Source organism: Micromonospora pisi (assembly GCF_003633685.1).
GTDB classification, from domain to species: Bacteria; Actinomycetota; Actinomycetes; order Mycobacteriales; family Micromonosporaceae; genus Micromonospora_G; species Micromonospora_G pisi.
In genome coordinates, this window is sequence record NZ_RBKT01000001.1 from 6152264 (window position 1) to 6267606 (window position 115343).

A 115343-nucleotide genomic window follows, 5' to 3' on the forward strand; every position below is an offset into this window, starting at 1 on the left:
TCGGTGTCGCGGTGGCCGCGGTGGTGATCCTGACCGCGATCAACCTGCGCGGGCTGCGGGAGTCGGGGACGGCGTTCGCCATCCCGACCTACGGCTTCATGATCGTCATCATCGGTATGGTGCTCACCGGCCTGTTCCGGATCTTCGTACTCGGCGACGACCTACGCGCGCCCAGCGCCGACCTGCACATCCAGGCCGAGCACAGCGTGACCGGGTTCGCCCTGGTCTTCCTCCTGCTACGCACCTTCTCCTCCGGTGCGGCGGCGCTGACCGGCGTGGAGGCGATCTCCAACGGCGTACCGGCGTTCAAGCCCCCGAAGAGCAAGAACGCGGCGTCGACGCTGCTCCTGCTCGGGGTCGTCGCGATCACCATGCTGGTCGGCATCATCTGGCTGGCCCGCCTCACCCACCTGCAGTTCGTCGAGGACCCGGTCCGGCAGATCATCGGCGGCCCCGAGGGGTACGTGCAGAAGACCGTCACCACCCAGCTCGGCGAGACCGTCTTCGGCAACGGGTCGTTCCTGCTGTACGTGGTCGCCGGGGTGACCGCGCTGATCCTCTTCCTGGCCGCGAACACCGCCTTCAACGGGTTCCCGGTGCTCGGCTCGATCCTGGCCCAGGACCGCTACCTGCCCCGCCAGCTGCACACCCGGGGCGACCGCCTGGCCTTCTCCAACGGCATCGTCTTTCTCTCCATCGCCGCGATCGTGCTGATCGTGGGCTTCCAGGCTGAGATCACCCGACTGATCCAGCTCTACATCGTCGGTGTCTTCGTCTCCTTCACCCTGTCCCAGGCCGGCATGATCCGACACTGGAACCGGTTGTTGCGGGTGGAGCGGGACCCGGAGCGCCGTCGCAAGATGATCCGTTCCCGGGCGATCAACAGTTTCGGCATGGGTCTCACCGGCGTCGTGCTGGTGATCGTGCTGATCACCAAGTTCCTGCTCGGTGCCTGGATCGCGATTGCCGCGATGGGCGTGATCTACGCGCTCATGCTCGGCATCCGCAAGCACTACGACACCGTCTCGGCCGAGCTGACCCCGGCCGAGGGCCGGCCGATGCTGCCCGCCCGCAACCACGCCATCGTGCTGGTCAGCAAGGTGCACCAGCCGACCCTGCGGGCGATCGCGTACGCCCAGGCGACCCGGCCGGACACGCTGACCGCGGTCACGGTGAACGTCGACGAGAAGGACACCCGGGCGATCCAGGCCGAATGGGAACGGCGCGGGGTGCCGGTGCCGCTGACCGTGATCGACTCGCCGTACCGGGAGATCACCCGGCCGATCCTCGACTTCGTCGCCTCGGTGCGCCGCGACGCACCGCGCGACGTGGTCACCGTCTTCATTCCCGAGTACGTGGTCGGCCGATGGTGGGAGAACCTGTTGCACAACCAGAGCGCGTTGCGGCTCAAGGGACGGCTTCTGTACGAGCCGGGCGTGATGGTGACCAGCGTGCCCTGGCAGCTCGCCTCCTCGGCGAACAAGGACCTGGACCGGTACGACGCCACGCTCAGCCGCGGCCCGGCCCGTGGCCCGCGCGGGGCCAGCATGGGCGGCCTGCTCACCTCGCCCCGGCCACCCGAGGCCGTCCCGACCTCGCCTCGGCCAACTGAGGCCGGCCCCATCCCGAACGACCCCGAACCGAAGGCGGAGCAGCGATGAGCCGGATCGAAACGGGCCCCACGGGCCCGGAGCAGTCCCGCCCGATCCAGGAGTCACCGGCGGACGCTGAGCCGGCTTCGGCTTCGGCTTCGGGTTCGGCTTCGGCTTCGGCTCCCGTGCAGGAGCGGACCGGTCCGGGCGAGGCGGAGCGGGTCGAGTTGACCGTGGACGCGGTCGCGCCGGGCGGACACTGCGTGGCGCGGCTCGACGGGCAGATCGTCTTCGTCCGGCACGCGCTCCCCGGAGAACGGGTGATCGCCGAGATCACCGAGGTGAACCGGGGATTTCTCCGGGCCGACGCGGTGTCCGTGCTGGCGGCGGCACCACAGCGGGTCAGCCCGCCGTGCCCGTACGCCGGGCCGAATCGCTGCGGTGGCTGCGACCTGCAGCATGTCGCGCCCGAGGCCCAACTCGAGTGGAAGGCCGAGGTCGTACGCGAGCAGTTGCGTCGGCTCGGCCACCTCACCCAGGTCGAGGTCGACGCGTTGGGCCTACGGGTCGAGCCGCTGCCCGGCGGGACACTGGGCTGGCGCTCCCGGGTCCGGTACGCGGTTGACGCCGCGGGCCGGGCCGGTCTGCTCAAGCACCGCTCCCACGAGGTGGTGCCGGTGGACCGCTGCCTGATCGCCCATCCCGCGATCCAGACCCTGCCGGTGCTCTCCGGTGACGGGCAGCGGTGGTCGGCGGCGGAAGCGGTGGAGACGGTCGCCTCGACCGGCGGCGACGTGGCCGTGCAGACCGTCGTGAACGGCACGTCCTTCGCCGAACAGGGCCCTTCGACCGTTCGTGAGCTGGCCGTCGGCCGGGAGTGGCAACTGCCGGTGGACGCGTTCTGGCAGGTCCACCCGGCCGCCGCGGACACCCTGGTCGGCGCGGTGCTGGAACTGCTCGCACCGACCGCCGGGGAACGCGCCTGGGATCTCTACGGCGGGGCGGGGCTCTTCGCCGCCGCGCTCGCCGACCGGGTCGGGCCCTCCGGGCGGGTGACCATGGTCGAGGCTTCGCAGTCCGGGGTCGCGGCGGCCCGGGAGAACCTGACCGACCTGACGCAGGTCGAGGTCGTGTCGGCGAAGGTGGAGGTCGCGCTGGCCCGACGCCGGATCACCGGCCCGGTCGACCTGGTGGTGCTGGATCCGCCGCGTACCGGCGCCGGTGCCGAGGTGGTTCGGGCGCTGACCGGTACCGGGGCACGCGCGGTGGCGTACGTGGCCTGCGACCCGGCGGCGTTCGCCCGGGACGTACGGATCTTCGCCGAGGCCGGTTGGCGCCTGGTCGAACTGCGCGGGTACGACCTCTTCCCGATGACCCAGCACGTGGAGTGCGTCGGGCTGTTCACCCCGGCCTAGTCACCGTCGGTGCTGGCCTCAGCGGGGGGCCTCAGCGGGGGAGTGGGGCCTCAGCGGGGGAGCAGACCGTGCACGAGGGCCGTCGGGGCACTGCCCGCCCGGCGGGCGGCCCGGCGCTCGGATCGGGCCTGGGCCCGGTCCCGGAGCCGGATCCAGGCGATGATCAGTAGGAGCAACGGCAGGAGCGGCAGGCCGATCAGGGCGATCACCAGCAGCGCGAGTAGTTGACCGGTGGCGTAGCGGCCGGAGTGCCGGTTCCGCGGGACGTCCTGACCCGGCCAGTGCGGGGGACGGGGACGAGGCGACATCTGCTGCACCTCTGGAAGAGGAGGGTGTTACCGCCATGTTAACGTCGCTTCGGCCCAGGGTGCCCGCATCGTTACTGCTCGGAGTGGTTGACGATCCGTCAGAACCGGTTACCTGATCGGCGTACCGACCGACCCGGACGGTAGCCGGACCGGCGTCGGTCGAATTACGGGCATGATCTCGGCCCGGGCTGCGAGCGCCGCCGGGGCCGATAGACTCTCCGGTCATGAGAGTTGAAGAGGGTGCGGCCAACCCCGGCCGGCTGCTGGCAGGCGTCCGCGGCCCCCAGGACGTGAAGCGGATGTCGGCCGAGGAACTCGACCTGCTCGCCGCCGAGATCCGCGACTTCCTGGTGGCGAAGGTCTCCCGTACCGGCGGACACCTCGGACCCAACCTCGGCGTCGTCGAGTTGACCCTCGCCATGCACCGGGTCTTCGACTCGCCCCGGGACCGTCTCCTGTTCGACACCGGACACCAGGCGTACGTGCACAAGATGCTGACCGGGCGGCAGGACGGCTTCGACAACCTCCGCCAGCGCGGCGGGCTCTCCGGCTACCCGAGCCAGGCCGAGAGCGAGCACGACCTGATCGAGAACTCGCACGCCTCGACCGCGCTCTCCTACGCCGACGGCCTGGCCAAGGCGTACGCCCTGCGCGGCGAGCGGCGTGACGTGGTCGCCGTGGTCGGCGACGGCGCGCTCACCGGTGGCATGTGCTGGGAGGCGCTGAACAACATCGCGGCCGCGCGCAACCCGCTGGTCATCGTGGTCAACGACAACGGCCGGTCGTACGCGCCGACCATCGGCGGCCTGGCCGACCACCTCTCCACCCTGCGTCTCAATCCCGGTTACGAGCGGGTGCTCGACGTGGTCAAGGACGCGCTCGGCTCGACGCCGCTGGTCGGCCGCCCGATGTACGAGGTGCTGCACGCGGTCAAGAAGGGCATCAAGGACGCGGTCGCGCCGCAGGCGATGTTCGAGGACCTCGGCATCAAGTACGTCGGACCGGTGGACGGACACGACGTGGCCGCGGTCGAGTCGGCCCTGCGCCGGGCCAAGGGCTTCGGCGGCCCGGTGATCGTGCACGCGGTGACCCGCAAGGGTTACGGCTACCGGCCGGCCGAAGAGGACGAGGCGGACTGCTTCCACAGCCCCAGCGCCTTCGACGTGGCCAACGGCAAGCTGCTCGCCGCGCCGTCGGTGAAGTGGACCCAGGTCTTCTCCGACGAACTGGTGGCGGTCGCCGACGAGCGACCCGACGTCGTCGGCATCACCGCCGCGATGGCCGAGCCGACCGGCATCGCCGCGCTCGCCCGCAAGTACCCCGAGCGGGTCTACGACGTCGGCATCGCCGAGCAGCACGCGGCCACCTCGGCGGCCGGCCTCGCGCTCGGTGGCCTGCACCCGGTCGTCGCGGTCTACGCCACCTTCCTCAACCGCGCCTTCGACCAGGTCCTGCTCGACGTGGCGATGCACAAGCTGCCGGTCACCTTCGTGCTGGACCGGGCCGGCATCACCGGCCCGGACGGGCCGAGCCACTACGGCATCTGGGACATGTCCGTCTTCGGGGTGGTGCCCGGACTCCGGATCGCCGCGCCCCGGGACGCCGCCACGCTCCGCGCCGAGCTGCGCGAAGCGGTCGCGGTCGACGACGGCCCCACCATCCTGCGCTTCCCGACCGGTTCGGTCGCCAAGGACCTGCCGGCCGTCCGTCGGGTCGGGAAGGTCGACGTACTCGCCGAGTCCAGCCGTACCGACGTGCTGCTGGTCGCCGTCGGCGCGTTCGGCCAGCTCGGGGTCGAGGTGGCGGCCCGGGTGGCCGAGCAGGGTTACGGCGTCACCGTGGTAGACCCGCGGTGGGTCCGCCCCATCCCCGAGGAGCTCGTCACCCTCGCCGCTTCGCACCGGCTGGTGGTGACCGTCGAGGACGGCGTACGCGCCGGTGGGGTTGGCGACGCGCTGGCCAAGGCGATGCGCGACGCCGACCTGATGGTGCCGCTGCGGGACCTCGGCGTGCCGCCGGTCTGGCAGCCGCACGGCACCCGGGCACAGATCCTCGCCGACCTCGGGCTGACCGCCCAGGACGTGGCCCGCGACGTCACCGGCTGGGTCTCCCGCCTCGACGCCCCGATCGAACCGGTACGGATCTCGGCGGCTGCCGGTGAGCGCCCGGGCACCGGGGAACGGGCCAAGGGCCGCAACGGGCGGGCCTGACCCGCGATCACCTCCACCGCCAGCGTCGCCTGACCCGGTCACCGGGGCGGCGGCGCTGGCGGTGCCGTTTCCCGGCGCTGTTCGCCGCCGCGTTCCGGCCCGCCCGGTCGACCACTGCCGCCCGGCAGGTCACCGCTGGCCGGAGCGGCGGCGAGTGAGACTACTGGCCGCCCATCTGCCGCTGATACGACTTGTCAGCGGTGTTGAGCGTGAACGTCTGCCGGACTGCCGGTTCCTCGACCACGGCCAGGCCCGGCCGGTTCACCAGTGCGTTGGCGCCGGGCGGCAGGGTCAGGTTGGTCTCCGAATTCGCCCGCCAGACCAGCACCACCAGCTTCCGGCCGGGCGTCGGCAGCTCGTACGCCTGGAGCGGGTTCACCCGGTCCGCCTCGGAGACCACTGCCGCGCCCTCGGCCGGGCGCAACACGACCGCGTTCCAGGTGCCCGCGTCGGTGTGCCAGGAGAGCTGCTCGAGCCGGCCGGGCTTCTCCGTACCCAGATCGACCTGCCCCAGCGGTCGGGCGGCCACCCGGTCCGCCGGCCAGGAGGTCGGCACCGAGCCGAGGTGATCCCGGTCGTGGATACGGCGCGGGACGCTACCGAACGGGCCCGTGGCGGCGGCGAGCACGCAGGTGTCCAACCCGTCCAGGGCACTCGCCCCGGAGCCGGAGTCGTCCACCACCAGCGGATACCGGGGGCCGGCGATCCCGGTGCCGAGGTCGATGAGCCGGTCGTTCGCCTTGCCCTGGGGCAGTGACTCCGTGGTGCGCAGCCGGGCCGTGATCGCCACGGCCCCGCACCTCGGTACGTTCACCGGGTCGGTCACCCCGTCGGTCACGGTCAGCGGCTTGCCGTCCGGCCCGAGCAGCCGTTCCACCCGGGCGGAGGTCAGGTAGCGCCGACCCTGCGGCACGTTGAACGGCAGCACGTCGGAGTAGATCAGGTAACCCGGGTCGGAGTAGTCGACCGCGCTGGTGACCTCGAACTCGGCACCCCGACCGGAGAGCTGAAGCAGCCAGGACGCCGAGTCGCCGGGTACGTCCGCGGCGACCAGGGCGACCGGCCCGCCGTCGAGCTGTCCGAGCCAGAGGATGCCGGACGAGGAGAGGTGCACCCGGTCGTCCACCGGGGAACGCCAGTGGGCCACCGCCCGGGTGACCGCGGCCGTCGCCTGTGGATCGGCGGCGAGTGCGCCCCGCGCCGGCCAGACCTCCAGCGAACCGTCCCGTGAGTCGGCACCGACCCGCAACGGCGCCGAAGGCTCCGTCGTGCTCGGACCACACCCGGAGACAAGCAACGCCAGCGCCAGTGCCGTACCCAGCACACCGCCACGACGGACCGAAACCACCTGTAAGCCCCCGATCCCGTCGGCGTGCTGCGGAAGCCACATCTTACGAGATCTCGGACGGGCCCCGGGCCACACCTCGCAAAGCCGTCCCAGCTTTTGCCGGACACCACGCGTTACCGGTTATATCGTGGCGCAATCCCGTATGTGCCGTCCGATACGTCCCTGACGCTCCGGTAGACTCCGCCGACTGTGACGCTTGCCGAGCCCCGTCTCGAAACGACACCGGATCCGGATACAGCCGGGTCCGGCGGGCATGCTGCCATTGATCCGGCGGCAAAGAAGGGCCCGGTTTCCGTCGATGCGGACGGTGCGGCCGGTTCGACGACCACACCCCCGGCCGCCGGCTCGGACCGAGGCACCGCCGACCGTGGCACGCGGCTGCGCCGCTGGCCCACGCGCCGACGTGACCTGCTGGTCTTCGGCGCTTTTCTGCTTGCCGCGTTCTGGGTGACGAGTCAGATCTGGCTCGACCCGGCCGGACGGGTGGCGTCGCTCTACAGCAGTGACCCGGCCCAGGTGCAGTACTTTCTCGCCCACTCGGTACGCGTGGTGTTGCACGGCGAATACCCTTTCTTCACCGACCGGTTGAACTATCCTGACGGGGTCAACCTGATGGCGAACACCGCCATCCTGGGACTGGGCATCCCGATGATCCCGGTGACACTGCTGTTCGGCCCGGCGGTGTCCTTCGTGGTCCTGGTGACGCTCGGACTCGCCGGCACCGCGTCGGCCTGGTATTTCGTGCTCTCCCGCCACGTGGTCCGGACCCCGATCGCGGCGATTGTCGGCGGCTGGTTCATCGGGTTCTCACCGGCGTTGCTGTCACACGCCAGCTGGCACCCGAACATCATCTCCCAGTTCCTGCTCCCGTTCATCGTCTGGCGGGTCATCCTGCTGACCCGCTCCACCCGGGTGGTCCGCGACGGTGTGGTGCTCGCCCTGCTGGTCAGCTACCAGGCGTTCATCAACGAGGAGATCCTGCTCTTCACCGCCCTGGCCTGCGGTGTCTTCCTGCTCGCCGTAGTGGCCCAGCAACCCGGACGGTGGCGCGCGGCGTGGCGCCCGCTCGCCGGCGGTCTGGCGGTCTGCGCCGTCATCGCCGTCGCCCTGCTCGCCTACCCGCTCTACGTCCAGTTCGCCGGGCGGCAGGCGTACCACGGCCTGAGCGACGCGGTCCGCGACTACGGCAACGACCTGGCCGCGTTCATCAGCCCCGGGTCGCCGACGCTCGGCGGCAACGAGCGGGCCAACGCCAACCTGGCCCCCAACTACTCCGAGGAGAACGCCTTCTTCGGCTGGGGCCTGGCGCTGCTCACCATCGCCATCGTGATCTGGCTGCGGCGCGAGGTGATCGTACGGGCGCTCGCCTTCACCGGCCTTTTCTTCGCCATCCTGTCCCTCGGCGAGCGGGTCTCCTACTGGAACCGGGAACTGTTCTGGGGGCCGTGGGAGTGGCTGGTCAAGCTGCCGCTGCTGGACGCGGTGGTGCCGACCCGGTTCGGTCTGATCACCACGGTCGTGATCGGCGTGCTGCTCGCCATGGCCGTCGACCGGGCCTGGTCGATGGAGAGCGTCGACCGCCGCACCCGCCGGACCGCCGTGATCACCGCACTGGCCGTCGTGCTGATCCCGCTCGTGCCGCTGCCGCTCAAGGTCGGGTCCCGGCCCCCGGTGCCCGACTTCATCTCGTCCGGGCACTGGCGGCCGTACGTCGGCCCGAACCAGTCCCTGGTGCCGGTGCCGGTGCCGGCGATGGGACACACCAACGGCATGCGCTGGGCCGCCTCGACCAACCTCGACTTCAAGATCCCCGGGGGTTACTTCCTCGCCCCGCGCAACGGCAACACCGGCGACCCGGGTCGATTCGGTGGCCGTCCGAGCGGCATCAGTGAGCTGCTGGACCAGGTCTCGACCACCGGCCGGGTGCTCACCCTCACCGACCGCGAGCGCCGTCGCTCCATGGACGAACTGCGCCACTGGCGGACCGCGATCCTGGTGCTCCCGGTGGAGGAGCGCAACGCCGAGCCACTGCGCCGGACCGTGGAACAGGTCGTCGGCCCCGGGCGGCGGGTGGACGACGTCTGGCTCTGGGACATCCGCAGCCTGACCGGCCCGAGCAGCTGATGGGGCGGACCGAGACCGGATGGCCCGGCGAGCGAACACCGGTCCCGGTCGGATGAACACGACCCCGGGAGCGGAATCCGATCAGACCACGGTCACCACCGTGGTCACGGACACCCCTCCCGGCGCGTCGACCGACAACGCCGCCACAACGGCGGCGGTACGGTTCCGGCGTACCGTCGACCGCCTGGTCGCCGGGGTGCGATACCGGCGGTGGCCGACCGACCTGGCGGTGTTCGCCAGCTACCTGGTGGCGGCCGGGTACGTCACCAGCCGACTCTGGCTGCACCCGGACCACACGACCCGCGCGGGCAACGACCAGATGCTGTTCGAGTGGATGCTGGCCCGCGCCGCGCACGCGGTGACCCAACTGGAGAACCCGCTCTACAGCACCGCACTCAACGCCCCCGACGGGGTCAACCTGATGGCCAACACGTCGGTGCTCGGTCTGGGCCTGCCGCTGGCCCCGGTGACCCTGCTCTTCGGCTCGCACACCACATTCCTGGTGGCCATCGTCGGCTCGCTCGCCGGCACCGCGACCGCCTGGTACCTGCTGTTCTCCCGCCGGCTGGTCGAGTCCCGGGTCGCCGCCTGGGTCGGCGGGCTGCTCTGCGGCTTCGCCCCGGGCATGGTCTCCCAGGCGACCGGCCACCTGCACATGATCTCGCAGTTCGTGGTGCCGGCGATCCTCGCCGTGGTGTTCGCCCCGGCGACCGACCGGGTGCTCCGGCGTGGGCTGCTGCTCGGGCTGCTCGTCACCTACCAGGTCTTCCTGGGCGAGGAGGTGCTGGCCTTCCTGGTGCTGGCCTGCGGCCTGTTCACCGTCTGCTACGCGGCGGCGAGCCCGGGGACCGTACGCCGGCTCGGAGGAGCCTTCCTCGGCCGGCTCGGGATCGGTGCGTTGGTCGCGGCGGCACTGCTGGCGTACCCGCTCTGGTTCCAGTTCTTCGGCCCGGGCCACTACCGGGGCCTGCCGTTCGAACCCGGGGCGTACGCGCTGGACCTCGGCTCGTTCACCGCGTCCGCCCGCCAGTCGCTGACCGGCCACGACTCGGTACCAGGGGTGCTGTCACCGAACCCGACCGAGGAGAACTCCTTCTTCGGGCTGCCGCTGCTCGTACTCGGCGCGGTCGTGGTGGTCTGGCAGTGGCGGCGTCCGCTGGTCAAGGCACTGGCCGTCGGGGTGGTCGCGTTCGCCGCCCTCTCGCTCGGCAACAACATCCGGCTGGACGGCGAGCCGACCGGGCTGCCGGGTCCGTACCGGCTCTTCGCCGACCTGCCGCTTATCGACCTGGCGGTGCCGGCCCGGTTCCCGCTGGTCTGCCTCCCCATGCTGGCCACCCTGCTCGCCCTCGCCACCGACCAGGTGTTCCGACGCGGGCCGGTGCCGGTTGCGACCCGGTCGACGCAGGAGAGCCCCGTCCTACCGGTCCGGTTGCTCTGGGGCGGGGCGCTGGTCGCCGTGCTGTTGCCGGTGGCACCGCTGCCGATCCGGACCGTGCCGGCCTGGCCGGTGCCGGAGTTCGTCGCCAGCGGCGAGTGGCGCGCCTACGTCCCGCCGGGCCGCACCCTCGTGCCGGTGCCGCCGACCCGGGGCGGTGAGGCGATCGCCGGTATGTACTGGTCGGCCCGGACCGGGCTGGCCTTCACCGCCCCCGGTGGTTACTTCATCGGCCCGATCAGCTCCGCCGACCGGCAGGCCCGCTGGGGGACGCCGGACCGCCCGACGTCGGTGCTGCTCGACGCGGTCGCACGTACCGGGCAGGTGCCGGTGATCGGCGACGAGCAGCGGCGCCAGGCGGTCGAGGACCTGCGGCACTGGCGCGCCGCGATCGTCGTACAGGGCGGGCTGCACCGGGGTAACCCGGTCAAGGAGACGGTCGACCTGCTGCTCGGTCCCGGGCGGATGATCTCCGGAGCCTGGGTCTGGGACGTCCGGGTCCAGGTCGGTTAGGAGCCTGCCCGCCCCCGACGTGCCCGGTGGCGCAGTTCGGCGGCGGCGATCCGGGCCAGGTTGCCGGGTCCGACCAGGCGCAGCAGGTTGCCCGGGGCGCGGAACTGATCCATCGGTAGCACCCCGGCGAAGACGCTGAGGAGTTGGGCGATCCCGGCTGATCGACCCTGGAGCGCCGCGAAGAGGCGGCGCTCCGCCGGGCCCGGCGGGCGGAAGGAGGCGAGATCGAGGGTGAGGTCGTACATCGGTGTGGCCATGGTGTCCCGGCGGGCGTGGTACCCGGCCAGCCGGGCATCGATCCGGCCACCCTCGTCCAGGCCGGCCACGATCGCCTCGACCAGGAGTTCGACGTCCCGGAACGCGTTGCCGATGCCCTGCCCGGTGATCGGGTCCAGCACCAGTCCCGCGTCGCCGACCAGGGCCCAGCCCGGACCGTGCGGCACCCGGATCCGGTTTGGTACGTCCGGAGTGCTCCGGAACCGCTCGGCCTGCTCGCCGCCGCGTACGCGGGCGCCGAGGTCTCCGCACCCGTCGAGCGCCGCGAGGTACCGCCCCGGTACGTCGGCGCGGAACGCGGGGAAGTCGGCGGCCGGCCCGGCGACGTACACCATGGTCAGATCGTCGTTGGTGGGGAACGCCGCGACGGTCCGGTCCGGTCGCTGGTAGAGCTCCCCGACCGGCAGGGGCACCCCGGACCAGTACGTGTAACACGCGAACGTCGATGCCGGGTGGCTCCGTTGAGTGGGGGCGGCGACCGCCTCGGCGACCAACGAGCGCTTGCCGTCGGCGCCCACCACGAGCGATGCCGTCTCGGTCACCTGTGCGCCGCCGTGTTCGCGACCGCGGATCCCCACCACCCGGTCCCGTTCCCAGACCAGTTCGTCGACGGTGAAGCCCTCGCGCACCTCGGCGCCCGCCTCCCGGGCGGCGTCGACCAGGGTCGCGTCGAGCAGGACACGGCGTGGGCTGTAGAGGGCGTCTGCCCCGTCGTACGGCGGGTATCGCCCGGCGAGCACCACCTCCCCGGGGTCCAGCCTGATTTCCCGGGTGGCCGGTGTGCCGGCAGCCCGCAGACGGTCGAGCAGTCCCCAGCGTCGCAGCCGGGCGATTCCGGGAAGCTGTACCTGGTGTGAGGAGAGGGTGTCGCTCGGGAACCGGGAGCGGTCCAGCGCCAGCACACGTAGACCCTGGCGAGCCAGGAGCAGCGTCGTCGCGCTGCCCGCCACCCGGCTGCCGACAATGATCACGTCGTAGCCCGGTGTCGCCAGCGCCGCCACCTCCCTGGGGAATCGGCCGGCGTGGCTGCCGGCTGAGCGGTGCCCGGGGTCGACGATCGCTCGGCCGCCCGGCGTTGGTCACAGTAGAGCCGGCTGTCAGATCGACTGTCAACAATCGCCCGGGTGGTTTCCGCAGGTGCCGGCGCTCGCCGTGGCGGCGTAAGGAAGGGGCCCTTGTTAACGCTATGCGTTAACAAGGGCCCCTTCCTTACGCGTCAGCCGATGAGGGTGCGTACGTCCCAGAGCCACACGTCGTCGACCCGCTGCGCCGGTCCGAGCAGTGCGGTCATCAGGGCGCGCAGTTCCCCCTCGTGCGGGTGGTCACCGAGCACCACCACCGAGGCGCGCCAGAACCGCAGGTCCTCGATCGCCTGTGCCCGTACCTCCGGGGTGATGTCCGGGACCTTGCCGGTGTCGATCGTGACGTACATCAGCATCGCGGTCGGTCGGGTCACGGAACCGAAGACGCCGAGGCCCTCCGAACTGGGGCCGATGAAGTAGCCGCCGGGCACCGGGAACTCGTGTCCGGTCAGCGCGCTCCAGCGCAGCGTCGACAGGCCGTGCACGTTGCTCGGCACCGGCACCGGCACCAGGGTGCGACCCGAGGGCACGTACGGGCGCCACTCGTCGCTGGTGATGAACCGCGGCGGCGAGTCGACGTGCATCGCCGGCAGCGGCTTCGGCACCAGCGGCAGCAGCGCGAGCGCGATCGCCGCGTACGCCAGGACCTTGACCCTGCGCCCGGTCGGCCCGGTGCCGGCAGGGGTGGACGCGACGGTGTCCCAGGCGAGCGCGAGCAGCACTCCGATCACGGCTGCGACGACCAGGCTGAGCCGGGTCGGCATCATCATCTCGACCAGCGGCAGGTCGTCCGGGATGAAGCTCCACGGGCCGCGGACCTCGGTCACCGTGCCACCCAGCCGGACGAAGGGTCCGATCGAGGCGATGCCGAAGACGAGGGCCAGGACGGCGGCCGTACGGGCGGCCAGCGAGATCCGCCAGAGCAGCACGATCACCAGTAGGGCGAGTCCGACCAGCGGCCAGCCGAACCAGGTGTTCTGCTCGGTCAGGCCGATCGTGTGCTCCACCGACTCGGAACCGGCGATGGTGTCCCGGGAGTAGGTGACGAACGCCGCCAGGTCCTCACCCCAGCTGTGGAACACGCCGCCCTGTAGTCCCCGGTACGACTGCGGACCGTTGAACTGGTACCAGATCGGGTAGCCGGCGAGCAGCAGGGCCAGTGCCCCGCCGACGCCGATCGAGAGCAGGAACGGCACCGTCTGGGCCCGTACCGCCGACCACCGCTGGACCGCGTACGCGGCCACGATCACCAGGCAGGCGAGCGCGGTCAGGAGCAGCATCTCCTCGTTGATGAAGATCTGGTACGTGACCAGCAGACCCAGCACGATCCCGTTGCGCAGCCAGCGTCCCGGTTCGCCCAGGCGGAGCACCCGGACCACGATCACCGGGAGCAGGAAGTTGCTGACGAAGTTGGGCTGGCCGTTGGCGTGGTGCACGATCCCCGGCGCGAAGCCGAGGAACGCCCCGCCGACGAAGGCCGCCCCGCGCGAGTGGACCAGGTGCCGGGAGAGCATCCAGTACGAGGTGGCCGCGGTCGCCGCGAGCGCCCCGCCAAGGTAGATCGCGTACGTGACCTGTGGTCCGAAGAGCAGGGTGAGTGGGGCCAGCGGGAGGCTGATGCCGAGCACCGAGGTGTTCGCCATCATGTTCACGCCGTCCGGGGCGTTCTGCCGGGCGGAGAAGAGCGGGTTCTCCCAGTGCCGGACGGAGTAGGCGCCGTGCGACAGCAGCCACTCGAACCAACTGTGGTCGGTGGGTAGGTGTGACGAGACCCGGTGCTGGATGTCGACCCAGTAGTTAGCGCAGACCACGATGCCGAGCAGGACGTACGCTGCGATGGCCAGCAGGTCGGCGCGGGCCGGTTTCCGGTACCGTCGGCGTGCTCGGGCCTGGTCGGTTTCCACCGACGACGTGGGCGCGGGCTCCGGGCCGGAACCGGCTTCTGCGTCCGAATTGTTATTTACTACCGGGATTGCCACGACGCGACATCGTACAGGCGGCCGCTGGGGTGAGCTGGGCCAGCCGCCCGGAATCAGCCGCTGCCTCCGCCGACGACCGCGGCCGAGGCGGCGGACCGAAGCGGGTGGACCCGGGCGGTACGGCGGGGCCGATCGGGCCGGTCTCGACGGTGGCTCCCGGTCGATGTCGGCGGCGGGTGTCCGGACGGGGGTCGGGTGGGCCAGATCGAGCTGGGTGACCGGTGGACCGAACCGACGGTGGAGGACCGCCCACCGGCCCGCTCCTGGTTGGCCACCCGGTCGGTACGTCTCGGCGCGCTGCTGGCACTGCTCCTCGCCACCATGAGTGCGGCCGGTACCGGGCCGGCCCGGATCTCGGCGGTGACCATTCCGGCCCGGTTGGGCACGTCGGTGGTGAGCGGCGTCGACCAGCTCTTCCTGATCGACCCGGTTGATCCGGCAACGGATTCCCGGCAGCAGGTCAGCGCGTACCGGTTGCCCGGTGGCGAGCCGTTGTGGCGGGTACGGATGCCGGTGCCCGGCCCGCTCGGCGGGCACACCCTGATCGGCGACACGCTGGTGCTGACCTCGGACTGGGGTTCGGTCGCACCTCGGCGGACGGTCGGGGTGGACACCGCGACCGGCGCGATCTCCTGGAGACGTACGGCCTCCTTCGACGCGGTGAGCGCCTACGGCGACGTGCTGCTCTGGACCCCGGACGCGGACACCACCGGTGCGGGTGTCGCGGCCGGGGAGGAGATCCCGGCCGGCTTCGGCATGTGGACCCCGGGCACCCTGGAGGCGATCGCGCCGGACTCGGGTGCGGTGCGCTGGTCGGTCAAGCTGCCCGCCGGGGCGGTGCACGACTACACCGGCCCGACCGACGAGACCGCCGGTTGGTTCGACGGCCCGCTGCCGGAGCGGGCGATGATCGGGCTGCCGGGTGGCCGGATCGAGGTACGGGACCTGGGCTCCGGTCAGGTGGTCCGGTCGGCGGAACTGCCCGCGCCGGAGGCGGGCGGTGTCGGGTCGTGGCCACCGGCGGCGGTCGGTGACCTGTTGCTGCGCCCCGAGGGGGCACGCAGCCTGACCGCGTACGGGTTGGAGCGGTTCGAGCGGCGGTGGACGATCGACTGGGACACCGACCGGGATCCGTGGCCGCAGCCGTGCGGTGCCGTGCTCTGTGCCTTTCGCCGGACCGGTGGGGTGCGGGTGCTCGACCCCGCCACCGGTGCGGTCCGGTGGTCCGACGACAGGTGGAGCACCCTGCACTCGGTGGGGCCGTACCTGATCGGGAGCGACCAGGCCCGGCAGCAGCCGGCGCCCGGGCTGAGCGTGCTGGATCCGGGCACCGGCCGGGTGCTCGGCGACCTCGGCGCCTGGCAGGTGCTCGGGTTGCTCAGCGACGGTGCCGCCCCGACCAACGGATCGACCGACGGCGGGTCGTCCGAGGGGGCCGGAGGGCCGGGCGGACCGCGGCTGATCGGATTCCGTACCGGTCAGGACGGCCGGACCCTGGTCGCCGCCGTCGACCTGGCCACGGCCTCGACCCGGCCGCTGGCGGTGCTGCCGGGCATCTCCGGTGACTGCCGGTACGCCCACGGCGTGCTGGTCTGCCGCCGGCTCGACGCCACCATCGGCGTCTGGCGCCTGCCCGTCTGACCCGCCCGTCCAGCGGGTGACGCCGCTCGCGGCCCGGCCGGGACGACTGCTCGGCGGACCGCGTTGAGCTGGGGTTTGGCGGACGCGGCTAGGTTGTTTCGCAGGGGCGGGGGGAGAGCCGGAGAGCTGGAGGTCGCGGTGCGGGTACTGGTGGTGGAGGACGAGCGGAATCTCGCCGACGCGATCGGGCGGGGATTACGCCGCCAGGGCATGGCGGTCGACCTGGCCTACGACGGCACGGTGGGACACGAGATGGCCATGGTGACGCGGTACGACGTGGTGGTCCTGGACCGGGACCTGCCCGGCGTGCACGGCGACCAGATCTGTGCCGACCTGGTCAGCTCCGGTGCGCTGACCCGGGTGCTCATGCTCACCGCGAGCGGTACGGTCGCGGACCGGGTCGAGGGGCTGCAACTCGGGGCCGACGACTATCTGCCCAAGCCGTTCGCCTTCGACGAGCTCGTCGCCCGGGTGCAGGCGCTCGGCCGACGGGCCACCCCGGCCGCGCCCCCGGTGCTCACCGTGGCGGACCTGGTGGTCGACCCGGCCCGTCGGGTGGCCACCCGGGCCGGAACGCCGGTCGATCTGACCCGCAAGGAGTTCGGGGTGCTGGAGGAACTGCTCAAGGCCCGGGGTGCGGTGGTCTCCAGCGAGGAACTGCTGGAACGGGTCTGGGACGCCAACACCGACCCGTTCACCACGACGGTACGGGTGACCGTGATGACCCTACGGAAGAAACTCGGTGATCCACCGCTGATCGAGACCGTGGTCGGCGCCGGTTACCGGATGCCGGAGCGCTACCTGCCCGAGCAGGTGGGCGCATGACCGTCTACCTGACCCGCCGCCGGGCCCGGCTGCGGCCCACGCTCCGCCTGCGGCTGACCCTGCTCAACGGGGTGCTGCTGGTCGGTGCCGGCGCCATCCTGCTGTTGCTGGCCTGGCTGCTGGTCACCGGCGGGCTCCGGGGGGCCGGCGAGCTGCGCTCGGGCACCGTGGTGCTCGCCGACAACACCCAGGTGAGCGCCCTGGAGTGGCAGGATCAGATGCTCGCCGCAGCGACCCGGGAGTTGCTGGTCAAGGGGTTGGTCGCGCTGCTCGCGATCAGCGTGGTCGGGGTGGCTGGCGCGTACGCGGTGGCCGGCCGTGCCCTGCGCCCGCTGCACCAGGTCACCTCCACCGCCCGGCGACTCGGCGAGGCGACCCTCGACCAGCGGATCCGTTACTCCGGGGCGGACGACGAGGTGGCCGAGCTGGCCGACACCTTCGACGCGATGCTGGACCGGATCGGTGGGGCTTTCGAGGCGCAGAAGCGCTTCGTCGCCAACGCCTCGCACGAGTTGCGTACGCCGCTGGCCGTGATGCGTACCGAGGTCGACGTGACCATGGCCGACCCGGACGCGGACGTGGCCGAGTACCGCCGGATGGCGACCGTGGTCCGGGACGCCTCCGAGCGGGCCAACGGGCTGGTCGACTCGCTGCTGGTGTTGGCCCGCAGCGAGGCCCAGTCGGGTCGCCGGTTGAGCCGTAAGGCACCGACCGACCTGGCCGACGGGGCCGCCGCCGCACTGTCCGCCATGCGGGCCGAGGTGAACCGGCTCGGGCTGGAGGTCACCACGTCCCTGCGGCCGGCGCCGGTGGTCGGCGATCCCAGCCTGCTCGAACGCCTGGCCGGGAACCTGATCGAGAACGCGGTCCGGTACAACCACCTGCACGGCCGGCTCTGGGTGCGTACCAGTTCGGACGCCGCCCAGGTGCAGCTGGTGGTTGGCAACACCGGCTTCGAGGTGGACCAGGCCGACGTGCCGGGCCTGTTCGAGGCGTTCCGGCGTGGTGGTCGGGAACGCACCGGTGCGCGCGGCTCGGGGCTCGGGCTCTCGATCGTCTCGGCGGTCTGTGACGCCCATGGTGGGGTGGTGACCGCGGTGGCCCAACCGGGTGGAGGGCTGGAGGTCACGGTGACGTTGCCGGCCGCGGCCGTGACCCCGGTGGTGGCGGCGTCGGCGGTGGTCGTTCCCACCCAGCCCGCCGCACCGACGCGGACACCGAGCAGCGTCGGGGCACCAACGTCCGCCCCGGCCTCCGCCCCGGCCCCGCCGACGGCGGAGGGAGCGGCTGGGGCGTCGACCCCGTCGGGAGGCGGTACGGCGGACGTCCCGACCCCGCCGATCCGGTAGCCACGCGCCCTTGCCCCACCGGGCGGGATGTGACAAGCTCGGGCCCGGTCAGCCGAGAGTGGGAGGAGGTGCGGTCGATGAGTCATCCGATTGGTCCCGCGCCCCGCCCCGGTGCCCGCTGACCCGACACGTTCGCGGGGCGCTTCGTAACTGTCCTGGAGGACATTCGTGAGTTCCCGTATCAGGCACATCACCGTCGACTGTGCCGACACCTACACCCTCGCCGGTTTCTGGGCCGAGGCACTCGGCTACCCCCGCAGTGACGACGACCACCCCGGGGACCCGGAGGCACTCGCACAGGCGCCCGACGGTGCCGGACCGAGCCTGCTCTTCATCCAGGTACCGGAGGGCAAGGCGGTCAAGAACCGGCTCCACCTCGACCTGCAACCGGGCGACCGTACCCGGGACGAGGAGGTCGTCCGGCTGATCGGGCTCGGCGCCACCCAGGTAGCCGACCACCGCAGGCCGGACGGGACCGGCTGGGTGTTGCTCGCCGATCCGGAGGGCAACGAGTTCTGCGTCGAGCGCAGCGCCGCCGAGCGGGCCGGCTGAGCCGAGCGTGAGCCCGGGGGCCGCACTCGCCGCCGACCAGGCGACGGGTGCGGCCCACCGGGCCGTCGGACTCAGGCCGGCAGGCTGGCCACGCCGTACGGCAGGAAGCGTCGGCCGGTCACCCGCTCCGAAGTGCCGCTCCGGTCCAGGTACGGCGTGATGCCGCCCAGGTGGAACGGCCAACCGGCACCGAGGATCAGGCAGAGGTCGATGTCCGGTGCCCCGGCGACCACGCCCTCGTCCAGCATCAACCGGACCTCCTGGGCCACCGCGTCCAACGCCCGCAGGCGTACCTGTTCGGCGTCGAGCGGTTGGTCACCCACCTGGAGCAGGGCGGCGACCTCCGGGTTCACATCGCCGTCGACCAGCAGCGGCCGGCCGGACTCGGCGATCCGCCTCAGGTTCTCGCTCGTCCCGTACCGGTCCGGGAAGGCCGCGTGCAGGGTCGCTCCGGTGTGGTAAGCCACCGCCGGCCCGACCAGCTGCACCAGCGCCAGTGGCCGCATCGGCAGCCCCAGCGGGTCCAGCGCGGAGTCGGCCACCGCCAACGGGGTGCCCGCGTCGACCGCCGAGAAGATCTCCCCGATGAAGCGGGTGAGCAGCCGGTTGACCACGAACGCCGGCGCGTCCTTGACCAGTACGCAGGACTTGCGCAACTCCTTGCCGACCGCGAACGCGGTGGCCAGGGTGGCGTCGTCGGTCCGCTCGCCCCGGACGATCTCCAGCAGGGGGAGGACCGCGACCGGGTTGAAGAAGTGGAAGCCGACCACCCGCTCCGGGTGCTCCAGGTCGGCCGCCATCGCGGTGATCGAGAGCGAGGAGGTGTTCGTGGCGAGCACCGCCTCCGGCGAGACGATCTTCTCCAGTTCCGCCCAGACCTGCTTCTTCACCGCCAGGTCCTCGAAGACGGCCTCGATGACGAAGTCGGCGTCGGCGAAGACGGATTTGTCGACCGAGCCGCCGACCAGGCCCCGCAGTTTGGCTGCCGTACCGGCGTCCAGCCGGCCCTTGCCGACCATCTTGTCGATCTCGCCGTGCACGTACGCCACGCCCTTGTCGACCCGGGTCTGGTCCAGGTCGGTGAGCACCACCGGCACCTGCAACCGCCGGGCGAACAGGAGCGCGAGCTGCGACGCCATCAGACCGGCGCCGACGATGCCGACCTTGGTCACCGGGCGGGCCAGGGTGGCCGGGGGTGCACCGACCGGTTTGCGGGCGCGCCGCTGCACCAGGTCGAAGGCGTACAGGCCGCTGCGCAGCTCCTCGCTGAGCACCAGGTCGGCCAGGGCCTCGTCCTCCGCCGCCGTACCGACCTCGAACGGTGCCTCCTTGGCCAGCCCGAGCAGTTCCCACGCCCGGTACGCGGCCGGCACCGCACCGTGCAGCCGCTCGTCCAGCGTCTGCTTGGCGAAGAACATCACCCCGTCCCACATCTCCCGGTCGACCTCGGGGCGGGTGACCGTGACCGTGCCCCGGAGCACGCCGGCCGCCCACTCCAGCGACCGCTCCAGGAAGTCGGCCGGTTCGAGCAGTACGTCGGCGATGCCCATCTCGGCCGCCTGCTTCGGCTTGAGCATCCGGTTCTGCATCAGCGGGTTCTGGATGATCACCTGGGTGGCCATCGGGATGCCGATCAGGTTCGGCAGCAGTTGGGTCCCGCCCCAGCCGGGGACCAGCCCCAGCGACACCTCGGGCAGCGCCAGCGCCGCCGCACCCCCGGAGAGGGTCCGGTAGTGGCAGTGCAGGGCCAGTTCCAGCCCGCCGCCCATCGCCGCGCCGTTGACGAAGGCGAAGGTCGGCACCGCGCTGTCCCGCAACCGGGCGAAGACCCGGTGGCCGAGGCGGCCCAGTTCGAGCGCCTGCTCCCGGTCGGTGACCAGCGGGATGCCGGTCACGTCCGCGCCGACGCAGAAGATGTACGGCTTGCCGGTCACCGCGATCAGCGCCGGCTCGGCCGCGAGCGCGGCCGTGATCGCCTCGTCCAGACTGGCCAGACCGGCCGGGCCGAGGCTGTTCGGCTTCTTGTGGTCGAAGCCGTTGTCCAGGGTGATCAGCGCGGCGGGGCGGTCCAGCCCGGGTACGGCGACCAGCCGCAGCAGCGCCTTCGTGACGACCTCGTTCGGGTTCTGCAGGGTACTCATGACGCCGTCACACCTTCCGCTCCCGACTGCGGGGCCCGCCGGACCGGCTCACTCCTCGCGCTCGCACTCTCCCCGGTCCAGTGCGGGTTCTCCCAGATGACCGTGCCGCCCATGCCGATGCCGATGCACATGGCGGTGACGCCGTACCGGACCTCGGGCTGCTCGGCGAACTGCCGGGCGAGCTGGGTCATCAGCCGTACGCCGGAGGAGGCGAGCGGGTGGCCGATGGCGATCGCCCCACCCCACTGGTTGACCCGGGGATCGTCGTCGGCGATGCCGAAGTGGTCGAGGAAGGCGAGCACCTGGACCGCGAACGCCTCGTTCAGCTCGAACAGGCCGATGTCGTCGATGCTCAGGCCGGCGATCCGCAGGGCCTTCTCGGTGGAGGGGATCGGGCCGATTCCCATCACCTCCGGCTCCACCCCGACGAAGCCGTACGACACCAGGCGCATGCCGATCGGCAGGCCCAGTTCGTGGGCGACCTCTTCGGCGGCGAGCAGGCTGGCGGTGGCACCGTCGTTGAGCCCGGCGGCGTTGCCGGCGGTGACCTTGCCGTGTGGGCGGAACGGGGTCTTCAGCCCGGCCAGCTTCTCCAGCGAGGTCTCCCGGGGCGCCTCGTCCACGCACGCCAGGCCCCAGCCGGTCTCCGGGTCGCGGATCGCCACGGTCACCAGGTCGTCCTGGAGCTTGCCGTTCGCGTACGCCTTGGCGGTCTTCTGCTGCGAGGCGAGCGCGAACGCGTCCGTGCGTTCCTTGCTGATGTGCGGGACCCGGTCGTGCAGGTTCTCCGCGGTCGAGCCCATGACCAGCGCGGACGGGTCGACCAGCTGCTCGGCCAGGATGCGCGGGTTCGGGTCGACGCCCTCGCCCATCGGGTGCCGGCCCATGTGCTCGACCCCACCGGCGATGGCGACGTCGTACGCGCCCATGGCGATGCCGCCGGCCACTGTGGTCACCGCGGTCATCGCGCCGGCGCACATCCGGTCGATGGCGTAGCCGGGCACGGTCTTCGGTAGTCCGGCGAGCAGTGCGGCGGTCCGGCCGATGGTGAGGCCCTGGTCACCGATCTGGGTGGTGGCGGCGATGGCGACCTCGTCGACCCGCTCCGGTGGCAGTTGGGGGTTGCGCCGCAGCAGTTCGCGGATGCAACGGATCACCAGGTCGTCGGCGCGGGTGTTGGCGTACATGCCACCCGCTTTGCCGAACGGGGTGCGGACGCCGTCGACGAAGACGACATCCCGGACTTCACGGGGCACTTGAGCCTCCTTGGCGGCGGGGCGTGTATCCCGGATGCTACTTGCCAGTAACTAGCGCTGTCAGTACGCCGTCTGTGGTCCAGGCCACACCGCGCACGCCGGGTCCCCCCGGCCGGTCCGGTAGGTTGATCGTGACCAGGCGGGGCGACACGGAGGCGGCGTTGAAGGTACTGGTAGCGGGTGGTGCGGGCTTCATCGGCAGCACCGTGGTCTCGGCCTGTCTGGACGACGGGCTGGAGCCGGTCATCCTGGACAACCTCAATACCGGGCGACGGGAGTTCACCCGCGACCGGATCTTCTACCAGGGCGACATCGCCGACGGGGCGCTGATCGACCGGATCTTCTCCGAGCACCCGGAGATCGCGGCGGTGGTGCACGCGGCGGCCCTGATCGTGGTCCCCGAATCGGTGGCCGAGCCGCTGCGCTACTACCGGGAGAACGTGGCCAAGTCGGTCGACTTCCTCGACCATCTGCTGCGCAACGGCTGCGAGCGGCTGCTGTTCAGCTCCTCGGCCTCGATCTACCGGCCGGGCGAGGACTTCTCCGTCGACGAGGACTCGGTGCTCGAGCCGACCAGCCCGTACGCCCGTACCAAGGCGATGCTGGAGGCGATCCTCGCCGACACCGCGGACGCCTCCCCGCTGCGGGCGCTGTCGCTGCGTTACTTCAACCCGGTCGGCGCCGACCCGATGATGCGTACGGGACTGCAACTGCGCCGCCCCAGTCACGCGCTCGGCAAGATGATCAGCGCGGTCGAGGGCGACGACGAGTTCCTGATCACCGGCGTCGACTGGCCGACCCGTGACGGCTCCGGAATCCGTGACTACATCCACGTCTGGGACCTGGCCCGTGCACACGTGCAGGCGCTACACCGGTTCGACGCCATCCTGCCGCCCGGCGGCGAACGGTCGCACGAGGTGATCAACCTGGGCACCGGGAACGGCACCACCGTGCGGGAGTTCGTCACCGCGTTCAACGCGGTCAGCGACCGGCCTCTGCGGGTACGGGAGACCGGGCCCCGGCCGGGCGACTCGGCCGGCTCCTACACCCGTACCGGCCGGTCCCGCCGGCTGCTGGACTGGAAGCCGGAGCTGACCCTGGAGGACGGCATCCGGCACTCGCTGGAGTGGGCCGCCCGACGGGACAGCGTGCTTCCCCCCGCCTGAGTCGTAGCGAAAGGAAGGGCACCTTGTTAACGCTATGCGTTAACAAGGTGCCCTTCCTTTCACGCGGGCTCGGGTAGGGCGCGGGTGAGGTCCGGGGTGATCAGGGTGACCTGCCAGTTGCGGGCCCCGTAACCGCGCAAGGTCTCGGCCACGACCTCCTCGGTGACCTCGTCCGGCGGCGTCCAGGCCAGCCGACGGACCGAGTCCGGGGTGATCAGGTTCTCCGGCGGCAGGTTGTGCTCGCCCGCTATCCGGGTCACCACCTCGCGGCACCGGGCCAGCCGGGCCGCCGCCGTCGGGTCACGCTCGGCCCACCGGTGCGGTGGCGGAGGTCCGTCCACCGTCGCACTCACCGGCAGCGCGTCGTCGGGCAGTGCCCTCGCCTCGGAGAGGGCTTCGAGCCAGGTCCGGGCGAGCCGGCGGACCGAGCGCCCACCGAAGCCCGGAAGCATCAGCAGGGTCCGTTCGTCCTTCGGATCCATCTCGGCCGCGGCGATGATCGCGGCGTCCGGCAGCACCCGGCCCGGCGCCGAGTCGCGACGGGACGCGATCGCGTCCCGCGCGTACCACATCGACCGGACCCGGGCCTGGGCGCGCGCGCCCCGGACCCGGTGGATGCCGGAGGTACGCCGCCACGGGTCGGCGCGCTGCCGCAGCGGCTGCGCCCCCCAGAGCACCAGGGCGGCGAACTCCTCGGCCGCCCATTCGGCCTTGTCCTGCCGCTCCAGTTCGTCGGCGAGGGCGTCGCGCAGCTCGGTGAGGAGTTCCACGTCCAGCGCGGCGTAGGTCAGCCAGGATTCCGGCAGCGGTCGACTGGACCAGTCCGCGGCCGAGTGATGTTTCTCCAGGGTGAACCCGAGCAACTGCTCGGTCAGCGCGGCGAGCCCGACCCGTTCGAAACCGGCCAGCCGGGCGGCCAGTTCGGTGTCGAAGAGCCGGCGCGGACGCAGCCCGAGGTCGGCCAGGCAGGCGAGGTCCTGGCTGGCCGCGTGGAGCACCCACTCGGTGTCCGCGAGCGCCTCGTCGAGGCTGCGGAGGTCGCCGAGCGGGAGCGGATCGATCAGCACGGTGCCAGCGCCGGCCCGGCGCAACTGCACCAGGTAGGCGCGCTGGCTGTAGCGGTAGCCGGAGGCGCGTTCGGCGTCGACGGCGACCGGGCCGGTGCCGGCGGCGAAGCGGGCGACGACATCGGCGAGGGCGGCAGGTGTAGCCACCGGCTCCGGTGTGCCGTCGCGAGGGGCGAGGAGCGGAACGGGCCCGCCAGGCGTTGGGTCGGGCCCCACGGTCTCGGGTTCCGGCGCGAGCGCCGGCAGGCTGTGCGGCTCGTTCCCTGCTTGGCTTTGCGCGGCCCGACGGCGCAGGGGTGGTTCGTCGGTCACCTGACAACCCTAGTGGTCGCTCGCATCCGCCATACGCAGCCGGGCCGGCGCGCCGGGTTGTCCGGCCGGTTGGTGCGTACATCTGTCGGAATGGACGAGTCAGACATCGGGGAAGACAAAGCTCAGCACGGCCGGTACGGTCCCTCCTTGCCGCAGATCCCCGGGCTGGTTTGCCCGATGCTGCGACTCTGGCATGAACGTCTACGGGAGGACGTCGATTTATGACCTCTGGGTATGACCCGCAGCCCGCGACCGGCTACGAGCCGGTCCCCGACGCGTCGGTGCCCGGTCCGCGACAGCCGGCCGCGGAGGTGTCCGGTCCGGCACCCGGCGCTGGTGGGCAGTGGCACTCCGCGCCCGGGTCGTCGGAGGTCGAGCACACCGGCGGCGCCCGACCCGGTCCACTGCCACCGAGGATGGAGCCGCCCCGGGGCGGACCCGGCGCGCCGCTCGCGGCGCCGGCTTCGACGTCTGGGTCGGCGCCGGTCCCGGGCCAGCCTGCGCACACCGCTGCCGCCCCGGCCCACGCACCGACGGCTCCGACCACCGGGTACGACCCGACGGCTCCGACGGCTCCGATCTCCGCGTACGACCCGACGGCTCCGACCTCCGGTTACGGTCAGGCCCCCGGGTACGGGTACGCGCCGGCTCCGGCCGGTGGTTACGGCCCACCCTCGACATCCGGGTACGGGACGCCGAACGCCGCGCTCGGCTATCCGCCCCCGCCGGACGCTGCGCCGACCCCGGTGGTGCGGCGTCGGCTCGCCTGGCCGGGGATCACCGCCCTGCTGCTGGTGCTCGCGCTGGCCGGGGTGGTCGGTTTCCAGGCGTACCAGATCGATCGGCTCGACGGTCGGCTCGGCGACGCCGACCGGCGGCTGGCCGAGGCGCAACGCGCGGACGCGGACCGGCTGGAGGGCGTCGAGGGCCGGGCGAAGGAGCTGGAGAACCGGGCGGGTCAGGCGTTCAACCCCGAAGCGATCTCCAGCGCCGTGCTGCCCAGCGTCTTCCGGGTACGCGCCGGCCAGTTCACCGGGACGGCGTTCGCCGTGGGCAAGCCGGCAACCAACGGCGGCACCAACCTGTTCACCAACTTCCACGTGGTCGAGGAACTCTGGAACGGTGGTGGGCGCCAGGTCTTCCTGGAGCGTACGGACCAGCGTTTCCCGGCCACCATCGTCAAGGTCGACAAGGCGAACGACGTCGCGCAGCTCAGCACGGACGGCACCTTCACCGGTCTGGTCGCCGCCCCGGAGGCGGTCAAGTCCGGTCAGCAGATCGTGGTGGTGGGCGCGCCCCTGGGCCTGGAGGACAGCGTGACCACCGGTGTGGTCAGCGCCTTCCGCGACAACGAGGACGGCCCCGGCAAGGTGATCCAGTTCGACGCGCCGATCAACCCGGGCAACTCCGGTGGCCCGGTGATCAACGCGGCCAAGCAGGTGGTCGGCATCGCCACCGCCAAGGCTCGCGACGCCGAGGGCATCGGTCTGGCCGTGCCGATCAAGACCGCCTGTGATGGTTTCAAGATCTGCTGAGGTACGCCCGCAGTTGCGCACCCCGCCTTACCCCCACGGAGGAACCCCCATGTCCCAGCCACCGAACGGTCCCGACGGCACCCCGCCGGTCGATCCGACCACCCCGCTGCCGCCGTTCGCCCCGCCGTTCGCCCCGCCGTTCGCCACCCCCGCGTCGCCCGGTGCCACCCCGCCACCGCCGGCCGGTGCCGGCCAGTCGGACGAGCCGCCGACGGTGGCGTACCCGGCACCGGGTGGTCACACCTACCCCGTCGGGGGCTACCCGGCACCCACCACCGGCATCCCCGCCCAGCCCGGGCTCGGTGCACCCCACCCGTACCCGGGGCAGGTCTCCGGCGTACCGGCGTCGGGTGTGCCGGTCTCCGGTGGCCCGCAGCCGTACTCGGGGGTGCCGTACCCGGGGCAGCCGATGTCCGCACCGCCCGGATCCGGCCTGCCGTACGGGGCGCCGCCGCCGGCCGCCGGCAAGCGCCGTACCGTGCTGGTCCTTTCGATCGTCGTCGCGCTCCTGTTCACGGTCGGCGCGGTGATGACCGGACTGTTCGTCACCAAGACCGGCGAACTCAACCGGACCGAGCGGGAACTCAGCTCCCAGGTGCGGGAACGGGACGAGAAGATCGGTGCGAACCAGCAGGAGATCGACCGGCTCAAGCGGGACGTACAGGCGGCCACCGACCGGGTCAAAGCGGTCGAGCAGGACCTGACCGGGACGAAGAACGACCGGGACGAGCAGGCCCGGCAGAAGGCCGTGATCGCCAACTGCCTCGACCTGTTCAGCAAGGCGATGACCGCCACCAGCGAGGCGGCCTTCCGGAAGGCGATCGACGAGGCGGACAAGGTCTGCGAGGAAGCCGACGGTTACCTCTGACCGTCGTCCCCAGCGGGCGCCGGTCGGTGCCCGTCGGAACTCCCCGCCGCCCGGCCGGGTCGTCCGCTCAGGCGGCGCCGGCCGGGCGGCGCTCGGAGAGCGCGGTGACCCCGGGCGGGGGCAGCCCGGCGGTCGAGGCCAGCAACGTGCACCAGGCGAGCAGGTGGGCGCGGAGATTGCCGCCCAGCGGCGTCCACGACGCCCGGATCTCGATGTCACCGGCGGCCGGAGGGCCGGCGAGGTCGCCGAACTTGGTCGACAGGGTCTGGGTCACGGTGCCGCCCAGCGCCCGGAAACCGGCCCCCTGGGCGTCCAGGGCGTCGGTGAGCCAGGTCCAGCCGACCGAGGGGAGCAGCGGGTCGGCGGCGAGATCGACCTCCAGGTCGGCGGTGACGTACGTGACCAGCCGCAGCGTCCCCTCCCACGCCTCGTGGCCGGCGGGGTCGTGCAGCAGGATCAGCCGCCCGGTCGCCACCTCGTCGTCGTCGCGCAGCACGGTGGCGCTCAGCGCGAAGGCGTACGGGGCGAGCCGCTGCGGGGCGCCGACCTCTTCGAGCAGGATCTCGTCCCGGGGGGCCGCCGCGCGCAACCCGGCCACCGCGCGGGTGAACGTCTCGGGGAGCACGATCGGGGCGGCCATGTCCGCAGCCTAAGCCGACCGGTGGCACGGTGGGGGATCGCCGCGCCGGCCGCGTCCGTGCTCACAAAACCGCCCGGCGCCCGCCAGCGCCGTCACCGGGCGTGGCACGATTGCGCCGATGACCACCACGATTGCTGGTAACACGAGCCAGGGCGGGCAATCTGCTCCCGCCGGTCCCGCCGACTCGCCGTTCGTCCGCGCCTGCCGACGGCTGCCGGTGCCGTACACCCCGGTCTGGTTCATGCGCCAGGCCGGCCGCTCGCTGCCGGAGTACCGGGAGTTGCGGGCCGGGGTGGCGATGCTCGAATCGTGCCGGCGCCCCGAACTGGTGCGCGAGATCACCCTGCAGCCGGTCCGCCGGCACGGGGTGGACGCCGCGGTCCTGTTCAGCGACATCGTGGTGCCGGTCGCCGTGGCCGGGGTCGACCTGGAGATCGTGCCGGGCACCGGACCGGTGGTGGCGCAGCCGGTGCGCGACGCCGCCGACGTGGACCGGATCCGGCCGATCACCGCCGATGATCTCTCCTTTGTGGACGAGGCCGTCCGGATGCTCGTCGCCGACCTGGGCGACACACCGTTGATCGGCTTCGCCGGAGCCCCGTTCACCCTCGCCAGCTACCTGATCGAGGGCGGACCGTCGCGCACCCACGCGAAGACCAAGGCCCTGATGTACGGCGCGCCGGAGGTCTGGCACGCGCTCTGCGGCCGGCTGGCCGAGATCACCGGGGAGTTCCTCCGGGTGCAGGTCGACGCCGGGGCGTCCGCGGTGCAGCTCTTCGACTCCTGGGCCGGGGCGCTCTCCGAGGCCGACTACCGGCGGTTCGTGCTCCCGCACTCGGCGAAGGTGCTCGCCGGCCTGGCCGACACGGACATACCCCGGATCCACTTCGGGGTCGGCACCGCCGAACTGCTCGGCGCGATGGGCGAGGCCGGCGCGGATGTCGTCGGGGTCGACTGGCGGACCCCGCTGGACGCCGCGACCGTACGGATCGGGCCGGACAAGGCGATCCAGGGCAACCTCGACCCGTGCGTACTCTTCGCCCCGTGGCCGGTGATCGAGGCCGAGGTACGCCGGATCCTGGCCGAGGGCGCCTCCGCCCCGGGACACGTGTTCAACCTCGGCCACGGCGTGCTGCCGGAGACCGACCCGGAGGTGCTGACCCGGGTGGTCGCGCTGGTACACGAGGCGTCAGCCCGCTGACCGGGAAGCCGCCGAACCGGGAAGCCACTGAACAGGGAAAGTCACTGATCATGGAAACGCCGAGCAGGGATACCGGACCGCGGATCGCGGTCGTGGGCGGCGGCCTCGCCGGCCTCGCCGCCGCGTTGCGGCTGCGCGAGTTGGCGCCGGCCGGCTCGGTCATCACCATCTACGAGCAGTCCGGCACGCTCGGCGGGAAACTGCGTACCGGCACCATCGCCGGCTCACCGGTCGAGTTCGGCGCCGAGGCGTTCCTGACCCGCGACCCGGCCGGTGGCGAGTCCGCCGCGGTCGCCCTGGCCCGCCGGCTCGGGCTCGACACGGAACTCGTGCACCCGGCGACGGGGCAGGCCGGGATCGCGCTCGGCGGACGGCTGCGGCCGGTGCCCGGCGGCACGCTGGTGGGCGTACCCGGGGACCTGGCCAAGGTGGCCGCGCTGGCGCGGCCGGCGGCGGACCGGGACCACGACGCCGGCCGCCCGCTGCTCGGCCCGGACGAGGATCTGGCCGTCGGCGAGCTGGTCCGGCGCCGGCTCGGCGACGAGGTGGTGGACCGGCTGGTCGACCCGATGCTCGGCGGGGTGTACGCCGGCCGCGCCGACACCCTCTCGCTCGCCACCACGATGCCCGCGCTGGCCCGCGCCGCGCGAACCCAGACCACGCTCACCGGTGCGGTCCGGGCCGCCCAGGCAGCCGCGCCCCGCGCCCCCGGCCAGCCGGTCTTCGCCACCGTGGCGGGCGGGCTGAGCCGACTCGTCACCGCCGCCGCCGAGGCGCTGGTCAGCCCCACCGGAAGCGGCCCCGAGGCCGGGCACACCAGGGTCGGCATCCGGCTCGGCGCGGCGGTCCGCGAACTGACCCGCACCCCGACCGGCTGGCGGCTGGTGATCGGCCCGACCCGGGACCCCGAGGCGGTCGAGGTGGAGGCGGTCGTCCTGGCCCTGCCGGCGCGTCCGGCCGCCCGGCTGCTCGCCAGCGTCGACGTCGGAGCCGGTGCCCTGGTCGGCCGGCTCGACTACGCCAGCGTCGCCCTGGTCACCCTGGCCCTGCCGGCGGCGGCCCTGCCCGACCTCTCCGGCTTCCTGGTGCCCGCGTCCGAGGGGACGCTGACCAAGGCGGCGACCTTCTTCACCACCAAGTGGGGCCACCTGCGCCGGCCGGACGGGCTGGCGCTGCTGCGCGCCTCGGTCGGGCGGTACGGCGAGGAGCACCTGCTCCAGCGCGACGACGCCGAGCTGACCGCGACCGTGCACCGGGAACTGGGCCAACTCCTCGCCGGCCCGGCGCTGCCGGCACCGGTGGCGAGCCACGTACAGCGCTGGGGCGGCGCGCTGCCGCAGTACACGCCGGGGCACCTGGACCGGGTCAGCGCGGCCCGGAACATGCTGCGTACGGCCCACCCGACGCTGGCGCTCGCCGGCGCCGGCTACGACGGGGTGGGAATGCCGGTCTGCGTACGCTCCGGCGAGACCGCCGCCGAAGAGATCGTCAAGGCTCTGGGAGGAACCACGGTATGAGTGCGCAGGACGGCACGGAAGCCATCGCCGAGGCGGCCGCCGCAGCGGTGGAGCAGACCAACGCGGCGCGGCTGCGGGAACTGAACGAGAGCATCCGCTACACCATGTGGTCGGTGTTCCGCGCCACCGGGCCGCTGCCGGCCGACCGGGAACGGATCGCCGCCGAGGTCGAGGCGCTCCTCGCCGACCTGGCGAGCAAGGACGTGGTGGTCCGGGGCACGTACGACGTCTCGGCGCTGCGAGCCGACGCGGACGTGCTGATCTGGTGGCACGCCGCCACCCCGGACGCGCTCCAGGAGGCGTACGGGCTGTTCCGGCGGACCGCGCTCGGCCGGCAACTGGCCCCGGTCTGGTCGCAGATGGCGCTGCACCGGCCGGCCGAGTTCAACAAGAGTCACGTGCCCGCGTTCCTGGCCGGCGAGGCGGCCCGGGACTTCGTCTGCGTCTACCCGTTCGTCCGCTCGTACGAGTGGTACCTGCTGCCCGACGCCGAGCGCCGGGAGATGCTCGCCGAGCACGGCAAGATGGCCCGCGGTTACCCCGACGTACGGGCGAACACGGTCGCCTCCTTCGCGCTCGGCGACTACGAGTGGATGCTCGCCTTCGAGGCCGACGAACTGCACCGGATCGTCGACCTGATGCGTGACCTGCGCGCCTCCCGGGCCCGCCGGCACGTCCGCGAGGAGGTCCCCTTCTACACCGGCCGCCGCCGCTCGGTCGCCGAGCTGGTCGCCAGCCTGCCGTGAACGCGACGCGGGGGCCGGGCGTGTGTCGCCCCGGCCCCCGGGTCGTCGTGGCGGATCAGGGATAGTTGACCAGGGTCGCCTCGGTGTTGGCGGAGTTCACCGTCGCACCGGCGTTGTTGATGATGTTGCGGATCGTTCCGGTGCCGCCGCCGAGCGAGACCGTGACCATGTTGTGGAACCGCACCCCGGCCTTGGTCGGAACCTCGAACGAGTGCCCCAGCACCACGCTCGGATTCGCATTGAAGAAGCAGTAGCTGCCCAGCCCCCACGCCTCGTGGGTGTTCACCGAGTCGGCCACCTTGTACGCCGCGTACCCCTGCTGCGAGCCGTTCATCCAGCTCGCCTGGTTCGGCACGTCGTACGGGATCTCGTTCTGGTAGAAGTACGTCCGGCCGCGTTCACCGTTCCAGATGGTCTGGTACTTCTGGTAGTGCTCGACGAAGAGGCCGTACATGGTGACGTCGTTGCCGTTGACGACCAGGCCGGTGTCGGCGGTGTTGACGTTCCAGCCGACGCCGTAGGTGTGGTCGCCGCGCCAGATCCACAGGTGGTCGCCGATCACGTTCGAGCTGTTCACCCGCAGGCTCACCGTGGCCTTGCCGACCGCCGCGCCGCCGACCCGGAAGAAGACGTCGTGCAGTGAGGTGGGGTTGGCCGAGTGGTTCGCCGACGAGCCGGCCGGTCCGACCTCCATCAGCACCGGCGAGTTGACCGTGCCGGCGTCGAAGAGCAGACCGGCGACCTTCACCCCGTCGACGTCGGCGACGGTCATCGCGACCACGCCGTTGTCCGGGATCAGGGTGGCCAGGCCGAGGCCGAGGACCACGGTGTCGGGCCGGGTCACCCGGAGGGTGTCGTCGAGGTGGTAGACCCCCGGGGTGAAGAGCAGGTGCTTGCCCTGGGCGAGTTGCGCGTTGATGGCGGCGGCGGTCGCCCCCGGCTTCACGATGAAGAACTGGCTGATCGGCAGGGACGATCCGGCCGGGTTGCCGGAGGCCCAGCTCGTGCCGGTCGAGTTGGACCGTACCGCCGGGACGAAGACCTGGTAGTTGCCGGCCTGGTCGATGTAGAGGAACGGCTTCTCCCGTACCACCGGGGTCTGCCCGACGGTGGTGTACGGCGGCTCGGGGAAACTGTTCGCGGGGGCGTTCACCGCGCCGACGAAGACCATGTTCCAGTTCGCGCCGGTCCAACTGCCCCACTGGGTGTTGCGGGAGAGCCACTGTTGCTGCGAACCGGAGCGGACCTGGCCGTCGATCCGGGTGTCGGCGAGCAGGCCGCCGCTGGACCAGCCGCCGTCGTCGAGTTGGAGGTTGCCGCGTACGTGCATGCGGCGGTACGGCGCGGCCTGCGAAACGGCCCAGCGGTCGGTGCCGGAGGGCGGGGTGACCGACAGGTTCTCCGCGGCGCGCCAGAAGTTGTGGGTGGCGTTGCCCTGGAACCAGTCCGCCTCGACGTGCACCCCACCGTTGATGGTGACGCTGTCCGGCAGGAAGCCGAGCCCGGCGACCTGGGTGTAGAAGCCGACGTTCACGTCGACGTGGTAACTGCCCGGCTTGAACAGCAGCGCGTAGCGGTTGTTGCCGAACTGGTTGCTCTCCTGCTGGTTGAAGACGGTGTTCAGCCGGCTCTGGATCGTCGCGCTGGACATCGACGGGTCGAAGACGGAGACGTTCGGCCCGAGGTCCACGGTGCCTCCCGGTGGTGGGGTGGGCGGCGTCGGCGTGGGGGTGCCGCCGCCGGTGGGCAGGACCCACTGTTGGTTGGGCCCACCGAAACACTCCCAGATCTGTAGCGGCGTACCGTCGGCGGAGGAGGGACCGGTGGCGTCCAGGCACTTGTTCGCCTGCGGGTTGCGCAACAGGCCGGCGCTGGCGGTCCATTGCTGTGCCCCGCTGCCGTTGCAGTCCCAGATCCGTACCCGGGCGCCGTTGGCGGTGGAGCCACTGGCCACGTCGAGGCACTTGCCGAGGGCGCGGATGGTTCCGTCGTCGCCGACGGTCCACTGTTGAGCGTTGCTGGCGTTGCAGGTGTAGAGCTGCACCTGGGTGCCGTTGGCGTTGCTCGCGGCGGCGACGTCGACGCACTTGCCGCCGTACCCGGTGATGGCGCCGGTGGTCGCGGCCTGAGCGCTGGTGACGCCGACCGCCCCGACGGCGAGTCCGACCACGACGGTGGCAAGGACGGCGACGATCCTGGGCCGGACGCGGCCCCGGGTTCTGCTGTTGGGGGTCATGGCGAGTCCGATCAGTTCACAAACTTAACAGATTGATCGAAGGCTATTGATGACCTGGTGGAAAGTCAACATATGACCGAAACGACGATGGATGACCGGAGCCGGTGCCCTGCCGCCCGAATCTGTGTAACGCCTGATCCGCTGGGTAGTCGGCGGTGGCGACGGGCCAGCCGCGTCAGGCGGTGAGATCCGCTGGAGAAGGAGTCTGGAGATGTCTCACATGTCACGCCCGGCACAACCCATGCGCGGTCACGACGGCCACGACGGCCATGACGGCGAGTTCGAGTTCTGGCGCAACCACGCCACGATCTCGCTGCAGCCGGTCGCGGCACCGTCGATTCTGGGGCTCTTCGGCTTCGCCGCCGCCACCTTCGTCGTCGCCGCCAACCTGGCCGGCTGGTACGGCTCCTCGGCCACTCCGCAGTTCATCTTCCCGTTCGCCGCCTTCCTCGGCGGCCTGGCCCAGTTCCTCGCCGGCATGTGGGCGTACCGGGCGCGGGACGGCCTGGCCACCGCGATGCACGGCATCTGGGGCGCATTCTGGCTCGCCTACGGGCTGCTCTTTCTTCTCGTCGCGCTCGGCGTGCTGACCACACCCACCCCGTTCGTGGCCCTCGGCTACTGGTTCGTGGCCATGGCCGCGATCACCTGGTCCGGTGCCTTCGCCGCGCTGGCGGTGAACCTCGGGCTCGCCGCAGTGCTCACCGCACTCGCCGCCGGTGCTACCGCCACCGCAGTCGGCCAGATCGCCGACAGCTCCGCGTGGCGTACGACCGGGGCCTGGCTTTTCATCGTCTCGGCCCTGATCGCCTGGTACGTCGCCACGGCGATGATGCTGGAGGGGACCTACCGACGGGTCATCCTGCCGCTCGGCAAGCGGGGCGGAGTCAACGTCCCCGGCCGGGAACCCCGCAAGTCCATCCAGTTCGTCGCCGGGGAGCCGGGCATCAAGGTCGGCCAGTGAGTCTTCTGCCCGGCTGACCCGAAGCGGGTGTCCGACGTGGATCCGACCGGCCCTCGGGGCCGGTCGGATCCACGCACCGCTCAAATGGGTTGAACCCTGGTGTGCAACCGGTTGGGATGGGCTCATGAAGATCCGTCAGCTCGCCAACGAAGAACGTCCCGTCACCACGTGGCCACTGCAGGGGTACGCGTTCGAGCCGTCCCCGATGGCCGCCGCCGACGCGGAGAAGCTCCGCGATCACCTGCCGTACCACCGGCAGAACGTCACGCTCGTGGTGGAGGAAGACGGGGGAGAGACCCTCGCCGCGGTGAGCGCCTTCCCGATGCGGCAGAACGTCCGTGGCACGGTCCTGCCGATGGCGGGTGTCTCCGGTGTCGCCACCCATCCGTTGGCTCGTCGGCAGGGCCACGTCCGTACGCTGCTCACCCAGCTGCTCGGCGAGATGCGCGACGAGGGGTACGCGGTCAGCGCCCTCTACCCGTTCCGCTCCTCCTTCTACGCCAGATTCGGATTCGCCGGCCTGCCCAAGCCGCGTACGGTCAGCTTCTCCCCGGCCGACCTCGGCGGTCTGCTGAATGCTGACCTCCCCGGCGAGCTGCGCTGGCAACGGGTCCGGGACGGGTACGACGCCTACCGGGGCCTCACCGAGCGGCTGCTCGGCTCGCGGCACGGCTTCTCACTCGCCCCCGACTACCAGGCGGTGCGGCTGCGGGACAGGGACGACCGCTGGTTGGCCAGCGCCTGGCTCGACGGTGAGATGATCGGCGCGGTCACCTACCGGATCGACGAGCACGGCGGCACCCTGACCGGCGACGACCTGCTCACCGTGGGTCCGCTCGGTCGGGCGCTGCTGCTCCAGTTCTTTGCCCGCCACGTCGACCAGGTGGCCCGGGTCAGCATGGTGGTTCCGGCCGACGAGACACCGGAGCTGTGGGCCACCGACCTGGCCGTCCAGACCGAGTCGCGAATCGCCTTCCCCAGTTCGGTCGCTCCGATGGCCCGGGTGCTCTCCCTGGACGCACTGGACGGCCTGGCCAGCGGCCCCGGCCGGGTACGGGTCGAGATCGTCGACGACCCGTTCACCGCCGGCGACTACCTCCTCGACGGCGGTTCCCCCGGCTCCGGTGGCGGTCGGCTGGAGGTGAGCCGCGCCGCCGGTGGTGCTGTGCCCACCGCGACGCTGACCGCGGCCGGGATCTCCGCGCTGGTCTACGGCGTGCTCGACCCGGAGGAGGTGCCGTTGCGTGGCTTGGGCACCGTACCGGCCGACGCGGCGGTCGAACTCCGCTCGCTCTTTCCTCGTGCCATGCCCTATCTCTTCGTCGACTTCTAGTCGCCGCGAAACGGGCACACCAAACCCGTCTTTCCCGTACGCGTGCCCCCCGCGACCCCGCGACCCCGCGACCTTTGGGACAAGGGATCAGGCGGGGGTACGGCGCATCGGCACGTGGGGGATGCCGTCCTCGAGGTACTCCGGGCCGATGGGGGCGTAGCCGTAGCGGCCGTAGAAGCCGGCCAGGTGCGCCTGCGCCTCCAACACGCTGGTCCGCTCGCCGATCACCCGCAGGGCCTCGGTGATCAACCTTCCGGCGTGGCCGTCGCCGCGCGCGTGCTGGGCCACCACGACCCGTCCGATCCGCTCCACGCCCTCCGGGTCGGCGAGGATCCGCAGGTACGCCACGGGCGCCCCGTCCTGCTCCAGCCAGAGGTGGCGGGTGCCCGGCTCGACGTCCCGACCGTCCAGTTCCGGGTACGGGCACTTCTGCTCGACCACGAAGACGTCGACCCGCAGCCGGATCAGGTCGTGCAGCGTACGGGCGTCGAGGTCGGCGAAGGGGGCGACATGGAGGGTGATCGGGGGATGCATCCCGCGATCGTATGTGCCCCAACCCTCGGTCTCACACCTGCCGCCGTCACCCGGCGCGATGCGCCGCTGGGTGTTAACAAGGGGCCCTTCCTCTACGGAAAGCGATAATAGGGGGCCCTTCCTTTCACGCGGGGCGGGCGCCGACGGTGTCCTTGATCGCGGCACCCTGGTCGCCCTCGACCGCCCGGGCGCAGTGGGCGCAGCAGAAGAAGCGGCCGGAGACCTCCACCCCGTGTCCGACGATCCGGACCTGGCAGTGCTCGCAGATCGGCGCCAGACTCTGGATCGCGCACTCGAACGAGTCGAAGGTGTGCGAGTCGCCGCTGACCGTCCGTACCTCGAACGACATCCAGTAGTCGTTGCCGCAGGTTTCGCAAGTTGCCATGACAAATCCCCCTGTTTCGGACACTGCTCCCAGCTTGCGGCCTCGTGCCCCCACGAGTTAGTCAAACGGGCAAAACAACTCAACGCGACCCCTGACCGATCTGCCGCGTTGAGCCGGGTGGGTGGGCCGGAGCGGCGACCGCGCAGGCGGGGTCGCGGGACACCACCGATGGCACGGAGTCGTTGACTGGAGGGCGAAATGATCAAACGGAACCGACTGTTCGGGAACCAGACCCGGGTGACCTTCTCGCTGCCGAAGGACGCGCCGACCGGCACGGTGAGCGTCGTCGGCTGCTTCAACGGGTGGGAGCCCGGCCGGCACGAACTGGTGCCGCGCCGGGACGGTCGGCGTACGGTGACGGTCCGGCTCGCTCCGGGCGAGTACCGGTTCCGCTACCTCGCCAGCGGCGGGGTCTGGCTCGACGACGAGCAGGCCGACCTGGTGGACCAGCAGGGTGGTCGGCTGCTGCTCTGAGCAGCGCGTACGTCGGGGCGGGTCACCGTCGTGGCGGCTGGGCGGGCCCCGGCCGGGGCCGCCGGTACGGCCGCCCCGGCGTGATCCGGACGGATCAGGGGAGAAACGGATCAGGGGCGGTCGGTCGGGTCCAGGCGCATGGAGACCGAGTTGATGCAGTAGCGGGCGTCGGTCGGGGTGAAGCCCTCACCGTCGAACCGGTGACCCAGGTGCGAGTCGCAGTTGGCGCAGCGCACCTCGACCCGGACCATGCCCAGCGAGCGGTCCTCGATGTAGCGGATCGCGCCCGGCAGGGCCTGGTCGAAGCTCGGCCAGCCGCAGTGCGAGTCGAACTTGGTGTCACTGGAGAAGAGTTCCGCGTCGCAGGCGCGGCAGCGATATGTCCCCGGAGTCTTGGTTTCGACGTATTCGCCGGTCCAGGCCCGCTCGGTGCCGGCCTGACGCAACACCCGGAACTCCTCGGGCGACAGGCGGACGCGCCACTCGTCCTCCGTACGCGGAAGCTCCTTCTTGTCAAGAGTCATGCCTCAACGGTACGGCGGCCGGGGCGCGGGTGATTACCAACTGCCCCGGGTGGTCGTTGACCGGGTATGCGGGCGGCCACCAGGCCGGGCGGGGAGCAGGACGGCAAGCATCAGTTGGTGGTGCTGGCCAGCTTCCGGCCGACCTGGCGCCAGGCGCTGCTGAACGGGCTCTGGGCCGGCGTGGTGGGCACGATCACCCTCACCAGCGCCGTGCTGACCGGACCGACGGTGCTGGCCGTACTGGTCGGTGGGACCTGGCAACTGCGCGCCCCGACCCAGGCGAGCTGGCTCGCCGTACTGGCGCCCCTGCCGCTCGGCCTGATCTACGGGGTCGCGATCCGGCGTCGGATCGGCGCCCGCCTCGACGAACTGGGTGTGCGCAGTGTGCCCCTCGGGCTGGACGGCTTCGCCCCCTGGCGTCTGGTGGTGGACATCCGGGCCGAGCGTCGACGGGGGCGCACCCTGGTCGCGGTCTACCTGCACAACGGCGCCACGCTGCGGTTGCGCGCCCCCTATGACGGGTGGCTCGGGCGGGACCCCAGGTTCGAGCGGAAGCTGTTCCTTATCTGCCACGTCTGGTCGACCCACCGGGACTGGCTGGTGCCGGGACTCGCCCCGGAGCCGCGTCCGGGCGAAGGATCGGTGCCGGACGGCCCGCCGGGGCCGTGAGCAGCCGCCTGTTGGCATATGGTCGCGGCATGGTTGGCAGCGCGAAGGCGGCGGCCGTCGAGGTCGAGGTGGCTGGACATCAGGTACGGCTGAGCAGCCCGGACCGGGTGATCTTCCCCGGGCGCGGCTTCACCAAGAAGGACGTGTTCGAGTACTACGTGGCCGTCGGTGACGGGATCATGCGGGCACTGCGGTCCCGTCCCACCACCCTGCAACGCTTCCCGGACGGCATCGAAGGCGAGATGTTCTTCCAGAAGCGGGTGCCGGCCCGGGGCGTACCGCCCTGGGTGGAGACCGCCCGGATCAAGTTCCCGAGCGGCCGTACCGCCGACGAGCTCTGTCCGGCGGACCTGGCCCATGTCGCCTGGGCCGCGCAGATGGGCACGGTGGTCTTCCATCCCTGGCCGGTCCGGGGCGCCGACGTGGACCGGCCGGACGAGATGCGGATCGACCTCGACCCGCAACCGGGCACCGACTTCGGCGACGCGGTGACGGTGGCGGGGGAGGTGCGCGCGCTCCTGGACGAACTGGGCGCGACGGGCTTGCCGAAGACCTCCGGCGGTCGGGGCGTGCACGTCTACCTCCGGATCGAGCCGCGCTGGACCTTCACCGAGGTACGCCGTGCGGTGATCGCGTTCGCCCGCGAGGTGGAACGACGCCGACCCGACCTGGCCACCACCGCCTGGTGGAAGGAACAGCGGGGCGAGAAGGTCTTCCTGGACTACAACCAGATGGCCCGGGACCGGACGATCGCCTGCGCGTACTCGCTGCGCGCCAACGCCCGGGCCACCGTCTCCACCCCGGTCACCTGGGACGAGTTGGCCGACGTCGAGCCGGACGACTTCGACCTCCGTACGGTGCCACCCCGGCTGGCGAAGATCGGCGACCCGTACGCCGTCCTGGACGAGACGCCGTGGGACATCACGCCCCTGCTGGAGTGGGCCGAACGCGACGACCGGGGCGGCTCGGGTGATCTCCCGTACCCGCCGGACCACCCGAAGATGCCGGGCGAACCGAAGCGGGTCCAGCCCAGCCGGGCCCGGCAGACCGACGGGAAATCCGAATAACGAGGCGCCCGGCAACCGGTTGCGGCTCAGCGAGATCACAAAATGTGCCATCCTGCCCGGTGGCACGAAACCGCAGGTCAGAGCACTCGTTGCGCTAAGTGACGGCGTTTACGGCAGGCGGTCGAGGGAGGCTGAACTCCTGCTGACCGGCCCGCACCGGGAAACCGGAAACCGGTGCGCGGTGCCCGCCGGCACGTCGGCCGGGCAGTGCGGCCCGGCGTGGCCGAACCCGTGCGGGTCGGCCGGGCGGGTCCTCGCCGTGTCGAGGAAATCATCGATCATCAGACCACGAACCGGCAGGTCGACCCCCTCGGGCGGGCGTTGCTCGCCGCCGCCGGCGGTTGCCACACCCTCACCCGCGGACCGGCCGGTACGTGTTCGGGAAGCGGTGCCTTCATGGCCACGCAGGCAGCATTCAACGCCGATCCCTGGGTACGCCGCGAGATCGTCACCGCAGAGCTGGACTGGCTCGGGGACGAACTGTGCCGGCGTACCGGACGACCCCGCGCCGCGGCGGGAACCAAGGGCGACTATCTGCACCTCAGGGGCGCGCACCGGTCGCAGGAGTTCATCGAGAAAAGTCCATTGTGCACAAACCGTACCTACACCAAGCAGACCGGTCTGACCGCCGACCAACTGCGGCACATCGCCGGTTTCGACTTCACGCCCGGCGACACCGAGAGCATGATCGCCCAGTCCAAGCGGCTGCTCACCGCGATGAAGGCCGGGCAGCTCGAGGAGGTCCGGGAGATCTACTGCAATGTCGACGGCGACAAGGTGGTGGACGGCTGGGACAACGTCCGCAACGTCGCGGCCACCTCGGACAGCTCACACCTCTGGCACTGGCACCTGAGCCTCGATCGGCGCCACTGCGCGGACCGGAAGCTGATGGAGCGGATCCTCGCGATCGCGCTCGGCGAACCCATAATCGAAGAGGAGACGGACATGATGACCCCGGCCCAGGACGGCGCGTTGTCGGTGGCCTGGCAGGCCACCGACGCGTTGCTCGACATGCAGGAGACCACCGACGGCGGGACCCGTGAGATGAAGTTCGTCCGCGAGTTCAACCAACTCCGCCGTGACGTCACCGCCCTACTGAAGCTACAGGCGGCCGAGGCGGCGAAGCCGACCCCGATCGACTACGACAAGCTGGCCGAGGCGCTGCTGCGGAAGGTGGCCGCCGCCTCGCGTTGATCCACCTCGCGGGCGTACGAGCGCGCCACGCGCCGGCACCGGCGCCGGCCGTGCGTACTCACGAGCAGCGGGGTCCGCCGGATCCGGCCCCGCGCGCCGCACGGGCCGTCGTGTATCCACGGCGGCGGTCCGTACGGCGTCCACCGGCGGCGGGCCGGGCCGTCCCGACGCACCCCGGTCCGGCCCGCCGCATCCGGCCCGCCGCACCCGGTCGTCGGTGCGGACCACGGCGTTGACCTGCTGAAACGCGACAGATACCGGATCGGCGGAGGACGACCGACCGTGCTACCACTTGAAGCCAGGGGGCAAATCATGAGTCTTACCGCCTACCGCACGGACCGGTACACACCGACCGCTCACCCCGAATCCGACCACGTCCTGACGGGCCGTCCTGAGCCCGGCACCCGGAGGAGCTGACGATGCGTCCTGTGCTGATCATCTCGGGACGGCATCCGTTCGAGGTGACCCTGCTCGCGGCGGCGGTCGTCTGCGGCGTGGGCCTGCTGCTGAGTGACGCCCGACCGCGCTCGGTGACCGTCGCGATGCCGTTGACCGTCCAAGCCACCTGGGAGATCGGACTGATCGTGGGCGGGGTGCTCGGCCTGGTCGGCGTCAGCTGGCGCGGCCAGCTCTCCACCGGACTGGGCCTGGAACTCGGTGCCATCGTGCTCTTCGGCACCACCACCGGGATGTACGCGATCGCACTGTTGGCCATCAGCGGCCGGTCCGGTCTGGCCGCCGGCACCTTCGTCGCCGCCGTCTCGGCCGCCTCCTACTGGCGGACGGTGCAGATAGTCCGCGACCTCCGCCGACTGGCGCGGGTGGGCACCACCTGCACGCTCGTCGACGTACCCCTGCTCGTAGAGAGAGAATCGCCGTGATCACCGCAGTATCCGCCCCGACCGGCCCGCCCTGGATCCAGATCCTGCTCTCGGTGGTGGGACTGCTCGGTGGCACCGGCGGGGTCACCGCGATCGCCACCGTCGCGCTGCAACGACGCAAGTTCCGGGCCGACGCCGCCGACGTACTCACCGACACGGCCCTCACCCTGGTCGATCCACTCAAGACCCGGGTGGCGGAGTTGGAGGCGGAGACCCAGCGGGCCCGCCGGCAGGCCGCGGCGGCGAGTCGCGAGATCCGTGAGCTGCGCTCCGCGGTCCAGGAGATGTCCGATCTCATCCGCCGGTGGCAACGGGCGATCTTCGCCAGCGATGCCACCATCGAGCGGCTCCGGGAGTACATCCTCGCCGGTGAGGCCGGCGGTGGTCCGGCTTCCCGGATCCCGTGACGTCGGCCGCTGGTGACGGCCAGCGGCCTATCCCCGCCGGAGCGGGAGCTTCATCCCCTCGTGGCTGGCCTGGAATCCCAGTCCGGAGTAGAAACGGTGAGCGGCCGTACGTCGCTTGTCGGTGGTCAACTGGACCAGGCCGCAGCCCCGCTCCCGGGCCTGCTCCACCGCCCAACCGATCATCGACCGCCCCAGGCCGGTGCCGCGTCGGTCGCTGCGTACGCGCACTCCTTCGATTTCGGCACGCTCGGCGCCGCCGCGGGTGAGCGAGGGGATGAAGGTGAGTTGCAGCGTGCCGACCACCTCGCCGTCCTGGTCGGCCACGATCAGCGCGTTGCGCGGATCGGCGTCGATCGCCTCGAACGCGGCCCAGTAGGCGGCGTCCACCTCCTCGCCCACGACCTCCCGCTCGGCGCCCAGGTCGTCATCGGCGAGCAGCGCCACGATCGCCGGCACGTCGCCGCGGCCCGCGGCCCGGTAAACGATCTCCGTCACGTGGCCAGCCTGGCACACCGTCCCGGCGCCGGAACCATCGGCCGGGCCGGCTAGAACCACCCCGGTCGCCGTGGTCACCGGCACCGGTCCGACGGTCCCCGGTCAGCGGGCCGGGCAGCGCAGGCCGGTCGGCGGCACGGTGAGATCGATCAGGTACGCGTCCACCGCCTCGGTGACGCAGCGGGTCTGCGGGTACGCCGTGTGCCCCTCGCCCTCCCAGGTCAGCACCGTGCCGACGCCGAGCATGTCGGCCAGCTTCGGCGTCTGCTCGTACGGTGTGGCCGGATCGCCGGTGGTGCCGACGACCAGGATCGGCGGTGCCCCGGTCGCCGCACCGGTCGGGTACGGGTCCCGCTGCCCCGGCCAGTACCGGCAGGTCAGCAGACCGGTGGCGAGCGCCGCCCCGAACAGCGGGTACTTCGCCCGCCACTGCGCCTGTAGCTCGCGGATCCGGGCCACGTCGGGCGTGCCCTCGTCGTCCGCGCAGTTGATGGTCAGGTTGGCGTCGAAGAGGTTCGAGTAGGTCCCGTCGGCGTCGCGCTCGGCGTACGAGTCGGCCAACTCGAACACCCCGGTCGGGTCACCGCCCTCGAGCCGGTCGATCGCCTTGGCCAGCTCCTCCCAGCCGGACTCGGTGTAGAGCGAGGAGATCACCGCGTACAGGACCCAGCCGCCGGTGGCGGTCCGGCCGTCGCGCCCGCGTACCGGGGAGACGTCGGCCTTCGCCAGCGCGTCGGTCACCGCCTTGCGGGCATCCGGTGCGACCGGGCAGCGGGACGGGGTCTGGGCACACCACCGGGTGAAGTTGGTGAACGCCAGCTCGAACCCCTTGGCCTGGCTCTCCGAGTCGGCGACGCTGTCCTGCTGCGGGTCCACCGCGCCGTCGAGCACCAGCGCCCGTACGTTGCGCGGGAAGAGCTGCGCGTAGGTCGCGCCGAGCAGGGTGCCGTACGAGTAGCCCAGGTAAGTGAGCTTCTCGTCGCCCACCGCCGCCCGGATCGCGTCCATGTCCCGAGCCGCCTGCTCGGTGGAGAACAGGCGCAGATCGTCGCCGTACTTGTCCGCGCACGCCTCGCCGATGCGCTGGTTGAGCGCGACCAGGCCGTCGAATCCGGCCTGGCTCTCCGGGTCCGGGTCGTAACCGAAGCTCGTGTCCAGGTTGGCGTCGGAGACGCACTCGACCGGGCTGGAGCGGGACACCCCGCGCGGGTCGAAGCCGACGATGTCGAACCGATCGGTGACGTCGTCGGGCAGCCCGCCGAAGGCCGGGCCGAAGGAGAGGTAGACGGCGGTGTCCACGCCCGAGCCGCCGGGGCCGCCGGGGTTGATCAGCAGCGACCCGATCCGGTCCCGTTGCCGGGTCGAGCGGGCCCGGATCAGGGCGATGTCGAAGGTGGCGCTGTTGCCGGGGGTGGCGCTGCTGCCGGTTCCGGGGGCGGCGGTGCCACCGGCGGCCAGCCAGTCCCGGGGTACGGCGATGGTGGCGCAGTCGTACCGCATCTCCGGCGCGGTCCGGCCGACCAGCTCACGCGCCGTCTCCGGGCAGGGTTTCCAGGCGGCGGCCGACCCGACCGGGCCGGACGCGGCACGCCCCGGCGCTCCGCCGTCGGTGCGCGGTGCGAAGACGGGCAGCGTGCAACCGCTCAGTACCAGTGTGGCGGCGACACAGCCGGCGAGTACGCGCCAGCGTCGGGCGAGCGTGCGGGTCACCAGAGACCTCCCGATCCATCGGTCGCCAGGCTACGCGTCGCTCACGCCCGCCCGGTCGCCGCCGCCGGGTCGCCACCGAGCACCTGGTCGACGTCGAAGCGGATCGGCCGTTCCAACTGTCCGTAGCCGCAGGAGCGGGGCTCCCGGTCCGGCCGCCAGCGGGCGAACTGGGCGGTGTGCCGGAACCGGTCGCCCTCCATCGCGTCGTAGCCGACCTCGGCCACCAGTTCGGGGCGCAGCGGTTCCCACTCCAAACTCTTGGTGCCGGTCCACCGGCTCGGTCCGCCGGGTAGTCGCTGGCCACTGGCCGGGTCGCCGTGCACCCACGGGTGGCCCTCCGGGTCGCCCCGGAAGGGGGCCAGTTCCTCCAACAGTTCCGCCCGTCGCGCGGCGGTGAACGAGGCGCAGACCCCCACGTGGTGCAGTACGCCCGCGTCGTCGTAGAGGCCGAGCAGGAGCGAGCCGACCACCGGCCCCGACTTGTGCCAGCGGAACCCGGCCACCACCACGTCCGCCGTACGGGCGTGCTTGATCTTGAACATCAGCCGCTTGCCCGGCTCGTACCTGATCTCGGCCGGCTTGGCGATCAGGCCGTCCAGCCCGGCGCCCTCGAAGATCTCGAACCAGCGTCCGGCCACGTCCGGGTCGGCGGTGCTCGGCGTGACGTGCACCGGCGGCTCGACCCCGGCCAGCGCCGCCTCCAGTCGGGACCGGCGGTCCGCGTACGGCAGCTCGACCAGGGCCTCGTCGCCGAGCGCGAGCAGGTCGAAGGCGACCAGGTCGGCCGGGGTCGTCTCGGCCAGCATCGCCACCCGGGACGCGGCCGGGTGAATCCGTTGGCTGAGCAGCTCGAAGTCGAGCCGGGGCGCGCCCTGGGGCCCGTCGCGCCGGATCACGATCAGCTCCCCGTCCACCGCGCAGCGCACCGGCAACTGCCGTCGGGCCTGCTCGACCACCTCGGGAAAGTAGCGGGTCAGCGTCTTACCGCCCCGGCTGGCCAACTCCACCTCGTCGCCGTCACGGAACACGATGCAGCGGAACCCGTCCCACTTCGGCTCGTAACTCATGCCGGTGGCGGTGGGTATCCGTGGCACGCTCTTGGCCAGCATCGGCTCGACCGGCGGATTGATCGGCAGCTCCACCCGCCCAGTCAACCAGAACCGGCCGGTGCTGGTGGCCCATCTCATCCGCCACACCGGCCCCGGCTGCCCCGTACGTCCCGACGGGTTCGGCGTTTGCGCAGGTCAGAGCTATCTTCGCCGGATGCGGGGGTGGGTTTGCGCCTGTTGTGGGCGCTGGCAGGTGAGTATCGAGCGGATCTCGGGCCGGTACCTGTACCGGCTGGTCCGCTACTACCCGACAGAGGTCGGCGGGGGCCGGAACGTGCTGGGCGAGGTGGGCACGGTCGACGCGCTCGAGCGGCTGCTGCGGGCCCGTACGCCGCTCACCCTGGCCGACCTCCGGGAGGCCGCCTGAATCGGCGCCGGTCCGGCCCGTCCCGCGCTCCGCTGTTACGCTTGCGATGATCTTGAATGGGTTGCGTCGGTGGTCCCGGCGTGGGCGGCGGGAGGGCGGCAAGGTGGACGCGCTGACGTACCCCGAGACCGGCGCCACCTTGACCGGCGAGCTTCCGCCGGGCTACCGCCACCTGCGGTACCGCACCCGGCTCGGTGCGGTGGACCTCGCCTCCGCCGGCGACGCGGTGCTCGACTGGCGGCTGCACCGGGCCGCCGGGATCCGGATCGAGGCGTCCGCGCCCCGCGCGGCCGAGGGGGTCACCGTGGTCTCCGGGCTCGGCGTCGGCCGGCTGCGGCTGCGCGCGCCGTGCCGGGTGGTCTGGGCGGTACGCGACGAGCACCGCGCCGGCTTCGGCTACGGCACCCTGCCCGGCCATCCCGCCCGGGGCGAGGAGGCGTTCCTGGTCGAGCGGGACGACCGGGGTGACGTCTGGTTCGGCGTCACCGCCTTCAGCCGTCCCGCCGGATGGCTGATGGGCTCGGCCGGCCCGTTCGCGGTCGCGTTCCAGCAGCTCTACGCCCGGCACCTCGGCCAGACCCTGCGCCGCCTCGCCGTCCCACAGCGCTAGCCCGCCCCGCCCCACCCGGCGCCGCCCCGCCGCCGCCCGCCCCGCCGCCGTCCCACCCCGCCAGGGCGTTAGGAAGGGGCCCTTCCTCTACCGAATCCGATAACAAGGGGCCCTTCCTTACCCCGCTAGAAGCGGGCGAAGGAGCGCAGCGGCATACGCGGGCCGAAGCGGGGAGCGTGGGCACCGGCGGCGGCCAGCAGGAGGCAGACCCGACCCCGGTGCCCCCGGAACGGCTCCAGCAGTTCGAGCATCCGGGCGTCGTCCCCGCGCGCCTGCCCGGCCAGCGCCCAGCTCACCATGTTCGGAATGTGATAGTCGCCGACGCTCACCGCGTCGGCGTCGCCGTAGCCGGTCCGGACCACCTCGGCGGCGGTCCACGGCCCGATCCCGACGATCGCGGTCAGCCGCCGGGTCGCCTCGTCCGAGTCGGCGCACCGCTCCAGCCGGTCGGCGACCGCCGCGGCCCGGCGCAGCGTCTCGGCCCGGCGCTGCTCGACCCCGAACGGGTGGAACACCCAGTACGGGGCGGCCGCCAGGGCGGCCGGTTCCGGTGGGGTCCAGAGCGCGGACACCGGTCCCGGGGCAGGGGTGCCGAAGTGCCGGACGGTGGCCGCGTAGCCCCGGAACGCCTCCGTGCCGGTGACCTTCTGTTCCATGATCGTCCGGAGCAGCCGGGGAAAGACCTGCCCGGTACGGGGGATCCGCAGTCCCCGGTGGGCGTGGGCCAGTTCGGCCACCAGCGGGTGGGCGGCGGCCAGCGCCGCGAATCCGGTCAGGTCGTCACGGAGTCCGGCGATCGAGTCGGCCCGGTCGAGCACCCACCCGGCACCGGGGCCGTACCCGGTGGCCAGCAACTCCCCGCCGGTACGCCGCAGCGCGAGCGTCGCCGGCCCGTCCGGCGTACGGGTGGCCCACCAGAACGAGCCGTCGACAAAGCGGGCACACGGGTCGTGGTTGCCCATGGCGAGCAGTCCGACCGAGGCGGCCAGGTGATAGCCGTCGGGCGGGCGGAGGGTCCGCGTCGCCGCTGCTGCCGTTTCGGTCACCCGGACACTGTGCCACGCGCCGTCGGGTCCGCCCAGGTCCGGGGCGACCCCGTGACCTGCGCGAAGACCGGAAACGGGAAGGCACCGGGACGCCCGTGCGCGTCCCGGTGCCGGTCTTGCCCGGAGCAGGTCAGCTGACCTGGCAGTGGTGAGCCGTCCTTCCTTGTCCGTCCGCTCGGTCGCGGGTCAGCCGTGGGGATTGGTGGGGGACCTGATGACACACCGGTCGTGGAGGGGTGACTGACGGCGTGCCCACCTGCTCCGGGAAGTCGTTCCCGTCCGTCGGGGTCGGCTACCGGGTGACGGTCAGCCGGATCACGTCGAAGGCGGGGATCTGGTTGGCCCGCTGCATCATCGGCACCCGGTGCGAACCGTCGCCGGCCCACGAGGCGCACTGCGCCTCACCGGCGGCCGGCAGACCGGGCACGGTCACCGTGACCTCGTCGGCCTGGGCGCCGCCCTTGCCGTCCTCGGTCGCCACGAAGAACGCGGGCACCGGCGCCGGGTCGGGCGCGCTCCGGTCACTGGTGAGCATCCGGCAGGCGGTGTGGAAGTGGCCACGGACCAGCCCGTCCTCGGTCAGGAACGAGCTCTCCTTGTAGTAGCCGCCCTGACCGGCCGCGAGGAACCGGTCCCGGACCAGGTTGCGGGTGCTCACCCGGATCGTGAACGACTGGTTGATCCGGACCCGGCGCGGCGCCTGGGTGATCAGCAGCGACGGGTTGTCCTCGGCGGTGCCGACCTCGCCGAACTCGGTGCTGACGCAGCGGTCGCCGTTCTGGAAACCGTCGTGCGGCTGCTTCTGGCTCTGCTCGCAGCTGTTGCCGAGGATCTCCAGCGGGGCGCCCGGGTTGGCCGGGTTGCCGACCGGGGGAGCACTGCTCGACGTACCGGGGCGGGGGGTGCAGTTTCGACCCCGGTTGCGGTCCTGCTGCCGGTTCTGCGAGCCGGCGATCAGCGGCTCCTGCCCGTCGCCTGGGTGCTGGATGGAGCCGTGGTCGTGGTACGCCGCCGCGGTGTTGGACGGGTTCGGCACCCCGCCGGTCGGGGCCGGGCTGCCGGGGTTGAGGGTGGCCGCCGGTGCGCTCGCCCCGGGGGACGTGGTCGCCCCGGCCGGTGGTGTCGTGGGCCGGGCGGGGGTGGTCGCCGGCGGGCAGAAGTTGTTACGGGAGCGCCAGCCGAGCGTGCCCGCGGAGGAGACCTGGGTGACCGCGACGATGCCGCCGAAGACGACCAACGTGGAGAGTACGGCGATCAGCCGGGTGCGGCGGGGCGGCCGGTTCGACCGGCGTTGCCGGGAGCTGCGGGCGGGGGTGTCGTTCACGTGGAGCACCTCTTCCTTCGAGGGTTGATCAGCGGGGGCGGATCAGGCGGACCATGCTGTAGGCACCGGCGATCAGCGCGGCCAGCAGCACGAGCCAGACGACGGTCGGGTTGACGCCGCCGGTGGCGGCGCGGGTGTCGACTCCACTGAGGAGCGAGCCGGTGCCGCCGACGACGGCCGCTGCCGCGGCGGCCGGGGCGGGGGCGGGGGGCAGCGGAAGCCGTTCGTAGTCGACCAGCCCGGTGCTCTCCAAGAGCGTGATGTGGGTGAGGACGAACGCGTTGGCCTGTGCGGCGAGTTCGCGGACCACCTCGTTACGGGTGCCGGCGCGAACGGCGCCGATCGCCGGGAAGATCTTGCCGTGGGCCGCTCGCAGCCGCTCCACGAAGACCAGGTCGAACTGGGGGCCGGTGGCGCGTTGCATCTCCGCCAGCCAACCCTTCTGTTCGGGGGTCGGTTCGGTGGGCAGGGCCACGCCGAGCTTGGCGGCGGCCTTGTTCACCAGGTCGTCCAGGGTCATGTGCTGCGGGCCGATCTTGCCGCCGACCTCACGGACCTTGGTGGACGCGCCCTTGGCGACAGCCATGTCGCTGGCCGGCATCTCCCAGAGCCCGGCCAGCTTGACCTTGACCAGCAGGTCCCGGTCGGCCGGTCCGACCGGCCCGGCGGCGGACGCCTTGGCGGGCATCTCCGCGAGCGGATTCGGCACGTCGCCACTGACCGGGCTGCCCGACGGGTGCGCGGCCACCGGCCCGTACGCCGGTGCCGGTGGCACCGCGCGTGCTGGCTGGTACGCCGGCATCGGCTGGGCCGCCCGTACCGGGCGGGCCTGCGTCGGCTGGCCGCCGAGCGAAGCGGCCGAGGCCGCCACCGGGGCGCCGAGCACGCCGCCGAGCAGCGCACCCGCAATTCCGGTGATCAGCGCCAACGGCCACTTCGACCCGCTCAGCGAACGTGGCAGTGCGGTCGACATGGGCTCACCTCCCCCTGACAATCAACAAATCTTCGACTGCCCGGAAACCGTACGGATCGTATTGTCCAACCGTCAATCCGGGGTCAACAAGATAGGGAATTCTTAGGTCTTACTTAACAGGAACTTATGTTGGCGAAGGTCAACCGCAGGCATCGGCCGTTCGGCTGATGGGTACGGTTCCATGCCCAGGCCACAAGGATGGTCAGGGTCGCCTTGACTTTTGCGCCCGGGCTACCATACTGGCTGGTAGCCCAGAATCATATAGACACCAGGCGTTGGGTTGGTTTCCCCTCTGTAACTCTCAGCCGGTGCCACCTGGAATAGGAGGACCGCAGGCGTGCGCAGTGCGCAGGAAAGCGTGCATCTCATCGCCGCGACCGTGGGATTTATTTCATTCTTCCTGCTCTGGCTCGCGGTGCTGTCCGGCCTGGTCCTGCGCAACGGCTGGGCACTCACCCGGATACGGCACTCGACCACTCACGCCACGCACTCCACGATCGCCCTGCTCGGGCTCTGTCTCGGGCTCGTGCACGGCTTTGCCCAGCTCGCCTCGCCCGGTGGCCCGGTCCGGCTGGTCGACCAGTTCGTCCCCTTCCTCAACCCGACCGACCCGATCGGCATCGGGGTCGGGACGGTGGCGCTGGAACTGATGGTGGCCACCACGCTCTCCGTACTGATCCAGAGGCGGTTGGGATACGCCCGGTGGCGGGCGCTGCACGCGTTGACGTACGTCGCGTTCATGCTGCTCGTCGCACACGTGCTGATCTCCGGATCGGATGTCGGGCCGCCCGTCGTCTGGGGCAGCGTACTGGTGGCCTGGCTCTCCACTGTGGCGGTGTGGATCACGACCACTCCGTGGATCAGCGACCTCCGCCGTGACCTCGGCGACCGGTTCGCCTCCCGTCGGCGTGGGCAGGAGATCGCCGTCAACGTGGACGCGAACCGGTGCGCCCGGTTCGGCTTCTGTGAACACGAGGCACCCGACGTCTTCACCCTGCGCGGCGACGGACGGCTGGCGTACAAGGCCATGGTGCCGGCCGACCAGACCAACGCGGTGCTCCGTGCCGTCGAGGTCTGCCCGGCGCGGGCGATTACCCTCAACCGGGTGCCGACCACCGTGCTCACCCCGCTTCCGGTCGAGCGGGATTCCGATGCGGACGCCGACACCGGGACCGACCGGTCCACCCGTCCCGGACGCCGCCCCCGGCCCCGCCCGGGCCCCCGGTCCGTCTCCTCGGCCAGCGGCACGGGGGTGCACCGCCGCGACGGTGCGTCGTGAGGCGGCGGCGTGGACCACGCTCGGCGTACGACCGGGTGGTGGTGGTCGGCGCCGGTCGGGCCGGAGTGGCCGCCGCCGAGGAGCTGCGCCGGGCCGGTTTCCGTGGCGAGGTACGGGTGCTCGGCGACGAACCGAGTGCTCCGTACGACCGACCGGCCTGCTCGAAGGGGCTGCTCACCGGACACCGGCGCCCCAGCGACGTACGTATGCCGGTGCTCGACGGCGCCGAGATCGACTGGCACCTCGGCCGGCGTGCGGTGCACCTCGACCCGGACGCCCGGATCGTCACCACCGACACCGGTGAACGCTTCGGTTACGACGGGCTGGTGATCGCCACCGGTGCGCGAACCGCGTTGCCGCGCGACTGGCCGGTGGGCGAACCGGGGCTGCACACCCTGCGCACGCTCGCCGACGCCTGGGCCCTGCGCGGTGCCCTGCGCGACGCCCAACGGGTGGTGGTGATCGGCGCCGGGCTCACCGGCTGCGAGGTCGCGTCCGCCGTGCGCACCCTGGCCCGCGACTGCGTACTGGTCGACTCGTCGCCGTACGTCCTCGGCCGCGCCGTCGGCGAGACGGTCGGCCGGCTGGTCACCAGGGAGGTGGCCCGCGACGGGGTGCAGTTGCGGCTCGGCCGCCGGGTCACCGGCCTGAACCGGCGTCGCCGGGGCTGGCTGGTGGAGCTGGACGACGGGGACGAACTCCTCGCCGACCTGGTCGTGACCACCACCGGCGAACGACCCGACGTCGACTGGCTCGACGGCACCGGGATCGACATCAGCGACGGGGTGCGCTGCGACGAGAGCCTGCGGGTGCTCGGCGTCGAGGGCGTGGTCGCCGCCGGCACCGTCGCCCGCTGGCCGAACCTCCGTTACTCCGCCCGGCCGCGCCGGTGTGCACAGTGGATCGCCGCACTGCAACAGGGTCGGGCCGCCGCGCACACCCTGCTCGCCGGTGACCGCGAGGTGCCGCCGGTGACCGTGGTGCCGAGGTTCTGGTCCGATCAGTACGGGCTGCGCATCCAGGTCTGCGGCGAGCTTCCGGAGCACGCCGAGGTGATGGTCACCGAGCTGCGACCCGGTCGCCGGGACGTGGCCCGGGCCGGTGTGCTGGTCGGCTACCACGACGACGGTCGACTCGTCGGTCTGGTCGCGGTCAACGCGCCGCACGCCTTCACCTCCATCACCCGGTCCATGCTCGCCACCACCACGGTCACCGTGCCGGCCCCAGCTGCCGCGCCGGTCACCGCGACCGCCGCAGTACCGGCTGCCGCGCCGGCCGCCCGCCGGCTCGCCGAGGCCAGCTGACCCGGGAACGTCCCCGGCGCCGGCTGGCCGCGCCCGAACGGCAACGGCCAGCCGACGCGTCGGGGGCCACCGGTCAGTACGAGTACGCGTCGCCGCCGGTGTTCTCCGCGGCACCGTCCTCGCCCTCGACCGGCGGCGGGGGAACCGCCTTCGGGGTGCCCTCGGGCAGGCAGCTCAGGTTCTTCTTGCCGTCGGGGGCGACGACGAACCAGGTACCGCCGACGCCCTGGCCCTTCCACTGGCCCGGCTTCAGGTCGCCGACGTAGCGGTAGAGCGGCCAGCCGCCGAGGGTCAGCTGACGGGTGCCGTCCTCCCGGGTCACCTCGCCGACCTTCTCCTGGTCGACCCCGGTCAGTTCGGTGTTGCCGTCGGTCACCGCCGGCGGCCAGACCCGGGCGCAGTCACCATTGCAGTTCGTGGTCGGCGGATTCGCGGAGTCCTTGTCGAACCGGTAGAGGATCCAGCCCTTCTGGTCGGTTACCACCGAGCCCATCTTGGCGACCTTCTTGGCGATCAACTGCGTGGTGAGAGGAACATTCGCCGGGGGCTTGGCCGGGGACGCGGAGGCCTCGGGAGTTGCCGAGGCCGCAGCCGCCACCTCGGCATTCGCCACCGGCTCGGTGTCGGCGGCCTGGGTTCCGTCGTACCCGGCCGGAGCGCAAGCCGTCAGGGCGGCGATCGCGGTCATTGCGGCCAGCGTGCTCGCAACGGTGACGGTTCGCTTCATCAGTGCCACGTGTCCTCCTCAGCTTGGCAGGTCACCCGGAAGTACGGGCACCCGTGCCGAGCGGATGAGTGATTCACGGTGGACAATTTCACAGCAGGCCGTTGAACTGTCGGACGCGATTTCCCGTACGCGGGCGCGCGGCGGGGCGCGGGCCACCACGCCGGTGCGGGGGTGACGGGGGAGGGCCGGGATCGGTAGCGTCCGTGCATGCTCAACCTCACCCGTGACGATCTGCTGGCCGGCTTCACCGCCGCTCAGCCGTACACCATCGAAGCCGCCGCCGCCGCTCCCAGCTCGCCCGGCGTGCACGTGGTCGTCGACGGTGCCGCGGTCGTCTACGTCGGCTGGACCGGCAACCTGCGGCGCCGGCTCCGGCAGCACCTCACCGGCAGCCGCGGCTCGTCGCCACTGCACGACCAGGTCGGCCAGATCCTCGACACCCCGGGCAGCGCGGCGCCGGCCGCCGACATCGCCGAATGGCTGGGCCGCTGCACGGTCCGCTGGCAGGAGACCGAGAACCCGGAGGGTGCGAAGGACGCGCTGGTCGTGGCGTTGCACCCGTGCTTCAACCGGCAGGTGCCCCGGCAGCGCAGGGCACCCGCCGGTCGGGCCTGACAGCTACCAGGGCAGTACGCCGTACGAGCCGTCCGTCAGGTAACCCCACAACAGTCCGCTCGGCCCGTCCCCGGGCAGGGTGGCCAGGTGCACACTGACCTCGGCCCCCTGATCCGGGGTACGGAACCCGCCGTGGTGGTTCAGGTCGGTCGCGCAGTAGCCGGGATTCGCCGCGTTCACCTTGATCACCGTGTCCCGCAGCTCCTTGGCGTACATGGCGGTGACCATGTTGAGCGCCGTCTTCGACGACGGGTACGGCACCGAGGCGAACGGGAACAGCGGGTTCGTCGGGTCGGTCATGGTGCCGATCGAACCGACCTCGCTGGAGACGTTCACGATCCGGGCGCCCGGCGCGGCCAGCAGCAGCGGCAGCAGTGCGTTGGTGACCGCGACGACCCCGAAGACGTTCGTCTCGTACACCGTCCGCAGGGTCGCCAACCGGGTCTCGCTCGGCTGTCCGGTTCCGTCGCCGAGCGCGATCCCCGCGTTGTTCACCAGCACGTCGAGCTGGCCGTACCGGTCGTCGATCCACTTCGCGGCGCTGGCCACGGACTCTTCGTCGGTGACGTCCAGGGTCACGGCGTGCGCGTCGGTGCCGGCGTCGCGCAGTGCCCGTTCCGCCTCCCGGCCCCGCTCCGGGTCGCGGGCGCCGACCAGCACGGTGAAGCCGCGCCCGCCGAGCTGCCGGGCGGTGGCGAATCCGATTCCCTTGTTCGCCCCGGTGATCAGGGCGGTCATGTTCGTGGTCATGGAGCGAGACTGCCGACCGGCGGGGGTCGGCGGGAGAGACCGGCGGAGGCTGGTACCGCCGGTACCACCCATCCCGCCACCGGTTGAGGCACCCTTGGGTGATGGGCGGGGTGGACGCGGGGGCCGGACTGCGGCGCGACGAACTGGCGGCGTTTCTGCGTAGCCGGAGGGCCCGGCTGCGCCCGCTGGACGTCGGGCTGCCCGACGGCATCCGACGCCGGACGCCGGGGCTGCGCCGGCAGGAGGTGGCCCAGCTCGCCGGCATGTCGATCGACTACTACATCCGGCTGGAGCAGCGCCGCGGCCCGCACCCGTCCCGGCAGGTGCTGATGGCGCTGGCGCGCGCGCTGATGCTGAACCGGGACGAGCGTGCGTACCTGTTCCAGATCGCGGGCGAGAGCGCGCCCGCGACGACGGGCCCGAGCCGCGAGGTGGCTCCCGGCGTACGGCACCTGATCGACGCGATGACCGAGACACCGGCGTACGTCGTCGACGCCAAGTACGACGTGCTCGCCTGGAACCGGTTGGCGGTCCACTTCGTCGGCGACCTCGCCACTGTGCCGACCACGGACCGGAACATGATCCGCTGGATGTTCCGCCGGCCCGACTCGGACCGGCACTGGGACGACCCCGACATGCTGCGGTTCGTACGCAGCTCGATCGCGGACCTGCGCGCCGCGTACGGGCGCTACCCGGGGGACCGGAGCATCGAGGGGCTGGTCACCGAGCTTCTCGGCACCTCGCCCCGGTTCGCTCGGTTCTGGGCCGACCACGAGGTGGAGGTCCGCCGACGGATCATGAAGCGGGTGCCGCACCCCGAGTTCGGGCCACTCGAGTTCGAGTGCCAGATGTTGCACGTCGCCGACGCCGACCAGCGGATCATCGTCTACGTGCCGGAGCCGGGCTCGCCCACCCAGGCGGTGTTCCGCCGGCTCGTCGACCGGGTCGGGCAGTCCCCCGGAGCCTGAGGCCCCGGGGGCCGGCGTCTACAGGGGAACGGTCACCAGCGCCGTCGGCGTTCCCTTCGCGTCGACCGCCTGCACCTGCATCCGGTCGATGTCGGTCCGCTGCGCCGACGTGGTGCTCTGCAACAGCAACGGCTCCGGGTGGGCCGGGGTGCCGTAACCCTCCGGCGGCACGGTCCAGCTCGACAGCACCTCGGGATCGCCGTTCTTGCGCAGCACCACCAGCCGGCAGGTACGCGGACCGGTGAGGTTGCTCAGCGCGAACGACACCTGGGTGCCGAACGGCCGGGCGTCCAGCAGCAGATCCGCCTTCACACCGGTGTCCTTGTCCGTCACGGTCAACTTCTCCGCGTCGGCCATCTCCGGGCCGCCGAACCCACCACCGGTGAACGACGGGGTCGGCAGCGCGCTGTTGGTGCCGGTGTTGTTCGTGCCGCCGACCCAGCTCGCCCCGGCGACCAGGGCCAGGCCGCTCAGCAGCGCCACCACGACCACGCCCGCGGCCAGGCTGAGGACCCGCTGCTTGCGGGCCCGGCGCCGGTCGAGGCTGACCACGTTCAGTGCCCGGGTGACGAGCTGGTCGTTGGCGGTGGACCGCTCCATCACCGCGAGGTCGTCACCGTCCACCTCGGCGAGCAGGTCGACCACCGGCAGCATCGATTCCAGTTCGCCGGCGCAGGCCCAGCAGTCGGCCAGGTGCTCCTCGAACCGGACGGTGTCCTCCTCGTCGAGCACGCCCAGGGCGTACGAGGCGACGTCGAAGTGGTCGGACCGGCTCATTCGGTCACCCCCCGCTGTTGCAGCGCGGTCCGCAGGGCGCGTAGCGCGTAGTAGACCCGGGACTTGGCGGTGCCCAGGGGCAGCCCCAACTCCTCGGCGGCTTCCGGCACCGTACGGCCCCGGAAATAGGTCGCGACCAGGATTTCCCGATGCGAGTCGCTCAGTGTGCGGAGTGCGTCGGTAACCGTCATCAGGCGAAGCACCCGTTCGGTTTCGTCAGCTTCGGAGAATGTTTCCAGATCACGGTCGTACGTTTCCGCTGGCCGGGCCTGACCGCTGCGATGTTCGTCGATGACGATTCGCCGGGCGACGGTTACCAACCAGGGCCGCAGGGACGTCTGTCCCTGGGCACCGAGCCGGTGCGCGTTGCGCCAGGCACGCAGCAGCGTCTCCTGTACGACGTCCTCGGCGCGTTGCCGGTCCCCGCCGGTGAGGCGGAGCACGAACATCAGCAAAGGGCCCGCATGCTGCTCGTACAGGAGCCGAACCAAATCGTCCGAACGGTTGGCCTCGGCTGATCCGGATTGGTGGCGGCCGGTAGCCGATCGTGGCGTCACGCGCCCATCATTGCCGGCCGCGTTTCGGACGTCGATACCGCCCCCGGCATCAATTTCTCTTCGCGGTCGGGGTACGCGCACCCAGTCCGCCCGGACCAGGTCGGCAGGCCGCTCTTCGGTCACCGTACGCATTCACCCCTCCGCTTCCCGTCATCAGCCACCGAGGGGTACGGATTCCGGCCGGCAACGGATCAAACGAATTCCCGCAGATCCCTTTCGAGCCGGATTCGGCTGCTCGGGACCCGGGTCAGGCGGACCTCAGCTGGTACGGATCACCCGGCGACGCCGAAGGTGCCGGCCGGGGGCGGGGCGGAGGCGGTCGCGGTCGCGTCCACCACCACCTTGGCCCCGCCGGCGAAGCGGTCGAGTTCGTCGTCGGCCAGGACCCGGCCCGGAAACCAGTCCCCGGCCGCGCGACGGGTCAGTTCGGCCACCGGCGGGGCGACCCGGCCCGCGACCAGCACCAGGTTGCCGTACCGCCGGCCGCGCAGCACCGCCGCGTCGGCGACCAGGCAGGCCATCGGCAGCACCGAGCCGACGGTGGCGACCTGCGCCCGTACGTGCCGCAGCGGCGGCCCGTCGGCGATGTTGACCAGATAGGTGCCGGCCGGCCGGAGCACCCGGGCCACCGCACCGGCGAACTCCACCGAGGTCAGCCGGGCGGGGGTCCGGGCACCGGCGAAAACGTCCGCGATCACCAGGTCGTAGGAGTCGTCCGGGGAGGATTCCAGGGCCTGCCGGGCGTCCGCCACCCGTACCTTCAGGCGGGCCTGCGGTGGCCAGGGCAGCTCCCGCCGGACCAGTTCGACCAGGGCGGCGTCGACCTCGACCACCCGCTGGGTGGAGCCGGGCCGGGTCTGGGCGACGTACCGGGGCAGGGTCAGCGCGCCGCCGCCGAGGTGCAGCACCCGCAGCGGCTGCCCGGCCGGGGCGATCAGGTCGATCGCGGCGGCCATCCGACGGATGTACTCGAACTCGAGATGGGTCGGGTCGTCCAGGTCGACGTGCGACTGCGGTGCGCCGTCCAGGTTGAGCGTGAACGCGCGCGGCCGGTCGGGATCGGGCACCAGTTCGGCGAGGCCGGTGTCGACCCGTACGCCAAGTCGATCCGGACCTCGTTTACGTGCCATACCGCCCAGTATCACCGGTCAGCCCGGCGCCGGGCCGCCGACCATGGTCAGGATCACCGGTCAGCGGGACGCCCGTCCGGCGGCCACGGTCAGCGTCCGGTGCAGCAGCCGGGCGTCGCCGAGCAGCGCCCGTAGCCGCCGTTCCAGGCCGGCGATCGGGATCAGGTTCTGTGGTGCGCGCGGGTCCTTGTACGGCGACGAGGCGAACCGGGGCAGGGTCACCAGGGACCGGTCGGCGAGACCGATCGCCTCCGACGGATCGAGTTCGGCGGAGCACTCGACCCGGACCACACCGGCCCACGGGGCGCCGGCGGTGCCCGGCAGTCGCAGGTACCAGGAGTAGCCGCCCCAGGCGGTGCCGAGCTTGAACACCGGTGACCGTTCGCCGGGCGCCAGCCCGGTCACCACGGCGGTGAGCCGGGCGTCGAGATACTGGCTGTGCTGGGTCTTGATGTAGCCGATCGCGCGCGGCAACTGGCGCCGGTTACGCAGCGGGCCGTCAACCACCAGCAGGTCGTCGTCGCTGCGGGCGGCGCCGGAAACCTCGACCTCCAGCGCGGTCAGCGGACCCTGTACGGCGGCCGGCAGCTTGCTCAGCTCACCGGTGCCGCCGACCCGGTGCAGGGAGTAGCGGACCTGCCCGGCGAGCACGTCCCCGGCCGACGGGCTGGCGGTGAAGAGCCCCCGGGCGACCCGGGCACCGGCCAGTTCGGCCGCCCCGCGTCGCAGGTCGCAGCGGACCACCCCGGCGGCGTACGAGGCGGCGATGCCGGGGTACGAGCCGCCGTCGTGCTCCCGGGTCCAGACGCTGGCGTCGATCCGGCGTACCCCGTCGACGAGCAGCACCACGTCCGGTGGGCGCAGCCCGTCCGGCGCGGCGACCGCCCGCCACTGGTCGGCCGGCATCTCGACGCTCGGGTCGACCTGGGCGCTGCTCGGTGTCGCCGGCCCGCCGGCCGCCTCGAACGAGGCGCCGTACGAGGGGTCCCAGCCGTCGACGTAGAGCCGGGGACGGGGCGCGTCGGGGCCGGTCATCCGACCCGCTCCACCCTGGCCGTACGGGCGTCCTTGCGGATCTCGTACCGGACCGGCACCCGTTCCGCCAGGGCCGGTACGTGGGTCACCACGCCGACCATCCTGTCCCCTCGGGCGGCGAGTGTCTCCAGGGTCGCCGCGACGGTGTCCAGTGTGGCCACGTCCAGGGTGCCGAAGCCCTCGTCGAGCAGGATCGACTCCAGGCTGGCGGTGGTGGTGGAGAGGCCGGCGAGCTGCTCGGAGAGGGCGAGCGCCAGGGCCAGGGACGCCTGGAAGGTCTCCCCGCCGGAAAGCGTGCGTACGCCCCGGCGCAGCCCCGCGTCGTGCTGGTCGATGACGGAGAACTCGCCCTTGTCGTGGGTGAGTTCGTACTGCCCGCCGGTGAGTTCGCGCAGGATCCGGGAGGCCCCGTCGACCAGCAGGTCGAGCGCTTCGGCGAGGAGCCAGCGTTCGAAGTTGTTGGCCCGTAGGTGCCCGGCGAGGGACCGGGCGGTCCGGGCGGCGTTCTCGTGCTCGACCCGCTTCGCGGTGAGCTCCTCGGCCTGCTCGCGCCGCTCGGTGAGGCGCCGTACCTCCGCCTCGGCCGCCACCACCGCGACCGCCGCGGCGGCGACCGGGTCGGGTTCGGATCCGCCCGCCCGGCCGGTGAAGCCGTTCACCCCGGCGTCGGCGAAGAGCGCGTTGATGCCGGCGGCGACGGTCTCGGTGGCGGCACGCGCCCCGGTGACCGAGGCTGCGGCGTCGACCCGGTCGGCCCGGCGTCGGTCCGTCTCCCGGGCGGACCACTCCCGCAGGGCGGCCCAGGCGGCGGAGAGGTCGTCCCGGTCGGCGGCGGGTGGGCCGAGGCGGGCGATCCGGTCGCGGGCGGTGTCGAAGTCCCGGCCGGCGAGCCGGACCCGTTCCTCGGCCGTCTCGACCGCCACGCGGGCCCGCCGGGACGCCTCCCGGGCGGTGCGCACCGCTGTGCCGGCCTGGTCGAGCTGCCCGCGCAACCGGTCCAGGGCGGCGAGTTCGCGGCGCAGCGCGGTCGGGCCGGGCGAGTCCACGAGCCGGCCGTCGAGTTCGGCCAGGGCGGCGGCGAGCTGGTCGTGGCGGGCCCGCGCCCGGTCCAGGTCACGCTCCAGCGCGCGGGCAGCCCGGTCCCGTTCGGCGAGGAGTTTCGTGGCGGCGTCGGCGGCGGTCCGGGCGGCGTGCCCGGCGGCCTCGGCGGCGGTCACCGCCGAACCGGCCGGCACCGCCGGCACCACGTGCACCTCCTGCTCGCAGACCGGGCACGGGGCCCCGGCGGTGAGGTGACCTCGCAACGCGGCAGCCCGGTCGGCGGTCTGCGCCTCCTGGTACGCCCGGCGGGCCGCCTCCAACTCGGTGTCGGCCCGCGCGGCGGCGGCCCGTACCTGGTCGAGTGCGGCCACCGCCCGGGCGTGCTCGGCCTCGGCGGTGGCCAGCCCGGCGCCGAGTGACTCCGCCTCGGCGGCAACCCGGTCCCGTTCGGTGTGTGCCTGGAGCAGCAGCCGCAGGGTGGTGGCGTCCCCGGCGGCGGCGAGCTCGCCACGTACCTTCTCCTCGGCCTCCTCGGCGAGGGTGACCGCCGACGCGGTCTCGGCGGCGGCGGCGCGCGCGTCGGCCACCGCCCGGGTGACGGCGGCGACGTCGGCCGGCGGGTGGATCCGGTCGAGTTCGGCGAGTTCTTCGTCGAGGGCGGTGAGCCGCGCGGCTGCGGCGTCCGCCGCCGCGCGGGCCCGGTGCAGCTCGGGTACGGCGGCCCGGACGTCCGCGTCGAGCCGGCGCATCGCGTCGAGGTGTGCGGTGGCGGCGGCGAGGGTCTGCTCGTCGGCGTCGGTGAGCCCGTGCAGCACCTGGTCGACGGCGGCGAGTCGCGCCTCGGCCCCCACCGCCCGTGCCGTCGCCGCCTGCTGAACCTTCTGGTAGACGCCGAGGCCGAGCAGGTTGACCAGGATCTCCTGCCGGGCGGCCGGTTTGGCGTGCAGGAAGTCGGCGAACTGCCCCTGCGGCAGCACCACGCAACTGGTGAACTGCTCGTACGGCAGGCCGACCGCGGTCAGCACCGCCGCCTCCATCTCGGCCGGGGTGCCGGCGATCACCTCGCCGAGATCCTCCGGGCTCATCCCGGTGTCGAGTTTGGTCACGTCGAAGCCGTCGGGCATCAGTTGCAGCCCGGCGTTGCCGGTCTTCACGTTGCCCCGGCTGTCCCGCCGGACCACCCGGGTCGCCACGTAGCGGGAGCCGGCGGAGTCGAAGACCAGCCGGACCCGGGCCTCGACGGCGGACGGGGCGAGCGCGTTGGCGATGCCCCGGGTGCCGCCCCAGCGGGGCACGGTGCCGTAGAGGACGAAGCAGATCGCGTCGAGCACGGTCGACTTGCCCGAACCGGTCGGTCCGACCAGGGCGAAGAAGTCGGCGTCGGTGAAGTCGATGGTGGTGGGTTCACGGAAGACGGTGAAACCCGCCAGGTCGAGCCGGAGCGGACGCACTACCCGCCCACCTCCTCGTACAGCTCGTCGAACAGGTCGCGTACGTCGTCGGCTTCCGGTTCCCGGCTCTCCAGGTAGTCGCCGAAGAGCTCCCGCGGGGAGCGGCCGGCCCGGGGCGCCGCCCGGGTACGGGACGCGGCGGCGAGCAGCTCCGGGTCGACCCGTACCTCCAGGGCGCGGGGGAGCAGCGCCTGCACCTCCTCGCGCAGTCCGGCCCGGGGCGTCTCCCGTACGTACACCCGCAGCCAGCCCTCCGGTGGCGCCAGTTCGGCCAGCTCGGCCAGGGTGCCGCGGACGGTACGCAGCGGAGCGGCGGCGGTGATCGGCACCTGACGTACCTTGGCTGCGGTGCTGGTGGTCACCTCGACGATGGTGACCGAGGGGTGGTTCTCCTCCTCGCCGAAGTCGATCGCCAGCGGGCTGCCGCTGTAGCGGATCGGCGCCGGGCCGGGCACCTGCTGGGACCGGTGCAGGTGGCCGAGGGCGACGTAGTGGGCGTTGGTCGGGAAGACCGTCGCGGGCACCGCGTAGCCGAGTACGGTCTGCGACTCCCGCTCGCCGCCGCCGGCCATCGCGCCGACCACGGTCAGGTGGGCGGTGACCAGGTGCACCCGGTCCGGTTCGGTGAAGCTCTCGGTGAGCCGTCGGAACAGCCGTCCGATGTGGTCGGCGTAGGTCTGGTTCGCCTCGGCGGCGGTCAGCTCGTACATCTCGGTGGCGCGGACCGCGTACCGCTGGGAGAGGAACGGCAGCGCGACCAGCCGCCACCGTTCGCCACCGTCGGTCACCCCGTCGACCAGGTGCTCGTCCGGGGTGTCCCGGACACTGCCTCGCAGCGCCACCCCGGCCGCGTCGGCCCACGGCCGCAACGCGTCCAGTGCCGGGCCGTTGTCGTGGTTGCCGCCGACCGCGACGACCTGCGCCCCGGTGGCGCGCAGTGCGGTCAGCGCCCGGGTGACCAGCCGGGTCGCCTCCGGTGTGGGCGCGGCGGTGTCGTAGAGGTCACCGGCGACGATGACCAGGTCGGGGCGCTCGGCGCGGGCGACCTCGACCAGCTGGGCCAGTACGGCCACCTGCTCGGCGACCCGTGACTGTCCCTTGAGGACTTTGCCGATGTGCCAGTCGGAGGTGTGCAGGATCTTCACGGCGGGGTCCTCAGAACGGGATGTCGTCGTCGGTCAGCGCGCCGGCCCCGGAGCCGACCACCGCGAACGGGTCGGCCGCCTGGGTGATCGAGCGCAGCGTCTCCGACGGGGCCTGGCCGGCCTCGGAGACCCGGGTGGCCCAGGCGGGGAAGGGGAACTCCAGGCAGAGCGGGACCGGGATGTCCGGCTGGTTGACGAACATCGTGCCGGGTTTGGCGAGCAGGGCCCGCTGGCGTTGGGCCGGGGGGAGGAAGCCGTACTCGGGGCGGGACGCCTCGGCCGGGTCGAGCCGGCCGACCACCCGGATCGCCGAGTTGGTCACGATCCGTCGCTCGACCTCGCTGGCGGTCTGCTGGGCGCCGATCAGGATCACCCCGAGGGAACGACCGCGCTCGGCGATGTCGAGCAGCACCTCCTTGATCGGGGAGGAGCCCTCGCGCGGGGCGTACTTGTTGAGTTCGTCGAGGACGACGAAGAGCAGCGGCTTGGCGGTGCCGGTCTTCTCCTTGTTCTCGAACTCGGTCTTGAGCGTCACGCCGACCACGAAGCGCTGCGCCCGGTCCGGCAGGTTGTGCAGGTCGACCACGGTGACCTGGGCGCTCTCCGCCGTGTTGATCCGGTGCGGACGGCGGGTGGCCAGGTCGCCCCGGATCAGCCGGCCCAGGTCCTTCTTGCTGTTGATCAGTCGTCGGGCGAAGGCGTTCACCGTGCCGGTGTTGATCGCGCTGCCGGCCCAGGTGGAGCGGGTCTCCTCGTCGGTGAGCTGCTCGACGATGTGGTCGACCAGGTCGGGGTAGGAGTGCACCCGGACCCCGTCGATGCTCACCCCGCCGTCGGCCGGCTGGGCGTAGCGGTGCAGGTGCGCGGTGACCGAGTGGACCACCATCGTGTACTGCTGGCGTTCGTCGTCGGCGTCGGCGAAGACGTACGGCAGCAGCCGGTCGGCACAGAACTCGGTCAGCGTCCAGTAGAAGCTGTCCACCCCGGTCAACCGGCTGCTGACGTCCGGGGTGCCGGAGGCGTCCCCGGCCCTCGGCGGGGCGTAGACCCGTACGTCGGGGAAGGCGCCGGCGGTGAGCCCGAGTTTCGCGTACGCCGCAGTGGTGGCCGCGTCGAGCCGGGTGTTCGGATGGTCCAGGAAGAGCAGGTCCTCGCCCTTGACGTTGAAGATCAGCGCCTTCGCGTTGACCGCGTCGCCGCCGAGCACACCGGAGCGGAACACCGAGTAGAGCAGGAAGGTGGCGAAACTGGTCTTGGTCGCCACCCCGGAGATGCCGGAGATCGAGACGTGTGCGCCCCGGCTGCCGTCGAGGAAGTCGGCGTTGAGGAAGACCGGCACCCCGTCCCGGCCGGTCCCCATCGGCACCCGCCGCTCCATCCGGTCGAAGTGCAGCGCCGAGTCGCGTGCCTCGCCCTGTGCCCGGTGGACCAGCGCGCCCGGGGAGGGGGGCACGTAGAACTCCGGGTCGACCCGGGTGGTGGTGATCTCGGCCGCCTCCTGCACCTGGGCCGGCAGGGTGCCGTCGGCGATGGCGAAGACGTCGGAGTCGAACTGGGCGCCCTCGTGCCGGGCCCGGACCTGGGTGACCACCCCGGCGATCGTCACCGGTTCCCGGTCGGGCAGCTCACGACGGGTCACCACCACGTCGTCGAGTTGCAGGTAGCTGCCGGGGGCGACCGCGGTCCAGAACTGCAACGGGGTGGCGTCGGCGGTGCCGAGCACCCGGCCGACCTCCTCGCCCGGGTTGTCCGGTGTGCCGCTGGCCAGCGGGTCGCTCATCGCCGGCCCCTGACCGGGTACGGCCGGCGGGCCAGCCCCTGCTGAGCGGGGAGGCCTACGCCGGCGATGATGATCGACTTTCGCGCGAGATACAACACGAGATGCATCCTGCCCCACCCGTACGACAGGGTGCCAAGTCGACGCGCCTGCCGGCGGGGCCGGCACGTGCCGGCGGTGGCGGGTGTCACCTCGCCGGTACGGCGAACCGCCGGGGTGCCGGGGTGTCGCGTCGCTCGTCGCGTCACCCCGGCCGGGAGCCGGACGGTCAGGTGAGGGTGCAGGCGACGCCGTTGAGGGTGAAGGAGGTGGGCCGGCCGGTGTTGCCGGTGTGGGTGGCCTGGAAGCCGATGCCGGCGGAGCCGTTCGGCGGGATGGTGCCGTTGTAGCTGACGTTGCGGGCGCTCACCGCGCCGCTGCTCGGGCTGTACGAGGCGTTCCAGCCGGAGGTGATGGTCTGGCCGCCGGGCAGGGTGAAGGCCAGGGTCCAGCCGTTGACCGGGGCGCTTCCCCGGTTGCTGATGGTGATCGCGGTGGTCAGGCCGGTGTTCCAGGCGTTGACGGTGTAACCGACGGCACAGCCGCCTCCGGCCGGCGGTGGAGTGGTCGGCGGTGGTGTGGTGGGCGGTGTGGTGGTCGGCGGCGGGGTGGTCGGCGGCGGGGTGGTCGGCGGGGTGGTGGTGTTCAGGCCGAAGAACCGGATCGCCTCGGCGGCGTTCACCGGCAGGTTGTGCGATACGCCCTGCATGCTGATCGCCTCGACCGGTGCGGTGGGCCCGCTGCCGCCGTACCTGGTCCGGGTGTAGCCGGACTGCGGGGTGTCGGTGAAGGTCGGCGTCTGGCTCAGCCCGTGGACGTTGGTCCACTGCTTGATCTCCTCGCCGAAGTTCGGGTAGCGCAGCGTCTCGTCGTTCGTGCCGTGCCAGAGCTGCATTCTCGGGCGCGCGCCGGTGTATCCCGGGTACGCGTTGCGGACCAGGTCACCCCACTGCTGGGCGGTACGGACCACCTGCCCGTTGGCGCACTGGCTGTTCCAGGTCGAGCCGTCGGTGGTGGCGAAACAACTGTGCGGTACGCCGGCGAAGGCGGCGCCGGCCTTGAACACGTCGGGATAGTTGCCGAGCAGGACGTTGGTCATCATCGCGCCGGAGGAGACGCCGGTCGCGTACACCCGGTCCGGGTCGCCGTTGTGGCGCTGCTGGACGTACCGGACCATCGACAGGATCGAGACCGGGTCGCTGCCACCGTCGCGGCGCAGTGCCTGCGGCGAGTAGACGTCGAAGCACTGGCCGCTCCGGGTCGCCGAGGGGTAGATCACGATGAAGCCGTACTGGTCGGCGAGCGAGGCGAACTGGGTGCCGGAGTGGAACGCCGGGCCGGTGCCGGTGCAGTAGTGCACCGCGACCAGGATCGCTGGTCGGGCCGCGACCCGGTCCGGCACGTAGAGATGCATCCGCAGGTTGCTCGGGTTGGTGCCGAAGTTCGTCACCTCGGTCAACGTGGCCGCAGCCGCCGGCGGGGTGGCCACGGCCAGGCTGAGCAGCGCCAACGCCGCCGCGATTCCGGCGGCGCCGAGCAGGCGGGCGAGTCGTCTCATGCGTCTTCCTTTCGTCTGGCTGCGTCGACCGGGTGCGCGGGCTTACCGATCGACCGGTGGTGGTGAAACATTCCGCAGTATGGATCGAAACATTTCACTGCACAAGACATAGAGCAACATGAGTAATTGGAGGTGGTTGGCGGTTTTGTGGCCCGTAAGTTTTCGGTCTACGTCGAGCTGACGCCTGGTCGGGGGGGTCGGTAACGGACCGCTGGTCCGGCCGCTGTGTCCCGGATAAACTGGACCCTTGAGTCCAGACCAAGGAGCTGAGTGGTGACCCGGAACCTCACCCCGAAGGGGGCCGCCACCCGGCAGCGGATCGTCGAGGGCGCCGCCGCCGAGATCCGTGAGCGCGGCATCGCCGCCACCACCCTCGATGACGTACGCGCCCGCACCGGGACCAGCAAGAGCCAGCTCTTCCACTACTTCCCCGACGGCAAGGAGGAACTGCTGCTCGCGGTCGCCCGGTACGAGGCCGGCCGGGTCCTGATCGACCAGCAGCCCTTCCTCGGCGACCTCACCTCCTGGTCGGCGTGGCACGCCTGGCGGGACGCGGTGGTGGCGCGCTACCGGGCACAGGGGCAGCAGTGTCCGCTCAACGTGCTGGTGTCCCAACTGGGGCGCAACACCGCCGGCGCCCAGGCGGTGGTGCACGAACTGATCCGACAGTGGCAGTCGGAGATCGTCGTGGGGATCCGGCACATGCAGGGCATCGGCGAGATCGACCCGGAGCTGGACGCCGACCGTACGGCCGCCGCCCTGATCGCCGGGATCCAGGGCGGCGTCACGATGATGCTCTCCACCGGTCGGCTCACCCACCTCGAGGCAGCCCTCGACGTGAGCATCGACAACCTGCGCCGCGCCCACGGGGACCGTTGAGCAACCTCCGGAGGGTGTGTTCCGGGGATTCCGAGCCAGCTAGCGTGGCACGGTGCAGGTTGCCCCGGATGATGCCGAACTGATCGCCGCCTCGCTGGCCGAGCGGATCTCCGCGCTCATCTTCCTCGACCGGACCCCGGAGCAGGTCACCGAGTTGCTGGTCGAGGAGATCGCGGACTGGGCGGCGGGGCGGGGCTGGCGGGTCTACCGCCGCGCGGCGAGCGTGCTGCCGCTGCCCCCGCCGTACGCGCACCGGCACTCCTTCCTCGACGTCGCCTGCGCCCGCCCGGACGGGCCACCGCTCGCGATCGAGATAGACCGCAGCAACCGGCGTCGGTCGGTGGAGAAGCTGCTGGCCGAGGCGGAGGCCGGGCGGATCCCGATCTGGGTGCGCTGGGGTCTGCGCGGCTTCGACCCGCCGCCGCCGCCGATCCAGATGTTGACCTGCCCGGTCACCTCCCGCCCCGGCCCGGACCCGAAGACACCGCTGCACTCCCGGCTGCCGGTGACCGAGCGTCCCGCCCCACCGCACACCGCCGCCGACCTGCGGGTCGACGAGCAGACCGACCTCTTCACCGGCCCCGGCTGAGCCACCCTCCCGGGTCGGGCCGGCACTGCCCGCTGGGCCGGCGCGATCAGCCGCGGGCGTAGCGCAGCAGCAGGGTCGACTCGGCGGCGAGCAGGTGCCGCAGCCCCATGCCGCGCGGCGGGCTCGGCGTCCCGGCGGTGATCCGCCCGGCTCCCGCACCGGCCAGCAGCGGTGCCACGGTCAGGCAGACCTCGTCGACCAGGTCACTGGTGGTGAGCGAACCGAACAGGTACGGTCCGCCCTCGCAGAGCACTTGCCGCAGACCACGGCGGTGCAGTTCGGCCATCCCGGCCGTGAGGTCGACCCGGTCCACCAGGTCGATCCGGTCGTTCTGGTCCACCAGGCCGACCTGGTTCACCAGGCCGATCTCGGTGGACTCCTCGAACCGGGTCTTCGGGTCCATCGGGTCCGCGCTGACCCGGATCAGGTCGGCGACGGCGGTCAGCCCCGGCGGCGGGGTGGCCCGGCTGTGGGTGAGCACCAGCGGGCGGACCGGTGCCTGGGCGAACGCCGCCTGCCCGGGGTCGAGGTCCAGCGCCCCGGAGACCACGACCAGGGTCGGATACTCGTGCAGTCCGTGGGCCCGGCGCCAGGCCCGGCGCCGCTCGTCGAGGCGGAGCGGACCGTAGTTCTCCTGGCGCAGGGTGCCGGCACCGACCACCAGGGCGTCACAGAGCATGCGGAGTACGCCGAAGACCCGCTTGTCCGGCCCGCTGGAGAGCCCGGCGGAGAAGCCGTCGACCGCCACCGCGCCGTCGATGCTCGACACGAAGTTGACCCGCAGGTGCGGCTCCTCGGTCCGGCCGTAGAGCGCGGCGAGCGCGGCGTCGTCCAGCGGGGTGTCGTCCGGGGCCGGCCAGAGGCGGCGGATCGGGGCCCGGGGGTCGGTTGTCGGGATCGACGGATCGGGGCCGTCACCGCCCGGCGTGGTCGGTACGGACTCGGCCTCGCTCGGTGTGAGCGGCGTGGCCTCGGCCTGCGTCGGCTCGTTCATTCGCCGGCCGGCCCGGTGACCGGTGGGGTCGGCACGGGGATCCGGTGCTGGCAGTCGCACCAGTTCCGGCCAGGGCACTGGCCATGCCGCTGCTCGCGGCACGCTCGGCAGATCATGTCGAAACCCTATGCGGTACGGCCGGTCTAGGCCCGTCGGTCGGCCGGACCTGTGGCGAACAGCTCCAGGGTCGGTGGGAGTTGGGAGTGCAGCGGCTCGGGTAGGGAGTCGACGGTGAACCAGCCGAGCTGGTCGAACTTGTGCGGCTCGCCGATCGTGACCGTCGACGGGTCGACCCGTACCGCGAAGACGACCGCGACCCAGTGCGACGGGGGCTGGTCCCGGAGCACGTTGCGTACGCCGAGGACGGTGATGTCGAGCGGCTGGGTGGCGTACTCCTCGCCGACCTCGCGGGTGACCGCGGCCTCGAACGTCTCGCCGAACTCCAACGCCCCCGCCCCGGTGTCCCAGGTGCCGGGCTCGTCGCGGGCACCGGCGCCGCGCCGGGCCAGCAGCACCCGTCCCGCGCCGTCGTGGCAGACGAAGACGCAGGAGACCGAGGGCGTACGGCTGGTCGACCGGTGATCGGACCCGACTGTCATGACAACGCTCCAGATGATCGACTGGTGCCATCCCAGCACAGTCGACTCGACTAGCATGGCCGGGTATGGACCTGAAGCGGATCGCCGGTTCACGCGCGTGGCGGCTGGCGATCGGGCTGGCGCTCGTCCTCGGCGTCGGGGTGCCGGTGGTGGCGGTCTCGGCCTCGTCGGAGACCCTGACCGTCGCTGAGGCACTGGCCGCCCAGGGCGCCGGATCCGCCTCGGTCACCGGTTACGTGGTCGGTCAGCCGACGGCCACCGACACGGTGCTCCGCGCAGGTTTCACCTCGGACACGGCGATCGCGATCGCCGACCTGGCGAGCGAGCCCGCCACCGCGAACATGCTCTACGTGCAGGTCTCCGGTTCCTACCGGGACACCTTCGGTCTCCGGTCCAACCCGTCGTTGCGGGGACGTGCCGTCACCGTCACCGGCACCTTGACGGCGTACTTCGCGCACGGGGGACTGAAGAACCCGACCGCGATGAGCGTCGACGGCTCCGCGCCTCCCGCCGGGCCCACCCGCACCCCGACGCCCGGTACGACGCCCGGTGGTGACGACTACGACCGGACGTACTACGCGAGCGCGGTCGGCAGGACCGGCCCCGCGTTGCGTACCGCCCTGCACGAGGTGATCAGCGTGCAGCGGACGGTCACGTACGACCAGGTTTGGGAGGCGTTGAAGGAGACGGACCAGGATCCGGCGAACCCGGGCAACGTCATCCTGCTCTACAGCGGGCGGTCGCAGCGCAAGGACGTCAACGGTGGCGACCCGGACGACTGGAACCGTGAGCATGTCTGGGCGAAGTCGCACGGCGATTTCGGTACCGCGACCGGGCCCGGCACCGACCTGCACCACCTGCGGCCGGAGGACGTCTCGGTCAACTCCGAGCGGGGCAACAAGGACTTCGACAACGGGGGCGGCCCGGTGCGGGAGGCGCCGGGCAACTTCACCGACGGCGATTCGTGGGAGCCGCGCGACGCGGTCAAGGGCGACGTGGCCCGCATGATCATGTACATGGCGATCAGGTACGAGGGCGGCGACGGCTGGCCGAACCTGGAGCCGAACCAGTCGGTACGCAACGGCAGTGCCCCGTACCTGGGGAAGCTCTCGGTTCTGTTGCAGTGGAACCGGGCGGACCCGCCGGACGCGTTCGAGAAGCGCCGCAACCAGGTCATCTACGACCGTTGGCAGGGCAACCGTAATCCGTTCGTCGATCATCCCGAGTGGGCGACCGCGATCTGGGGCGGCTGAGCGCTGCACGCACACGTTCTTCCAGGTACGAAACTTCCGTTTATCCGCTCTGCGTGAGCCCCGCTGGCCGCTGATCGTCGCGTACGGGTTCGGTATGGTCGGCCCCATGGACCTGACTGCGGCGCCGCGTACCCGTGAGGCTCCTGCTCTGCTCTCCCTGGCGGCGGGCGACGGTGGCCGACCCCTGCTCACCTACTGTGACGACGCGACCGGTGAACGCGTGGACCTGCCGGCGGCGGCGCTCGGCGAATGGACCGCTCGGACCGCGAACCTGCTGGTGGACGGTTGCGGACTACTGCCAGGAGACCGGGCCGCGGTGCTGCTCCCGCCGCACTGGCAGACCGCGGCGGTGCTGCTCGGCGCCTGGTCAGCGGGGGTGTCAGTCGCCTTCCACCCGTTGGCCACCGCCGGTCTGCCACGGATCGGCGCGGGGTCGGACCTGCCGGTCGACGCCACCTTCGTGGCCCGTGACCGGGTCGACAACTGGCTGGAGGATGTGCCCGAGGCGGACCACCGGTTCGTACTCGGCCTCGCCTCGGGAGGTGCGCCGCTGGGCGAGGTGCCCGACGGTTACCGGGACTATGTCACCGAGGTCCGCGCTCACGGTGACAGCCTGCCGCCGTACGCGTCGGTCCAGCCGACCGACGCCGCCACGGTCGACGGCACCAGCTACCGGGAGTGGGCGACACTCGCCCGGGAGATCGCCGAACTGCGTGGCATCCGTGCCGGCGACCGGGTGCTGGTCGAGACGGCCGAACACGAGCATCCGGTGAAGTGGCTGCTGGCGCCCCTCTTCGTCGGCGCCTCGGTGATCCTCTGCGCCAATCTGGAGCCCGGTACGGCCGACGCCCGCGCCAGGACCGAAGGCGCCACCCTGGTCTTCTGATCACGTCGGCGATCCCGTCGCCTGGACGTGGTCGGCGCGCGCGACGAGGTCGAGCCCGGCCCGCTCGCGGCCCCCGGCGCGTCGGGCGAGTCGCGTCGGTTACCCGACAGATCGATCCAGGGCTATTCGGTTGAGTCTCCGGTGTGGCGTTGACCTGCATGGTATTGATTGATGGTGCGCGAACTGTCGAGCCCGCAACGGCAGATCTTCCAACTGAAGGTCTCGCTTTCCGATGTCACGCCCCTGGTGTGGCGGCGGGTGCTGGTGCCGGGTGGCTACACCCTGGACCGGCTGCACCGCGTCCTCCAGCATGTGATGGGTTGGCAGGACTGCCACCTGCACTCGTTCGAGATCGACGGGTTGCAGTACGGCGAACCTGACCCGGACGGCGAGCTGACCGTGCGCGACGAGCTGGACACCCGGCTGGACGCGGTGGTCGGCAAGGGCAGCCGGTTCCGTTACACCTACGACTTCGGCGACTGGTGGGAACACGACATCACGGTCGAGGACGCGTTCGGCGCCGACCCGGGGGAGCGCTACCCGATCTGCGTGACCGGTGCCCGTGCCTGCCCGCCCGAGGATGTCGGTGGGCCGTTCGGTTACCGCACCTTCCTGGTCGCGCTCGCCGACCCCGGGCATCCGGACCACGAGCCGATGCGGGAGTGGATCGGCCGTCCGTTCGACGCCGAGGCGTTCGTGGCCGACCGCGCGACCACGCTCGCCCGTCGCCTCTGCTGAGCCTGTTGGGCATTCCGGCCATTCGCCGGTAGCTGGACGTAGCACACCTTCTTCTCCCGTGCTGACCCGGTTCGTGGCGGTAACGAAATGGGAACGCTCCCATCGGGCTATTGACACCCCGGTAACCCAACGGCAATCTCATGGGAGCGCTCCCGGCCACTGTGTCTCGCGCCACACCACCGAGCACGACATTCACCGGGCAGCCGTTCCTGCGTCAACCCGCACCACCGCCCCCACCACACATACATGCGACCTGAGAGGGGTCAGGATGAGCGTCACGTCCCGCCGTCGGCGGTTCGCGGCTATCGCAATCGCGTCCGTCGCGGTGTTCGCCACGACGGCCTGTGGCGACGACTCGTCAGGAAACTCCGCCGATCCCAACGCGCCCGTCACGCTGATCGTCGACGTCTTCGGCGACCAGGGCTTCGGGTACGAGGGCCTGTACGAGCAGTACAAGAAGGACCACCCGAACGTCACGATCCAGGAACGCGGCAAGGGCCTCGGCCTCGGTGACTACAACACCCGGCTGACCCAGCAGATCACCGCCGGTTCCGGAGCCGGTGACGTCGTCGCCCTCGAAGAGGGCACGATCGTGCAGTTCTACGCGCAGGCCGACAAGTTCCTGAACCTCGCCGACGAGGGCGCCAACGACCTCAAGGCGAACTACCTGCCGTGGAAGTGGGAGCAGGGCACCACCCCCGACGGCAAGGTCCTCGGCCTCGGCACCGACGTCGGTTCGATGGCGATCTGCTACCGCAGCGACCTGTTCAAGGCCGCCGGGCTCCCCACCGAGCGGGAAGCGGTCGGTGCGCTCTGGCCGACCTGGGACGCCTTCATCGAGCAGGGGGCCAAGTTCGCCGCCGCCGACTCGAAGAACAAGTTCGTCGACTCGGCGACCAACTTCTTCAACGTCGTACTGAGCCAGGTGGCGGGCCAGGGCACCGGTTACACGTACTACGACAAGAGCAACAAGCTGGTCCTGTCGAGCAACCCGGACGTCAAGACGGCGTTCGACCTGACCACCAAGATGATCAACGCGAAGCTCTCGAACAACCTCCAGTCGTTCTCCAACGAGTGGAACGCCGGTTTCAAGAACGGCACCTTCGCCACCATCGCCTGCCCCGCCTGGATGACCGGCGTGATCAAGGGGCAGGCCGGTGACGCCGCGGCCGGCAAGTGGGACGTGGCCAAGGCCCCCGGCAACGGCGGCAACTGGGGCGGCAGCTTCCTCGCCGTGCCGAAGTCGAGCAAGCACCAGAAGGCGGCGGCGGAGCTGGCCAAGTACCTGACCAGCGCGCAGAGCCAGATCGAGGTCTTCAAGAAGCTGGGCAACCTGCCCTCGCAGCCGGCCGCGCTCAACGACCCGGCGGTCACCGCCGCGACCAACGACTACTTCAGCAACGCGCCGATCGGCAAGATCTTCGCCGCCGGTGCCACCGACCTGAAGCCGGTCTACCTCGGCCCGAAGAACCAGGCCGTACGGACCGCGGTGGAGAACGCGCTGCGCGCTGTCGAACAGGGGCAGGCCGCCGACGCGGCCTGGCAGGACGCGCTGAAGAACGGTGCGGCCGCCGGTAAGTGACCCGGCCGTGACGTACGGGTGGCGCCGACAGGTACCCGCTGTCGGCGCCACCCCAGCGTGATACGTCACCCCTAGTTGAAGGACTTCCGATGAGCCTGGATCTCGATTCGGCCCCGGCGGCCGGCCGGCACAGCCGCCCGGCGGACGACGAGCGGCGGCCCCGGCCCACCCGCGGTCGTACGCTCACCCGGCTGGACCTCAAGGTCTCGCCCTACCTGTACATCCTCCCGTTCTTCGCCATCTTCGCGATCTTCAGCGCCTACCCGATCGGTTACACCGTCTGGATCGCGCTGACCGACCGGTCGCCGATGAACGCCACGATCAGCTTCGTCGGGCTGGACAACTTCGTCGAGCTGATCACCCAGGACCCGCAGTTCTGGAACGCGGTGGTCAACACCTTCGGCATGTTCGCGATGTCGACGATCCCGCAACTGCTGATCGCGCTGCTGCTGGCGAACGCGCTGAACCGGAAGATCAAGGGCCAGACCTTCTTCCGGATGGCCATCGCGATGCCGATCATCACCTCGACCGCGGTGGTGGCGCTGATCTTCTCGATGCTCTACGCCCGGGAGTTCGGGCTGGCCAACTGGCTGCTCGACCTGGTCGGCATCGGCCCGATCGACTGGCGGGCCAACCGGTACGCCTCCTGGTTCGCCATCTCCACCATGGTCGACTGGCGCTGGATCGGCTACAACGCGCTGATCTACCTGGCCGCAATGCAGTCGATCAACAAGGACGTCTACGAGGCCGCGGCGCTCGACGGTGCCTCCAAGACCCGGCAGTTCTGGTCGATCACGATCCCGCAGCTCCGCCCGACGATCATCTTCACTCTGATCATCTCGACCATCGGTGGCCTGCAACTCTTCACCGAACCGCTCCTGTTCACCAGCGGTTCGGGCGGCATCTCCGGCGGTTCACAGGGCCAGTTCCAGACGATCACGATGTATCTGCTCGACGTGATGAACACCCGCTTCCGGTGGGGCTACGCCGGTGCGGTCGCGCTCGTGCTCTTCGTGCTGATCGCGTTGATGTCGACCATCAACTACCTGCTGGCCCGTCGCATCAGCTCGGACAAGTGAGGGACGCGAGAATGACCACCACCACGCTCGGGCCCCGGCCCTCGCCGCTCGCCCCGACCAAGGACCGCCCCCGCAACCGGGCCGAGCGGCTCTGGAAGGCCAGCCCGCTGACCTGGGTCGGCCTCGTCCTCGCGGTGATCCTGTCGCTCTTCCCGTTCTACTGGATGATCGTCATCGCGTCGCGTACGAACGACGCGGCCAACTCCTGGCCGCCGCCGTTCCTCCCCGGCGGCAAGCTCGGTGAGAACATCGAACGGGTACTGGCCAACGGCGACGCGAACATCGTCAAGGGTCTGATGAACTCGTTCCTCGTCTCCGGCACGATCACCGTCGCCACCGTCTTCTTCGGCTCGCTCGCCGGGTTCGCCTTCGCCAAGCTCCGGTTCAAGGGCAAGAACGCGCTGCTGCTGATCATCCTCGCCTCGATGATGGTGCCGATCCAGCTCGGTGTGCTGCCGCTCTACATCCTGATGGCGAAGCTGGAGTGGCTCAACACCATGCCGTCGGTCACCGTGCCGTTCCTGATCGGCGGCTTCGGGATCTTCATGATGCGCCAGTACGCCGAACAGGCCGTACCGAACGAGCTGATCGAGGCGGCCCGGATGGACGGCTGCTCCACCTGGGGGGTCTACTGGCACGTGGTCGCCCCGGCGCTGCGGCCGGCCGCCGCCGTCCTCGGCCTGCTCACCTTCATGGAACAGTGGAACCAGTTCTTCTGGCCCTTCGTCGTGCTGGCCGACCCGGCCAACCCGACCGTGCAGATCTCGCTGCGCAGCCTCAACTCGGCCTACTTCGCCGACAACTCGCAGATCTTCGCCGGCACGTTGATCGCCACGTTGCCGTTGTTCATCGTGTTCATCCTCTTCGGCCGCCAGATCATCGGCGGCATCATGGAAGGCGCCGTCAAGTCGTGACCAACGAGCTCATCTTCCCGAGCACCTTCCTCTGGGGTGCCGCCACCGCGGCGTACCAGATCGAGGGTGGGGCAACCGAAGGCGGCCGTACCCCGTCGATCTGGGACACGTTCAGCCACACCCCCGGACTGACCAAACTGGGGCACACCGGGGACGTGGCCTGCGACCACTACCACCGGTTCCGCGAGGACATCAAGCTGATGGCCGAGATGGGGCTGAAGTCGTACCGGTTCTCGCTCTCGTGGCCCCGGATCCAGCCCAACGGCAGCGGACGGGCCAACCCCGAGGGGGTCGACTTCTACCAGCGGCTCATCGACGACCTGCTCGAACACGACATCGAGCCGTGGGTGACGCTCTACCACTGGGACCTGCCGCAGCCGTTGCAGGACGCCGGTGGCTGGCCGGCCCGGGACACCGCCGAGCGCTTCGCCGAGTACGCCGCCCTGTCCCACCACGTCCTCGGTGACCGGGTCCGCTACTGGACCACCCTCAACGAGCCCTGGTGCTCGGCCTTCCTCGGTTACGGCTCCGGGGCCCACGCCCCCGGTCTGAGCGACGCGGAGGCGGCCGTAAAGGCCGGCCACCACCTGATGCTCGGCCACGGTCTCGCCGTACAGGCGATCCGGGACGTCCGGCCCGAACACGAACTCGGCATCACGCTCAACCTGTACGCGGTCTCGCCGCAGCAGGACACCCCGGTCGACGTCGACGCCGCCCGCCGCATCGACGGGCTGGCCAACCGGTTCTTCCTCGACCCGATCCTGCGCGGGGAGTACCCGGCCGACGTGGTCGAGGACCTGGCGAAGGTGACCGACTTCGGGCACGTACGCGACGGCGACATGGAGATCATCTCCAGTCCGCTCTCGGTACTGGGGATCAACTACTACAGCCGGCACGTGGTGGCCGCCCCGGTCGAGGGGGTCGAGCCGGAGCCGTACTGGCGGGCACCGTCGAACTGGCCCGGCAGCGAGCAGGTCCGGTTCGTCACCCGGGGCGTGCCGGTGACCGACATGAACTGGGAGATCGACGCCCCGGGCCTGGTCGAGGTCCTGGAGCGGGTGCACCGGGAGTACCCGGAGGTACCGCTCTACATCACCGAGAACGGGGCCGCCTTCGTCGACGAGGTGGTCGACGGGGAGGTCGACGACGTCGACCGGGTAGCGTACTTCGACGCCCATCTCCGGGCCTGTCACACCGCGATCGAGGCGGGTGTGCCATTGCGTGGATACTTCGCCTGGTCCCTGATGGATAATTTCGAATGGGCATGGGGCTACACGAAGCGTTTCGGCATGATCCACGTCGATTACGACACCCAGCTTCGTACCCCCAAGTCCAGCGCCAGGTGGTACGCCGACGTGATCCGACGTAACGGTCTGGCCGCACAATAACCAGGCCAGTCAGAACCGGGGTGCCGGCACCGACCCATCGACGCCGTCGGTGCCGGCCCACCCCAACGTCGGAGGAGCAGACCATGACAACCCAGCGCACCCGGTCACTCGGGCGGCCCACCCTGGACGCGGTCGCCGCCCGTGCCGGGGTCGGCCGGGGAACGGTCTCCCGGGTCGTCAACGGCTCGCCGCAGGTGAGTCCGGAGGCCAGGGCGGCGGTCCAGCAGGCCATCGCCGAACTGGGCTACGTACCCAACCGCGCCGCCCGCGCGCTGGTCACACAGCGTACGGACTCGGTGGCGTTGGTCGTCTCCGAGTCGGAGGAACGGGTCTTCGGCGAGCCGTTCTTCGCCGGCATCGTGCGCGGCATCAGCTCCGGCCTGCTCGACACCCCGATGCAGCTCTGGCTCGCCATGGCCCAGTCGCCGGCCGAGCGGGAACGGGTCGAGCACCACCTCACCCCGCAGCACGTGGACGGCGTACTCCTGCTCTCCCTGCACGACGCCGACCCGCTGCCGACCCTGCTGGAGCAGCGGTCGTTGCCGGCGGTGCTCGGCGGGCGGCCGGCCCGGATGCTGCAACCGGGCGCGCAGGCCGCCTACTTCGTCGACGTGGACAACGCCGGCGGCGCCCGGCAGGCGGTGGAACACCTGGTCCAGCGGGGCCGGACCCGGGTCGCCACGATCGCCGGTCCCCAGGACATGGCGGTCGGCGTGGCCCGGCTCGCCGGCTACCGGCAGGCGGTCCAGGCCAGCGGCCGGCCGGTCAGCGAACACCTGATCGCGTACGGGGACTTCAGCGAGAGCAGCGGCACCTCGGCCATGCGCCGGCTGCTGGAGCAGTGCCCGGACCTCGACGCCGTCTTCGTCGCCTCCGACCTGATGGCCTGCGGTGCGCTGCGCGCCCTGCGGGAGGCCGGCCGGCGGGTGCCCGAGGACGTGGCGGTGGTCGGGTTCGAGGACGCGCCGATCGCCCGTCAGGCCGACCCGCCGCTGACCACCGTGCACCAGCCGGTCGAGGAGATGGGCCGGCAGATGGCCCGGCTGCTGATGTCCCGGATCCGCCGCGAGGACCTCCAGACCCCCTACGTCCTCCTCGACACCCACCTGGTCCACCGCGCCTCCGCCTGACCGCCGCCCCACCCCCCCCACCGCCGATCTAGGGCAAATCAAGGTGGGTGGAGATCAAACAGCAGGGTTTTGCCCTAGATCGACGGGGGAGGGGGCGGGGCCCAGCGGCGGAGTTCGCGGCGGGCGAGGGAGGCGCGGTGGACCTCGTCGGGACCGTCGGCCAGCCGGAGGGTGCGGGCCTGGGCCCAGAGCGCGGCGAGCGGGGTGTCCTGGCTGACGCCGGCCGCGCCGTACGCCTGGATAGCCTTGTCGATCACCCACTCGGCCATCGCCGGGGTGGCGATCTTGATGGCCTGGATCTCGGTGTGCGCGCCCCGGTTCCCGACCGTGTCCATCAACCAGGCGGTCTTGAACACCAGTAACCGGGCCTGCTCGATGCGGACCCGGGACTCCGCGATCCAGTCCCGGATCACCCCCTGCTCGGCGAGCGGCCGGCCGAACGCGACCCGTTCCGAGGTACGCCGGCAGAGCAGTTCGAGGGCCCGTTCGGCCATCCCGACCAGCCGCATGCAGTGGTGGATCCGGCCCGGCCCGAGCCGCGCCTGGGCGATCGCGAAACCGTTGCCCTCGCCACCGATCAGGTTCTCCGCCGGCACCCGTACGTCCTCGAAGCTCACCTCGGCATGGCCGCCGTGTGCGCCGTCGGTGTAACCGAAGACGGTCATGCCGCGTCGTACCGTCACACCCGGGGTGTCCCGGGGCACCAGCACCATGCTCTGCTGCCGGTGCCGGTCGGCGTCCGGGTCGGTCTTGCCCATCACGATGAAGATCTCGCAGCGCGGGTCCATCGCCCCGGACGACCACCACTTGCGCCCGTTCACCACGTACTCGTCGCCCTCACGGTCGATCCGGGTGGCGATGTTGGTGGCGTCCGAGGAGGCCACCTCCGGCTCGGTCATGCAGAACGCCGAGCGGATCTCCCCGTCCAGCAGCGGGCGCAGCCAGCGCTCCCGCTGGGCCGGCGAGCCGAACTCGGCCAGCAACTCCATGTTGCCGGTGTCGGGGGCCGCGCAGTTGAGCGCCTCCGGCGCCAGATGCGGGCTGCGGCCGGTCAGCTCGGCCAGCGGCGCGTACTGGAGGTTCGTCAGGCCGGCGCCGTACCCGGGGTCGGGGAGGAAGAGGTTCCACAGCCCACGCTCCCGGGCCACGGCCTTGAGCTCGTCGAGCACCGGCGGCCGGGACCACGGGTCGGCCTCCTCGGCCACCTGGGCCGCGTGCACCGGCTCGGCCGGGTAGATGTGTTCGATCAGGAAATCGTGCAGCTTCTCGTGCAGTTCCGCCGTACGGGCGTCGAATCCGAACTCCATCGGTGTGTCCCCCTGTCGCGTCGGTCGGTGCCGCTACGAGCTCGCCGGGCACCGCATCAGCCCCGCCCCACGGCTGCCAGCCCGTGCGTGACCAGTGGCTGCACCATCTCGCCGATCCGGTCGAACCCGTCGCCGACGGTCTGCCCGAGGGTGTGCCGGTAGTGGATGCCCTCGCAGATCACCGCGAGTTTGAAGCAGCCGAGCGCGATGTGCCAGTCCAGCGGGCCGACGTCCACGTCGGCGCGGCTGGCGTAGCGGTCGATGAGTTCGGCGCCGGACGGAAATCCGGCCCGGGGTCCGAGCCCGTCGGCGACCGGGTTGCCGGCCGTGTCGTCGCGGTCGCCGAGCACGTCCCAGTACGTCAGCAGCAGCCCGAGGTCGGCCAGGGGGTCGCCGAGGGTGGCCATCTCCCAGTCGAGCACAGCCCGAATGGTCGCCATCGCCGGTGGGGCGGTGGTCGGTGGCCCGGCGGCGGAGCGGTCCGTGGTGGTCGCCGCCGGATCGGGTGCGGGCTCGGCGAGCAGGTTGTCCAGGCGGTAGTCGCCGTGCACGATCCGGCCGGCGTTGGCCCCCTCGGGGGCGCTCGCGGCGAGCCGTTCACGCAACTCGGTGACACCGGGCAGGGGACGACTGCGTGACTGGTCGAGTTGGCCGCCCCAGCGACGTACCTGCCGGGCCAGGTATCCCTCCGGTCGGCCGAAGTCGGCCAGGCCGACCCGGGCGGGGTCGACCCCGTGCAGGGTGGCCAGGGTGTCCATCATGGACAGAGCCAGCCCGCGCCGCTGGGCGTCGCTGAGCCGGTCGGTCTGCGAGCGGTCCCGGAAGACCACCCCGGGCACCCACTGCATCAGGTAGAACGGCGCACCGGTCACCCCGGGATCCAGACAGAGCAGCAGTGTCGCCGGCACCGGGACGCCGCTGCCGGCCAGCGCCGAGATGACCCGGAACTCGCGGCCCATGTCGTGCGCGGTGGCGAGTACGTGTCCGAGCGGCGGCCGGCGCAGGACGAACTCGCGGGAACCGGAGCGCACCCGGTAGGTGAGATTGGACCGGCCCCCGGCGATCAACCGGGCCGTCAGCGCCCCGTCGAGCAGGTCGGGCCGGTGCGCCCGGAGGTGGTCGGCGAGCCGGTCGAGATCCAGACCGGTCGGCGTCGGGGCACCAGGGGGGCCAGTATCACGTGCGGTCGGACCCGCTGGGTGCGAATCCGACACGGTCATCCGAACAGTTGATGGCAGCTGGGCCAACTTGTCAAGGACGCCTTGTTGCGGCCGAGACATGGTGCGGCAACAGGGGCGAAATGGTCAGCCGGCACTCTTGGTCCAGGTAAGCCGGCGACCAGATGCCGCGTACAGGCCCGGGGTTCCCGCGCCGACTCGTTCGACGGGAGAACAAGCATGTTGCTGAGGGTTCGGGTGACGCTTCCCGACCGACCCGGCGCGCTCGGGCAGGTGGCCCGCACGCTGGGTGTGGCGGGTGCCGACATCGTCCAGGTCGTGGTCCTGGAACGGCTCGGCGGGCGGGCGGTCGACGACTTCACCGTGGTCTGGCCCGGGGCATCCCGGGTCGAACGACTGCTGGCCGGGATGGCGGCGATTCCCGGCGTGCAGGTGGACGGCGTCTGGCGGGCGATCGGCGCGCCCACCAGCGGCGGCCAGGACGCCGAGTTGCTGGCGCAGGTGGCGGGCAACCCGGCCGACGGCCTGGCCACGCTGGTCGACGCCGTGCCAGGGCTGCTGGCGGCGGACTGGGCGGCGGCCGCGGTGGTTCCGGCCGACTGGGCGTCCCGGAGAGGATCGGCGCTCCCCGGGGCGCCCGGTGGGGCACCGGCGGTGGCGTACGCGAGTTGGCGCGCGCCGAGCCCGCTGACCCTGCCGGAGGTGACACCGCTGCGGGCCCGCGCCATGGACGGGCCGGTCGGCACGCACTACGTGGCGGCGCCGTTCGGTCGGGCCGGGCTGGTGCTCATGGTGGCCCGGGTGGACGCGGAGGGCCTGTCGGCGGCGGGCTTCCACGTCACCGAGGTGGACCGGGTGGCACAGCTCGTCCGGGCGGCGGCGGTCATTCTCGGCGACCGACTCGACCTGGTCAGCGCACCCCCGGCCGCCGTCAGTTCGTGACCGCTCAGCGCTGAGCGGATGACCCGGGAGACCCGGCCGGGGCGGGCCGGCGGGTTCCCGGAGTGGGACCAGCCGGCGGGCCGGCGGGTTCCGGGAGAGGAGCTGGGATGGCGCTATGGCGGATCAGGGCGACGGTCGACGACCGGCCCGGATACCTGGCGGTGTTGACCGCCAGTCTCGCGCTGCGCGGAGTCAACATCCTCACTGTGCAGGTGCACACCACCGAGGCGGGCGCGCTCGACGACTTCCTCGTCGACGCGCCGGAGCGACTCACCGCGGCCGACCTGGTCACCGCCGTGGAACGCGGACGCGGGCGGGACTGCTGGGTGGCGCGCAGTGAGGCGCGTGGCCTGGTCGACCAGCCGACCCGCGCGTTGGGCCTGGCCAGCCGACTGGTACGTGACCCGGACGCACTCGGCGAGGTGCTGCGTACCCTGCTCGGGGCCGACACGGTCACCTGGCGCCCGGCACCGGGACAGGACCGGCCCCGGGCCGGCGCGGAGACGATGCGGCTGGCCGACCCGGCCGGCGGCTCCTACGAGGTGCTCCGGGCCGCTCCCGCGTTCACCCCGGCCGAGTACGCCCGCGCGCAGGCGCTGGTCGACCTGGCCGCGAACGTGGAGCGGCGGGCCGCGGAGCAGGTGACCCTGGTGCTGCCGGACGGGGCGGAGCTGACCGTACGACCGGCGACCGGGGACGACCTGCCGGCGGTGGCGGCGATGCACGCCCGCTGCTCGGCCCAGAGCCGGCGGCACCGCTACCTCGGTGCCGCCGACCCGACCCCGGAACGGTTGCGTCAACTGCTGGAGCCGACGCGCGGGATCACCCTGCTCGCCGTGGCCGGCGGTGTCGACGGCACCCCGGAGCGGGTGGTGGCGATGGCGAACCTGGTCGCCGAGGGAGTGGTCGGCGCGGTGTCACTCCTGGTCGAGGAGGACTGGCAGCGACGCGGTCTGGGCGGCGCGCTGGCCCGACGGCTGGTCGCGTACGCCGGGCGCTCCGGCCACGCCGCGCTGGTCGCCCACGCGTACGCGGACAACCTGGGCCTGCTCCGGGTGCTGCACCGGGTCGGGCGGCCGGAGCCGGTCGACTCCGACGGCGACCTGATGACCGTCACCGTGCCCCTGGCGGCCGTGACGGACCAAGACCCCAGCGGCCCGGCACCGATGCGGTGCCGGGCCGCCGGAACAGCCTGACCGGGGCGAAGGGGAGAGGGTTCCTTCCTGTGGGACGGCAGGAAGGGGCCCTCTTCCCGTACCGGTCGCCCGGTGACCCATCGCCGGCACCTCCCGGCGGGCTATCCGTAGACGACCTCCCGTGACGTGATCCACACGACGTGGATCCGGTCGCCGCTCTGGTAGACGCTGCCGCTGTAGGTGGTTTGCAGCGCCTCCATGCTCGTCGCCGACCCGCGCAGATAGCTGCATTCCAGCGCGTCGAGGTGCCCGGGCACTGCGGCGTGGGGATTCTCGGCGAACCGCTCGAATTCACCCAGCGTGCGGCCTTCGAAGCTGATGAGACCGCGCGACGACCCGGGCTCGGGGAACGGCGCCGGCCACTCCTCGTCGAACATCTGGCTCCGGTCCAGGCGCAGCTTTGTCAGGGCGTTCAGCGCGTCGTCAAATTCGAGCACGTGCAGCAGGGGTTCGACGCGGGGGCGGTAGTGGCTCTGGAGTGCCTCCTGCCGCTCGCGGTCATGGGTCGAATGAGTCGGTTCGTAGGCCGGGGCGTGGTCCAGCCAACGGCGGACCAGGTTCCGGGCTTCGCCTTCCCGGCGCTCCTCGCGGGCCCGCGCCTGGGTACGGAACAGATCCAGACACCGGTCGCACCGGCCCGGCGACATGGCCCAGCGAGAACGCGAGTTGTCGTGCGGAACCTGGGCACCGCACTCCGGGCACGTGTCCAGGCACCGGTCGCACCAGGACGGCGTGAGGTGTCTGCGCTGGTAGCGGCTCCACTCGCCGCGCGGAATCCGGGCCCCGCACCCACGGCAGCGCTCCGACCACCCCTTGAAGAGTCTCGTGAACATCCTTCGATACTTCACGACGACTTCCCCGTACCGCGACTCACATCCTGGCCACCTCAGGCCGTGGGTGTCGCGGCCCGAGCGCGCCGACCGAGGTGAGCGAACACCCCGCCCAGGAAGATCCGGTACGGGGTGTCGCCGTGGCCGTGCCTGTCGTCAGGTGGGCGGTAGCGCCGTCCAGTCGGGGAAGTTGCCGTACAGGCGCTGGTCGGGGCCGCCCTGGGTGACCGCGTGCACCAGCAGGTCGCCGCCGACGAAGGCGCCCTTCCAGGAGGCGCCGCGACCACCGAAGGGCTCGTCCCGGTCACCACGGGACCGGGGCTTGTTGATGCCGACCTTGAACGCCTGCAGGTCCACCGCCAGTTTCGCCGCCTCGTCCTCGTCGTCGCAGGCGAGGCTCGCGACCAGGGCACCGTTGGAGGCGTTCATCGCGGCGAGCAGTTCGTCCCTGGTGTCCACCACCACGATGGTGTCGACCGGGCCGAACGGCTCGGCGTGCATCAGCCGGGACCGTCCGGGCGGGGCGAGCAGCACCGCCGGTGCGACGTACGCCGCAGTGTCCTGGCCGTCGAGGAACGGTGCCCCGTCGAGGCGGCCACGGTAGAGCGGGATGGCGCCGCCCCGGACCGCCTCCTCGACCTTGCGGCGCAGCTCGTCGGCCTTGGCGCCGCTGATCAGTGGCCCGAAGTCCAGTTCCGGCAGGGCGTCGCCGTCGACCCAGTCGTCCCCGACCGCGAGCGGGTGGCCGAAGCGTACGGAGCGGACCACCGGCAGGTACATGTCGAGGAACCGGTCGACCAGGTCCCGCTGCACCACGAACCGGGGGTACGCGGTGCAGCGCTGCTTGCCGTACTCGAAGCCCTTCTTCAGGTGCTTGGCGAGCATGTCCCACTGGGAGAACTCCCAGACGCCCCAGGCGTTCAGCCCTTCCTGCTCGATGAAGTGCCGCTTGTCGGAGTCGAGCAGCGCGGCGGCCACCTTTCCGCCGTTGGAGCGCCCGCCGACGAACGCGACCGCACCGATCTCCGGGGCCCGGACCAGCACCTCGGAGAGTTCCTCGCCGCCGCCGGAGACCAGGGTGGCGGGCAGGCCGGCGCGGCGCATCAGCGCGTGCGCGACGGTGAGGCAGACCGCGCCGCCCTGGGACGGCGTCTTGGCGATGACCGCGTTGCCGGCGAGCAGTTGCACCAGTTCGGCGTGGACCAGCACGCTCATCGGGTAGTTCCAGCTCGCGATGTTGCTGACCGGCCCGGCGAGCGGTTCGCGGCCGTCGGCGAGCATCCGGTCGATCTCCTCGACGTACCAGCGGACACCGTCGAGGGCCCGGTCGACGTCGGCGCAGGCCAGCCGCCACGGCTTGCCGATCTCCCAGACCAGCAGCAGGGCGAGCAGGTCACGTTGGACGCTCAGCTCGTCCAGGGCCTCGGTGACCCGGTTTTTCCGTTCCGCCAGCGGCGTGGCCGCCCAGTGGCGGTGCTCGTCGAGGGCGAACGCGACCGCCGCCCGTGCCGTCTCGGCGCCGAGCCGGGGCAGGTTGACCAGCACGGTGTTGTCCACCGGGGTGCGGACCGGGGTCGGGGTGCCGACCGACTGCCATGCACCCTGCACCAGGTTGCGCAGGGTGACGACGCCGGAGGGGTCCGGCTCGAACGCTTCGGGGGTCGCGGTGACGGCGCGGGCGAGGGTCTCCTGCCACGCGGTGCCGTCGGCCAGGCGTAGTGCCATCGTTTGCCTCCTGGGACTGCTGACCAGTGGGCAGCGGCAGCGTCGATGGCACCGCTGATCTGCGCGTACTGTCTCGCGCGTCGAGGCCGGCCGGCAACCGTACGCTCGTATCCCAGGACGTTTCCGCCCACCGGTTGGTCAGCCGCGCTCGGCTCGCGTCGGGCCGGGCGGGTGCGGGCGTACGGCGGCCAGCCTGGTTGAACCCGTCCGCCCAGGCGACCCTTCACAAAGGGGCAACAGGCCGGTTACATTGGCGAGCATCCATGGGAGCGCTCCCGCAGCTTCCCGCAAGCCCACCATGCCGCCGCACAACAGTTGGGCCAGGACAGGCGAAAGGGCGGATGCGCCCACATCCGCCCCTCCAATGTCCTCCGCTACGCGTTGCCGCGCGCGGCTCCACGGACAGGAGCGAGTCTAGTGCTGCCCAGCATCACGCCGGCCTGGCCAAAAGGTCAACTTGCCCAGCCCACCGGTAGGGTCCGGCCCGGACGGTGGTACCGCGCGGTCGCCACTTTCGGCTTACTCACGGTGACCGCTGCGGCCCTTGCGGTCGCCACCCCGGCAACCGCCGCCCCCGCCGTCGCCGTGTCCGGGACCGCTGGCGTGGCCGCCCCCGGCGTCGCGGCGGCCACCTACAACTACGCCGAGGCGTTGCAGAAGTCGCTCTACTTCTACGAGGCCCAGCAGTCCGGCGCGCTGCCCGACTGGAACCGGGTCTCCTGGCGCGGCGACTCCGCACTCACCGACGGCGCCGACGTCGGCCTGGACCTGACCGGCGGCTGGTACGACGCCGGCGACCACGTCAAGTTCGGCTTCCCGATGGCGTTCAGCGCCACCATGCTCGCCTGGGGTGCGGTCGAGTACCGGGACGGGTACGCCGCCTCCGGGCAACTGCCGTACCTGCTGAACAACCTGCGTTTCGTCAACGACTACTTCATCAAGGCGCACCCGTCACCCAATGTCCTCTACGGACAGGTCGGCAAGGGCGACGACGACCACAAGTGGTGGGGACCGGCCGAGGTGCTGCCGATGGCGCGGCCGGCGTACAAGATCGACGCGAGTTGTGGCGGCGCGGACCTGGCAGGTGAGACGGCCGCCGCGATGGCCGCCTCGTCGATGGTGTTCCGACCCACCGACCCGGCCTACGCGGACCGGTTGGTCAGCCACGCCCGGCAGCTCTACACCTTCGCCGACACCGTGCGCCGCGCCTACCACGAGTGCATCACCGACGTGACCAGCTTCTACCGCTCCTGGAGCGGCTACCAGGACGAACTGGTCTGGGGCGCGGTCTGGCTCTACCGGGCCACCCGCGACGCCGCCTACCTGGCCAAGGCGGAGAGCGAGTACGACCGGCTCGGCACCGAACCGCAGTCCACCACCCGGCTCTACAAGTGGACGGTCGCCTGGGACAACAAGCAGTTCGGCACGTACGTGCTGCTGGCCAACCTGACCGGTCGGCAGAAGTACGTCGACGACGCCAACCGCTGGCTGGACTACTGGACCGTCGGCGTCAACGGGGAGAAGGTGCGCACCTCCCCGGGCGGCATGGCCGTGCTCGACACCTGGGGTGCGCTGCGGTACGCGGCCAACACCGCCTTCGCCGCCCTGGTCTACGCCGACCGGACCACCGACACCGTGCGTAAGACGCGCTACCACGACTTCGCGGTCAAGCAGATCAACTACGCGCTCGGTGACAACCCGCGCCAGTCCAGCTACCTGATCGGCTTCGGCGCCAACTCGCCCCGCAACCCGCACCACCGCACCGCGCACGGCTCCTGGTGGGACAGCCAGACCGTGCCGGTCCAGACCCGGCACGTGCTCTACGGCGCGCTCGTCGGTGGGCCGTCCGCGCCGAACGACGCGTACACCGACAGCCGGGGCGACTATGTGATGAACGAGGTCGCGACCGACTACAACGCCGGCTTCACCTCCGCGCTGGTCCGGCTCTACTCCGAGTACGGCGGCACCGCGCTGGCGAACTTCCCGCAGCCGGAGCCGCCGGACATCGACGAGCTGACCGTGGAGACCACGGTGATGCAGAACGAGACCAGGTCGACCGGGATCAAGGCGATCGTCTACAACAGGTCGGCGTTCCCGGCACGGGCGCTCAAGGCAGCCACCTTCCGCTACTACTTCCGTCGGGAGGGGACCAGCACGATCGAGGTGACCAGTGGTTACACCCAGGGCTGCCCGGCACCGAGCACCGCCCGGCAGGTGTCCGGTGACCTCTGGTACGTCGAGGTGAACTGTTCCGGCTACACCATCGCCCCGGCCGGCCAGTCGGCACACCGGATGGAGGTCCAGTTCAAGATCGGCGTACCGGAGGGCGGCACCTGGAACTCGGCGAACGACCCGTCGTACCAGGCCACCGCCGGGCCGAACGTGAACGTGCCGCTCTACGAGGGCGGCGTACGGGTCTGGGGCGCCGAACCCGGTCCGACCACCCCGGACACCGATGCGCCCACCGTGCCCGGGGCGCCCACCGCCTCGGCGGTCACCGCCACCGGCGTCACCCTGGGCTGGACGGCGTCCACCGACACCGGGGGCAGCGGACTCGCCGGCTACGACGTCTACCGGGAGACCGGCGCGACCGACACGCTGGTCGGGGCGCCGCCGACGCCGTCGCTGGCGGTCACCGGGCTCACCCCGTCGACCGCGTACCAGTTCTATGTGGTGGCCCGCGACGGCGCCGGGAACCGCTCGGCCGCCTCCGCCCCGGTCGCGGTCACCACGGCCGGTGGTGGTGGCGACACCACCCCGCCCGGTGTCCCGGGCACCCCGACCGCCTCGGCGGTCGGCCCGACCGGCCTCACCCTCACCTGGACCCCGTCGTCCGGCACCGACCTCGCCGGCTACCGGGTCTACCGCGAGGCGGGCGCGACCGACCTGCTGGTCGGGTCGCCCGGCGGGTTGACCCTGACCCTGACCGGGTTGACACCGTCGACCGGGTACCAGTTCTACCTGGTCGGGGTGGACCTGTCCGGCAACGTGTCGGCGGCGTCCGGCCTGGTCAGCGTGGTCACGCTGCCCGCCGGACCGGGCGGGGCGTGCCAGGTCGGCTACGCCACCAACGACTGGAACAACGGCTTCACCGGCACCGTCACCATCCGCAACACCGGCAGCACGGCGATCAACGGCTGGAGCCTGGTTTACGCCTACACCGCCGGACAGCGGGTCACCCAGTCCTGGTCGGCGACGGTGACCCAGGCCGGGACCACGGTCACCGCGACGAACCTGTCCTACAACGGCTCCCTGGCGCCGGGCGCGTCGACCAGTTTCGGCTTCAACGGTACGCACACCGGCAGCAACCCGAGGCCGACCACATTCACCCTGAACGGCGCGACCTGCACCGTCGCCTGACCTGACCCGGGTGTTACCCGTGATGGCCTCTCCGGTCGGTCCCGGGCGTGCCGAGGCGCGTACGGACCGGGAGGCGTGGTTTCCGTCCGAGGACGGCCACGCCTCCCGGTCCGGGGCTGGGCAGGTGGTCGGTCAGTCGCGTCCGATGAAGACGCCGATTCCGTTGGCGACGGCCCGCTCGACCCCGCCGGAGGGGCTGTTGCGGACGGTGGCCGTGGTCGCGCCCGGGTGGCGGGCCGCCAGGGTGCTGGACCCGCCGCCGTCGAGGTTGACCGCCGCGTCCGCGCCGAACGAGCGGAGCAGCGTGGCCAGTTCGCTGACCGTGAGTCCCGTGCTGACCGAGGACCGGCCGTCGAGGGCGACGAGGTAGACGGTGCGCCCGTCCGCGCTGGTGCCGGCGGCGGTGCGGACCGCGGCGACCGAGTTGTCCAGGCCGGCCAGGGGCTGACCGGACCGCAGGATCGGGAAACCGCCGACCGCGAAGGTGAGCGCCGGCTTGTCGTCGGTGACCAGTGCCTGCCGGCGTACGTTGACCCGGTCGCCGGGGAGCAGGTCGTCGAGCTGGTCCGCGCCGCCCTCGCGGCCGACCAGGACGACGGTGTCGGCGGGGATCGCCCCGGAACCCGGGGTACGGCTGATCGAGGTCACCACGCCGTCGTGCACCGTCACCTCGTAGGTGTGGTCGGTGCAGGGGTCGTTGCGGCTGGTGTCGCTGCCGCAGGTGGCGCGGATCCGGGAGGCGCTGCCCCAGTCCGAGTCGAAGAGGCCGACGCCGTCGACGGGCAGCGCGTACTGGTTGAGGCCGCGCAGCGGGATGACCGCGCCGCTGCGGCTGCGTACCTCGCCGCGCAGGGTGAGGCTGGTGACCCGGGCGCTGCCGTTGATGCCGACGCCGAAGACGTCGCGGGTGGAGGTGCCGGCCGGCAGCCCCGGACCGAAACGCTGTGCGTTCGGCACCGCCGCCTTGAGGTCCTCGCCGCCCGCGATCTCCGGTCCGACCGCGGACCCGGTCGGTTCGACGCCCTCGTGGGTCTCGCTGATGTTGAAGAAGTCGCCGTTCACGCCCGCGACGGCGCCCTGCTCGTCGGTCATGGTGGAGATCACCTGCCGCTGCGCCACCGCGTCGGGGTGCAGCAGGTCCAGCACCACCTTCCGTTGGCGCAGGTCGGCGGTGACCACGTGTCCGACGGCCGGCCCGCGTGGTGTGTCCAGTTCGAAGGACAGGTACGTCACGCCGGGCGCGACGAGTTCGCCGCCGGTGTAGTGGACCAGACCGTCGGCGGTGGACGTGGGCGTGGCCGCCCCGGTCGGGGTGGCTGCCCACGCGGCACCGGCGGGTACCACGAGGGTGGCCAGTGCGAGGGACAGCAGCAGTGCCAGCGGTCGGCGTACGAGCTGTGGTGGCCTCATCGCCGCTCCTCTCGTCTCAGGGTGACCCGGACCGGGCCCGGGTCGGGTTCCCGAGTAGACGATCACGCCGCGGTGAACGCGTAACAAGATCAACTTGAACCGTCGGTGCCGTCCTCGGGTACGCCGAAGCCGGTCCGGACGACGGAGGAACCCGAGGGGCGTTCGATCCGCCGTCGTCGTCGCGCACGTCAGACCCGGGAGGTGGTCACGGCCGGACCAACGGCGTGATCACGTCGGCCCGGTTGGTCCAGAGCCAGCCGGACCAGTCTGCGGGCACCGCCTCCAGGTCGGCGGACCGGTCGAAGCCCTCTGACCACGGTCCGTCACCGGCGACGAGGATGACCCGGGTGTCCGCCGCACGCATCCGGTCGACGAAGAGATTCGGCCAGCCCCACATCAGCCGGCCGTAGCGCTGCGGCAGGTGCAGTTCGGTGTGCCGGCAGGCGCCGGGGACGTGTCCGGTCCAGCCGGTCGCGAGGTAGCGGACCAGGCAGTCCCGCATGGTCTTCTCCGAGGCGGCCCGCACCTGCGGCAGCCGGTTCGCGACCGCGTCGACCGGTGCGCCGCCGCCGTACACACCGATGGTGGCGAGCCGCTCGGCGGGCAGGGTGGCCAGGTAGGCGGCCAGCCGTTCGCCCTCGGCCGGGTCGTCGTTCTTCAGATCGATCAGCAGCTCCCGGTCCGGGAACGCGGCGACGACCTCCTCGACGGTGGGCAGCAGGCCGACGCCCTTACCGCGCAGCGGGTACGTGACACCGCCGTCGGCGGTGTAGCCGTACCCGAGGTCGAGCCGGCGCAGTTCGGCGAGCGTGTGGTCCCGGACCCGGCCGGTCCCGTCGGTCCGGCACTCGAGCGTCGAGTCGTGGAACACGGCCAGTTGATTGTCGGCGGTGACCTGCACATCGAACTCGATCATGTCGGCGCCGGCGTCGAACGCCGCGCGCATCGACGAGATGGTGTTCTCGATGTGGCTGTGTTCCGGCGGGTGGATGCGGGTGGCGGTGCAGGTGTCGTTGAGTACACCGTCGAGCGGAAAGGTCTGGGCGATGCCCCGGTGTGCCAGCAGCAGCGGCCGACCTCCCTCGGAGCCCCGCAGCGCCGAGCTGTTGGCCACGTAGAGTCCGGTGACCGCCAGCAGGACGACGCCCAGGGTCAGCCAGAGTCTGCGGAACCGGCGCGCACGTTTCAGAGAAGACACCCGGGCAGCCTGTCAGCGCGAATCCCGCCCCGGAACCGGCGAAGGACACAGCCGACCTAGGTCCTTAGGACAGGTCGCGGGCGATCAGCGCGGCCTGGGTCCGACTGGTCACCGCCAGTTTCCCGAGCAGGTTGCTGACGTGGGCCTTGACGGTGCGTTCGGCGAGCGCCAGGTCCCGTGCGATGTCCTGGTTGCTCATGCCCTGTCCGAGCAGGGCGAGCACTTCCCGTTCGCGCTGGGTCAGGGTGCGCAGCCGGGCACCGGCGTCCGCTGCGGCCGGGGCCGGCGTCGAGGGCCAGAGCAGATCCGCGGCGGACGCGCTCAGCGCGGTCACCCCGGCGTACGCACCGCGGACGGCGGCGGCCAGCTCACCGCCGCTGGCGTCCTTGAGCACGAACCCGTCCGCGCCGGCGGTCAGCGCCCGTTGGATGTCCGCTGCCCGGCCGACCGTGGTCAGCATCAGCACCTTCGCGGACACCTCCGGAAGACGGGAGCGCAGCTGACCGAGGACGCGCACACCGTCCGCGCCCGGCAGGTAGAGGTCGAGCAGGATCACGTCCGCCACGACGGGATCTTCGGCCAGGAGTTCCAGCAGGGCGTCACCGTCCGGTAACTCCGCGACCACCTCGAAGTCCGGCTGCGCGTCGAGGATCAGGCTCAACCCCTCCCGTACCAGCGCCTGGTCGTCGACGATGACAAGCCGGATCATCGGGCCATGGTATTCAGGGCCGTGGCATTCACACTCCGGCCTCCGACGGTTCGTCGGCTACGAGGTCATTGGCAGCCCGCGGTGGACGTCGCCCTGGGCGCCGCGACCGCCGCGCTCTTCGTGCTCTCCGGTACGACCGTCTCCACCCCGCTCGCCGTGGCGCAACTGCTGCCACTCGTCTGGCGGCGCCGGTTCCCGGCCGCGGTGCTGATCGTCGTCGGCTGCGCGACCGCCGCCCACACCACACTCGGCATGGCCCGCGCGACCGGCTTCTTTCCCGCGACGATCGCGCTCTACACCGCCGCCACCCACCGGTCGTCGGCGATCCGGTGGGTGCTGTGTCCCGCGGTCGGCCTGGTCATGGCCGCCGCCAGCGGAGTTCGACACGGTCCGGTCGAGGGCGTGCTGATGGCTGTCGTCACGGTGACGGTGGCGTGGTTGGCCGGGGTGGAACGCAGCGAGCACCTGCGCCAGCGCACCGAGGCCGAAACGCACCGGGCGGAGGCGGCACGCCAACGGGCCGAGGCTGAGAGGCAGCGTGCCCAGGCGGCCAGCCTGCGGCTGGAGCGCCGGATCGCCGAGCAGGAGACCGCAGCCGCCGAGGACCGGGAACGCCTGGCCCGCCGGGTGCACGACACCCTCGCGCACACGGTCACCGTGATGCTGCTGCAGACCGAGGCGCTGCGGGCCACCACGTCGCTCGACCCGGCCGGGAAACGTCGCCTGGAGGTGGTGCTGCGCGCGGGACGGGAGGCGCTGGCCGAGGTTCGCGCCGCGCTGGCCGACGGCGACGAGCGGGATTCCGCGACGCTGCTGGCGGCGCGGCTGGACACGCTCCGCGCCGCCGGGCTGAACCTCGCCGTGAGCCCGCCGGACCTGCGCGAGGTGCTCCCGGCACCGGTCCGGGCGGTCGCCGACCGGCTGATCGGCGAGGCGGCGACGAACGCGTTGCGCCACGACGGCCCCGGCACCCTGTTGACGATCACGACGGCGCACGACGACGACCGGTTGATCCTGCGGATCACCAGCCAACCGCCCGGCTCCGGGGGTGGCCGGTCGCCGCGCGGCACCCCGGGCTTCGGCCTGCGCAGCCTTTCCGAGGACATCAGAGGGTACGGCGGGGAGCTGGCCTACGGCCCGGTTGTCCCGTTCGGCTGGCGGATCGAGGCGGCGTTTCCGCTGCCCGTCGCAGTGGACGCGGGTCTGCGCTGACGTCCCGTGAGCGGGTCAGCGGGTGCCCGGTGGCTACTGGTGGGTTTCGCCGTGTTCGACGCAGACCGCCGACCAGCCGGTCGGTACGACCTGCACCTTCATTCGGCGCCGGCACTGCGGGCAGAACCGGGGCGGCTCCAGCACCCGGGCTGCCGCGCAGCTGTTGTGTGAGCCGTCCCCGGTCGACCGGCCGCACCGGTCACACCACAAGCCGGTCGTCGTCATCACAGGGTCGTCCTCGCTCAGAGCGTCGCGGAGAGGGCCTTGACCGGCATCTTCAGCTCGTCGAGCAGGGCCAGGTCGGCGTCGGCCGGACGACCGAGCGTGGTCAGGTAGTTGCCCACGATCACCGCGTTGATGCCGCCGAGCAGCCCGTCGCGGGTACCGAGGTCGCCCAGGGTGATCTCCCGGCCGCCGGCGAACCGGAGGATCGTACGCGGCATCGCCAGCCGGAACGCCGCGATCGCCCGCAGCGCGTCCTTCCCCTCCACCACCGGCTGGTCACCCAGCGGGGTGCCCGGACGCGGGTTGAGGAAGTTCAACGGCACCTCGTGCGGGTTCAGTTCGGCGAGCTGTACGGCGAACTCGGCCCGCTGCTCCACCGACTCGCCCAGCCCCAGGATGCCGCCGCAGCAGACCTCCATGCCGGACTCGCGCACCATCCGCAGGGTCTCCCAACGCTCCTCGAAGGAGTGCGTGGTGACCACGTTCGGGAAGTACGACCGGCAGGTTTCCAGGTTGTGGTTGTAACGGTGCACGCCCATGTCGACCAGTTCGTCGACCTGCTCCTGGCTGAGCATGCCGAGCGAGGCGGCGACCTGGATGTCGACCTCGGCCTTGATCGCGGCCACACCCTCGCGCATCTGCTTCATCAGCCGCGCGTCCGGGCCGCGTACCGCCGCGACGATGCAGAACTCGGTCGCACCGGTCTTCGCCGTCTGCTTAGCCGCCTCGACCAGCGACGGGATGTCCAGCCAGACCGAACGTACCGGCGAGGCGAAAAGTCCGGACTGGGAGCAGAAGTGGCAGTCCTCGGGGCAACCGCCGGTCTTCAGCGAGACGATTCCCTCGACCTCCACCTCCGGACCACACCAGCGCATCCGCACGTCGTGGGCGAGTTGCAGGGCGGCGGGCAGGTGCTCGTCGGGAAGGCGCAGTACGGCGAGCACACCGGCCTCGTCGAGGCCGACGCCTTCACCGAGCACCTGGGCACGCGCCTGGTCGAGGATCTCTGGCATGGTCGTACCCTACAAGGCGGTTCGAGCATCGATGGGAGCCGCCGGCCGCTGCCGTGACCGTGTCCACCGGCTCCCGTCGCGCGGCGGTGCCGCGCGAACCGGCTAGGGTGACCGTCGCCTGTCGCCGGTGGCCGGGAACGCCCCCTGGCGTACCGGCCCGCCGCCCGGGTCGGTCCCGGCCGAAGTGGTAATTTTCGCCGGTCGGGCCGGTTCCGTCAGGGCGGCTGGGCGGGCGGACGGGGAGACGAGGAGTCGACGTGGCGAGCTGGCTGGAAGCGCTGGACCGGCGTGCCCAGCTACGTGCCAAGGCGGGCCTGACCCGACGGCTGCGCCCCCGGGGCGCGACCGATCCGGTGGTCGACCTCGCCGGCAACGACTACCTGGGGCTCGCCCACCATCCGGCGGTCACCGTCGCGGCCACCGAGGCGCTGCGGACGTACGGGCTGGGCGCCACCGGTTCCCGGCTGGTCCGGGGTTCGACCGACCTGCACTCCGCGCTGGAGCGGGCCCTGGCCGACTGGTTCGGTGCCACCCGCGCGCTCGTCTACTCCTCCGGTTACCTGGCCAACCTCGGCGCCGTACGCGCCCTGGTCCGCCCCCGTACGCTGCTCGTCTCCGACGCGCACAACCACGCCTCGTTGATCGACGGTTGCCGGCTCTCCGGTGCCCAGACCGTGGTCACCCCGCACGCTGACGTGGCCGCCGTGGAGGAAGCCCTGGCGGCGGCACCGGGCCGGCCGGCGGTGGTCGTCACCGAGTCGGTCTTCTCGGTCGACGGCGACCTCGCCCCGCTGGCCCGGCTGCACGAGGTGGCCCGCCGACACGGTGCGCTGCTGCTCGTCGACGACGCGCACGCGGTCGGCGTACGCGGTCCGGGCGGGGCCGGCGCGGTGGTCGAGGCAGGGCTCGCCGGCGCGCCCGACGTGGTGATCACCGCCACCCTGTCGAAGGCGCTGGGTGGGGCCGGGGGTGTGGTCGCCGGTCCGGCGGAGCTGATCCGGCACCTGGTGGAGACCGGCCGCACCTTCATCTACGACACCGCCCTGCCCCCGGCGGTCGCGGCGGGCGTACTCGCCGCCGTGGAACTGGCCCGGGACGGTGATGCCCTCCGGGAGGAGCTGGCCGACCGCGCCGCCGCCGCCGTGCGTCACCTCGGCCGGGCCGGGCTGGACGTGTCGACCCCGGCCGCCGCAGTGGTCTCGGTGACCGCCCCCGGTCCCGAGGCGGCCGCCGCCTGGGCCGCCGACTGCCTCGACTGGGGCGTGGCGGTCGGCTGTTTCCGCCCGCCCTCCACCCCCGACACCCGCTCGCGGCTGCGGCTGACGGTCAACGTCGGTGTGCCGCGCGCCGAGTTCGACCGCGCCCTGGACGTGATCGTGGAATGTGCCCCGTGACCGCCAACCCGCGCGGTTGCCCGATCAAGGAGGGTGCCCGGTGAGCGACACCTCGTGGCGTGGCCCGATCCTGGTCACCGGCACCGACACCGATGTCGGCAAGACGGTGGTCACGGCGGCGATCACCGCCGCCGCGCAGGCGGCCGGACTCCGGGTCGCGGTGATCAAACCCGGTCAGACCGGTACGGTCACCGGCGCCCCGTCCGACATCGACACGGTCAACCGGTTGGCCGCCCCGCTGACCGCCCGTACCCTGGCGAACTTCCCCGAACCGCTCGCCCCGCTGGCAGCGGCGAGGGTGGCGGCGATGGAGCCGCTGGAGCTCTACACGGTGGTCGACGCGGTACGCGCGGAGACCGACAAGCACGACCTGGTGCTGGTCGAGGGGGCCGGCGGGCTGCTCGTCCCGATGGGCGTACGCCCCTCCGGTGAGCCGTGGACCGTCGCCGACCTTGCGGTGTCGCTCGGTGCACCGGCGGTGGTGGTGGCCCGCGCCGGGCTGGGCACGCTCAACCACACCGCGCTCACCCTGGAGGCGTTGGAGCGGCGGGCGGTGCCGGCCGGGGTGGTGCTCGGCGCCTGGCCGAACGAGCCCGAGCTGGTGCACTGGGCCAACCTGAGCGAGCTGGTGCCGAACATGGTCGGCGCGTTGCCCGACGGGGCCGGGACGATGGATCCGGGTGTCTTCCGGCGCTCCGCTCCGGGCTGGCTCACCCCGGCGCTCTACGGTGTCCTCGACGACTGGCGGACCTGGGCCGACGACGTCCACTGACCGACGACTGGCGGCCCCGGGCCGAGGGCGGCCGGTCACCGACGACCAGCCGTCGGGGGTGGCACCTGACTTTCGTCGGTGATGCCGCAGCTCACCGCCGCGTAACCTGGCGGCGTGGTCGCTTGGTGGCGTGGCTTGGCGCAGCGACGGCGGACGTTCCTGCTGGATCTGCTCCTCTGGGCGGCGCTCGCCGCGCCGATCGTCTGGGCCCTGGGCACCCCGCCGTGCCGACCCTTCGACGAGGTGCTGCTGGTCGTCGAACCGCTCCTGCTCGGTGTCGCGGTGGCGGTCGGCCGCCGCTGGCCGCTGGTCTCGCTGATCCTGGTCGTCGTGCCGACCATGCGGGACGGCAACTTCCTCTTCGCGATCCCGGTGATGAGCTATCTCACCGGCCTGCGGATGGCCCGCGCCCGGCCGGCGGTGCTCGTCTTCACGGTGATCGGGGTCGGCGGCAGTGCACTGAACCTCTGGGCCTTCCGCAGCGGCCTGGCCACCTGGTTCCTGCTCGCCACCATGCTGCTCTTCGCCGGTGTCTTTCCCTGGCTGCTGGGCCGGTACCGGCGGCAGCAGGGTGAGCTGGTCCGGGCCGGCTGGGCCCAGGCCGAGCTGCTCGAACGGGAGCAGGCCGGGGTGGCCGAGCGGGTCCGGATGCGGGAGCGGGCCCGGATCGCCCAGGACATGCACGACTCGCTCGGACACGACCTGAGCCTGATCGCGCTGCGGGCCGGGGCGCTGGAGCTCGCCCCCGGCCTCGACGACCGGCACCGGCTGGCCGCCGGCGAACTGCGGGCCAGCGTCGGCGCCGCCACCGACCGGCTGCGCGAGATCATCGGCCTGCTCCGCGAAGACGCCGGTACGGCACCGACCCGTCCGGCCGACGAGGGCGTCGCCGAACTGGTCGACCGGGCCGGCGCCGCCGGTATGGCGGTCCGCCTGCGGTGGCGGGAGCAGTCCGGGCCGTTGCCGGCCGAGGAGTTGCCGTTACTGGTCGGCCGGGCGGTGCACCGGGTGGTGCAGGAAGCGCTGACCAACGCCGCCCGGTACGCCCCGGGCGCACCGGTGACGGTCGAGGTCGACCGGACGACGGAGTGGATCGGCGTACGGATCCGCAACGCTCCCGCCCCGGCCGGTCCGCTGCCCGTACCGGTGTCGGCCGGCACCGGCCTGCTCGGCCTGCGCGAGCGGGTACGGCTCGCCGGTGGCACCCTGACCGCCGGGCCGGGTGCCGGCGGTTTCGAGGTGACCGCCCGGATCCCGCTGGTCGCGGACCCGCTGGCCGGCGACTCACTGGTCGAGGACCCACGGGTGGGCGACTCGCTGGTCGGCGACCGGGATGCCTCGGCGCCGGCGGCCGTCCGGTCCGCGTCGGCCGACCGCCTCCGGGTACAGCGCCGTCAGGTGCGGCGCAGCCTGACGGTGGCGGTCACCGCACCGGTGGCGATCGCCGCCATGCTGTCCCTGGTCTACTACCCGTTCGTCACCTTCGACTCGGTACTGCACCGGACGGAGTTCGAGCGGCTGCGGGTCGGTGCGTCGCGTACGGAGCTGACCCGGGTGTTGCCCGGCCGGCAGGCGCGGGGCCTGGCCGAGAACGCTCCGTCGGCTCCGACCGGCGCCGAGTGCGAGTTCTACACCGATGGCAACTTCCCCCTGGCCCTGCCCGCGTACCGGCTCTGCTTCGTGGACGGGCGGCTGGTGGCGAAGGACGAACTGCCCGGCTGACCGCCCCCGTACGGCGGCAGCCGCTGACGACGAAACGCGTGAACGAGGAGATGTGATGATCCCGGTCCTGCTGGCCGACGACGAGGCGATGATCCGGGCCGGGGTACGGGCGATTCTGGCCACCGACCCGGAGATCGACGTGGTGGCCGAGGCGGGGGACGGGCGCGAGGCGGTCGAGCTGGTCCGTGCCCACCGGCCCCGGGTCGCGTTGCTGGACATCCGGATGCCCCGGCTCGACGGGCTGGCGGCCGGGGCCGAGATCCGTCGCCTGGTGCCGGAAACCGAGGTGGTCATGCTGACCACGTTCGGCGAGGACGACTACATCGCCCGGGCCCTCGGCGACGGAGCCAGCGGCTTCCTGCTGAAGTCCGGCGACCCCCGGGAGCTGATCGCCGGGGTACGGGCGGTGGCGGGCGGCGGGGCGTACCTCTCGCCGAGGGTGGCCCGGCGGGTGCTCGAGCTCGGCGGGGGTCGGATGGGGAAGCGACCGGCCGCCCGGGAACTGACCGGCGGGCTCACCGAGCGGGAACGTGAGGTGCTGGCCCTGGTCGGCGCCGGGTTGTCGAACGCGGAGATAGGGCGGCGGCTCTTCCTGGTCGAGGGGACGGTGAAGGGTTACCTCAGCTCGATCTTCACCCGGCTCGGGGTACGCAACCGGGTGCAGGCGGCGATCGTCGCGTACGAGGCGGGTCTGGTCGACGGCGACGCCTGACCCACCGGCGGACGCCCCCGCCCCCGCCCCGCCCCGTCCCGTCGACGGATCGCTCGGCGGAGCGGGGGCGGGAGGATCAGGCGTCGCGGCGGCGCAGCACCGTGTGACCGGCGAGCAGCGCCAGCAGCACCCAGCCGACGAGCACGACCAGGCCCACCACCGGCGGGTACGGGTCGGTGTCGCCGCGCAGGAAGTGCAGCCCGGCGGTGCCGGGCAGGGCGTCGGCGATCCGGTTGACGATCGTGACGTCGCTCAGCCCCAGCGTCGCCGGCACCACGGTCAGGATCAGGAAGACCGAGGTCAGGGTGGCGACGGCGCTGCGCAGCGCCGCACCGACACCGAGGGTGAATACGCTGATCAGCGCCAGGTACGCCGCGACCCCGAGCGCGTCCCCGATGGTCTCGGGCAGGTCGAACCGGCCCCAGTCACCGAGGATCGGGTCGGCGACCGCCGCGCCGAGCGCTCCGAGCAGCACACCGAGCACGAGGGTCACGCCGCCGACGACGGTGGTCTTGGCGAGGATGACGTGCCCCCGGGACGGGGTCCACTGCAGGGTGGCCCGGATGGTGCCGGTGGCGTACTCGGCGGTGATCACGAGAATCGCCATGGCGAGCACGGCGAACTGGGTCAGTTCGAGCGAGTCGACGGCGATCCGGCCGAGTGCGACGACGCCCTGGTCGTTGGCGGCATCGGTGTCGGTGTTGCTGTTCCGTACGTAGATCGCCAGCTGGGCCGAGGCCGCCGCCATCAGCAGGACGCTGGCGAGCAGGGCCCACCAGACCGAGCGGACCGACCAGAGTTTGGTCCACTCGCTGGCGATCGCGCCACCCAGCCCGCCGCCGCTCGGGTTGCCCCGGTTGGTGGTCACGTCCGCGCTGGTCACTGTCGATCCGCCGGGCCGCCGGGCGTTCACGGTGCTCACATCGCCTCGGGTCGGGCGGGTTCCGGCGACTGACGTCCCGCCGGGGCGGTGTATTCGAGGCTGGTCGAGGTGAGTTCCAGGTACGCCTGTTCCAGGGACGCCTCGCGGGCGCTCAGCTCGTGCAGTCGTACGCCGAGTTCGTGGGCCAGGTCGCCGACCAGCGCGACATCGGCGCCGGAGATCAGCAACTCCTCGGCGTCGACCGTCTCGACGGTGACCGCCAGCGCGACCAGCCGGTTGCGCAGCGCCGCGAGCCCGACCGGTTGGGGGCTGCGCACCCGGACGGCGCCCCGTGAGCTGCCCGCGATCACCTCGGCGACCGGGGCGTCGACGATCAGCCGGCCCTTGCCGATCACCACCAGTTGGTCGGCGGTGAGCTGCATCTCGCTCATCAGGTGACTGGAGACGAAGACCGTACGTCCCTCGGCGGCGAGGGTCCGCATGAGCTGGCGGATCCAGCGCACCCCGTCCGGGTCGAGTCCGTTCACCGGCTCGTCGAACATCAGCACCCCGGGGTCGCCGAGCAGGGCACCGGCGATGCCGAGCCGTTGCCCCATGCCGAGGGAGAAGGTGCCGGCCCGCTTGCCGGCGACACCGGTCAGGCCGACCGTGGCCAGCACCTCGTCGACCCGGCGCGCGGGAATGCCGTTACTGCGGGCCATCGCGAGCAGGTGCGCCCGCGCGGTCCGACCCGGGTGGACCGCCTTCGCGTCGAGCAGTGCCCCGACCCGGCGCAGCGGGTGCCGCAGGCTCGCGTACGCCTCCCCGTCGACCAGGGCGGTTCCGGCGTCAGGTCGGTCCAGGCCGAGGACCATCCGCATGGTGGTGGACTTGCCGGCGCCGTTCGGGCCGAGAAAGCCGGTGACCCGCCCCGGTGCGATCTCCAGGGTGAGGTTGTCGACGGCTGTCGCGGCGCCGAAGCGCTTTGTCAGCCCGGTTAACGTGATCATGGAGCCTCCCTGGGGGTTTCCCCCGTCGTGGTGGCTTCAAGGTAGAAATCACGCCGGGTCCGGCGAACCGCCCGATCGGCAGCACCCCGTACCGACCTTCGTCAGCTCACACCGCCACGGCAGGTGTTAGGAAGGGCCCCTTATACATCGGAATCCGATAACAAGGGGCCCTTCCTTACCACCAGGGCGTCGGGCATGCGGAAGGAGAGGTTGTCGGGGCACCAGGGGGCGCGTACGACGGTGACGTCGTGGAGCAGGGGAGCGGTCTGCGCCACCACCACGGCGGCTTCCATCCGGGTGAGCTGGGCGCCGATGCAGCGGTGGGCGCCGGCGCCGAACGCGAGGTGTCGGCGGGATCCCGGCTGACCGGGCCGGAACTCCTCCGGCTCGGCGACCACCGCCGGGTCCCGGCCGGCCCGGGCGAGCCACAGTACGACGCTGCGCCCGGCCGGTACGTCGACCCCGCCGAGGGTGGTGTCCCGGGCGGCCACCCGCCGCCAGGTGACGATCGGCGGCTCCAGCCGCAACCCCTCCTCGACCACGTCGGCGATCTCGACCGTGCCGTCGGCGAGCCCACGTCGCACCTCTGGTTCGGCGGTGAGCCGGTGCAGCAGCAGGGTGAGGAACTGCGAGGTGGTCTCCTGGCCGGCGACGAGCAGGAAGAAGAGGGCGCCGACCACCACATCGGACGCGTGTCCGGCGTCGCGCAGCCGCGCGGCGAGCCCGGAGCCGGTCGCCGCGAAGTCGCGCAGCACGGTGTGGAAACGGCCGACGATCTCGGCCAGGGTCTGTTGCCGTTCGGTGTCGACCGGGGCCCAGAAGAGTTCCAGCGCGGCCCGGGTGAACTCCTTGACCACCTCTACCCGGGTGTCGGGCAGGTCGACCAGCCGGGCCAGGACCAGCAGCGGAAGGTCGGCGGCGAGGTCGGCGTAGAGGTCGACCGGGTGGCCGGCGGCGAGGTCGGCGGCGAGCCGGGCGACCCGGGTACGGACCACCCCGGTCAACCACTCCTGCTGCTCGGCGACCCGCTTCGGATGCAGGGCGTCGGCGACGATGGCGCGGATCGCCGGGTGGCTGTGCCCGCTGTTGTTGGCCAGTGTCGGTGGCAGCCGGAACCCGTAGCCGGCGAGGATCCGCAGGGCGGCGACCGGCATCGGGCTCATCGCGTCGAGCGCGTTGTCCGGCCGGTACGTTTCCGGGTCGGCGAGGACCTGACGGACGAGCGCGTGCCGGGTCACCACCAGATGGTCGACGTCGATGTGGTCGGCGACGGTCGCGACGTCCGGCCATTGCCGGTCCACGGCTCCCGCGGCCCAGCTGCGGAACAACACGCCGTTACGCTACCCAGCGCCGCCCGGACGACCCGGGTCGAGTTGCCAGACCGTGGTGGGCTTCACCCGTACGCTCTCCAGCGCGGGCGGGACGGGGACCTGGTACGTGGCGAGCGCGGTGAATCGGGAACGGGGCAGGAAGGCCCGGTCGGGGTCGCCGACGAGCACCCGGGCACCGGAGCGGGCGGCGCGCAGCAGGAATCGCAGCACCCGGTTGGCCATCGCCTGGCTGTAGAAGACGTCCCCCGCGAGGACCAGGTCGGCGTCGCCGGCGTTCTCGTCGTCCAGGATGTCGGCCACGGTGACGTCGACCCGGACGTCGTTGGCCTGGGCGTTCAGTTCGATCGCGGCGCCGGCCCGCTGGTCGATCTCGACGGCGCGTACGTGGTCGGCGCCGGCCCGGGCCGCGGCGACGGCGACCAGGCCGGAGCCGGAGGCGAAGTCGAGTACCCGCCGGCCGGCCACCTCGTCGGGGTGGTCGAGCAGGTAGCGGGCCAGGGCCTGCCCGCCGGCCCAGGCGAAGGCCCAGAACGGCGGCGGCTGTTCGCTGCGGAACTCGCCTTCGGTGAGCTGCCACAGGCCGATCGGCTCGTCGGCTTGGTGCAGTTGGACCTCCGGGATGAAGGCGACGGGGGCCAGGCGGGCATGCAGGCGGACGAACGCCGCCGAGGTTTCGGACACCTCCCGGATTGTGCCGGGGCGGTGATGTCGGCGTGTCGCGGGGGTTGGGTTACCGGTTCACTACGTCGAGTGAAAGTGGGGGGTTTCATTGGCGCTAGGTGCTGGATCTCGCCCTTTTCCCACCACCTGATCCCGTTCTAGCGTTGCGGGGAGTAGTCAGACCATCGAGTCGTGACAGCTGGATGTGAATGGAGGCGTGGTGGCGGTACGTCGGTTCATCGGCCGGCTGGGCGCCGTACTGGCGTGCGTGACCGGGATCGGCCTGGTCGCCACCGGTACGCCGGCCGGCGCGGCGCCGGGATTCGACACCCGGCTGGAACTGCCGGGTCAGTTCACGGCGGGCGGTGCTCCGGTGACCGTCGCGGCCGTGGTCTCCACCACCGATCGGGGCGATTGCCGCAAGGTGCGCTGGTCCACGGTGTTGCGGGTGGACGGATTCCGGCTCGACCAGGTGCGGGTGGACCGGGTCGAGGAGACCGGTTCGTTTCCCGTACAGGTGCGGGCCGAGGGGAACGCGGCCCGGCTGACCGACACCGACCTCGACCCCGGCCAACTCTGCCGTGACCGTACGGTGACGGCGCAGTACCGGATCGCCTTCGCCGCCGAGGCCGCCGGTGGCCGGGTGACGGTCACCGCGGAGGCGTTCGACGCCCGGTCCCGTCTGCTCGCCAGCGGCTCCGCCACCCGGACGGTGGCGGGTGACCGGGGCGTGCCGACCCCGTCGAGGACCCGTTCCTCGCCGACCCCGACCCCGGAGCCGTCCGAGTCGGAGGAGTCGGCAACGGAGCAGGAGTCGTCCGAGGAACTGGTTCCGGTGCCGTCCGATACCCCGGTGGTGGCGTCCGGTGCCGGTGGCGGCCGTACCGACCCGGCGGCGAACTCGGGCCGGTTGGGCCTGGTCCAGGTGGGTTTCCTGACCGGTGCGCTGATGCTCTTCCTCGGCGTCGGACTGCTGATGCGGGTCCGGCACCGGCTGCTGAACGCGGTGACCAGCCGTGGCGGCGGTCGGGTCGACCGGTCGGACTACCCGCGACCGCGTCGGACCGCCCGCTCCGGCGGTGGGCTGTTCCGGGGGCGTGGCCGGTCCGCGGATTCCGGCGCCGACGGCACCATCGACCTCGGTACGACCAACGGGGCCGGGTACGCCCGACCGGTCTGGCAGACCGACGAGTCCACCGGTCCGGTCTGGCGCCCCCACCGGCGGGGGCGTCGCTGACCTTCCCCCACCGACCCCCGGGTGCCGTGTTGACCTCCTCCGGTCACGCCCCGCAGCGGCCCCGGGCGCGGGTCCGGTCCGGCCGCTCGTTCTGGCCGGACCGGACCCACTACCTACCGCTCGAACGCCTGGAACTCGGCGATCCGCACCTGGGTACGGAACGGGCTGCCGGTGGCGCAGTCGGTGGTGGTCGCCGGGTCGCTGTCCTGCTCACCGGCGTAGAGCGGACCGCCGGTGCACTGGCTGGCGGCCACCTCCAGCCGCAGGTGGGTGGCGGTCGTCTTGGGGATCTCGAACGACCGCAGGTTCAGCTCCCGGGTGTACGGGCGGAACGCCCCGCCCGGGAACGCGTCGGACCGGCTGGTGTAGACCCTCCGGTAGTTCGCGTCGTCGGCGCAGTCGGCCCTGCGGGAGTCGCAGGCCAGTACGGTGAACGAGCGCAGTGCCGTGAGCGCGTTCTGGCTGCCCGTGTCGACGTCGCCGGTGATCGCCGGGCGCAGGAACGCGCTGACGTTCACCCGCCGTACGGTCTGCGCGCCGGGCAGCGCCACCGTCACCCGCTTGCCGGCCACCCCGTCCAGGGAGGCCCAGTTGGTGGTCTCGGTGTCGTCGGCGATCCGGTCCAGGTTGACCCCGTCACCGCTGACCACCGCGCCGGCGGTGAGCGAGGCGAGGTTGCGCTCCAGGTCCAGGTCGAACTTCTCCCGCTCGCCCGAGTGGAACTTCTCGGTGAACCGGGAGTGCCCGAAGCCGGGGGCGACGGCGAGGAAGGAGAACTCCTTACCGGGCACGATCTCGAAGGTGTCCGGCAGCGCGGTCGCCGGGTCGGTGTCGGCGATCGGCACCGCGCGGGCCTCGTACTCGCCGACGTAGAGCCGGATCGGCGCCCCGGCGCTGTCGCCCTTGCCCCGGAGGGTGACCGTGGCGTTGCGAGCGTGCGGGGAGGCGAAACTCGGCGTCGGGTCGGTGTCCGCGGAGTTGATCGTGGCCGCGTCCCGGCCCATGCCCGACTCGGCGAAGGCGTTCCAGATGATGTCCTGGTTGCGGCCGCCGAAGCGGAGCTGGTCGGCGGCGAGCATGTTGTCCCGCATGTCGAGCATGCTCACCTGGCTGACCGCCTGCAGCAGCATCGAGTCGAAGACCAGCTGCGACCAGCGCCGGTTACCCGGACACCTGTCGACCGCCAGCTTGCCTTCGGCGCAGGCCAGTTGGATCGAGTCCTTGCCGTCTCCGTACCGGTCGACGAAGGCCGAGCGGACCCGGTAGTTGGTCGCGCCCCAGATCTCGCCGTCGGCGTGCACCGCCGGACCGGAGAGGGCGTAGCCGACGTCGGAGTAGTTCAGCGGGCTGCGGCTGAGGTCGTAGTTGCGGATGCCGCTCTCGTTGTTGCCGGTGACGAAGGCGCCGACGATGAACGGGGTCTTGCCGGCCGGCCGCATGTTGTGCTGGTAGAGGTATTCGGTGCCGAGCAGGTCGCTCCACGACTCACCCATCGCGCCGCCCTGGTGGCCGCCGATGCCGGCGTCCGGGCCGGCGATCATCCGGTTGCTGATCGCGTGCGTGTACTCGTGTCCGATCACCGTCATGTCGTAGTCGCCGTCCACGCAGGGCGGGTACGACGTACCGGCGATCGGCTGCCAGAGGTACATGTTGGTGCTCGGCGGCAGGCCGTCGCGCGGGGTGGACTGGTTGGCGTTGTTCCGGTTGCCGGTCAGCGCGCCCTGCTGGGCGCGGCCCTGCTCGGCGTCGCCACCGAGGCCCTCACCGGTGAGGTTGACCGCCTGGAGGTTCCACGCGCCCTCGTCGAAGCCGAGGTGGTACGCCCAGTCGTGCATCCGGTTGTGCATGGCGAACAGGTTGGCGGTGGCGGCGTCGATGTCGTTGCGCTCCGGCGAGGTGAACACCTCGGGGCTGCACCCGCTCTGCTTCCACTGGTCGGTGAACGGGTAGATGTAGTCCCGGGTCGGGCTCGGCGTGGCCGGTACCGCCGGGGTGCCGGCACCCCAGGAGACGACGTTGTTCGCCGAGTTGCCCCGGGTGGTCTCGGTGGGCAGGCCGGTGGCGAGGTCGACGTCCCACGCCTCGCCGCTGGCCGCGTCCTGCACCGTACGCTCGCAGCCGCGTTCCCACTTCTGGCACCAGATCACCCGGTCGTCGTGACGCGGGTGCGACCTGCTCGGCGGGTTCGCCGGGAAGACCGCCCACTGCGGGTTGTCCGAGTCGTAGTCGACCAGGTCCTCGCGGATCAGCACGCTGCGGTCGGTGCCGTCGACGAAGGTGGTGAACGCGGCCGGCTCCTCGCTGCTCTTGCCGATCAGGGTCACCTCCCAGGCGGCCCGGTTGCCGTCGACCGGGGTCGGCACCGCGACCTTGCGCAGGTCGTGGGTGGCCACCTGGTCAGCGGTGAGGCCGGCGTCGGCGAGGGCGGCGGCGTACGCCTCGTCGGCGGTGATGGTGAGCGGGGCCGGGGCGCTGGTGTCGCGGGTGAGCGAGGAGCTGACGTGGATCACGCTGCCCCGGTCGACCGCGATGCTGACCAGCCCGTCGAACCCGGCCGGCAGGTCACCGAGGCGCTGCCGCAGGGTGACCACGGCGCCGGTGCCGATCTGGCGGACCAGCAGCTTGTCCATGGCGGCGACGGCGGTGGCGTCCAGACCGAACAGGTCGCGCTGGGCGACCAGGTACTGCCGGGCTGCGGTTTCCGGGTCGGTGGCCAGGCCGGTGGCGAGCGCGGCGGTGCCGGGGCCGAGCGCGTGCGGGGTGCCGAGGGCGTTCCACCGTACCGAGGGGTCGACCTTGCCGGCGACGGAGCGCTGGGTGCTGCTCGGGGCTGCCGTACCCCTGCGGTTGTCCTTGTCGCGGGCCTGGTGCCCGTGGTCGAAGGCGTCCTTCGCGGCGGCGGGTGTCGCTGGCGTCGCCGTCTCGGGCGCGGCGGTGGCCGGGGTGCCGCCGGGCAGCGTGGCCGCGAGTACGACGGCCGTGACGAACGCGGGCATGGCCCGCCATCTGGTGCCGAACACTGTCCGCTCGGGTTTGCGCAAGGGGTCCTCCTCGGACGGCTCCGCGAAGGAGCCGACCGGTCAGGTCGGCTCCGCGGGAGGTTGGAGGTGCATGGGTTTAGATATGTGAATACCAGTCGGCACCCGATCATGGCAAGGAGAGATCACGTACGGTGGTCCGACCGTGATCTCCAGTGATGCCGCTCAGCTCAGCGCGAAGTCGATTTCGGCCCGCAGCCTCGGCGAGAGGCTGCGGGCGTAGCTGGCGGTCAGGTGGTTGGTGTCCCGGTAGACCAGCATCCCGCCGATCACCGGCGCGCACCGGTCGGTGGGGCAGATGGCGTCGTTGAGGCCGATCAGGTGGACGCCGCTGAGCCCCTCCGCGGCCTTCGCCTGGATCGGCCCGACCCCCTTCGCGAGGTCGTCGCGGGCGGTGGTGCACTCGGTCAGCCGGTCCGCGTGCGTGGAGACGCACTCGACGATGTCGATCCCGGGCTGCGGCGTCCCCTGGAGCACGATGGTGGGTACCTTCGCCTCCGCCATCGCCGACCAGGTCTGCCGGAACCCCTCGGCCAGCGCGGTCCGACCGGCGCTGCTGTTCAGCGTCCGGCCGTCGCGTACCGGGCTGTAGAGCGAGCTGCTGGTGACCAGTAGTTTCGGCCGGTCGGCGCCGGTCAGCCGGTCGCGTACGCTCCGGTTCCACTCGGTGCAGCTCGAGTTGGGCCGCCCCGAACGGGCCACCGTGATGCTGAGCAACGGGCAGGCGGCCTTGATGTACGTGACCACGCGCCAGCCGTTCGCCTCGGCGATCTCCTGCAGGGTCGGCAGCCACTGGGCCGCGTGGGAGTCGCCGGCGAGCGCGACGGTGAAGTCGGAGTCACGCTTGCCGTAGACGCAGGTGCGTACCTCGCTCTCCTGCTGTTCCGACAGGCAGTCGTCGTCGTACACGTCGGGCAGGTCCTTGCGGGCGGCCAGCGGCGCGGGGAAGATCGTGTCGACCTTGTCGACCGGTGCGCCGGCCGGGTTGTCCCGTGGCTCGGGACCGAGTGCGGCGGCACCGAGCGGCTCGGTCGGGGCCGACGGCGCCGGGCCGCTGGCGGTCGACCGTGGCGTCAACGAGGTGGCCGTGGTCACCTGCGCGGGGGGCCAGACGGTGAGCGGGAAGAGCAGCCCCATCACGACGGTCGTGACGGTGCAGACCAGGCCGAGTTGCAGGGCGCGTGCCGGTTGCAGGGTGAACTGCTTCGCCCTACGCACCGGGTTCTCCACGTACCGGTAGGTCAACCAGGCCAGGGCGACGGAGAGCAGCACCACCACCAGCCCGGCACTCACACCCAGTTCGCCGAACCGGGCCTCGGCCGCGACCAGCAGCGGCCAGTGCCACAGGTAGAGCGAGTAGGAGAGCGCCCCGACCGCGCGGATCGGCCCCAGGCTGAGCAGTCGTCCCGGACCGGCCTGACCGGCGGCTGTCCCGGCGGCGATCAGCGCGGCGGCGCCGAGTGTCGGCACCAGTGCCCGGTAACCGGGGAACGGACTGGCCTCGGTGAGCAGCAGCGCGCCGAGCACGATGGCGCCGAGCCCGGCCCAGCCGAGGACGACGGCGGCGAGCCGGGGGAGCCGGACGAGGTGCCGGCTCAGGATCGCCAGCCCACCACCGACGGCCAGTTCCCAGACCCGGGTGGTGGTGACGAAGAACGCCGACTCCGGATTGCTCTGGGTGAGGTGCACCGACCAGGCGAACGACGCGACCGCGACCAGGCCCAGGCAGAGCAGCAGCCGGCGGCGCAGCCGCCCTGGCCAGCGGTGGGCCGCCCAGACCCCGACCAGGATCAGCAACAGGGGCCAGAGCAGGTAGAACTGCTCCTCGACGGCGAGCGACCAGTAGTGCTGGAGGATGCTCGGTGGCTCGTTCGCGGCCAGGTAGTCGACCGCCTGGGTGGCGAGTCGCCAGTTCATCACGTACGAGCCGCTGGCGACGACGTCCCAGCCGGTCTGCAGCCACCGGGTCCGGGGCAGGAACAGGTAGGTGAGCAGGAGCGACGCGGCGAGGACCAGGACCGCCGCGGGCAGGAGCCGCTTGGCGCGCCGGGCGTAGAAGCCGACCAGGGAGATCTTGCCGGTCCGCTCCAGCTCGGACAGGAGCAGCCCGGTGATCAGGAATCCGGAGATGACAAAGAAGACGTCCACCCCGATGAATCCGCCGGGTACGACAGCGAGGTCGATGTGGAAGAGCAGCACGAGTACGACCGCCAGGGCGCGCATGCCCTCGATGTCGCCCCGGAACCCACGCCCCGACCTGGTCCTGTCACCGGCCCGGCTCGCCAGCTGAGTCATCTCCGCTACCCCCTACGAGCCCAGCGCCGATCGGTGGTCAAATCACCAATGTCCTAATCTGGTTGATATTAGAACGACTGTGGCGGTATTCGTGGTTTATCCGTGCAGGCAGGGGCTGCGGTCGGGATGGCTACGATGTCGGGCGATCCGATTCCGAGTGACTCCTGGCGCCGCGGAGCCGGATTCTGGTCCGACCCGGGGGAGGGGCCGATGTGGAGATTCCGGATCGTCGGTGTGGGGCTCGGACTGCTCGCACTGTTCGGCATCGGCGCCGGTGACTCCACGGGAGGTGGACGTGAGGCCGCCTCGGAGACGCTCGCACGGGCGTACGAGCAACTGGGCGGGCAACGGTTCCGGATCCTCGCCCGTACCACGTCGACCGACGGCAGGCGGTTGTTCCAGCTCGACGCCGTCGTGGACCGCAGCCGCCGGTTGGGTGACCTCACCACCGAGGCGACCGAGGCGGGCGTGCCGGTGGCGGAGCGCACGCTCCTGATCGGCGACGGCGCGTACACCCAGTTGACCAGGGAGGGAGAGATCGTCGTCGGGGCGACCGGACGAAGCTGGGTCTACACCAACCTGACCCGGGCCCCCGGTGACCACGGGCTGCTCGGACCGACCTTCGGAGTGCTGCTGGAGCCGTTCCGGCAGGTCAGTCACCTGGAGTGGGTGGGCCGGACCGGCTTGCGGGGCACAGTCGACCTGGTGCGCGAGCAGAACGTCCCGGACGTGCCCGAACTGCGTACGGTGCCGTTCGAGGCGACCATCGACGACCGGGGACGGCTCACCGGCTACACGCTCGTCCGCCCGGAGTACGGCGGCAGCCCGGCGGTCCGGTCGGAGGTGCTCTTCCGTGACTTCGGACTGCCGGTCGAGGTGACCGCCCCACCCGCCGCCGACCTGATGGAGAACCCGCTCATCGGTGGCTGAGACGACGACCGACGTCCCTCCCCGGGAGGTGGGGTGCCGCTCCGACCACGCGACACCCCGCCCACCCGGCGATCAGGACAGGGCGCCCGGGTAGGGCTCGGTGGTCCAGGGCAGGCCGAGGTCCGCGTACGTACGCATGCTGGTCGCGGCGGCGGCGACCGCCGCGTCGACGCCGTCGATCACCCAGGCCGGGCTGCCGCTGTCGTGCCGCAGGTGCCGGTTCCCGACCGGGATCAGGGTCGGTGCCGGCGCGGCGAGGATCGCCTCGACCAGCGCGGTGAAGTCCCGGGCGGCGTCGAGCGGGGCGAGCAGCGCCACCCCCGAGGGGTCCCGGCGGTGGTCGAGCAGGTTCGCCAGCAGGCCGGTCCGTTCGCCGCTCGCCGCGGCGCCCGCCCCGCCGGGTACGGCGACGCCGTCCGAGTCGGCGGCGGGCGTCGGGGTGAGCAGCAGCCGGTCGGTCGGGTACTCCAGCACCGCCGAACCCTCCGTACCGTGGACGATCATGTCGCCCTCACGGAACTCGGCGGCGCTCAAGGTGACCGCGATCAGCAGTGGCGGACCGGCGGTGAACTCCACCCGGAGGCAGGCGGTGTCCTCGACCTCGATCTGCCGGGTGCGGTAGCGCTCCAGGGTGAACCGGGTCGGCACCGCGCCCTCGGCGGCGGCGCGGACCAGGTCGAGACCGAGCATCAGGGTGTGCGCGAACGGGTTGACCAGGGCACCGTCGACCACCGGACGCCCGTCGACCGAGCGCCGCCCGGCCCAGGGGGAGCGGGCGTAGTACGCGTCGTCGCGGATCCAGGTGCCGGCGGCGGCGACGCCGGTGACCTGCCCGAGCCGACCGGTGCGGATCGCGTCGCGGAGCGTGGCCAGCGCGTGTGAGCCCTGGGCCTGGAATCCGACCTGGCAGATCCTGCCCGCGTCGCACAGGGCCCGGGCCAGCCGGTCGTGGTCGGCGAGGCTGGTCACCGGGGGTTTCTCCAGCAGCAGGTCGGCGCCGGCGGCCACCGCGTCGAGCGCGATCGGCAGGTGTGTGTGGGGCGGGGTGCTGACCACCACGATGTCCGGGCGGGTGGCGGCGAGCATTTCCCGGTGGTCGGTGTGTACGGGGACCGCCGGTCCGGCCTCCTCTTCGGAGAGTGGCCGGGTGTCGCAGACGGCGACCAGCCGGACGCGGCCGGCGCGTTGCAGGGCGTCGATGCTCCGCCAGTGCTGGGCGCCGTAGCCGGTCGCACCGATCAGGGCCACCGTGGGGGGTGTGGGCTCGGACATGTGGGCGAGGCTACCGAGAAAATATGTAACGATTCAACCAGCCTGCCCGGGAGCGCGCGCTGACCTAGGTAACAGAGGCGACGCGTCCTGGTAACCATCCCTTGACAAGAGGATGGAGCGGTCCTAGCGTCCGCTCTAGTTAAACCGTTTCATAGAGCCGAGTCGCCCGTGCCGGGCAAGCGCTTACCCCCGTGCTCCACGCGCCCCCAGCGAAGGAGAAAACCCCTATGTTGAGAACCCGCCGCAACCACCGCACGGTGCGAGCCGCCGCGGTCGCCCTGTCGGCGCTTCTTGCCCTGCCGTTGGCCGCCTGCGGCGGCGGCGACGCGGCCGACGACGGCCCGGTCACCCTCCAGTTCACCTGGTGGGGCAACGACGCCCGGGCGAAGGTCACCGAGGAGGCCATCGACCTGTTCGAGGCGAAGCACCCGGACATCAAGGTGCAGACCTCGTTCGGTGCCTTCGACGCGTACTTCCAGAAGCTCTCCACCCAGATCGCCGGTGGCGACGCCCCCGACGTGGTGCAGATGGACCGCGCCTACCTGCGCGAGTACGCCGACCGCAACGCCCTGCTGGACCTGGAGAAGTACGTCAAGGACGGCACCCTCAAGGTCGCCGACCTGACCCCCACGCTGCTGCCGGCCGGCAAGGTCGGTGACGCCACCTACGCGATCCCGATCGCGCAGAACACCCAGGGCATCATCTACGACCCGGCACTGTGGAGCGCGGCCGGCGTGGCGCCGCCGAGTCTGACCTGGACCTGGAACGACCTGCTCGCCGCCGGCCAGAAGCTGAAGGCGGCCGGCGGAGGCAAGGTCGCCGGCTTCGGTGACTTCGGCTTCGCCATCGACTGGTTCGACATCTGGCTCCAGCAGCGCGGCAAGAAGATCTACACCGACGACGGCAAGCTCGGCTTCGAGGAAGCCGACCTGGCCCAGTTCTGGACCATGACCGGCCAGTTCCGTACCGCGGGGGCGCTCGCCCCGGCCGAGCTGACCACCCAGATGGACGGCTCGGTGCAGAACTCCTCGCTGATCAAGAAGGGTGTCACGGCGGAGGTCAACTACGACTCCAGCTTCAGCCCGATGATCTCCGCGTACGGCGCCCCACTGGCCATCGGACCGATGCCGAGCGACACCGACAAGCGCGGCATGATCGCCGCGATGGCGATGGCCTACAGCGTGGCCGAGCGGAGCGAGCACCCGAAGCAGGCCGCCATGCTGATCGACTTCCTGATCAACGACGAGGCCGCCGGCAAGGTCCTCGCCGTCTCCCGGGGCATGCCGGCGAACGCCAAGGTCCGCGACGCGCTCGCGCCGAGCCTGGCCGCCAACGACAAGCTCGTGTACGAGTTCGAAAGCTCGGTGACCAGCCAGTTGCTGCCGACCCCGCCGGCCCAGCCCAAGGGCGGCGGCGCGGTCAAGGCCGAGTTCCAGCGGGTCTACGACGAGGTCATCTTCGGCCGGATCACCCCGCAGGAAGGGGCCAAGCGGCTGATCACGGAGGCCAAGAGCCAGCTCGGCTGACCCCGTTCCACCGACGGTGCCCCGGTCCCGGTGGACCGGGGCACCGTCGTGTCCGGCCCTCGTCGCACCCGTACCCACGCTCGTACCCGTTTCTCGCCACCTCAGGGACGGTTTTCCCCGACCATGGTCGGGTAGGCCCCGGGGACGGCTCGTGGACCTGGGGAAGGGGCTTTTCGAGATGAGGGCAGCGGTCTGGCACGGTGTCGGCGATATCCGGTTGGACGAGGTCCCGGATCCGCGCATCGAGGAACCCACCGACGCGATCGTCCGAATCACCAGAACCGCCATCTGCGGCACCGACCTGCATTTCGCCCGGGGCACCGTACCGGGGCTGAGCGAGGGCAGCATTCTCGGCCACGAGGGCGTCGGCCAGGTGGTCCAGGTCGGCAGCGCGGTGCGCAACTTCTCACCCGGGGACCGGGTGGTGGTTTCGTCCACCATCTCCTGCGGGTTCTGTTCCTACTGCCGGGCCGGCTATCAGGCCCAGTGCGACAACGCCAACCCCGGTGGCCGACGCGCGGGCACCGCCTACTTCGGCGCCCCCGCCAGCGCGGGCGGGTTCGCCGGACTCCAGGCCGAGTACGCGCGCATCCCGTACGCCAGCAACGGCCTGGTCGCCCTTCCCGACGACGTCTCCGACGACGAGGCGATCCTGCTGTCGGACATCTTCCCGACCGCCTGGTTCGGGGCCCGGATCGCGGACGTCTCCGCCGGTGACACGGTCGCCGTCTTCGGCTGCGGACCGGTCGGACAGTTGGCGATCCTCTCCGCGCAACTCCAGGGCGCCGGCCGGGTCATCGCGGTCGACCAGTTACCGGACCGGCTCGCCACCGCCAAGGGTCAACACGCCGAGGTGGTCGACTTCAGTGTGGAGGACCCGGTGTCGGTGATCGACGAGCTCACCGGCGGGATCGGGGTGGACCGGGCGATCGACGCGGTCGGCGTCGACGCCCAGCACCCGACCCACGGCCCGGCCGCCCGACAGGCCGAGGAGCAGGCCGACCTGATCGCCTGGGAACGCGGCGCGGTCGCCGCCCAGGCGGCACCGCAGGACGACAACTGGGTGCCGGGCAACGCCCCCGGACAGGCGCTGCGCTGGGCGGTCGACGCCCTGGCCAAGGCCGGCACGCTCGGCATCATCGGGGTCTACCCGCCGACGATGACCTCGTTCCCGACCGGCATCGCGATGAACAAGAACCTCACCATCAAGGCCGGCAACGCCAACCACCGGCACTACCTGCCGCAACTGGTGGAGATGATCGGCAACGGCACGGTCGACCCGTCCGGGTTGGTCACCGAGGAAGAGCCGATAGGTGACATTGTCGGGGCGTACCGCGAGTTCGACCGGCGGGAGCCGGGCTGGCTCAAGGTGGCGATCGACCCCACCTCCTGAGGCTCCGCCGGACCTGCTCGGCTATCCGAGCAGGTCCGCCAGCAGGAGTTCACCGGCGGGCCAGGGGCCGTAGCCGCTGGCGGTGTTGAGGTGCCCGGCGTCGCCCGCGTCGACCAGTTCCGCGCCCCAGGCCGACGCGTACGTGGCCACCTGCGCGAACGTCGCGTGCGGATCGTTCCGGCTGGCCACCACGACGGTCCGGAACGGCAGCGGTGCCGCGTGCACGACCAGCGGAAACCTCTCCTCCGGCGGGTCGTCCGGCCCGGGTGTCCAGTCCGGATCGAGATAGGGCGGGGTCACCAGCAGCGCCGCGTGCACCGGTGCCCGGTGCCCGGCCGCCCACTGCGCCACCGTGATGCAGCCACCGCTGTGCGCCACGAGCACCGGTGGCTCGGGCTCGGCGGTGATGGCCTCGTGCAGCGCCGCCACCCGGGTCACGATGTCGAAGTAGCGGTCCGGTCGGGGAACCCACCGGCAGTTCGGCAGCTCCCGTGACCACCGCTCCTGCCAGTGCTCCCGCAGGGGGAATCCGCGGCCCGGCACCAGCAGCACACCCGGCACGGCTCACCGCCCCTGGGATTCGAGCTTGGCGAGCTGGTCGAGCTGGGTGGTCCGGGTCTGCTCGATCTGGGTGGCCAGCGCCCGGATGTGCGGCTCGCTGCCGGACTTCTTTACCGCGCGGGCGAGTCGGACCGTCTGCTCCAGGTGGTCACGCATGTTGGTGACGAAGAGCTGGTCGAACGCGGGGCCGCTGGCATCGTTCAGGGCACGGAGGTCGTCGGCGGTGACCATGCCCGGCATATCGTGCCCCTCGTGCTCGTTGCTCTCCGCCACCCCGGCCTGCCGCAGCAGGTCCCGCAGCCCGGTCAGCTCGCCCCGATGGCCCTTGCCGACCTGGTCGGCCAGCTCACGTACGCCGGGATTCGAGGTCTGTTTCGGGGTGAGGTCGGTCAGCAGCAGCGTCTTCTCGTCCAGCGCGATCATCAGTTGGGTCCAGGCGACGTCGGTCGGGTTGAACGCCCCGGCCGCCCCGGCGGCACCCGTTGTGCCGCTCGGGCTGACTGTCACGGAAGGGGCCGCCGACCCGCCTCCGCCGGACCCGGCCGCCGGTTTGCCGCCGCTGTCGGCACAACCCGCCACGAGTACGGCGAGCAGGGCGAGCGGCAGCGCGCCGCGTACGGTCGAATTCATCTTGGTTCTCCCAGGTGCTGGCGGTGGGTGGACGAACCGGGGCGGGACCCGGCTCGCCGGGCCCCGCCTCTCGATCACCTTCTCACCATCGGGACAGCCTCAGTAG

Annotated in this window: 100 protein-coding genes and 1 pseudogene (2 of these 101 running past the window's edge); 51 read left to right on the forward strand and 50 right to left on the reverse strand. The window is 71.8% G+C overall.

Annotated features, from left to right (window positions below):
* Positions 1-1661: the 3' portion of an APC family permease gene (locus BDK92_RS26460; protein WP_211349374.1), read on the forward strand. Its footprint begins 442 nt before the window's first position; 1661 of the gene's 2103 nt are visible here — the last part of the coding sequence; its start codon lies beyond the left edge, outside the window; its stop codon occupies positions 1659-1661.
* A 116-nt stretch (positions 1662-1777) separates the two neighbouring features.
* Positions 1778-3007, forward strand: a complete 1230-nt coding sequence (locus BDK92_RS26465; protein WP_246017253.1) for a class I SAM-dependent RNA methyltransferase — start codon at positions 1778-1780, stop codon at positions 3005-3007.
* Positions 3008-3057: 50 nt separating this feature from the next.
* Here the strand turns inward: BDK92_RS26465 and BDK92_RS26470 are convergent, their stop codons facing one another.
* Positions 3058-3315 (reverse strand): hypothetical protein, encoded by a 258-nt coding sequence (locus BDK92_RS26470; RefSeq protein WP_147457118.1) that lies wholly within the window; start codon positions 3313-3315, stop codon positions 3058-3060.
* A gap of 224 nt (positions 3316-3539) precedes the next feature.
* Between BDK92_RS26470 and dxs the strand changes: the two genes are divergently transcribed.
* On the forward strand, positions 3540-5525 hold the full coding sequence (gene dxs, locus BDK92_RS26475; protein WP_121159136.1) for a 1-deoxy-D-xylulose-5-phosphate synthase: 1986 nt from the start codon (positions 3540-3542) through the stop codon (positions 5523-5525).
* A 160-nt stretch (positions 5526-5685) separates the two neighbouring features.
* Here the strand turns inward: dxs and BDK92_RS26480 are convergent, their stop codons facing one another.
* Positions 5686-6873 carry a hypothetical protein gene (locus BDK92_RS26480; protein ID WP_121162602.1) on the reverse strand — a complete coding sequence of 396 codons (1188 nt, stop codon included), beginning with the start codon at positions 6871-6873 and terminating at the stop codon, positions 5686-5688.
* Positions 6874-7134: 261 nt separating this feature from the next.
* Here BDK92_RS26480 and BDK92_RS26485 point away from each other — a divergent pair, with 261 nt between their 5' ends.
* Positions 7135-8997, forward strand: coding sequence for a DUF6311 domain-containing protein (locus tag BDK92_RS26485; RefSeq protein ID WP_425462319.1), 1863 nt, complete (start codon positions 7135-7137; stop codon positions 8995-8997).
* Positions 8998-9049: 52 nt separating this feature from the next.
* The gene (locus tag BDK92_RS26490; protein ID WP_246017254.1) at positions 9050-10948 is read left to right on the forward strand and encodes a DUF6311 domain-containing protein; all 1899 of its coding nucleotides are present in this window, start codon (positions 9050-9052) and stop codon (positions 10946-10948) included.
* Here BDK92_RS26490 and BDK92_RS26495 read toward each other — a convergent pair.
* Complete coding sequence (locus BDK92_RS26495; protein WP_170208686.1) at positions 10945-12225, reverse strand: NAD(P)/FAD-dependent oxidoreductase; 1281 nt, start codon at positions 12223-12225, stop codon at positions 10945-10947. The two genes, BDK92_RS26490 and BDK92_RS26495, sit on opposite strands and share 4 nt — an antisense overlap.
* 215 nt (positions 12226-12440) lie before the next feature.
* Positions 12441-14285 (reverse strand): hypothetical protein, encoded by a 1845-nt coding sequence (locus BDK92_RS26500; RefSeq protein ID WP_425462263.1) that lies wholly within the window; start codon positions 14283-14285, stop codon positions 12441-12443.
* Positions 14286-14480: 195 nt separating this feature from the next.
* Between BDK92_RS26500 and BDK92_RS26505 the strand changes: the two genes are divergently transcribed.
* From BDK92_RS26505 to BDK92_RS39170, 4 genes are all read left to right on the forward strand, one after another.
* A complete protein-coding gene (locus BDK92_RS26505; RefSeq protein ID WP_246017255.1) occupies positions 14481-15926 on the forward strand; it encodes an outer membrane protein assembly factor BamB family protein in 1446 nt (481 codons plus the stop codon).
* 138 nt (positions 15927-16064) lie between these two features.
* Entirely contained in the window at positions 16065-16751 is a 687-nt protein-coding gene (locus BDK92_RS26510; protein WP_121159139.1) for a response regulator transcription factor, read from the forward strand.
* Positions 16748-18100, forward strand: a complete 1353-nt coding sequence (locus BDK92_RS26515; protein WP_121159140.1) for a sensor histidine kinase — start codon at positions 16748-16750, stop codon at positions 18098-18100. Before BDK92_RS26510 ends, BDK92_RS26515 begins: the two co-directional genes overlap by 4 nt.
* A 168-nt stretch (positions 18101-18268) precedes the next feature.
* Positions 18269-18652, forward strand: coding sequence for a VOC family protein (locus BDK92_RS39170; protein WP_170208688.1), 384 nt, complete (start codon positions 18269-18271; stop codon positions 18650-18652).
* 71 nt (positions 18653-18723) lie between these two features.
* On the opposite strand, the gene BDK92_RS26525 is transcribed toward BDK92_RS39170, so the two are convergent.
* On the reverse strand, positions 18724-20793 hold the full coding sequence (locus BDK92_RS26525; protein WP_121159142.1) for a 3-hydroxyacyl-CoA dehydrogenase NAD-binding domain-containing protein: 2070 nt from the start codon (positions 20791-20793) through the stop codon (positions 18724-18726).
* Positions 20790-22049 (reverse strand): thiolase family protein, encoded by a 1260-nt coding sequence (locus BDK92_RS26530; protein WP_170208689.1) that lies wholly within the window; start codon positions 22047-22049, stop codon positions 20790-20792. Before BDK92_RS26530 ends, BDK92_RS26525 begins: the two co-directional genes overlap by 4 nt.
* A 161-nt stretch (positions 22050-22210) precedes the next feature.
* Between BDK92_RS26530 and galE the strand changes: the two genes are divergently transcribed.
* Positions 22211-23215 carry a UDP-glucose 4-epimerase GalE gene (gene galE, locus BDK92_RS26535; RefSeq protein WP_121162605.1) on the forward strand — a complete coding sequence of 335 codons (1005 nt, stop codon included), beginning with the start codon at positions 22211-22213 and terminating at the stop codon, positions 23213-23215.
* Between the two features lie 59 nt (positions 23216-23274).
* Here galE and BDK92_RS26540 read toward each other — a convergent pair whose 3' ends face one another.
* On the reverse strand, positions 23275-24594 hold the full coding sequence (locus tag BDK92_RS26540) for an HRDC domain-containing protein (RefSeq protein WP_121159143.1): 1320 nt from the start codon (positions 24592-24594) through the stop codon (positions 23275-23277).
* Between the two features lie 221 nt (positions 24595-24815).
* On the opposite strand from BDK92_RS26540, the gene BDK92_RS26545 reads away from it, so the two are divergent.
* Together BDK92_RS26545 and BDK92_RS26550 are read left to right on the forward strand one after the other, a co-directional pair.
* Positions 24816-26129 (forward strand): S1C family serine protease, encoded by a 1314-nt coding sequence (locus BDK92_RS26545; protein WP_121159144.1) that lies wholly within the window; start codon positions 24816-24818, stop codon positions 26127-26129.
* 49 nt (positions 26130-26178) lie between these two features.
* Positions 26179-26997, forward strand: a complete 819-nt coding sequence (locus BDK92_RS26550; protein WP_121159145.1) for a hypothetical protein — start codon at positions 26179-26181, stop codon at positions 26995-26997.
* A gap of 67 nt (positions 26998-27064) precedes the next feature.
* Here the strand turns inward: BDK92_RS26550 and BDK92_RS26555 are convergent, their stop codons facing one another.
* Entirely contained in the window at positions 27065-27637 is a 573-nt protein-coding gene (locus BDK92_RS26555) for a DUF3000 domain-containing protein (protein WP_121159146.1), read from the reverse strand.
* 118 nt (positions 27638-27755) lie between these two features.
* On the opposite strand from BDK92_RS26555, the gene hemE reads away from it, so the two are divergent.
* From hemE to hemQ, 3 genes are read left to right on the forward strand one after another with little or no spacing between them, the layout of a single operon-like run.
* Entirely contained in the window at positions 27756-28838 is a 1083-nt protein-coding gene (gene hemE, locus BDK92_RS26560) for a uroporphyrinogen decarboxylase (RefSeq protein ID WP_121159147.1), read from the forward strand.
* Between the two features lie 50 nt (positions 28839-28888).
* Positions 28889-30355, forward strand: a complete 1467-nt coding sequence (gene hemG / locus BDK92_RS26565) for a protoporphyrinogen oxidase (RefSeq protein ID WP_121159148.1) — start codon at positions 28889-28891, stop codon at positions 30353-30355.
* Positions 30352-31101 carry a hydrogen peroxide-dependent heme synthase gene (gene hemQ, locus BDK92_RS26570; RefSeq protein WP_121159149.1) on the forward strand — a complete coding sequence of 250 codons (750 nt, stop codon included), beginning with the start codon at positions 30352-30354 and terminating at the stop codon, positions 31099-31101. The genes hemG and hemQ overlap by 4 nt, the downstream gene beginning before the upstream one ends.
* A gap of 55 nt (positions 31102-31156) precedes the next feature.
* Here hemQ and BDK92_RS26575 read toward each other — a convergent pair whose 3' ends face one another.
* A complete protein-coding gene (locus BDK92_RS26575; RefSeq protein WP_121159150.1) occupies positions 31157-33337 on the reverse strand; it encodes a ricin-type beta-trefoil lectin domain protein in 2181 nt (726 codons plus the stop codon).
* Positions 33338-33548: 211 nt separating this feature from the next.
* On the opposite strand from BDK92_RS26575, the gene BDK92_RS26580 reads away from it, so the two are divergent.
* Positions 33549-34301, forward strand: a complete 753-nt coding sequence (locus tag BDK92_RS26580; RefSeq protein ID WP_211349375.1) for an acetate uptake transporter family protein — start codon at positions 33549-33551, stop codon at positions 34299-34301.
* A gap of 124 nt (positions 34302-34425) precedes the next feature.
* Entirely contained in the window at positions 34426-35634 is a 1209-nt protein-coding gene (locus BDK92_RS26585; protein WP_121159152.1) for a GNAT family N-acetyltransferase, read from the forward strand.
* An 87-nt stretch (positions 35635-35721) separates the two neighbouring features.
* Here the strand turns inward: BDK92_RS26585 and BDK92_RS26590 are convergent, their stop codons facing one another.
* Positions 35722-36168, reverse strand: a complete 447-nt coding sequence (locus tag BDK92_RS26590; RefSeq protein WP_121159153.1) for a GNAT family N-acetyltransferase — start codon at positions 36166-36168, stop codon at positions 35722-35724.
* Positions 36169-36292: 124 nt separating this feature from the next.
* A complete protein-coding gene (locus BDK92_RS26595; RefSeq protein WP_121159154.1) occupies positions 36293-36553 on the reverse strand; it encodes a Prokaryotic metallothionein in 261 nt (86 codons plus the stop codon).
* Positions 36554-36751: 198 nt separating this feature from the next.
* Between BDK92_RS26595 and BDK92_RS26600 the strand changes: the two genes are divergently transcribed.
* Positions 36752-37027: an isoamylase early set domain-containing protein gene (locus BDK92_RS26600; RefSeq protein WP_121159155.1), complete on the forward strand. Its 276-nt coding sequence runs from the start codon at positions 36752-36754 to the stop codon at positions 37025-37027.
* Positions 37028-37137: 110 nt separating this feature from the next.
* Here BDK92_RS26600 and msrB read toward each other — a convergent pair whose 3' ends face one another.
* Positions 37138-37551, reverse strand: coding sequence for a peptide-methionine (R)-S-oxide reductase MsrB (gene msrB / locus BDK92_RS26605; RefSeq protein WP_121159156.1), 414 nt, complete (start codon positions 37549-37551; stop codon positions 37138-37140).
* A gap of 66 nt (positions 37552-37617) precedes the next feature.
* Here msrB and BDK92_RS26610 point away from each other — a divergent pair, with 66 nt between their 5' ends.
* Together BDK92_RS26610 and ligD are read left to right on the forward strand one after the other, a co-directional pair.
* Positions 37618-38220 carry a hypothetical protein gene (locus tag BDK92_RS26610; protein ID WP_121159157.1) on the forward strand — a complete coding sequence of 201 codons (603 nt, stop codon included), beginning with the start codon at positions 37618-37620 and terminating at the stop codon, positions 38218-38220.
* A 29-nt stretch (positions 38221-38249) separates the two neighbouring features.
* Positions 38250-39287, forward strand: a complete 1038-nt coding sequence (gene ligD, locus BDK92_RS26615) for a non-homologous end-joining DNA ligase (protein ID WP_121159158.1) — start codon at positions 38250-38252, stop codon at positions 39285-39287.
* 108 nt (positions 39288-39395) lie between these two features.
* Here ligD and BDK92_RS38545 read toward each other — a convergent pair whose 3' ends face one another.
* Positions 39396-39635, reverse strand: a complete 240-nt coding sequence (locus BDK92_RS38545) for a hypothetical protein (RefSeq protein ID WP_147457120.1) — start codon at positions 39633-39635, stop codon at positions 39396-39398.
* Positions 39636-39683: 48 nt separating this feature from the next.
* On the opposite strand from BDK92_RS38545, the gene BDK92_RS26620 reads away from it, so the two are divergent.
* From BDK92_RS26620 to BDK92_RS26630, 3 genes are all read left to right on the forward strand, one after another.
* Positions 39684-40481, forward strand: a complete 798-nt coding sequence (locus BDK92_RS26620; protein WP_147457121.1) for a hypothetical protein — start codon at positions 39684-39686, stop codon at positions 40479-40481.
* Between the two features lie 419 nt (positions 40482-40900).
* Positions 40901-41362, forward strand: coding sequence for a hypothetical protein (locus tag BDK92_RS26625; protein WP_147457122.1), 462 nt, complete (start codon positions 40901-40903; stop codon positions 41360-41362).
* On the forward strand, positions 41359-41769 hold the full coding sequence (locus BDK92_RS26630) for a hypothetical protein (RefSeq protein ID WP_121159161.1): 411 nt from the start codon (positions 41359-41361) through the stop codon (positions 41767-41769). The genes BDK92_RS26625 and BDK92_RS26630 overlap by 4 nt, the downstream gene beginning before the upstream one ends.
* Before the next feature lie 27 nt (positions 41770-41796).
* On the opposite strand, the gene BDK92_RS26635 is transcribed toward BDK92_RS26630, so the two are convergent.
* The 3 genes from BDK92_RS26635 to BDK92_RS26645 all read right to left on the reverse strand — a co-directional run bounded on the left by BDK92_RS26635 (position 41797) and on the right by BDK92_RS26645 (position 45116).
* On the reverse strand, positions 41797-42264 hold the full coding sequence (locus BDK92_RS26635; protein WP_121162606.1) for a GNAT family N-acetyltransferase: 468 nt from the start codon (positions 42262-42264) through the stop codon (positions 41797-41799).
* Positions 42265-42366: 102 nt separating this feature from the next.
* Positions 42367-43974: an alpha/beta hydrolase gene (locus tag BDK92_RS26640; protein WP_121159162.1), complete on the reverse strand. Its 1608-nt coding sequence runs from the start codon at positions 43972-43974 to the stop codon at positions 42367-42369.
* A 41-nt stretch (positions 43975-44015) separates the two neighbouring features.
* Positions 44016-45116, reverse strand: coding sequence for an ATP-dependent DNA ligase (locus tag BDK92_RS26645; RefSeq protein WP_121162607.1), 1101 nt, complete (start codon positions 45114-45116; stop codon positions 44016-44018).
* 121 nt (positions 45117-45237) lie between these two features.
* On the opposite strand from BDK92_RS26645, the gene BDK92_RS26650 reads away from it, so the two are divergent.
* Both BDK92_RS26650 and BDK92_RS26655 read left to right on the forward strand, forming a co-directional pair.
* The gene (locus BDK92_RS26650; RefSeq protein WP_121159163.1) at positions 45238-45450 is read left to right on the forward strand and encodes a hypothetical protein; all 213 of its coding nucleotides are present in this window, start codon (positions 45238-45240) and stop codon (positions 45448-45450) included.
* Positions 45451-45496: 46 nt separating this feature from the next.
* On the forward strand, positions 45497-46060 hold the full coding sequence (locus BDK92_RS26655) for a DUF1990 domain-containing protein (protein ID WP_121159164.1): 564 nt from the start codon (positions 45497-45499) through the stop codon (positions 46058-46060).
* 125 nt (positions 46061-46185) lie between these two features.
* Here the strand turns inward: BDK92_RS26655 and BDK92_RS26660 are convergent, their stop codons facing one another.
* The 3 genes from BDK92_RS26660 to BDK92_RS26670 all read right to left on the reverse strand — a co-directional run bounded on the left by BDK92_RS26660 (position 46186) and on the right by BDK92_RS26670 (position 49403).
* A complete protein-coding gene (locus BDK92_RS26660) occupies positions 46186-47106 on the reverse strand; it encodes a DNA-3-methyladenine glycosylase family protein (RefSeq protein ID WP_121159165.1) in 921 nt (306 codons plus the stop codon).
* Positions 47107-47398: 292 nt separating this feature from the next.
* Positions 47399-48430: a Pecanex-like protein 1 gene (locus tag BDK92_RS26665; protein ID WP_121162608.1), complete on the reverse strand. Its 1032-nt coding sequence runs from the start codon at positions 48428-48430 to the stop codon at positions 47399-47401.
* A 28-nt stretch (positions 48431-48458) separates the two neighbouring features.
* Positions 48459-49403 (reverse strand): DUF4142 domain-containing protein, encoded by a 945-nt coding sequence (locus BDK92_RS26670; protein WP_246017256.1) that lies wholly within the window; start codon positions 49401-49403, stop codon positions 48459-48461.
* A gap of 337 nt (positions 49404-49740) precedes the next feature.
* On the opposite strand from BDK92_RS26670, the gene BDK92_RS26675 reads away from it, so the two are divergent.
* Entirely contained in the window at positions 49741-50682 is a 942-nt protein-coding gene (locus BDK92_RS26675; RefSeq protein ID WP_121159166.1) for a ferric reductase-like transmembrane domain-containing protein, read from the forward strand.
* Positions 50679-51986 carry an NAD(P)/FAD-dependent oxidoreductase gene (locus BDK92_RS26680; RefSeq protein WP_121159167.1) on the forward strand — a complete coding sequence of 436 codons (1308 nt, stop codon included), beginning with the start codon at positions 50679-50681 and terminating at the stop codon, positions 51984-51986. Before BDK92_RS26675 ends, BDK92_RS26680 begins: the two co-directional genes overlap by 4 nt.
* A 73-nt stretch (positions 51987-52059) precedes the next feature.
* Here BDK92_RS26680 and BDK92_RS26685 read toward each other — a convergent pair whose 3' ends face one another.
* Positions 52060-52713: a hypothetical protein gene (locus tag BDK92_RS26685; protein WP_121162610.1), complete on the reverse strand. Its 654-nt coding sequence runs from the start codon at positions 52711-52713 to the stop codon at positions 52060-52062.
* Between the two features lie 207 nt (positions 52714-52920).
* On the opposite strand from BDK92_RS26685, the gene BDK92_RS26690 reads away from it, so the two are divergent.
* Positions 52921-53328: a GIY-YIG nuclease family protein gene (locus BDK92_RS26690; protein WP_121159168.1), complete on the forward strand. Its 408-nt coding sequence runs from the start codon at positions 52921-52923 to the stop codon at positions 53326-53328.
* A gap of 3 nt (positions 53329-53331) precedes the next feature.
* Here BDK92_RS26690 and BDK92_RS26695 read toward each other — a convergent pair whose 3' ends face one another.
* Positions 53332-54078 carry an SDR family oxidoreductase gene (locus tag BDK92_RS26695; RefSeq protein WP_121159169.1) on the reverse strand — a complete coding sequence of 249 codons (747 nt, stop codon included), beginning with the start codon at positions 54076-54078 and terminating at the stop codon, positions 53332-53334.
* A 101-nt stretch (positions 54079-54179) separates the two neighbouring features.
* Between BDK92_RS26695 and BDK92_RS26700 the strand changes: the two genes are divergently transcribed.
* A complete protein-coding gene (locus BDK92_RS26700) occupies positions 54180-55046 on the forward strand; it encodes a helix-turn-helix transcriptional regulator (RefSeq protein WP_121159170.1) in 867 nt (288 codons plus the stop codon).
* An 18-nt stretch (positions 55047-55064) separates the two neighbouring features.
* Here the strand turns inward: BDK92_RS26700 and BDK92_RS26705 are convergent, their stop codons facing one another.
* The 8 genes and pseudogenes from BDK92_RS26705 to BDK92_RS26740 all read right to left on the reverse strand — a co-directional run bounded on the left by BDK92_RS26705 (position 55065) and on the right by BDK92_RS26740 (position 65556).
* Positions 55065-55823 (reverse strand): anti-sigma factor family protein, encoded by a 759-nt coding sequence (locus BDK92_RS26705; RefSeq protein WP_121159171.1) that lies wholly within the window; start codon positions 55821-55823, stop codon positions 55065-55067.
* Positions 55820-56383 (reverse strand): annotated as a pseudogene (locus BDK92_RS26710) (sigma-70 family RNA polymerase sigma factor); the annotation flags it as partial. The pseudogene BDK92_RS26710 and the gene BDK92_RS26705, both read right to left, overlap by 4 nt.
* 269 nt (positions 56384-56652) lie before the next feature.
* The gene (locus BDK92_RS26715) at positions 56653-57510 is read right to left on the reverse strand and encodes a spermidine synthase (protein WP_121159173.1); all 858 of its coding nucleotides are present in this window, start codon (positions 57508-57510) and stop codon (positions 56653-56655) included.
* 60 nt (positions 57511-57570) lie between these two features.
* Positions 57571-58545, reverse strand: a complete 975-nt coding sequence (locus tag BDK92_RS26720; protein WP_121159174.1) for a hypothetical protein — start codon at positions 58543-58545, stop codon at positions 57571-57573.
* Positions 58542-61037: an AAA family ATPase gene (locus BDK92_RS26725; RefSeq protein WP_121159175.1), complete on the reverse strand. Its 2496-nt coding sequence runs from the start codon at positions 61035-61037 to the stop codon at positions 58542-58544. Before BDK92_RS26725 ends, BDK92_RS26720 begins: the two co-directional genes overlap by 4 nt.
* Positions 61037-62182, reverse strand: coding sequence for an exonuclease SbcCD subunit D (locus BDK92_RS26730; protein ID WP_121159176.1), 1146 nt, complete (start codon positions 62180-62182; stop codon positions 61037-61039). Before BDK92_RS26730 ends, BDK92_RS26725 begins: the two co-directional genes overlap by 1 nt.
* A gap of 10 nt (positions 62183-62192) precedes the next feature.
* Positions 62193-63962: an ATP-binding protein gene (locus BDK92_RS26735; RefSeq protein WP_121159177.1), complete on the reverse strand. Its 1770-nt coding sequence runs from the start codon at positions 63960-63962 to the stop codon at positions 62193-62195.
* A gap of 265 nt (positions 63963-64227) precedes the next feature.
* On the reverse strand, positions 64228-65556 hold the full coding sequence (locus BDK92_RS26740) for an extracellular catalytic domain type 1 short-chain-length polyhydroxyalkanoate depolymerase (RefSeq protein ID WP_121159178.1): 1329 nt from the start codon (positions 65554-65556) through the stop codon (positions 64228-64230).
* A gap of 273 nt (positions 65557-65829) precedes the next feature.
* Between BDK92_RS26740 and BDK92_RS26745 the strand changes: the two genes are divergently transcribed.
* Together BDK92_RS26745 and BDK92_RS26750 are read left to right on the forward strand one after the other, a co-directional pair.
* Positions 65830-66435 (forward strand): TetR/AcrR family transcriptional regulator, encoded by a 606-nt coding sequence (locus BDK92_RS26745; protein WP_121159179.1) that lies wholly within the window; start codon positions 65830-65832, stop codon positions 66433-66435.
* A 52-nt stretch (positions 66436-66487) separates the two neighbouring features.
* Entirely contained in the window at positions 66488-67024 is a 537-nt protein-coding gene (locus BDK92_RS26750; protein ID WP_121159180.1) for a hypothetical protein, read from the forward strand.
* Positions 67025-67070: 46 nt separating this feature from the next.
* On the opposite strand, the gene BDK92_RS26755 is transcribed toward BDK92_RS26750, so the two are convergent.
* Both BDK92_RS26755 and BDK92_RS26760 read right to left on the reverse strand, forming a co-directional pair.
* Positions 67071-68018: a pyrimidine reductase family protein gene (locus BDK92_RS26755; RefSeq protein ID WP_121159181.1), complete on the reverse strand. Its 948-nt coding sequence runs from the start codon at positions 68016-68018 to the stop codon at positions 67071-67073.
* A gap of 143 nt (positions 68019-68161) precedes the next feature.
* Positions 68162-68617 carry an NUDIX domain-containing protein gene (locus BDK92_RS26760; protein ID WP_121162611.1) on the reverse strand — a complete coding sequence of 152 codons (456 nt, stop codon included), beginning with the start codon at positions 68615-68617 and terminating at the stop codon, positions 68162-68164.
* A 65-nt stretch (positions 68618-68682) separates the two neighbouring features.
* On the opposite strand from BDK92_RS26760, the gene BDK92_RS26765 reads away from it, so the two are divergent.
* The 8 genes from BDK92_RS26765 to BDK92_RS26800 all read left to right on the forward strand — a co-directional run bounded on the left by BDK92_RS26765 (position 68683) and on the right by BDK92_RS26800 (position 77587).
* Positions 68683-69870, forward strand: coding sequence for an endonuclease (locus tag BDK92_RS26765; protein WP_121159182.1), 1188 nt, complete (start codon positions 68683-68685; stop codon positions 69868-69870).
* Positions 69871-69976: 106 nt separating this feature from the next.
* On the forward strand, positions 69977-70756 hold the full coding sequence (locus BDK92_RS26770; protein ID WP_246017257.1) for a TIGR03089 family protein: 780 nt from the start codon (positions 69977-69979) through the stop codon (positions 70754-70756).
* Positions 70757-70927: 171 nt separating this feature from the next.
* Entirely contained in the window at positions 70928-71494 is a 567-nt protein-coding gene (locus BDK92_RS26775) for a plasmid pRiA4b ORF-3 family protein (protein WP_121159183.1), read from the forward strand.
* Positions 71495-71762: 268 nt separating this feature from the next.
* Positions 71763-73076, forward strand: a complete 1314-nt coding sequence (locus BDK92_RS26780) for an ABC transporter substrate-binding protein (protein ID WP_121159184.1) — start codon at positions 71763-71765, stop codon at positions 73074-73076.
* 89 nt (positions 73077-73165) lie between these two features.
* Positions 73166-74155, forward strand: coding sequence for a carbohydrate ABC transporter permease (locus BDK92_RS26785; RefSeq protein ID WP_121159185.1), 990 nt, complete (start codon positions 73166-73168; stop codon positions 74153-74155).
* Between the two features lie 11 nt (positions 74156-74166).
* Positions 74167-75069: a carbohydrate ABC transporter permease gene (locus BDK92_RS26790; protein ID WP_246017258.1), complete on the forward strand. Its 903-nt coding sequence runs from the start codon at positions 74167-74169 to the stop codon at positions 75067-75069.
* The gene (locus BDK92_RS26795; RefSeq protein ID WP_121159186.1) at positions 75066-76457 is read left to right on the forward strand and encodes a GH1 family beta-glucosidase; all 1392 of its coding nucleotides are present in this window, start codon (positions 75066-75068) and stop codon (positions 76455-76457) included. Before BDK92_RS26790 ends, BDK92_RS26795 begins: the two co-directional genes overlap by 4 nt.
* Before the next feature lie 83 nt (positions 76458-76540).
* Positions 76541-77587 carry a LacI family DNA-binding transcriptional regulator gene (locus tag BDK92_RS26800; RefSeq protein ID WP_121159187.1) on the forward strand — a complete coding sequence of 349 codons (1047 nt, stop codon included), beginning with the start codon at positions 76541-76543 and terminating at the stop codon, positions 77585-77587.
* Between the two features lie 74 nt (positions 77588-77661).
* Here the strand turns inward: BDK92_RS26800 and BDK92_RS26805 are convergent, their stop codons facing one another.
* The gene (locus tag BDK92_RS26805) at positions 77662-78894 is read right to left on the reverse strand and encodes an acyl-CoA dehydrogenase family protein (protein WP_121159188.1); all 1233 of its coding nucleotides are present in this window, start codon (positions 78892-78894) and stop codon (positions 77662-77664) included.
* Positions 78895-78950: 56 nt separating this feature from the next.
* Positions 78951-80114 carry a phosphotransferase family protein gene (locus BDK92_RS26810; RefSeq protein ID WP_121159189.1) on the reverse strand — a complete coding sequence of 388 codons (1164 nt, stop codon included), beginning with the start codon at positions 80112-80114 and terminating at the stop codon, positions 78951-78953.
* Positions 80115-80291: 177 nt separating this feature from the next.
* Here BDK92_RS26810 and BDK92_RS26815 point away from each other — a divergent pair, with 177 nt between their 5' ends.
* Both BDK92_RS26815 and BDK92_RS26820 read left to right on the forward strand, forming a co-directional pair.
* A complete protein-coding gene (locus BDK92_RS26815) occupies positions 80292-81014 on the forward strand; it encodes an ACT domain-containing protein (protein WP_121159190.1) in 723 nt (240 codons plus the stop codon).
* Between the two features lie 107 nt (positions 81015-81121).
* Positions 81122-82210 carry a GNAT family N-acetyltransferase gene (locus tag BDK92_RS26820; protein ID WP_121159191.1) on the forward strand — a complete coding sequence of 363 codons (1089 nt, stop codon included), beginning with the start codon at positions 81122-81124 and terminating at the stop codon, positions 82208-82210.
* Between the two features lie 101 nt (positions 82211-82311).
* Here the strand turns inward: BDK92_RS26820 and BDK92_RS26825 are convergent, their stop codons facing one another.
* Together BDK92_RS26825 and BDK92_RS26830 are read right to left on the reverse strand one after the other, a co-directional pair.
* Complete coding sequence (locus tag BDK92_RS26825) at positions 82312-83043, reverse strand: hypothetical protein (protein WP_211349376.1); 732 nt, start codon at positions 83041-83043, stop codon at positions 82312-82314.
* Positions 83044-83196: 153 nt separating this feature from the next.
* Positions 83197-84765: an aldehyde dehydrogenase family protein gene (locus tag BDK92_RS26830; RefSeq protein WP_121159193.1), complete on the reverse strand. Its 1569-nt coding sequence runs from the start codon at positions 84763-84765 to the stop codon at positions 83197-83199.
* A gap of 528 nt (positions 84766-85293) precedes the next feature.
* Here BDK92_RS26830 and BDK92_RS26835 point away from each other — a divergent pair.
* On the forward strand, positions 85294-88125 hold the full coding sequence (locus BDK92_RS26835) for a glycoside hydrolase family 9 protein (protein ID WP_121159194.1): 2832 nt from the start codon (positions 85294-85296) through the stop codon (positions 88123-88125).
* Between the two features lie 132 nt (positions 88126-88257).
* On the opposite strand, the gene BDK92_RS26840 is transcribed toward BDK92_RS26835, so the two are convergent.
* The 3 genes from BDK92_RS26840 to BDK92_RS26850 form a co-directional block, all read right to left on the reverse strand.
* Positions 88258-89535: a phosphodiester glycosidase family protein gene (locus tag BDK92_RS26840; RefSeq protein ID WP_121159195.1), complete on the reverse strand. Its 1278-nt coding sequence runs from the start codon at positions 89533-89535 to the stop codon at positions 88258-88260.
* A gap of 205 nt (positions 89536-89740) precedes the next feature.
* Positions 89741-90733, reverse strand: a complete 993-nt coding sequence (locus BDK92_RS26845; protein ID WP_211349377.1) for a glycerophosphodiester phosphodiesterase family protein — start codon at positions 90731-90733, stop codon at positions 89741-89743.
* A gap of 64 nt (positions 90734-90797) precedes the next feature.
* A complete protein-coding gene (locus BDK92_RS26850) occupies positions 90798-91442 on the reverse strand; it encodes a response regulator (protein WP_121159196.1) in 645 nt (214 codons plus the stop codon).
* A 6-nt stretch (positions 91443-91448) separates the two neighbouring features.
* Here BDK92_RS26850 and BDK92_RS26855 point away from each other — a divergent pair, with 6 nt between their 5' ends.
* Positions 91449-92654 (forward strand): sensor histidine kinase, encoded by a 1206-nt coding sequence (locus tag BDK92_RS26855; protein ID WP_121159197.1) that lies wholly within the window; start codon positions 91449-91451, stop codon positions 92652-92654.
* Positions 92655-92687: 33 nt separating this feature from the next.
* On the opposite strand, the gene bsaP is transcribed toward BDK92_RS26855, so the two are convergent.
* Both bsaP and bioB read right to left on the reverse strand, forming a co-directional pair.
* Positions 92688-92879: a biotin synthase auxiliary protein BsaP gene (gene bsaP / locus BDK92_RS26860; RefSeq protein ID WP_121159198.1), complete on the reverse strand. Its 192-nt coding sequence runs from the start codon at positions 92877-92879 to the stop codon at positions 92688-92690.
* A gap of 17 nt (positions 92880-92896) precedes the next feature.
* Positions 92897-93892: a biotin synthase BioB gene (gene bioB, locus BDK92_RS26865; RefSeq protein ID WP_121159199.1), complete on the reverse strand. Its 996-nt coding sequence runs from the start codon at positions 93890-93892 to the stop codon at positions 92897-92899.
* A 257-nt stretch (positions 93893-94149) separates the two neighbouring features.
* On the opposite strand from bioB, the gene BDK92_RS26870 reads away from it, so the two are divergent.
* The 4 genes from BDK92_RS26870 to BDK92_RS26885 all read left to right on the forward strand — a co-directional run bounded on the left by BDK92_RS26870 (position 94150) and on the right by BDK92_RS26885 (position 98492).
* Positions 94150-95286 (forward strand): 8-amino-7-oxononanoate synthase, encoded by a 1137-nt coding sequence (locus BDK92_RS26870; RefSeq protein WP_121159200.1) that lies wholly within the window; start codon positions 94150-94152, stop codon positions 95284-95286.
* A gap of 67 nt (positions 95287-95353) precedes the next feature.
* On the forward strand, positions 95354-96058 hold the full coding sequence (gene bioD / locus BDK92_RS26875) for a dethiobiotin synthase (protein WP_121162615.1): 705 nt from the start codon (positions 95354-95356) through the stop codon (positions 96056-96058).
* A 114-nt stretch (positions 96059-96172) separates the two neighbouring features.
* Positions 96173-97780: a sensor histidine kinase gene (locus BDK92_RS26880; protein ID WP_246017259.1), complete on the forward strand. Its 1608-nt coding sequence runs from the start codon at positions 96173-96175 to the stop codon at positions 97778-97780.
* 55 nt (positions 97781-97835) lie between these two features.
* Positions 97836-98492 (forward strand): response regulator, encoded by a 657-nt coding sequence (locus tag BDK92_RS26885; protein WP_121159201.1) that lies wholly within the window; start codon positions 97836-97838, stop codon positions 98490-98492.
* A 76-nt stretch (positions 98493-98568) separates the two neighbouring features.
* Here BDK92_RS26885 and BDK92_RS26890 read toward each other — a convergent pair whose 3' ends face one another.
* The 4 genes from BDK92_RS26890 to BDK92_RS26905 all read right to left on the reverse strand — a co-directional run bounded on the left by BDK92_RS26890 (position 98569) and on the right by BDK92_RS26905 (position 102376).
* Complete coding sequence (locus tag BDK92_RS26890) at positions 98569-99375, reverse strand: ABC transporter permease (RefSeq protein WP_246017260.1); 807 nt, start codon at positions 99373-99375, stop codon at positions 98569-98571.
* Positions 99376-99410: 35 nt separating this feature from the next.
* Positions 99411-100364 carry an ATP-binding cassette domain-containing protein gene (locus BDK92_RS26895; RefSeq protein WP_121159202.1) on the reverse strand — a complete coding sequence of 318 codons (954 nt, stop codon included), beginning with the start codon at positions 100362-100364 and terminating at the stop codon, positions 99411-99413.
* A 140-nt stretch (positions 100365-100504) separates the two neighbouring features.
* Complete coding sequence (locus BDK92_RS26900; RefSeq protein ID WP_121159203.1) at positions 100505-101695, reverse strand: cytochrome P450; 1191 nt, start codon at positions 101693-101695, stop codon at positions 100505-100507.
* Positions 101696-101704: 9 nt separating this feature from the next.
* The gene (locus BDK92_RS26905) at positions 101705-102376 is read right to left on the reverse strand and encodes a class I SAM-dependent methyltransferase (protein WP_121159204.1); all 672 of its coding nucleotides are present in this window, start codon (positions 102374-102376) and stop codon (positions 101705-101707) included.
* A gap of 199 nt (positions 102377-102575) precedes the next feature.
* Here BDK92_RS26905 and BDK92_RS26910 point away from each other — a divergent pair, with 199 nt between their 5' ends.
* Positions 102576-103592 carry a hypothetical protein gene (locus tag BDK92_RS26910; RefSeq protein WP_147457123.1) on the forward strand — a complete coding sequence of 339 codons (1017 nt, stop codon included), beginning with the start codon at positions 102576-102578 and terminating at the stop codon, positions 103590-103592.
* 113 nt (positions 103593-103705) lie between these two features.
* Here the strand turns inward: BDK92_RS26910 and BDK92_RS26915 are convergent, their stop codons facing one another.
* Together BDK92_RS26915 and BDK92_RS26920 are read right to left on the reverse strand one after the other, a co-directional pair.
* Complete coding sequence (locus BDK92_RS26915) at positions 103706-106633, reverse strand: M36 family metallopeptidase (protein WP_246017261.1); 2928 nt, start codon at positions 106631-106633, stop codon at positions 103706-103708.
* 162 nt (positions 106634-106795) lie between these two features.
* Positions 106796-108925: an acyltransferase family protein gene (locus BDK92_RS26920; RefSeq protein ID WP_121159207.1), complete on the reverse strand. Its 2130-nt coding sequence runs from the start codon at positions 108923-108925 to the stop codon at positions 106796-106798.
* 210 nt (positions 108926-109135) lie between these two features.
* Between BDK92_RS26920 and BDK92_RS26925 the strand changes: the two genes are divergently transcribed.
* Positions 109136-109855, forward strand: a complete 720-nt coding sequence (locus BDK92_RS26925; RefSeq protein ID WP_121159208.1) for a hypothetical protein — start codon at positions 109136-109138, stop codon at positions 109853-109855.
* Between the two features lie 72 nt (positions 109856-109927).
* Here the strand turns inward: BDK92_RS26925 and BDK92_RS26930 are convergent, their stop codons facing one another.
* Positions 109928-111127 (reverse strand): Gfo/Idh/MocA family protein, encoded by a 1200-nt coding sequence (locus BDK92_RS26930; RefSeq protein WP_121159209.1) that lies wholly within the window; start codon positions 111125-111127, stop codon positions 109928-109930.
* Positions 111128-111354: 227 nt separating this feature from the next.
* Here BDK92_RS26930 and BDK92_RS26935 point away from each other — a divergent pair, with 227 nt between their 5' ends.
* Both BDK92_RS26935 and BDK92_RS26940 read left to right on the forward strand, forming a co-directional pair.
* Positions 111355-112653, forward strand: coding sequence for an ABC transporter substrate-binding protein (locus BDK92_RS26935; protein WP_121159210.1), 1299 nt, complete (start codon positions 111355-111357; stop codon positions 112651-112653).
* A gap of 178 nt (positions 112654-112831) precedes the next feature.
* Positions 112832-114046, forward strand: a complete 1215-nt coding sequence (locus BDK92_RS26940; protein WP_121162618.1) for a zinc-dependent alcohol dehydrogenase — start codon at positions 112832-112834, stop codon at positions 114044-114046.
* 21 nt (positions 114047-114067) lie between these two features.
* On the opposite strand, the gene BDK92_RS26945 is transcribed toward BDK92_RS26940, so the two are convergent.
* From BDK92_RS26945 to BDK92_RS26955, 3 genes are all read right to left on the reverse strand, one after another.
* A complete protein-coding gene (locus BDK92_RS26945) occupies positions 114068-114607 on the reverse strand; it encodes an RBBP9/YdeN family alpha/beta hydrolase (RefSeq protein WP_121159211.1) in 540 nt (179 codons plus the stop codon).
* Positions 114608-114610: 3 nt separating this feature from the next.
* Entirely contained in the window at positions 114611-115237 is a 627-nt protein-coding gene (locus tag BDK92_RS26950) for a DUF305 domain-containing protein (RefSeq protein ID WP_121159212.1), read from the reverse strand.
* Positions 115238-115336: 99 nt separating this feature from the next.
* A protein-coding gene (locus BDK92_RS26955) for a DUF1996 domain-containing protein (protein WP_121159213.1) crosses the window boundary here: on the reverse strand, positions 115337-115343 show its 3' portion. It continues 1304 nt past the right edge of the window; 7 of the gene's 1311 nt are visible here — the last part of the coding sequence; its start codon lies off the right edge, out of view; it ends in the stop codon at positions 115337-115339.

What these genes read in the sequence shown, in the direction of transcription:
- BDK92_RS26470 (WP_147457118.1), bottom strand. Translation starts at nt 3,315, where the DNA reads ATGTCGCCTCGTCCCCGTCCCCCGCACTGGCCGGGTCAGGACGTCCCG.
- dxs (WP_121159136.1), top strand. Translation starts at nt 3,540, where the DNA reads ATGAGAGTTGAAGAGGGTGCGGCCAACCCCGGCCGGCTGCTGGCAGGC.
- BDK92_RS26490 (WP_246017254.1), top strand. Translation starts at nt 9,050, where the DNA reads ATGAACACGACCCCGGGAGCGGAATCCGATCAGACCACGGTCACCACC.
- BDK92_RS26515 (WP_121159140.1), top strand. Translation starts at nt 16,748, where the DNA reads ATGACCGTCTACCTGACCCGCCGCCGGGCCCGGCTGCGGCCCACGCTC.
- BDK92_RS26525 (WP_121159142.1), bottom strand. Translation starts at nt 20,793, where the DNA reads ATGAGTACCCTGCAGAACCCGAACGAGGTCGTCACGAAGGCGCTGCTG.
- BDK92_RS26545 (WP_121159144.1), top strand. Translation starts at nt 24,816, where the DNA reads ATGACCTCTGGGTATGACCCGCAGCCCGCGACCGGCTACGAGCCGGTC.
- BDK92_RS26550 (WP_121159145.1), top strand. Translation starts at nt 26,179, where the DNA reads ATGTCCCAGCCACCGAACGGTCCCGACGGCACCCCGCCGGTCGATCCG.
- BDK92_RS26555 (WP_121159146.1), bottom strand. Translation starts at nt 27,637, where the DNA reads ATGGCCGCCCCGATCGTGCTCCCCGAGACGTTCACCCGCGCGGTGGCC.
- hemE (WP_121159147.1), top strand. Translation starts at nt 27,756, where the DNA reads ATGACCACCACGATTGCTGGTAACACGAGCCAGGGCGGGCAATCTGCT.
- hemG (WP_121159148.1), top strand. Translation starts at nt 28,889, where the DNA reads ATGGAAACGCCGAGCAGGGATACCGGACCGCGGATCGCGGTCGTGGGC.
- hemQ (WP_121159149.1), top strand. Translation starts at nt 30,352, where the DNA reads ATGAGTGCGCAGGACGGCACGGAAGCCATCGCCGAGGCGGCCGCCGCA.
- BDK92_RS26575 (WP_121159150.1), bottom strand. Translation starts at nt 33,337, where the DNA reads ATGACCCCCAACAGCAGAACCCGGGGCCGCGTCCGGCCCAGGATCGTC.
- BDK92_RS26580 (WP_211349375.1), top strand. Translation starts at nt 33,549, where the DNA reads ATGTCTCACATGTCACGCCCGGCACAACCCATGCGCGGTCACGACGGC.
- BDK92_RS26585 (WP_121159152.1), top strand. Translation starts at nt 34,426, where the DNA reads ATGAAGATCCGTCAGCTCGCCAACGAAGAACGTCCCGTCACCACGTGG.
- BDK92_RS26590 (WP_121159153.1), bottom strand. Translation starts at nt 36,168, where the DNA reads ATGCATCCCCCGATCACCCTCCATGTCGCCCCCTTCGCCGACCTCGAC.
- BDK92_RS26595 (WP_121159154.1), bottom strand. Translation starts at nt 36,553, where the DNA reads ATGGCAACTTGCGAAACCTGCGGCAACGACTACTGGATGTCGTTCGAG.
- BDK92_RS26600 (WP_121159155.1), top strand. Translation starts at nt 36,752, where the DNA reads ATGATCAAACGGAACCGACTGTTCGGGAACCAGACCCGGGTGACCTTC.
- msrB (WP_121159156.1), bottom strand. Translation starts at nt 37,551, where the DNA reads ATGACTCTTGACAAGAAGGAGCTTCCGCGTACGGAGGACGAGTGGCGC.
- BDK92_RS26610 (WP_121159157.1), top strand. Translation starts at nt 37,618, where the DNA reads ATGCGGGCGGCCACCAGGCCGGGCGGGGAGCAGGACGGCAAGCATCAG.
- ligD (WP_121159158.1), top strand. Translation starts at nt 38,250, where the DNA reads ATGGTTGGCAGCGCGAAGGCGGCGGCCGTCGAGGTCGAGGTGGCTGGA.
- BDK92_RS26620 (WP_147457121.1), top strand. Translation starts at nt 39,684, where the DNA reads ATGGCCACGCAGGCAGCATTCAACGCCGATCCCTGGGTACGCCGCGAG.
- BDK92_RS26625 (WP_147457122.1), top strand. Translation starts at nt 40,901, where the DNA reads ATGCGTCCTGTGCTGATCATCTCGGGACGGCATCCGTTCGAGGTGACC.
- BDK92_RS26650 (WP_121159163.1), top strand. Translation starts at nt 45,238, where the DNA reads ATGCGGGGGTGGGTTTGCGCCTGTTGTGGGCGCTGGCAGGTGAGTATC.
- BDK92_RS26655 (WP_121159164.1), top strand. Translation starts at nt 45,497, where the DNA reads ATGATCTTGAATGGGTTGCGTCGGTGGTCCCGGCGTGGGCGGCGGGAG.
- BDK92_RS26670 (WP_246017256.1), bottom strand. Translation starts at nt 49,403, where the DNA reads ATGTCGACCGCACTGCCACGTTCGCTGAGCGGGTCGAAGTGGCCGTTG.
- BDK92_RS26685 (WP_121162610.1), bottom strand. Translation starts at nt 52,713, where the DNA reads ATGAAGCGAACCGTCACCGTTGCGAGCACGCTGGCCGCAATGACCGCG.
- BDK92_RS26690 (WP_121159168.1), top strand. Translation starts at nt 52,921, where the DNA reads ATGCTCAACCTCACCCGTGACGATCTGCTGGCCGGCTTCACCGCCGCT.
- BDK92_RS26695 (WP_121159169.1), bottom strand. Translation starts at nt 54,078, where the DNA reads ATGACCACGAACATGACCGCCCTGATCACCGGGGCGAACAAGGGAATC.
- BDK92_RS26700 (WP_121159170.1), top strand. Translation starts at nt 54,180, where the DNA reads ATGGGCGGGGTGGACGCGGGGGCCGGACTGCGGCGCGACGAACTGGCG.
- BDK92_RS26705 (WP_121159171.1), bottom strand. Translation starts at nt 55,823, where the DNA reads ATGAGCCGGTCCGACCACTTCGACGTCGCCTCGTACGCCCTGGGCGTG.
- BDK92_RS26715 (WP_121159173.1), bottom strand. Translation starts at nt 57,510, where the DNA reads ATGGCACGTAAACGAGGTCCGGATCGACTTGGCGTACGGGTCGACACC.
- BDK92_RS26720 (WP_121159174.1), bottom strand. Translation starts at nt 58,545, where the DNA reads ATGACCGGCCCCGACGCGCCCCGTCCCCGGCTCTACGTCGACGGCTGG.
- BDK92_RS26735 (WP_121159177.1), bottom strand. Translation starts at nt 63,962, where the DNA reads ATGAGCGACCCGCTGGCCAGCGGCACACCGGACAACCCGGGCGAGGAG.
- BDK92_RS26740 (WP_121159178.1), bottom strand. Translation starts at nt 65,556, where the DNA reads ATGAGACGACTCGCCCGCCTGCTCGGCGCCGCCGGAATCGCGGCGGCG.
- BDK92_RS26755 (WP_121159181.1), bottom strand. Translation starts at nt 68,018, where the DNA reads ATGAACGAGCCGACGCAGGCCGAGGCCACGCCGCTCACACCGAGCGAG.
- BDK92_RS26760 (WP_121162611.1), bottom strand. Translation starts at nt 68,617, where the DNA reads ATGACAGTCGGGTCCGATCACCGGTCGACCAGCCGTACGCCCTCGGTC.
- BDK92_RS26765 (WP_121159182.1), top strand. Translation starts at nt 68,683, where the DNA reads ATGGACCTGAAGCGGATCGCCGGTTCACGCGCGTGGCGGCTGGCGATC.
- BDK92_RS26770 (WP_246017257.1), top strand. Translation starts at nt 69,977, where the DNA reads ATGGACCTGACTGCGGCGCCGCGTACCCGTGAGGCTCCTGCTCTGCTC.
- BDK92_RS26775 (WP_121159183.1), top strand. Translation starts at nt 70,928, where the DNA reads ATGGTGCGCGAACTGTCGAGCCCGCAACGGCAGATCTTCCAACTGAAG.
- BDK92_RS26780 (WP_121159184.1), top strand. Translation starts at nt 71,763, where the DNA reads ATGAGCGTCACGTCCCGCCGTCGGCGGTTCGCGGCTATCGCAATCGCG.
- BDK92_RS26785 (WP_121159185.1), top strand. Translation starts at nt 73,166, where the DNA reads ATGAGCCTGGATCTCGATTCGGCCCCGGCGGCCGGCCGGCACAGCCGC.
- BDK92_RS26790 (WP_246017258.1), top strand. Translation starts at nt 74,167, where the DNA reads ATGACCACCACCACGCTCGGGCCCCGGCCCTCGCCGCTCGCCCCGACC.
- BDK92_RS26800 (WP_121159187.1), top strand. Translation starts at nt 76,541, where the DNA reads ATGACAACCCAGCGCACCCGGTCACTCGGGCGGCCCACCCTGGACGCG.
- BDK92_RS26805 (WP_121159188.1), bottom strand. Translation starts at nt 78,894, where the DNA reads ATGGAGTTCGGATTCGACGCCCGTACGGCGGAACTGCACGAGAAGCTG.
- BDK92_RS26810 (WP_121159189.1), bottom strand. Translation starts at nt 80,114, where the DNA reads ATGACCGTGTCGGATTCGCACCCAGCGGGTCCGACCGCACGTGATACT.
- BDK92_RS26815 (WP_121159190.1), top strand. Translation starts at nt 80,292, where the DNA reads ATGTTGCTGAGGGTTCGGGTGACGCTTCCCGACCGACCCGGCGCGCTC.
- BDK92_RS26820 (WP_121159191.1), top strand. Translation starts at nt 81,122, where the DNA reads ATGGCGCTATGGCGGATCAGGGCGACGGTCGACGACCGGCCCGGATAC.
- BDK92_RS26825 (WP_211349376.1), bottom strand. Translation starts at nt 83,043, where the DNA reads ATGTTCACGAGACTCTTCAAGGGGTGGTCGGAGCGCTGCCGTGGGTGC.
- BDK92_RS26830 (WP_121159193.1), bottom strand. Translation starts at nt 84,765, where the DNA reads ATGGCACTACGCCTGGCCGACGGCACCGCGTGGCAGGAGACCCTCGCC.
- BDK92_RS26840 (WP_121159195.1), bottom strand. Translation starts at nt 89,535, where the DNA reads ATGAGGCCACCACAGCTCGTACGCCGACCGCTGGCACTGCTGCTGTCC.
- BDK92_RS26850 (WP_121159196.1), bottom strand. Translation starts at nt 91,442, where the DNA reads ATGATCCGGCTTGTCATCGTCGACGACCAGGCGCTGGTACGGGAGGGG.
- BDK92_RS26855 (WP_121159197.1), top strand. Translation starts at nt 91,449, where the DNA reads ATGGTATTCAGGGCCGTGGCATTCACACTCCGGCCTCCGACGGTTCGT.
- bsaP (WP_121159198.1), bottom strand. Translation starts at nt 92,879, where the DNA reads ATGACGACGACCGGCTTGTGGTGTGACCGGTGCGGCCGGTCGACCGGG.
- bioB (WP_121159199.1), bottom strand. Translation starts at nt 93,892, where the DNA reads ATGCCAGAGATCCTCGACCAGGCGCGTGCCCAGGTGCTCGGTGAAGGC.
- BDK92_RS26885 (WP_121159201.1), top strand. Translation starts at nt 97,836, where the DNA reads ATGATCCCGGTCCTGCTGGCCGACGACGAGGCGATGATCCGGGCCGGG.
- BDK92_RS26895 (WP_121159202.1), bottom strand. Translation starts at nt 100,364, where the DNA reads ATGATCACGTTAACCGGGCTGACAAAGCGCTTCGGCGCCGCGACAGCC.
- BDK92_RS26920 (WP_121159207.1), bottom strand. Translation starts at nt 108,925, where the DNA reads ATGACTCAGCTGGCGAGCCGGGCCGGTGACAGGACCAGGTCGGGGCGT.
- BDK92_RS26925 (WP_121159208.1), top strand. Translation starts at nt 109,136, where the DNA reads ATGTGGAGATTCCGGATCGTCGGTGTGGGGCTCGGACTGCTCGCACTG.
- BDK92_RS26930 (WP_121159209.1), bottom strand. Translation starts at nt 111,127, where the DNA reads ATGTCCGAGCCCACACCCCCCACGGTGGCCCTGATCGGTGCGACCGGC.
- BDK92_RS26935 (WP_121159210.1), top strand. Translation starts at nt 111,355, where the DNA reads ATGTTGAGAACCCGCCGCAACCACCGCACGGTGCGAGCCGCCGCGGTC.
- BDK92_RS26940 (WP_121162618.1), top strand. Translation starts at nt 112,832, where the DNA reads ATGAGGGCAGCGGTCTGGCACGGTGTCGGCGATATCCGGTTGGACGAG.
- BDK92_RS26950 (WP_121159212.1), bottom strand. Translation starts at nt 115,237, where the DNA reads ATGAATTCGACCGTACGCGGCGCGCTGCCGCTCGCCCTGCTCGCCGTA.